Origin of the sequence: Bradyrhizobium sp. LA6.1 (assembly GCF_040547805.1) — a bacterium.
Lineage (GTDB): Bacteria > Pseudomonadota > Alphaproteobacteria > Rhizobiales > Xanthobacteraceae > Bradyrhizobium > Bradyrhizobium barranii.
Genome location: NZ_JBEPQK010000017.1, coordinates 111421 through 210031, shown reverse-complemented (window position 1 = coordinate 210031; position 98611 = coordinate 111421). Strand labels below are relative to the sequence as shown.

Genomic DNA, 98611 nt, shown 5'->3' with positions numbered 1-98611 from the left:
TCAATGAAGCGCTTCATCCGAGACCCCCGCAAATCGTGCGGGAATCATACCGCGAGAATCACGTCAAGCGCCGCGTTTTTACACAGCCAGGGTCACAAGCCGACGCCTGACGGGCGGTAGCGGCAAGTCCGCTATATGGGACATTGGCGGACGTCACGCCTTGCCGCCCGGACAGCGCGCTTCGGCTGGAAGCGGACAGCGAGACGGCAGGCAGCGGGCGCGAAGCGTCGCGTCGGGATGAATTACAGGAAGCTGGCGTCTGGCGGGGTGGAATCCGGGCTCGGCCGGGCTTCCCCTGGCGGCCCGTATGGCCTATGACGCTGCAACGCAACATTCCCCCCAAAAAGACCCCATGATCCGCCTCGACAACGTCAGCAAGCAAGCCGGCCACCAGATCCTGTTCATCGAAGCTTCCGCCGCCCTCAACAAGGGCGAGAAGATCGGCCTCGTCGGCCCGAACGGCGCGGGAAAGACCACGCTGTTCCGGATGATCGCCGGCGAGGAACTGCCCGATGAAGGGCAGGTTTCGACCGATCGCGGCATTACCATCGGCTATTTCAACCAGGACGTCGGCGAGATGAGCGGCCGCAGCGCCGTGGCCGAGGTGATGGATGGCGCAGGTCCCGTGAGCGAGGTCGCAGCCGAGTTGCGCGAGCTCGAGGCCGCGATGGCCGACCCCGACAAGGCCGACCAGATGGACGAGATCATCGCGCGCTATGGCGAGGTGCAGCACGCGTTCGAGGAACTCGACGGCTATGCGCTCGACGGCCGCGCGCGCGAGGCGCTGTCCGGCCTCGGCTTCAGCCAGGAGATGATGGACGGCGATGTCGGCAAGCTTTCCGGCGGCTGGAAGATGCGCGTGGCGCTGGCGCGTATTCTCTTGATGCGCCCCGACGTCATGCTGCTCGACGAGCCGAGCAACCATCTCGATCTCGAAAGCCTGATCTGGCTGGAAAAATTCCTGCACGATTTCGAAGGCACGCTGCTGATGACCTCGCATGATCGCGAGTTCATCAACCGCGTGATCTCCAAGGTGATCGAGATCGATTCCGGATCGCTCACGACCTATACCGGCGATTACGAGTTCTACGAGCAGCAACGGGCGCAGAACGAGAAGCAGCAGCAGGCGCAGTTCGAGCGCCAGCAGGCCATGCTCGCCAAGGAGATCAAGTTTATCGAGCGTTTCAAGGCGCGCGCGTCTCATGCGGCCCAGGTGCAGAGCCGGGTGAAGAAGCTCGACAAGATCGAGCGGGTCGAGCCGCCGCGCCGCCGCCAGACTGTGGCGTTCGATTTCCCGCCGGCGCCGCGCTCGGGCGAGGACGTCGTGGCGCTCAAGAACGTCCACAAGGGTTACGGCAGCAAGCGCATCTATGACGGGCTCGATTTCATGATCCGCCGCAGGGAGCGCTGGTGCGTGATGGGCGTCAACGGCGCCGGCAAGTCGACGCTGCTCAAGCTCATCGCCGGTGCGAGCGAGCCGGACGAGGGCACGGTGGCAGTCGGCGGCAGCGTCAAGATGGGCTATTTCGCCCAGCACGCGATGGACCTGCTCGATGGCGAACGCACTGTGTTTCAGTCGCTGGAGGATCAGTTTCCGACCGCGGGGCAGGGCTCGTTGCGCGCGCTTGCCGGCTGTTTCGGCTTCTCCGGCGACGACGTCGAGAAGCGCTGCCGCGTGCTGTCGGGCGGCGAGAAGGCGCGCCTCGTGATGGCCAAGATGCTGTTCGACCCGCCGAACTTCCTGGTGCTGGACGAGCCGACCAACCATCTCGACCTCGCCACCAAGGAGATGCTGATCACGGCGCTGGCGGATTTCGAGGGCACCATGCTGTTCGTCTCGCATGACCGCCACTTCCTGGCGACGCTGTCGAACCGCGTGCTGGAGTTGACGCCGGAGGGCATCCACCAGTTCGGCGGCGGCTACACCGAATATGTCGCGCGCACCGGGCAGGAAGCGCCGGGGCTGCGGAGCTAGTTTTTGCTCTTGCGCGAGATCGTGGCGATCGCCTCGATCTCGTTGGTCCAGATCCCGCCGGAATAGGCTTGCGGCAGCCGGGCGAACAATTCGGGCGTATCGATGCCGGTGGAGAACTCGCCGCCGCTGTAGGGGCCGAGCACGAAGACCGCGCTGTTGGCGTCGGTCATGCGATTGAGGAAGCGATCGGGCCAGCCCCATAGCCAGGGCGCGGCGTTGATCGGTACCAGCACCATCGCGTTGCGGCAGGCGGCTGGCATCAGGCCGGTCCAGCCATAGCCGATATAGCGGATCAGGCAGCTCCGGATGGCCCCGCGCGAAATGGTGCGGACATCAGGGGTGAGGCCACGGATCACGTCGATGGGCTCGTCGCCGCCATAGACCATGATCGTCCGGCGCCGCTCGGCCGGGAGCGCGTTCAGCACGGCGGCAAGTTTCTCGCCTTCGTTTGGGTCTCGGCTCTTCACGTTGATCAGGAGTTTCTTGTCAGGGAAGGCGGCGAACACCTCCGACAATGTCGGCATCATCCCGATGCCTTTACCGCGAAACGGGAATGTCTTGCCGCCGTCGGCCGTGTAGCCGTAGCCGATGTCAAGCATTTTCAGTTTCGCCATGCTCTGTTCGCGCGTGACGCCTTGGCCGTCGGTACGGCAGTCGAGAGTCCAGTCATGGAAAACGGCGAATTCGCCGTCGGTCGTCGGGTGCACGTCGAGCTCGACCGCATCGGCGCCGGCGTCGAAGCTCGCATGCATCGAACGGAGGGTGTTCTCGAGGTAGTCATGCGCCGGCGGCAACATTCGCGCGGCGGTGCAGGTGTCGTTCCTCACATCGCGCTCGTCAAACCGTTGTGCCATACCGCGATGCGCGAGCAGCACCGGTTTGCCGTCGCGATGCGGCGCCAGCAGATCGGTGTTGTTGATGTAGACGCCCGCAGCCACGGCAATCAGGACTGCCGTGACGACTCTGAGTTTCCTGCCCACCAGATATTCCCCATTCCAGGGTTATCGTCGGCGGCGTTTGAGGTTGATTTGCGGCAATCGGGGTGCATGGGAGGCCTGTACGCCTCGCGGCTTGAACGGTCCTATGTCGCCCGCTACGCTTCCTCAAAAAGGGAGCGAACAACCATGAAGCAACTGCGGATCGGTGACATCACCATCGATGCGGTGATCGAGCGGGAAGGGCCGTGGCGGCGGCCGCAGGATTTCTTCCCGGCCTATGACGAGGGCGTGTTCGCCCGTCATCTGCCGACGATGGAGCCGGAGGTGTTCGATGCCGCGCGCGGCATGATGGTCATCACCTACCAGACGTTTGTCGTGCGCACGCCGCGCTACACCATCCTCGTCGACACCTGCACCGGCGAGGACAAGGGCCATCCGCCGCCGTTCGACTTTCCCGGCAAGGAGCGCTGGCGCAACGAATTGTTCGCGCTCGGCATCTCTTTCGAGCAGATCGACTACGTCTTCTGCACCCATCTGCACATCGATCACACCGGCTGGAATACGACCTTGCGCGATGGGCGCTGGGTGCCGACGTTTCCGAATGCAAAGTACGTCTTTCACAAGGGCGAGTACGCGGCCTGGGAGGCGGAGAATGCCAAAGGCAACAACCCGCCCGGCACCGTCTTCCGCGACAACTGCCTGCCGATCGTCGAGGCCGGGCAGGCGCTGCTGGTGGACGACGACTACGCGCTCGATGACACCGTCACGCTGACGCCGACGCCGGGGCACTCACCCTGTCATTGCTGCGTGAATATCTTTTCGAAGGGGAGCCGCGCGGTGGTCGCGGGCGATCTCATGCATCACCAGATCCAGTGCCGCGAGCCGGACTGGTCGGCGAAGCCGGATTGGGATGCCAGGCAGTCGGCGGTCTCGCGGCGAAAGTTCTTCGCCTCCGTTGCGGACACCGACACGCTGATCCTGCCGATCCATTTTCCGGCGCCGACGGTCGGGCTGATCAAGCCGCTGGGTGGGGCGTTCGACTATCGGTTCAAGCGGGACTAGGCCGTGTACTCCCAAATCAGTCCTTTCCCGCCGTTTTGATCACGGCCCGGCCGCCGTCGATATATGAAATGGGCGGCCATTATCGAACGATTTCAAGCGTGACATTGACCACGCCGATCTTGATCATTCCAAGGGCTTGGGCCGCACCCGATGTAACGTCGATGATGCGTCCATGAACAAATGGACCACGGTCATTGACTCTCACGATCACGGACTTTTTGTTCAAGACATTGGTCACGCGCAGGCGCGTTCCGAAAGGCAAGGACGGATGCGCCGCATGCAGCGCATGCTTGTTGAACCTCTCGCCGCTCGCGGTCATCCGATCTTCCGAGTAGAAACTCGCAAGCCCAAACAGTGGGGTTTCCCTTCTAGGATGTTTTTTATGAAATGCATGCTGATGGTTGCTCTTCCGATGCGTTGCTCGCCGAATGTCGCCGTGAGCTTTCGGGCCTTGCCCTGCTGCGCGCTGACGCCGTCGTGGTGATTTCGTGGCAAGCGAGGGGAGGTCGTTGGCGCTTGGCGAACCGTTTGCGTCGCGGGTATGGTCATGCACTTCCCGCGGCGTTGCGACAGGGACAATCGCCGACTTCGTTATTCGACTGAACTTCGCATGCGCAGATTCAATTCCACCATCGAATGCGATGCATGATGCAGCAATCGCGGTAGCAGCGAGCAGTGCAGGTTGACCGCTCCATCGTTTCATGATGGCCCCCCCAGCGCCTCAGCTGGTTGGAGTAGTTCGGTTCCAGGAATTGCCGGCTTTGACATATGTCAACGTTGCCGTGGAAGGCAGCGGAGTTGCCACTTCGGTCAGCGCCCAGCCGACGCGCAACGAGAATTTGCCCAACTGCCCGCACATCGCCGCAAAGACAAGCCGCTGGCCTTGGGGAAGCCAGCGGCTCTGGCATCCAGCAACCAATGGTGCAGGGCGCGTAGAGGTGGGCCGTGCGGCCCACCGAGATCAGATGCCAAGTGCGCTGGAGATTTCGCCGAGGGTTGCTTTCTCGGCGTCACTGACCTGAACACCCCCACCGAAAAACCCTCCGCCTTCCGATGCAGCCTCAGCCGTCTTTTGACTAATCTGACGCAGCCAGCCCTTGAAAGCCGCGGCATCACCCGGTGCTTTCGCAGCAAGCAGCGCCGTGACTTCATGCAACGATGCGATCGTCTTGGTCTTGATCTCGGCCGGCGTGCTCTTGCCGAGTTCTGCCTTCAACCCGTCATGAGCCGCCGCCCGGCCGTCGCTCGTCTGGAAGTCGGCGACCACAGCCTTGACCAAGGGGTTGGCATTGGGATCGGTGGCCGCCTGGGCGAGCGCGGTGCCGCCAGCAAATGATTCCTTTAGAAGGCCAAACAATCCGCTCGGTTCGGCAGCCGTAATGGCCATTCCAGCATTCATCGGGCTTCTCAGGAGGAGCGCCCATTCATCCTTGGTGAAATTGGTCTTGTCGGCCATGGAGTCTTCTCCTTTCATCTTGCAGGACGGGAGGCTGGGAAACACGTCCCGTCCTGAAGTGTGGCGAGTCTATTGCGTTTGACGTCTCTGGCTTTCAGGCTTTCGCCAACTGGTCGAGCTTGGCACGAAGATTGTCGATCACGGGCTTTGCGATCGTGCCGGCCGGTGTCGCCGAGACCTTGTCGCACATCTGATTGATGGCCGGCGCCGCCGCGACGATCAGCTTGGCAAGCGCGCGTCGTGCTTCCGGAGATAGCTTGGCGGCTCGCGCCGTAACGCCATCCAGCTGCGAGATGGCGTCGTTGATCTTCGGCAGGGCCGCCTGCGCGCTAGCTTCATCGGTGATGGTCGGCAGTTGAGCCTGCAGCGTACCAAGGGACGAATTGACCTGGTTCGCCAGATTCACGCCGTCAACGGTCAGATCCGCGGGCGCCATGCCCACAGTTCCGGTTGAGGGCCGCGCAACGTTTGTACTCTGAGCGACCGTCTGCTCGGTCGGACGCTGAAGCGCATATATGGCAAGTCCGGCAACGATAACGAGCGCGGCGAGCCAATATGGCCATTGCGTCCGGCCGGCGGCCATGGCGGCCTGGCTCGCGCCAGTAGCGCCGGAAACGCCGGCGATCCGGCTCCCTGTGGCGGCGGCCGTGGCCATTCCACTGCGTGCCTTGTCGATCAGGCCCGCGGCGCCGAGTTGATCACTGAGGCCCGATGGAATCGCCGCCATGATCTGATCTTTCTGCGAGCGCAGAAGCGATGCCAGTCCGTTTGCATCCATCCCGGCGTCATGCTGCTGCTTGCCGAGCATACCCAGGACTAGCGGCCCGACGACGGCGAGTAACGACTTGCCGCCGCCATCGCCCATTCCCGCGAAACTCCCGATCGCCTGGGCCATGGTATCCATGGTTCGGCCTCCAAGCAGTCCGGACAACATGCTCGAGCCCGTCTGAGCCAGGTCCGGGGCGCCGGCGTTGCGCAACATATCCATGGGATTGCTGCCTTGCTGTTGTGACAGCAGTTTTGACAGTTGATTGGCGCCGGCCGGGGTTCCGACCAGATCCGACAGGCTGGCCAGTATTGTCGGGATGGCCGCTATTGCGGCCTTCTGCGTCGCGCTTCGGTCCATCCCAAGAAAGGAGGAAATCTGCGCAATGACTTCAGGGGTCAGGAGCTGTTGTGCAGCTGAAATGAGATTGACGGCCATGGCGGTCTCTCCACTACGTTGCAGGTCTGTTGGTTGCCCCCTAATTCGCGAATTTGATGTGACAGGCGTCGATGGTTCCGAACGTCGCCTATCGCCCAAGTTGAGATTGCATCGATAGTTCGACTCCTTGATCCAGATCAAAGGTCTTGGGTGCAGGGCACATGCGAAGAGTTCGGCGCGAGAGATCCAGTGCGCTGCGGCCCATCAGGCGGACCTGGTTGAGAGGCATCGATGTTTCGCTGACGGGCCAGGATTGGCTATCGGCTCCGAGCACCGCAATGCCCGCTAGCGGGCATGATGACGCGCAGTGGGATTGTACCAGAAGACAATTGTTCGCCGCGCGGACATCCACGTTACTGGCAGTGCGCGGGTGGGCTGCGGTCCGCGCCTCGATGACGGTCCCGGAACCTCACACTCAACCCAAGTCCGGGGCCGTCGTTTGGATAATCCAAATTGATCAGAAGGATCGTCGACCGCGTATCGAACTTCGCCAGTTTCTTGCTCGCAAGCCCTGGATGCGGGTGCGCGGCGCTAGCTTGCCCGCGCTGCGGATGTGAAGCCTCCCGCGAGAACGTTCAGCGGGGACGAGCTAGGGGATGCTCTCACCTGAAATGCGAGCAATGCGGAAAGACCAGTGATATTGCAGGATGGCGGCTGCAGGGTCTTTCCGAGCAAGGCTCAGGGCCACTTATCGGATGAGTGATGTCCGCCGGCCCGGGGCGAGCGCTGAGGCGCCGATATGGGCGCGACGGAATCGTTCCCCGCTTTTGTCGAGCGACGACGCAGGAGCCATGAAGCGTCGCAAGGCGTCTCCTGTCTCCACATGAGCGGCGGTCGAACCGGAAAGCTGGATGATCCATTTGGTGGAGACGGCGATGCGGATGCTCCGTTGGCTAATTCTGGGCAGTGCGGCGATCCTGGCGATCGCCTCGGCTACAGCCCAAACTTACGATCCCGGCCATCCCGTCTGCCTTCAGAGATGGGAGTGGGGTGGCAGCACCTATTTCGAATGCGCTTATACGTCATGGGATCAGTGCCGAGCGTCGGCGATCGGACTTTCCGCGATGTGCGTGGAGAACCCGTATTGGCAGCAACCGCCGGCGAGGCGATCAGGCGGCCGCTTGCGTTCATCAACCCCATACTGATGCGCCCGACGACAGTCTGCCAAGCGCAATTTTCGCGCGCAGCATTTCCGTTGCTATTCGATCACCTCGTCGGCTCGGGCGGACAGCGTCATGGGAATGTCGAGACCGAGGGCCTTGGCGGTCTTGAGGTTGATATTCAGGGTCACATCCGTCGTCTGCTGGACGGGAAGCTCCGCCGGACGGGCCCCTTTCAGAATGCGATCAACATAGCCTGCAGCGCGTTGCCATAGTTTGAAAAGGTTGGCCGAGTACGACATCAGTCCTCCTCTCTGAGCCGAGTCGCGGAATGGATAGATCGCCGGCAAGCGCCGCTCTGCAGTGAACTCGATCAGGCGGGGAACGAGGGGTATCAGCGATGGATCGTCGGTGACGACGAGACCATCGAAGCCTCTCTCCCCAAGCGCGGCGAAGCTGTTGTCGATGTCCGCGCGCCGTATCGAGAGAGCCGTCAGCTCGATACCGAGACCGGGCGCCGCTTTCTGCATGAGTTCGACTTGGTTGGCGGTCGTCGGATTGTCAGGATTCCACAACACTGCGACACGGTGCACTTTCGGTGCCGCCTCCTTCAGCAGTTCCACCCACTTGACACCGTATTCGCCCGAGAGCTGCGACAGCCCGGTGATATTGCCGCCTGGTCGGGCAAGGCTTGCCACAAGACCGGCTCTGACCGGATCTCCGCTCATGCAGACGATCGGCACCGTGGACGTTGCACGTTGCGCAGCCTGCGAAATTGGTGTGCCTGGAGTCACGAGAACATCGACGTTGAGCGTGAGGAGTTCAGCGATCAATGCGGGAACGCGCTCCGGCTCTCCGTCGGCGTAGCGTTCTTCGAGCAGCAGGTTGCGCCCCACGACATATCCCAGGTCCGCAAGTCCCTGACGGAAGCCGGTCTGGTAGTACAAGTCCGTCCCGCGAACGCCACCCCAGACATAGCCAACCCGCGGCACCGCGGGTTGCTGCGCGTGGGCCGCGAGGGGCATGACGGTCACCGCAGCGCCGAGAAGCGCGACAAAATTGCGGCGTTTCATTCGGTCACCTCGCGACGCCCTACCGCTGCAATATGCACCCGCGCGGGCGAGGAGTCAGGTCGATACTTCCGGGCTAAAGACCCCGCCGCGGCACACGAGCCGGCGATCAAGTCGCACCACATTTGCGGGCGCGCCGGAATCGTTCGCTGCCTTTGGCGCGCGACGACGCAGGAGGAATAAAACGCCGCAGAGCGTCTCCTTTTTCCATACGACGCGGCAGTAGAAAATTCCGGAATGACCGTCGAACGACAACACAAACTCGTCGGCAAATACGTAGTACGGCGTGGAAATGCGGGCACCCAAGGCGTTGATATCGCGCACCAGGCACGGATGAGTCCCGTGAATTTCACCAAACAATAGCCGCGCAGCCCGGTTGATCGGTATGCGCTTCATTGCACGACGTTCGATCATGGCGAGATGCTCCCAATGAAAGACGATCGCACTCGACGAAGTCACTTTCCCGGTCCCGCCGATATCCGGAAAACGGCAATTCCCGCACGTTGATCTGTGCGGCTCACGCTAACAAGCAGCGTTGTTGTCTTATTAAAATTGGATCGAATTGGTGGTTAATTCGAACGGCTTGACGACGACGTTACCAGAAGACGTTCGTGCTTTCGACTTGGCCCGGCCATCTGATCTGTGCCGCGCGGACACACATATGTGGATGCCCGGGACAGGCCCGGGCACGACGGAGTTGCAGAGTGTCCGTGCAGCAGTGGCGAACCAGCAGCGATCAGGCGCCGACCTCGCACTTCTTCATGAAGCTGTTCTTGGCGGCACCGGCAAGCGGCTTGCCGTCGGCGCTGACGGCCTTGGGCGTGCAAGCGTCGGCCTTGCACTTCTTCATGAACGAGGTCTTGGCGGCGCCGGCGAGCGCCTTGCCGTCCTTGCCGACCGCCTTGCTCTCGCAGGTGTCGTCCGCGAAGGCCGAGCCCGCTGCAAAGGTGGCGACGATCGCTGCGAGAAAAATCCGCTTCATCATGGGTGTCTCCCTAGGACAAAATTACCGAGCGGATTGGAGCCGCGAATCGTGGCGCAATCAAGCAGGATCGATGCGCGCCACGACCGATGTCGCGGATTTTTCCATTCATCTGCGGTTCAGATTCCGCGCGCGAGCAGTGTCTTGAAATCGGCCCGTGCGCGTTGCGCCTCGGCCTTCGCGGCCGCGGAAGCATCGCCAAGGCCGAAATAGCCGTGGATCAGGCCGGGGCCCTCATGGTGCTTGACGCGGACGCCGGCGGCCTCCAGCGCCCGTGCATAGGCCGCGCCTTCGTCGCGCAACGGATCGAACCATGCGGTGGTCACGATCGCGGGCGCGAGCCCTTTGAGCGAAGCGGCGCGGAGCGGCGAGACCCGCCAGTCGGCGGCATCCTTGGGATCGGCGAGATAGTGGCCGCAAAACCATTCCATCGTCGCGCGTGTCAGAAAATAGCCGTCGGCATTCTCGGTGCGTGACGGATAGGGCGCGTTCTCGCGCGCATCCGCGTAGCCCCCGACGACGTCGGTCACGGGATAGACCAGCAATTGTGCGGCCAGCTTGATGCCGGCATCGCGGCAGGCGATCGCGGTGGCGGCTGCGAGATTGCCGCCGGCGCTGTCGCCGGCAACGCCGAGACGCTTTGCATCGCCGCCAAATTCCGCGACGCGGTTGAAGATGTCACTTGCGGCGGCGAACGCGTCCTCGAAGGCGCCGGGAAAGCGCGTTTCCGGCGGGCGCCGATAATCGACGGAGACGACGACCGCGCCGGTTTCGATCGCGAGATTGCGCGCCTGCCGGTCGTGGGTTTCGAGATCGCCCGCGACCCAGCCGCCGCCGTGGAAGAAGACTACGGTTGGCGCAGGATTGGGGCCGGCGCGATAGACACGTGCATCGAGCGGCCCGGCGCCGCCTTTCACCTTGATATCCTGCACCGTGTCGACGGGGGGCGGCGGCACATCCGCACGCGAGGCAGCCAGTGCGCGCAAGGCATCGCGCGCGCTCTGTGGCGTCATCGTGGTGGGATCGCGCAGCGGCAGCAGCGGAATGATCTGGGCGATGACGGGATCGAGCGGTGCGGGCATTTGCAGGTCCTCGCTGGGTTCTTGGTCTTGCTTGCGGGGTAGCATAGATTTGGCGTACCGCATCGGCAACCGGTTACGCGTTACAATTGCAATGCCGCGGAATGAGCGGTCAGGGAGGTCAAGAGTTGGAATTCGAAACGCTGGTCCAGTCGCGCCGCAGCGTGCGCGGTTTCAAGCAGCAGCCGGTGCCGCGCGCGGTGATCGAGGCGATCATCGGGAGCGCCAAGCGCGCGCCGTCGTCGATGAACACCCAGCCGTGGCATGTGCATGTGCTCACAGGCCCTCCGCTTGAAGAGTTGCGCCGCCGCAACATGGAGGAGATGGTCGGCGGCGCCAAGGTCAAGCGCGATATCATCAGTCATGGCGAATACCAGGGCATTCATCGCACCCGGCAGGTCGACATCGCCAAGAAGCTGTTCGGCGCGATGGGGATCGAGCGCGACGACAAGCCGATGCGGCAGGACTGGGTGCTGCGCGGCTTCCGCCAGTTCGACGCGCCGGTCTCGCTGGTGCTGACCTATGACCGCGTGCTGGATCCCGGCGCGGTCTGCCATTTCGATCTCGGTGCGCTCTGCTACGGCATCGTGCTCGCGGCCTGGGACCGCGGTCTCGGTTCGGTGATCAACGGGCAGGGCATCATGCGCTCCGACATCGTGCGCGAGGTCGCGAAGATTCCGGAAGAAGAGGTCATCATGACCTGTGTGGCGATGGGGTATCCCGACGACAGCTTCGCCGCGAACGCCGTTCGCTCCGATCGCGAGGGCAACGACGATTTCGTGCGCTATGTCGGCTTTGCCGACTAGTGCGGGAAGTCACTGATGCGCACAGCCGGCTGACGCTGCGAGCCGACTAACGTGGAGAGCCGGCTGAGGTGGAGGAGAGGAGATTATTCTCTCGTCGATTTTTTTGATGCTGAGCCGTTGGTGGCCTCTTGCAATCTCGATCGCGCGGGAGGAACAATACGCGGAGTGAAAGGTTTGTTGCTGGCGCGAGGGAATCGACATGCGGCGGCTGGCTAGCCTGGTTCGACGGTTCTTCGGTCCGCGACCGCGGTATCCGATCGATGATGATCCAAATCTTCCCTTCACACCCGATGAGCTCGGTAAGCTGATCCGGAGTGGTAGACGCGAGGACATGAAGCTGCTTGCGGAAGGACTGGCCTCCCGGTCGATTCCGCACCGCGCCAAATACCGGGCCACGCACTAAGCGCGGTTCGTGACGAGGTCCTCGCTGCGGGATCGCCCAGCCTGCGCGGTCATCGCGTGAGCGCAACCTCCTTGAACGAGGTTACGAGGGCCTTCTCCAGCTTTCCGGTCATCCCGCAAAGAATGTTGTAGGCCTCGGTGCGCGGCATCGTCGGCTTGTAGTGCCGGTGTTCGATCAGCGCGGCGAAGATGTCCGAGATCGTCAGAATGCGGACGATGTCATTGATGCTCTCGCCGCACAGCGCGTCAGGATAACCACTCCCGTCGAGATATTCGTGATGATGCCGCACGGCGTCGAGAATCTCGGGCGAGATTTTCTCGTGATCCTTCAGAAACTCGTAACCCGCTGCCGGATGCTTCTCGATCATGGCGCGTTCGTCGGTATCGAGGCGGCCGGGCTTGTCGAGGATCGCAAGCGGAATCTGCGCCTTGCCGATGTCGTGGAACATGGCCGCGGAATACAGCCGCTCGAGATCGGCTCGCCCGACGCCGAGGCTCAGTCCGAAGTCGATCGCCACGCCGGTCACGAGCAGGCAATGCTGGTAGGTTCCCTCATGGTGACGCCGCACCGTGGCAAGCCATTCGGACAGGCCGTGCTCGGTGATGCGGTCGGCGATCCTGCGGCCCGCTTCCTTCGTGCTGTCGACGTCGAGGGGCTCGCCGAGCGTGACGGCCGTGAACATCGAAGCGATGGCGGTTGCCGCGGCTTCGACGGCGTTGTCCGGTTGCGGTGCGTCACTTGAGCCAGCAGAGGCCAGCTCGGCCGGGTCAGCCAGCGCTGCCAGCAGCTTGCTCTTGTTGAGCGCCCCGGGAAGAACGAGGGTGGCGCCGAGTGCGTAGGCCTGCGAAATGCCGACGTGAGACGAGTGCTCGACGAGGAAGATGCGCTTCGTGGCTTTCGCCAGCTTGCCGGCGCGTTTCTTGATGGCCGCGATGGTGCCGACGTCACGCAGCTCCGCGCGAACGACGACCGCGAATGGCACTTGTGACAGCCTGGCTTCCGCATCGAGTCGTTCGCCAGCGACGGTAAATTGCCGTTCGAGGGCCGAGCAGACGCCCGCCAGCTTGTCGGACGAATCGGCCAGCACATGCACAAACGGGCGAACCGCTTCCGTCGTTCGGACGCCGCCGTCATTTTTGGCGGGGCTGGATATGGTTCGGGCACTCTGCACGGCGGACCGGACTATGATGACATTGAATGAGCTCGATGAATTCTGGAGCCTATTTGCTCGGCGTGGAGTTTGGCGCGGCGGCCGCCTTTGCGCTCGCCGGCTTCTTCTTGCCGTCTGCGGTGATGAAGTGAACGCCGGCCATGGTGCCGTCGATCCACACCAGTTCGCACCGCCGGTAGGCAAGACCCGTCGATGACAGCAGCATGAAGAATTCCTTGGCCTGGAGCACGTCGAGCGTCCCTTCGACCTCGATCTTGGCGCCACTTTGCGACACGTCGAGCAGGAAGCAACTGCGTCGCCAGGTGCCGTCGGAGCCCATCAGATTGACAGCCTGCTTGTGATCCATCCGTACGCGAAGCGCCTTTCGACCGTCGAACCTCATCGGTAAACCCCCATTTTTGTGCCGCGATGTCCCGCATCGTTTGGGTTGGCACTCGCTGCAATTTCCCCCCAGCGCACTGTCCATTGGCTGGTCGACAAGAGAAGCGTTTCGAAAATCTGCTGCGCCCGTTCGCGCTCGACGAAGGAGAGCCGTGAGCCGCTGCGGTTGCTCAGGATCGCAAGCGTAGTGGCCCAGTTCAGCCGTGCGGCCCGGCAGGCCATGACGAGGCCCTCGCAATCGTCATCGGTCATGACATGCTCCACGATCTCGATCGGAGCGCCGGAGAGCACCGAGAGCGCCGTGAACAGATTGGCCGTCTCGCCGCGGATCGTGAAGCGGTTGACGGTGGAATCGTTGAGCTTGCCGACGCGGCTGAGGGCGACGATCTCCGGCCTCGCGCTCGCATAGTCGGCCGGGCAGGGCAGTTTGGGCGGAACAAGCGCGGCGCGTTGTGCGGGCGGAATGGTGGATGCGTTGGCCTTGGCCGGCGCCTTCGGGGCAGGCGACACGGAGAGCAGCTTCCGGACGACCAGGTCGGGCGTGCCGGGCCGCAGCACCAGCGCCTTTGCAATCTCGCCGTCCGGATCGGCCCTGGCGATCAGCGCGGCGTAAGCTGCCTCGGAGAATTGGGTTCCAGGGTTCTTGATCAGCGCAAGGCAGATCGGGCCGCCGCGCTTGATCAGCGCCTCGGCCACTTCAGGCTCGATCGAGTTGCGCGCGGCGATCGCGCGTTGATGCCGCTCGCCGCACGAGGCCGCGATCGTCGCGAGATCGGTGGCGGAGACTGCCTGCGATTTGAGGAGGACTGGACAGGCCACGTCCGGATCGTCGTGTGAGGCAAGGCGCTGCAATGTCTCGGGCGGGGCCACCTTGAGCTCGGCAAGCGCGGTGCTGAGTTGAACGAGCGCCTTGGCCTCGACGCGTTCCGCCAAGCGCAGTAGAACGCCGTCAACCACACCGGCGAGCAATTCCTGAGGCCGGTCGCGGCTACCGGTGAGCAACTGCACAATACCGGATAGGATGCGTGCACAGCGGTCCGGCGGGCACGTAGCGACCGCCTGTTCCAGCTCAACCAGAATATCAGCAGGCAAATTTGCCATCATGGCAGGGGCCTGACTCAAAAAAAATCGCGACTATCCAATGACCTTCATTCCGCCTGACAGGCGTTAATTTGAAATTTAGAGCTTGATCGATGGGGTATCAGCGCACCGCTGGCTGCGCTGGAAACGCTATCGAAATTCGGCGAGACTCGATGCGGCGACTTGTCCTTTGAACGGGACCCTCGCCAATTGAACGAGACGAATTAGGATGATTCTTTCGGTCGAACGGGACAACCGAAAGGGGGAAACTCGGGCCGGCATCGCCGCCGGACGCGCGTTGGTTGCGACGCGCCGTTTCACATTGTCATGAACGATATTGCGCCCAGGGTATTTCGCTTCTCCGACGTCGATGAATTTCGAAATGCCATACGAGGCCTGAATTTCGAGTTCACGCCCTTCGTACGGAGGATTTCGGCCGAGCAGACCATTCTGTCGCTGCCCGGTTGCGACGTGAATTTCACGCGGGCGTTTCCCCGCGTCGTTGACGCGCAGCTCGTCGAGAATTGCACCGCCATCGGATTCACGATGGATGAGCTCAACGTGCCCATCCGCTTCAACGGCTCGCAGCGGGCACGACCTGTCATCGTGATCGGCAGCGGCGGCGCCGCCTACACCACCATCGAGGAGGTGGAGCGGCAAATTGCCTCGGTGGTGTTCAGGCCGGAGGTGACGGATCGCGGCTGGCCGCACGCGACATCCAGCTTCAAGATATTTGAAACGACGGCCGCGAGCCTGAACCGGCTGCGCAGCCTGGTCCGCGAGGTGCTGGCTGCCGCGTCGGAGCCGATCGGAGCCGCGGACGTGCCGCTGAAGGCCGCAGCCATGAAGGAGTCCCTGCTTGGCGCCGTCGACGACGCATTCGAAAGCGTCGTTGCCGCGCGATGGACCCTGCGTCCTAATGACGAACGCAATTTCAGGATCTTCCGGGAGATCCGCGCGCTTCTGTCCGACGACCTCTCGCAGCCGATCTACAGCGAGGAGATTGCGCGCAAGCTCAACCTGTCCGTCCGCACCCTGCACGACGTCGTCCGCCGCTATCGCGGCATGAGCCTGCATCGCTATTTGCGCCTGCGCCGGTTGTGGCTGGTGCGTCAGCGCCTGCTTGCCGGTGCCGACAGCGTCAAGGCCGTCGCACTGGCGTTCGGCTTCTGGCATCTCAGCGACTTCTCCAGAAGCTATCGCGACCAGTTCGGCGAGACGCCGTCGCAAACGCTGGAGCTCGGACGGCAACGGTAGCGCGGCAAATCGGTTGAGGCCGTACCGCCGTTTCGTGCTAGCGTCCCGGCCATGAGCAATCGCATCCTCGTCCTCTACGGCTCCTACCGTTCCGACCGCATGGGCGTCCGCCTTGCGAATTTCGTCATCGATCGCCTGCGCCAGCGCGGCGAGGAGGTCGAGTTCATCGACGCCAAGGCGATCGGCCTGCCGATGCTCGATCGCATGTACAAGGAATATCCCAAGGGGGCAGCACCCGAGGCGCTCGAGAAGCTGGCGGGGCAGATCCGCGGCGCCGACGGTTTTGTCTTCGTCACCGGCGAATACAATTGGGGCATCCAGCCGGGATTGAAGAACCTCACCGATCACTTCCTGGAAGAGTGGTTCTGGCGCCCGGCCGCGATCGTGAGCTACTCCGCCGGCCGACTGTCCGGCGCACGCGCCTCCACCGCCTGGCATGGCACGCTGTCGGAGATGGGCATGGTCGTGGTGTCGAGCACCATCGGCGTCGGCCCGATCGGGCAGACGCTGTCGGCCGAGAGCGAGCCGATCGGCGAGGGCGGCAAGGCACTGGAGCGCTCGTTCCCGCGCTTTGCCGACGACCTGCTGTGGTGGATCGAGGCCGCCAAGGCGCAGCGGACGCGCAAGGCGCCGCCGTACTAAGCTGACTAGGCGGCCCTGACCTCGCCGAGGAAGCGGTCGAATTGGCCGGCGAGATCGCGCGACTGGGTCGAGAGCTGCTCGGCCGCGCCCAGCACTTCCCTTGCGGCTGCACCGGTGTCGTCGGCGGCACGCTGCACGCCCGATATGTTGCTGTTGACCTCCTGGGTGCCGCGCGCGGCTTCCTGCACGCTGCGGGAGATCTCCCGGGTCGCTGAGCCCTGTTCTTCGATCGCAGCCGCGATCGCGGTGCCGATCTGGTCGATCTCGGCGATGACGTCGGCGACGTTGCGGATCGCGTTCACGGTCTCGTCGCTTGCGGACTGGATCGCGGTGATCTGCTCGGAGATTTCGGTGGTGGCCTTGGCGGTCTGGCCCGCCAGCGACTTCACCTCGGATGCGACGACCGCAAAGCCGCGGCCGGCGTCGCCGGCGCGGGCGGCTTCGATGGTCGCGTTGAGCGCCAGCAGATTGGTCTGCTCGGCGATGCTCTGGATCAGCGTGACGACGTCGCCGATCTTCTGGGCACCCTCGGCGAGCGCGCGCGCGGTGTCGCCGGTGCGGCGGGCGTTGTCGACGGCGCGGGCCGCGATCTCGGTGCTTTGTGCCACCTGACGGCCGATCTCGGAGATCGAGGAGGTCAGCTCTTCGGTCGCGCTCGCAACCGTCTGCACGTTGGTCGAGGTCTGCTGCGAGGCGGCGGCGACGACCGCGGCCTGGCTGTTGGTCTGGGCCGCCGTCGAGGTCATCGACTGCGCGGTGCTCTCCATGGTGGAGGAGGCGCGGGACAGGCCGCCGACGAGCTCGGTGACCTTGGCTTCGAATGCGCGGGTGAGCCCGTCGAGCGCCTGGGCGCGGCGCATCTTGCCGTCGTTCTCGGCCTGCTTCTCGGCTGCGAGCCGGTCGGCCCGGATCATGTTGTCCTTGAACACCTGGACGGCGGAGGCCATCGCCCCGATCTCGTCGGAACGCTCGGCGCCGGGGATCTCGTCCGCAACCTCGCCGTCGGCAAGGCGCGACATCCGCGTCGTCAGGCTGACGATCGGAGCGCAGACGCGGCGGCGGACCATCACGATCAGGCCGGCGCTGGCGATCAGCACGGCGAGGAGGCCGGCCAGCGCGATGGTGAAGCTGGTGCGCGCGGCGGAGGAAGCGCCGGCGAGGATCTGTTCGGCATTGTCGTAGAAGGCGTCGCGGACGCCGATGATGGACCCGAGGCCCTTCTGGGACGCCACGTAGAAGGTCTCGACATCGTGCTCGTACTTGCCGCTGACGGCGCCGTCCTTGACGAGCTTCATCTCGCGGCCGAATTCCTCGACATAGTTCGAGTTCATCGTCTCCAGCGCCGCGGCGACGTTAGCCGGAGTTGCCGCATTGCCACGCAATTCCATCAGCGACATCACGATCTGGTCGTTGCGGCCCTGCATGCGGGCCATGTCGGCCTTCTCGGCGTCGTTGGCCACTTTCTTCGCGCCGACGAGGTTCTTGTGCACGCTGGAATTGAGGCCGCCGACGTCGCGCAGCGTCATGGCGATGTTGGCGTAGTTGGACTGGCGGTAGGCGTCGCCGTTCAGGATCGCCATGCGGCGGACCTGCTCGTTGAGCAGGGCGGTGACGCCGGCATTGAGCACGGCATTGTCGGCGACGACCTTTTTGGCCGCGTCCTTGCGGGCATCCGCAGGTCCTGCGATCGCCTTGTCGATGGCCTCGCGGAGCGCGGTGAATTTCGAATTGATCGCGTCGATGTTGCTGCCGATGGTGGCGCCGTCGTCGAACGGGCCGGGCAGCTCCTTGCGCAGCGCGTTCATCCTGTCGCGGGCGCCGTCGGTCTGCTTGCGCAGCTTGTCGTGCTCGGTGAGCTGCGCCGGATCGACCGTCGCGGGCCCGTAGAGGATGTTGGTGGCGAAGCCGCGCTCGGGATTGAGGTAGCGCGGGATGTCGCTGGCGGCGCGGACGATCGCGAGTCGTCCCTGCGCTTCGGCGATCCTGTCCATCGTCTGGTACTTCGTCACGGCGACGTAGACGGCGAGGCCGCCGCCGACTGTCGAGAGCGAGACGATGGCGGTGGTCAGGAGCGTACCGATTTTCATGATCTGTCCGGCAATTGGCGCGGGGAAGAAAATTATTCTGCGCAAACGATAGGCAGCCGGTGTTAATCCGGAGTTTACGCTGCCAGCCGCCATGCCCCGCCTGCATGCGTCCATTCGTCTAGGCGTAGGTCGTGCTAGCGCGCCGGCCGATCGAGCCTGGTGAGGATCTCCAGCGTCGCGCCATCGCGCTCGCCTGCGAAATATCGGGCGAGCGCCTGGTCGAAGACGGGTTCGTCGGAGACCGCGCCGAACAACGTCATCGACGAGCGGAATTTGGCGTCATCGGGCGCGCCGAGGATCGCGTTGATGGTTCGTCCCTCGACGGCAAGCACGAGCGTGGTGCATTCAATGAGTCGCGGACCGAGCGCGGGGTGGGCGAGGTAGGCTCTGGCCTCCGCGCGCGAGCCGATGGCGTAGCGCTGCGACATGGCGCTGAAGCCGAGGCCGGCGATCTGCGGGAAGACGAACCACATCCAGTGAGTCTGTTTCCGGCCCCGGGCCAGCTCCCCCCGGACGTCGCGAAAAACCGGGTCCTGGGCTCTGACGAAGCGCTCTAGATCGAAAGGATCGGTCATAGGATACCTCAAGGGGGGCTTGCCGGCCGCGATTATGCCTAAGTTTTGGCTCCCAATGCGATGGCTGGTATAGAGTCTCCGGACGGGGGTTGGGCCCTCCGGGGGTCGATTTGGGGATCTAATGGTTTCCGACCGCGCAAGCGCCGAAAGGCTGTTGTCGCGCCGCCGTATTGGGCGAGCGGAGACGATACTGCTGTCTTTGGCAGCGGTCGCGCTGGCACTGGGAGCCGCCGCCTGGGTCGCGGACATGGGCGATTCGACGCCGCTGGTCACCGCCTCACTGCCTCCGGCCACCGCACTGCCTCCGGCCAATGGCCCTTCGTTTGACGACCGTTTCGCTTCGGCAGCCAGCAGCCCGCCAACCCGTGACCTCGGCCTGCGGACGCTGGAGCGCTCCGCGGTGAGCGCGGTCCAGCTCAAGCTGCGCGACGCCAAGGCGATGCTGGCCCAAAAACTCCAGGGCGACGACTGGCGCTCGACCCTGACCGGCTCGACCCTGACCGATGACGACCGGCACGTGGTTGACGAGACGAGGCCGTCGCAGCGCGCCGACGCCATCCCGATGCCGCGCTCGCGCCCGACCCAGGCAGACCTCGCGTCCCAGATCGCCTCGAGCCAGGCCTATGCCGAGACCAATCCCCGGGTCGACAACCGCAACTTCTTCGAGAAGTTCACCGACAAGATCAAGCTGGCCTCGCTGACACCCGGCGACGGCCTGCTCAGCAGGGCGCCTGATCTCGCCGCGCTCGGCTACGATTCACGCACGGCGGTCTATGACATCAAGGCCAAGGCGCTTTACCTGCCGAGCGGCGTCGCGCTGGAAGCCCATTCGGGCATGGGCGCGTTGATGGACGACCCCAATCATGTCGACCAGCGCATGGTCGGCGCGACCCCGCCCGCGACCTACGATCTGAAGCCGCGTGAAAAGCTGTTCCACGGCATCCGCGCGCTGCGCCTGACGCCGACCGAGGGTACCAGCGCGCTTGGCCGCGTCGGGCTGCTCACCCACAGCTACATGCTCGGACCGCGCGGCGACTCCAACGGCTGCGTCTCGATCAAGGACTATGATCGTTTCCTCAAGGCCTGGGACAATGGCGAGTTCAACCGCCTGGTCGTGGTGCCGAGCCTGAGTGGATCGGCGATAGCCGCGCAGCGCGCGAGCACCGACTCCTGATATTTGATATTTGCTGGACGGCGGGGGTGCCGTTTCCCCTTCGTTAAGCCCACCTCGTCCAGAAGCAGCCCATGAGTGATCCCCAGAGTTCCGAGACCCCGCTGCGTACGACGTTCAAGATCAAGCTGAACGGCGACACGCTGGCGATTGCGACCGTCGGCCAAGCCTATCAATTCCTCACCAACTTCAAATCGGTCGAGTGGATGGAATTCCGCTCGCTCCATGAAGAGGCGGTCGCGGCGCTCGAAGGCGCCGCCGACAACGCCATGCTCGCGGTGCAGGCGACCAACGCCGTGCGCGCGTTGTTCGTGAGCGCGAAGCTGCTCTGAGCGGCCTTCCAACGCGCTCTCGTCGCCGGGATTGCGCTGCGCTCCATCCGGGCTATGGACGCCGGCAGGCCTTCCGCTCCCAGCTTGAACTCCGCTATAGGAACGGGCAAACGGTCCGCGAAGACCGTCGCCAGACGCCGATATGTTTGAAACTTACTTGCAGGGAGAGACCCCAACATGAAACGCCGTACATTCCTCAAGGGCGGCGCGGTCGCCGGCGCGACGACGCTGGTTGCTGCACCTGCGATTGCGCAAGGCGCGCCGGAGATCAAATGGCGCCTGACCTCGAGCTTCCCGAAGTCGCTCGACACCATCTACGGCACGGCGCAGACCTTTGCGAAATACGTTGCGGAAGCCACCGACAACAAATTCCAGATCCAGACCTTTGCGGCCGGCGAGCTCGTCCCCGGCCTCCAGGCGCTCGATGCCGTCAGCGTCGCGTCCGTCGAGATGGCGCAGACGCCGCTGTATTTCTACATCGGCAAGGAGCCGGCGCTGGCCTACGCGACCGGCGCGCCGTTCGGCATGAACCATCGCCACCAGGAATCCTGGTGGTATTTCGGCGGCGGCGCCGACCTCACCAACGAGGCGCTGAAGCCGTTCAAGACGCACGCCATCCTCTGCGGCAATTCCGGCACCCAGATGGGCGGCTGGTTCCGCAAGGAGATCAAGACCGTCGACGATCTCAAGGGTCTCAAATTCCGCATCGCCGGCATGGGCGGCCATGTGCTGGCCAGGCTCGGCATCGTGCCGCAGCAGCTCGCCGGTGGCGACGTCTATGCGGCGCTGGAGAAGGGCTCGATCGACGCCGCTGAGTTCGTCGGTCCCTATGACGACGAGAAGCTCGGTTTCCAGAAGGTCGCCAAGTACTATTACTTCCCCGGCTGGTGGGAAGGCGGTGCGATGCTGCACATGATCGTCAATGACGAGAAGTGGGCGAGCTTGCCGAAGCAGTACCAGGCGATCGTCAATCAGGCCGCCTCGGCGGCCGGCGCCTGGATGCTGGAGAAATACGACAGCGTGAATCCGGCGGCCCTGAAGCGGCTGATCGCCAACGGCGCGGAGCTGAAGGCGTTCCCGCAGCCTGTGCTGGAAGCCTGCTACAACGCCACCCAGGAGCATCTGAACGAGCTCGCCGCCAAGAGCGACCTGTTCAAGCGCACCAAGGAAAGCCACGACGCCTATATGAAGGAGCTGCTATTCTACACGCAGATCGCGGAGAACTTCTACGACAACTATTTGCTCAGCAAGATGCGGAATAAGACTTGATGACGAGCTGGGCGCGGTGACTACGCCGCGCCCCGCTCTCGTAGGGTGGGCAAAGGCGCACTTGCGCCGTGCCCACGTTCTTTGCGTCACGTGCAATGGTGGGCACGCTTCCGCCTTCGCTCTTCGAGCTACGGCGGACAAGTCGCTTTGCCCACCCTACGGCACTGCCGATCGGGACGGAGGCCTCGTCAGGGGAACGGTGCACAGAAGCATGGCGAAGCAGTATGTGCGCCGGAGCGGACGGATTCATCTGGCGCGGTCTTGACGATGGCGGGTCGTTGACCTGAGCGCGACCTCTTGGTCGCGCCAGGTTAGCTAGCTCAGGCAGCGCCCAGCCCCAGCCTGGCATAGATCCGCCTTGCATAGGCGCCGAACGCGTCGGTGGTCTTGAGCGGCAGGTCGCGCGGGAAGGGCAGGTCGATCGGAAAGTAGTCGGCCATCTTCGCCGGGCCCGCGGTCAGCACGGCGCAGTGCGAGGACAGGAACACGGCTTCCTGGATCGAGTGCGTGACGAAGATGATGGTCTTGCCGCTCTCGCGCCAGATCCGCAGCATCTCCAGATTCATCTGCTCGCGCGTCAGGGCGTCCAGCGCCCCAAACGGCTCGTCCATCAGGATCAGTTTTGGATCGTGAATGAAGGCCCGCGCGATTGCGGTGCGCTGCTGCATGCCGCCGGAGAGCTCTCGCGGATATTTCTGCTCGTAGCCGGCAAGCCCGACCAGGTTGAGCAGATCGCGCGCCCGCGCGCGCGCGGCCTTGATCGGCAGGCCAACGATCTCGGCCGGCAACAGCACGTTGTCCAGGATGGTGCGCCACTTCAGCAGCAGCGCCTGCTGGAACACCATGCCGATGTCGCGGGTCGGATCGAACGGGCTTTTGGCATTGCCAATTCTGACGGTGCCGCCGTCGGCGCCGTGCAAGCCGGCCAGGATCTTCATCACCGTGGTCTTGCCGCAGCCGGAGGGGCCGACCAGCGAGACGAGCTCACCTTCCTGCACGTCCATCGTGACGTCGGACACCGCCAGGAACTCGGCGCCGCCGCTGCGATAGACCTTTCGGACGCCGCTCAGGCTGATGAAGGGCTCGGCGCTCATGCCAGCCATTTGTCCAGATTGGAGGCCACGAAAGCATCGTCGCCGAGGTCGGCGTGCTCGCGATAGACGCGGTCGATCTCCTCTTTCTGGCCGGGGCTGAGGCCCTCGTTCGGGTCGAGGCACCACAGGCCCTGCATCAGGCCTTGGCGCCGCAACACTTCGTGGCAGCCAGCGATGCAGCCGTGAAAATTATTGGCGACGTCGAAGAAGGCGCTGTTGCAGTCGGTGACGCGGGCATCGAGGGCGAGCAGATCGGCCGGCACGGTCTCCTTGTGCCGCGCCGCTCTGCAGCGCTCGAACTGTTTGATGGCGCTCGCGGTCCACACCGACCAATGGCCGAGCAGACCGCCTTTGAAATAGGTGCGTGTGGTGATGCCGTTGTCGCGCAGGTCGAACGGCAGCATCAGGTCGAGCAGGATGTGGTCGTCGTTGCCGGTGTAGAGCGCGACGCGGTCGAGCGCACCCGCCGCCGCGACGCCGCGCAGCACGTCGAGCGTGCGATAGCGGTTGAACGGCGCGATCTTGATCGCGATCACATTGTCGATCGCGGCGAAGCGCTGCCAGAACCGGCTCGACAGGATGACCCCGCCGACGGCCGGCTGGAGATAGAAGCCGACCAGCGGGATCTCGGCGGCGACCGCCGTGCAATGCGCAATGATCTCGTCCTCGGAGGCGCTCTTCATCGCGGCGAGGCTGAGAAGTCCTGCGTGATAGCCGATATCGCGCGCGGTGCGGGCTTCAGCCGTTGCCTGCCGGGTCGGGCCGGCGAGGCCCGCGACCATCGCCAGCGGACGCTTGGTCCAGCTCGCAGCGGTCTCGGCGGCGAGCTCCAGCACCGGGCGATAGAGGCCGACGTCGCGGATCGCGAATTGCGTGGTGTGGACGCCGACCGCAAGGCCGCCCGAGCCGGCGTCGATGTAGTAGCGCGTCAGCGCGCGCTGATGCTTTTTGTCGAGCTGGCGCTCCGCCGTGAGCGCGAGGGGGTGAGCCGGCAGCACGGTGCCGTCGGCGATCAGCTTGCGGACGTCGCTGTTGATCTGGCTGTGGTGCATGATGTCCTATCCGAATTCAGGGCCGGCGACGGCGAATGGCGTATCCTTGGCAGCGGTGGTGGCGGGGCCGAACCGCATGCGCTGGAACGGCCGCTCGATGGTCCAGCCCGAGGCGGTCAATCCGTCCAGGAATGCGGCTTGCGACGCAACGGCATCGATCAGAATCGGGCCGGTCTCGGAGCGCGTGATCGCATGAACCAGGGCCAGCGCCGGCGCGGCATTGTTGGCAAACAACGGCCCGATATGGCGCGCGGTTCGGCCGTCGCGAACCAGCGCGATGGCGCCATGCGCTGCGACGATGCGCGAGCCGGAGCGCAGGGCGATAGCGGAGAGGAGCGCGGTGCGGTCGAAACCGGTGGCGCGCCGGTCCCGCGCCCGCAGCGCATCGATGGTCGCCGATGAAGACGGTGGGCCTTCGGCTCGCCCGGATTTCACCAGCTTCAGCCGGCGCAATTGCAGCGTCGGCGTGAAGCCGAGCGGGCTGTAGACGGCGGCGCCGTCGGGCGTCGCGTCGAGCCAGCTCGTCAGGCCGTTCTTGCGCGCGGTTTCCAGGCAGGCATCGACGAGACGGGTGGCGAGGCCGCGGCGGCGATGCGTGCCCGATACCAGCACCATGCTGATCCAGGCGTTGTTGCCGGAATAGGGCAGCAGCGCCGCGGTCGCGACCAGCCGTAGGCCGTCGCGAATACCGAACACCACGCCCTCGTGCAGGAAGATTCGCCAGTCCTCCTCGGTCTGGTTCCAGTGCGCTTCCGTCGACAGCACCAGCCCGGCGATCGCGTCGTCGACGCCGAGCTTGAGGATGGGCGAACCGTCAGTAGCGTCCATCGCGCACCTCGTATTTGGTGGGCTTGCCGAGGCTTGGCATGGCGCGGGACACCCAGTCCGCGGTCCAGGCGATCAACTGCTCGGTGTCGACCACCGGCAGGCCGAACAGCTCCACGGCTTTCGACGTGTCGGTCAGCCAGGCCGTCGGCTCTTCCTTGCCTGTCAGCACCGGCGCGCGGCCGAAGCGCGCGCCGAATTTTGCTGCGAGATCTCGCACCGCCAAAATCTCGTGGCCGCTGACATTGATCGGCGAGGTCGGCGCGGTGCAATGCGAAAGGCACCGCAGCGCCTGCGCGGAGGCATCGCCCTGCCAGATGAAATTGACGTGGCCGAGACTGACATCGATCGGCGTTCCCGTGAGCACCTTTGTGGCGATGTCGTGCAGCACGCCATAGCGCATGTCGATCGCGTAATTGAGCCGGAACAGACGGCCCGGCGTCGAAAACTTGCGCGAAAAATATTCGAACATGCGCTCGCGGCCGACGCAGGACTGGGCGTATTCGCCGGGCGGGTTCGGCGCCATGTCCTCGGTCGCGCCTTCGCCGTCGACGGGGACGAAGGGATAGATGCAGCCGGTCGAGAACGCCACGATGCGCGACGTCGGGAAGGCCTGTGCGACGAGGGCCGGCACATGCGCGTTCATCGCCCAGGTCAGCGACAGGTCGCCCTCGGCGCCGAACTTGCGGCCGGCCATGAAGACGATGTTGGGCGCCTTAGGCAGCGCTTGAATCGCCGTCTCGTCCATCAGGTCGCAATTGATCGTCTCGACGCCGCGCGCGTGCAGCCAGTCCTTGACGCTCGGATCGCTGAAGCGGGCGACGCCGATGACGCGGCGATCGGGGGCGGCGGCTTTCGCGAGCCCCGCCAGCGTCGGTCCCATCTTGCCGGCGACGCCGAGGATCATGATGTCGCCCTCGACCTTCTTGAGGTCGTCGATCAGCGCCTGGGTCGGCCGGCACAGAAGATCGTCGAGGGCTGCGATATCCGGGATCGTCTTCGGCAGCGTCTGGCGGGTGAGCAGCATGGATCGGTCCTTGTCGTTAGTTCTGCCTGGCATCGCCGACCACGAACCTGCGTTCGAGGGCGAGGACCAGGCCGTAGAGAGCGACGCCGAGCAGGGTCAGCAGCACGACGGCCATCACCATCGCGGGCGTGTCGAGCGACGACTGCACCTGGATCATGAGATAGCCGAGCCCGCGCTCGGAGGCGATGAACTCGCCGACGATGGCGCCGGCCACCGCGAGGATGGCGCCGACCTTCATGCCGGAGAACACGTAAGGCAGCGATCCCGGCAACTGGATCTTGCGGAACAGCGTCCAGCGCGAGCCCCGCAGCGATTTGACGAGGTCGAGCAGGTCCGGCTCGACCTCGCGCAGGCCGCGCGCGGTGGTCAGCAGGATCGGGAAGAAGCAGATGCTGAAGGCGATCAAAATGTTCGGCACGATGCCGTAGGAGAACCAGACGATGAAGAGCGGGCCGAGCGCGACCTTCGGGATCATGTTCATCGTCACGAACAGCGGCAGCAGCACGAGGCTCAGCAGCGGTGCCCAGCTGAAGATCACGGCCAGCGCGACGCCGACGAACGCGCCGAGCGCGAAGCCGCCGAGGATCTCGATCGCCGTGACCAGCGTGTTGGCGCCCCAGGCATAGCTCGCGGTGCCCAGCGTCTGCACCGTCGCGAGCGGGGAGGGCAGGATGAATTTCGGCACGTGGAAGGTATCGACCGCGACCTGCCAGAGCACGAGCACGGCGAGATGCACGATCAGGATGATCGCAAAGCTGCGCGAGGTGCGTGCGCCGTTTCCGGTCACCGGTTGCTCCCTGTTGCCAGCGGCCACCTTGCCGCCGTCCGTCAGCCTAACCGGCCTTGCGGGAAGTTTCAACCAGTTGGTTGATTACGGCCGGAGCGAATGCAGCAAGAGGTCGACGACATGCCTGCGGCGGGCGCGCCTTGCCGCCCGGCTCGAGAGGTCCTTGCCGAAGATCGCCGACAGCGTCGGCGTGTTGGAGAGATAGAAATAGCTGAGGCCCGCGATGGAGATATAGAGCTGGATCGGATCGATCCCCTTGCGGAACACGCCGGTGCGGACGCCCTCGTGGAGGATGTGGGAGACGCTCTTCACCAGCGGCGAATGCATTGCCTCCAGCCGCGTCGAGCCGCGGACGTGGCGGGCGCCGCCGCGGTTCTCGTCGTTCAGGAGCACGATGAAATCGGGGTTTGTTGCGAGGTAATCGAACGAGGCCTCGATCAGCTTCCGGATCGCCTTTTCCGGCGGCAGGCCTTCGAGGTTGAGCTGGCGCTCCTGCTCGCGGATATCGGCGTAGACCCATTCGAGCACGGCGAGATAGAGCGCGTCCTTGTCGCCGAAGTAGTGGTAGACGAGCTGCTTGTTGACCCCCGCGCGCTCGGCGATCTCGTCGACGCGGGCGCCGGCAAAGCCGTGCCGGGCGAACTCCAGGCGCGCCGCGGTGAGCAGCTTCTTGCGGGTGGCGACGGGGTCGCGCCGCTGCGGCACGGTGTCGCCTGAACGTTTTGCGGGCATTTCCAACCAGACAGTTGACAAGTCGAGGGCGGGCTTGTTGCATTGGTATCCTCACATGGGGAGAGCGACAAGCCGGGTCGCGGCAATGAGGAGGGATGCGATGAAGCGTTTGCAGGCTGCGGGCTCGGCTTTGGCTTTGGCCCTGATGCTCGGCGTGCCGGCGGTGCCGGCGAGCGCGGGCGAGGCGGTCAACCTGATCCTGAACTGGACGCCGACGGCCGACCATTCGCCGTTCTATTACGCCAAGGCGCAGGGCTGGTACGAGAAGGCCGGCATCGACCTGACCATCGAGGTCGGCAAGGGCTCCGGCGTCTCCGCCGCCAAGGTCGGCTCCGGCGGCTCGCCGTTCGGCATCGCCGATCTCGCCACCATGCTGGTCGCCAAGAGCAAGGGCGCCGACGACGTCGCGCTGATGAGCATCTACGCCAACACCGGCCAGACGTTTTATTGGCTGAAGAGCTACGGCGTGAATGGCGTCAAGGATTTTCCGAGCCACAAGATCGGCAACCCGCCCGGCGACGCCTCGCGCGTGATGTGGCCGGCTTTTGCCAAGGCCGCAGGCATCGCGCCTGATGCCGTCAGCTTCGTCAATATCGGCCCGACCGCGAAGATCGCCGCGCTGAAGAGCCATACCGTCGATATCATCAGTGACTTCTACAACGAGCACGATCTCAAGGTGATCGAGTTCGGGCCCGATCTCGGCTTCGTCAACTGGAAGGACATCGGGCTCAACCCCTACGGCAATTCGTTGATCGTCAACGGCGCCTATCTGCAGAAGAACCCGAAGCTGGTCGAGGAGTTCGTCCGCGTCTCGCAAAAGGCCTTTGCGGCCTGCGTCGCCGACGTCACGCCGTGCCTGAAGGCGCTACTCGACCAGGTCTCGGGTCTCGACAAGGAGAACCAGGAACGGCAGTGGGAGCGCATCAAGTATTTGATGACCGACGAGTTCACGACCACCAAGGGTCTTGGCTGGATCGACGGCGAGCGGATGAAGAAGGACTATGAGCTGGTCCAGACCTATCTCGGCATGGAGAAGCCGTTCGACGTGACCACGGCGTTCACGACGAAGATGCTGGATCCCGCTGTCAAGATGGATGCGAGCAAGGTGAAGAAGTAGGGCACCCGTAGCCCGGATGGAGCGCAGCGAAATCCGGGACAGTGCATCCTCGGCGGTAGGTTTCCCGGATTGCGCTTCGCTCCATCCGGGCTACAAGCGGAAGCGCTCGCTGCGTATCGTCAGCTTTTCTTCATCTCGTAGACGTGTTCGGGCCCGGGAAAGGTGCGTGACCGCACGTCGGTGGCATACCCTTCGATCGCCGCTTCGATGGCCGGACCAAGATTGCCATAGCGCCGGACGAATTTCGGTGTTCGCGGCGACAGCCCGAGCATGTCCTCGAGCACGAGCACCTGACCGTCGCAGGCAGCGCTCGCGCCGATGCCTATGGTGGGGATCGCAATCGTCTCCGTAATCCTGCGCGCCAACGGTTCGGCCACCGCTTCGACGACGACCGAGAATGCACCGGCATCGGCGACGGTCTTCGCATCGTCCTCGATGGGGCCCCAGTCCACCTCGTTGCGCCCTTGGGCACGAAACGAACCGAGCGTGTTGATGGATTGCGGTGTGAGGCCAACATGCCCCATCACTGGGATGCCGCGCCCGGACAGGAATGCAATCGTCTCGGCCATGCGGACGCCGCCCTCAAGCTTCACCGCGCCGCATTGCGTTTCCTTCATGATCCGCACCGCAGAGTTGAACGCCTGCTCCCTGGAAGCTTCATACGAGCCGAACGGCATATCGACGACGACCAGCGCCTGCTTCGAGCCGCGCATCACCGCGGCGCCCTGAAGGATCATCATGTCGAGCGTAACCGGCACCGTCGTCTCGAAGCCATGCATGACGTTGCCAAGGGAATCGCCGACCAGGATGACGTCGCAATGCCGATCCACCAGTGCGGCCGTATGCGCGTGATAGGACGTCAGCATCACGATCGGCTCGCCCCGCTTGCGTGCACGGATGTCCGGCGCGGTCTTGCGCCTGATGGAAGACTGAATTGACATGATCGGCTCCGTCTGCGGGGGAGGCGGATCGAAACCAGATGCCATGAGCATGTCAATCCGGATGGTCGGGCCTGCGATCACAATGGACGGCGTGAGGGCCCACTGTCTCGACATTCTCAGTGTCATCGCCCGCGTAGGCGGGCGATCCAGTATTCCAGAGGCCGTGCCATGATGCGGATAAGCCGCGGCGTACTGGATGCCCCGGTCAAGCCGGGGCATGACAGCGGTGTGTTGCGCGGAAGCGCTCGCCCAAGCCCTTCCGCAGGCCCAGCCCGTCCACACCCCCACGTGCCCTAGGATAAATTAACCAGCCATTAACCAAATTCGCCGCATCGTTAACCATTCAATAACAGGGATCGAGTCGGCCGCTATGGAGGCTGCAGCAAAAGTCCAACGCCAAATGGTTCGCCTGCGCGGGCGCTCCTACGTGGCCTTCGTGTTCGTGCCGACGGTTCCGATCCAGGACTGGCTGCAGGAGATCGACGCCACGATTGCGCGCTCGCCGGGTTTCTTCGCCGGCCGGCCCGTGGTGATCGATCTGTCCTCGGTCGATCTCAGCCAGTCCGGCATCGCCCATCTGCTCACGAGCCTCCAGGATCGCAACATCCGGGTGCTCGGGATCGAGGGGGTGGAGGAGGGCCGGCTGACGCCGACCATGCCGCCGCTGCTCTCGGGAGGGCGCAGCTGCGTGGTCGAGCCGAGCGCGCCGAAGAAGGCCGAGGCGAAGGCCGTAACCAAGCCGACCTCGCTCCTGCTCGATAGCCCGGTGCGCTCGGGCCAGACCGTGATCTTCCCGGAGGGCGACGTCACCATTCTGGGCTCGGTCGGCTCCGGCGCCGAAGTCGTCGCCGGCGGTTCCATCCACATCTACGGCGCGCTCCGCGGCCGTGCCATGGCGGGGGTCAATGGGCACACGAGCGCCCGCATCTATTGTCAGAAGATCGAGGCTGAACTGCTTGCAATTGATGGATTTTACCAGACTGCGGACGACATCGACGCCGCTTTGCGCGGCAAGCCGGCGCAGGCCTGGCTGCAGGGGAATACCATGCGAATTACAGCACTGAACTGACCAGCAAAGGAGACATTTCAGATGAGTAAGGTACTGGTCGTGACATCAGGCAAGGGCGGGGTCGGCAAGACCACGACGACCGCCGCGTTGGGGGCTGCGCTGGCGCAGCGCGGCGACAAGGTCGTCGTCGTCGATTTCGACGTCGGCCTGCGCAACCTCGACCTCGTCATGGGCGCCGAACGCCGCGTCGTGTTCGATCTCATCAACGTGGTGCAGGGTGTCGCAAAGCTGCCGCAGGCGCTGATCCGCGACAAGCGGCTGGAGAATCTCTGGCTGCTGCCGGCCTCGCAAACCCGCGACAAGGACGCGTTGACGGAAGAGGGCGTCGGCAAGGTCATCGACGATTTGCGCGACCGCTTCGACTGGGTGATCTGCGACAGCCCGGCCGGCATCGAGCGCGGCGCCTCCATGGCGATGCGCTTTGCGGACGAGGCCGTGATCGTCACCAATCCGGAAGTCTCCTCGGTGCGCGATTCCGACCGCATCATCGGCATGCTCGATTCCAAGACGGTGCGGGCCGAGAAGGGCGAGCACGTCCAGAAGCACATTCTCATCACCCGCTACGATGCCTCGCGCGCCGCGCGCGGCGAGATGCTGACCATCGACGACATCCTCGAAATCCTCGCAACGCCCTTGCTCGGCATCATCCCCGAGAGCCAGGACGTGTTGAAGGCCTCCAATGTCGGCACGCCGGTGACGCTGTCGAACGTGGACGGTGCACCCGCACGGGCGTATATCGACGCGGCGCGGCGGCTGTGCGGCGACACCGTGGCGATGCAGGTTCCGGCCGAGCGCAGGCGCTTCATGGATCGTCTGCTGCGACGGAGGGCTGCATGAGCATGGGTCTGCTTCGGCTTCTCCGCGGCAAGAAGGCCTCGGCACCCGTCGCACGCGAACGGCTGCAGATCCTGCTTGCCCATGAACGCGGATTGCGCGGCCAGCCCGATCTGCTCGGCGTGCTGCGCGAGGAAATTCTTGCTGTCGTGTCCAGGCACGTCACGCTGGACCCGACCAAGGTCATCGTCCGGCTCGAGCGCGGCGACGAGGTATCGACCCTGGAGGTCGATATCGAGGTGCCGAACGATTTGGAGCGCAAGCGCGCGGCGGTCGGGTAGGGGATCCGGCCGGTACACTGCAAATTTGGGGTGGGTGAGAAGGCGGTCCGCTGGGCATAGCGGACCGCCTTTGTCTTGCTTGCTCGTCACGTCAAATTCCAGGCCTGCCGATGTGATCGGTCGTGGGCGGAACGGCACCTGCGGCGAAATCGTTGTCAGAGGCCGCGGAGCGCCAAGCCAGGCGCTGCGGTTTCCTGAACAGGAGAGCGCCCATGATATCCGAGATCCAGGTCCACACCATCGCGCGCCAGATGCTGGAAAAACATGGTTTCGCTGCGATTGCGAAGGCCGCCGAGCAGGCGCAGGCCTGTGAGGGCCGCGGCGAGGCCGATGAGGCCAAGGAGTGGCGTCACATCGAGGACGCCATGAAGATCATCCGCGGCCCGCACCAGAGCTGATCCGCGGCCAGCGCGCTCAGCGCTCCCCGCGGTCGGCGCCGGGCTGCGTAGTGCGATTTTGTGTCTGCGGCTGGGGACGCTCGCCTGTCTCTTTGCAGGGCAGCGGTTCCCACGAGCCGTCGGGTGCTTGCTGGTAAGCACTGCAGGATGACGAGGTGGATTTTTCCTCGCCTTTCTGGGCATCGGAGTTCTTCGCCAGGGCGGGCGCGGTCAGCACAGCGGCGGCCGCAAATGCGCCGGCGAAAACAAAATGGATACTCCGCATGTGGGCTCTCCTGTTCGAATTCGAAGAGGCCGCATGGTGTCGAGGATTATGACGATAGTTGGCCGCCGCGACGGTTCCGCCGCAGCGTGCTTAACGCGGCGAGAGAGCGCCTAGCCGCCCTTGCTGCGGATCAGGCCGGCGAGGTTGGTCTTCTGGGCCTCGCACCAGCCGGGCATGCCGAGGCGGCGCTGGTCCATGTCGGTCGCCTGGGTCGCGACCGCGACCTCGGCCATCAAATCGTCGTCCTGCTTCTCGCCCATCTTGCCGCCGGTGTGCATCCAGGCGATCGCCTTGCGCACCTTCTCGGTGGTGCCGTCCGGCAGCTGCATCTGCTGCGCCTTCTGCACGAGGTCCTGATAGACGAGATCGGTGTTCGGACATTCCACCTTGGCGGCGAAGGCCTGCAAGACCATCGTCACATAGGTCGAGCGTGCACGGTCCGCCGCTTGGGCCGGCGCGGCGAGCAGTAACAGACCTGCGATCAGGAAACCGGTGCGCATCCTTGGTATCTCCTCCGTTTTTTTGGAGGCTAGCGTCCGGCAAGCCACTCCGCAATGGTGCCGGGACGTATTTGTCGCTCCCCGGTGCGGTGCGCTATCGTCATCCCGTCCTGGCCACGGAGAGCGACATGAGCCTGTTGAGCACGCCGTTCGACCCCGCACGCGACACGGCCCTCGTCACCGGCGCAGGCAACGGCATCGGCCGCGCGATTGCGCAGGCGCTGGTCGGCGAGGGCGTTCGGACCGTGTTCGCCGATGTGAGCCTGGAACGGGTGAATGCGGCGATCGGCGCGAGCAGCAGGCCTGAACTGGCGGTGCCGTGGGTCGGCGATCTCGCCAGGTCAGACGCTTGCGATGCCCTGCTGGCCGCCGCAGAGGGGATCGGTGGGGTGACGCATTTCGTGCACAGCGCATCGCCGCCGCGGCGGGAGGTCGATCATGCGCTCGCGGTCGACCGCAAGACCTGGCAGGAGATGCATGCCGTCAATCTCGATGCCGGATTCCATCTGGCGCGCGGGCTGGCAAAACGGCTGATCGCGGCGAAACGGCCGGGCTCGTTCCTGTTTCTCACCTCGCTGCACGCGGGCACGCCGCGCAACCTGCCGCATTATTCGACGGCGAAGGCGGGGATGGCGATGCTGGTGAAGGAGCTCGCGAAGACGCTCGGGCGTCACGACATCCGCGTCAACGCGCTGGTGCCCGGCGCGATCGCGGCGGGCGGGTTCGTTGCCGATGCCTCGCTGGCGAAGCACATTCCGCTCGGGCGTCTCGGCGAGGCCAAGGACCTCGCGCCGATGGCGCTTGCGGTGCTGTCGAACAAGCTCTCGGGTTACGTCACCGGCGCCGCCTTCGTCGTCGACGGCGGATTGTCGCTGACGAACTGGTTCGAGCCGCCGGAGCTGGACGACTAAAGCCCCGTTCCGATGACTCGGAACGATGCTTTTGAGTCACGGTTCGACGCGCTTTTTGCGCGAACCGGTTTCCAAATCGCTCGAAAACGCTGCGGCCTAGCGTCGCCAGGCCGGCACGGGATCGAGCGGCGTGCGATAGACCTCGTTGTGATCGCGATCGGTGACGCGCACCGCGCAACCCTTCCGTTGCAGCTCCGGCTTCACCTGCGACAGCTCGGTAGCCAATTGAACGGCGCGATCGGAAGCGACCTCGATGTCTTCGAGGATGATTCCACCCTGGTTCTTGAACTCTTCACCAACCACGAGATCGAAGGAATAGTAGGGCATTCGATTTCCCCGGTGTGACGACGTGAGCTTCAGTGGAAGTCTCAACACATCCCGGATGATACCACTGAGTCGATATTTTCGAATGAACAGGTCGCGCAATCTCTGTGCTTATGGCGCAGAAATCATGTGCAGCATTCGTGTGCGTTAAGATTTTATTAATTATGTCGACGTGATCATAAGGCATGGAATTGCAGCAGAACCGGGCTCCGGGAACCGGCAGCTGCAAGAGAAGGCCGGCGGCATAAATCCCGACGGCCTTTTCTCTTGACGGAAGACGATCGAAATATCGGTCTCCGTAATTGCCCGGACTCAACGCGTCGCATCGACTCGGACAGCTTGGACGACGTCGCGACAGCGACGCTGCGTCGGCGCCTGATCTAGCGCAGCGGCATCGGCGGACGCACGACAGGTCCGTCGTCATCGGCAACGGCTTGCGTCGTGGCGACCGGTGCTGCCGTCGGCGCGACCGCGGCAGCCTGCGAAGGTGCAGGCGGCGCGGGCGAATAGGCCGGCATGTAGGTTTGCGACACGACCGGCTTCGGCTTGCGAACCGGAGGCGCCGGAGATCGCGGCGGGAGCGTGGACACGCGCGCGCGCGGATCGACCGGCTTGGCCTCAGCCACCGGCTTTGGCGCGGGTGGTTTTGCCATCTCGCGCGCCATCTGCTCCTGCCCGGCCTTCAGCTCGGCAATGTTGGCCTTGAGCGATTCGATCTGCTGCGCCATCGCTGCGAGGTCGCGCGTCATCGATTGGACCGATTGCGCGGGATCGGGCTGTGTAGGCGCTGCTGCTGCAACCTGAACCGGAGGTGGCGTCGCAGGTTGAGCAGGTTGATCGGCCGCTTGATCCGTTGCGGCTGGCTCCGCGGGCGGCGCGGCCTGCGCGGCCGTGACCGGCGCGGCGGGCATCGGCGCCGCCGTTTGCGATGTCGAAGGCAGCAGCGAGGTCAACGCAGTCAATGCTGGTTTCCATTCGGCAAGGATCTGCCTGGCCGTGTCGCCATGTTTCTCCCAGGCGACAGTGGCGGCCGCGCTTCCGCCCGCAAACAAGATCATAACGAACGCGCCGCGCAGCCATTTGCCGGCGGAGGATCGCTTCTGCCGGCGACCATCGCTGGCGGCGACGCGCACGGCGGTGTCGACCGAAGGCGCTGCCGTCTGCGGCTCCAGGACGGGACTGAATTTCGGCTCCGGATTAATGGTGCGCTCCGGCGCGAACTTCGGATCTATTTTCGGCTCTGGACGGGTTGCGATCTCAGGGGCTAACGCGGGCGCACCACTGATGGGGCGCGAAGCCAGCACCATGTCGGGTGAAATCTCAACGGCGTCGTGCGGATCGTTGTCCTTGACCGTGTCCTTCACGATCTCATCGACGATTTGCCTAGAGTTCAGCGTCGCGAGCATCGCAGCTCCTTTGAAGTCCGAGTGTTTAAAGTATGGGCGTCCGCATTGGCGCGAGCCGATCTGTCGAGGTGAACCCATCCCAAATCCGATGAGTCCGCACGATGACCCACGAGTCCAGCCGGGTTTGACCAAAGCAAGGCGAGGGGATGGAGACTGTGCGACGGTTCTTCGCCGTTTGTGGTGATGGAACCATGCCAGTCGAACACGGGCACGTGTTCCGCATTGCCTTTTTTTCAGCACGATTTGGGCAGCATCTGGCGTCGCTGGGAGCGCAACTATCCGCTATCGGGGGGCCGGTGGTGCCAAAATCTCTAATCGTATTGTTCGTCATGGCCATGCTTCCGCTCGCCGGCTGCATGCAGACGACGCTTTCTCCATCGACGGACGCGAGCATGACGCCGCGCGACCGGCAGTTGCTTGCGCACACGCCCTACGCGCAGGCGAACGTGCCTGAGCAATATCTCCGTCATATCGTCGACTATCCGCGCAAGGAGCAGCCGGGCACGATCCTGGTCGATACCGATGCGCGCTACCTCTATTTCGTGCTGCCCGAAGGCAAGGCGATCCGCTACGGCGTCGCGGTCGGCGAGGAAGCCATGGCCTTCTCCGGCGTCGCGCGCGTCGGCCGTCTGGCGGAATGGCCCGACTGGGTTCCGACAGCGGAGATCCAGGCGCGGCTCGGACCGTATCCGGCGCGCGTCGCCGGTGGCCCCGCCAATCCGCTGGGCGCGCGGGGCATCTATCTCTACCTCGGCAACAAGGACACGCTCTACCGTATCCACGGCACCAACCAGCCGGAATATATCGGGCAGGCGATCTCGTCCGGCTGCATCCGGATGCGCAACGAGGACGTGATCGATCTGTTCGACCGGGTGAAGCTGAATGCCACGGTGGTGGTGTTGCCGCCCGGGCAGAATGCACGGGTCGACGCGGGGTCTAGCTGGCGCGGCTAAGCGCAGTGCGATCGGTCATTCCACTGCTCACGAGGCTTTCGTCGTGGGCAGGGGTGCCGGTTGAGACCTAGTTCTCAGGCCGGGCAACGCGCCATTGCAGCGTCGTGGCATTGCCGTTGGTATCGCCTGGCGCCTTGTCGGCCGGCGAGGTGTAGAGCGGACGATAGCGGTACGCCCACATCTTGCTGCCGTCGTTGCGGCTGATCACGGTGAAGTCGCCGATGGCCTTGGCGTCGACCGTAGCGGATAACGGTACCCAGCTCTCGGTGCACTTGCCGTTGCAGTTCGACGTCTTGCCGGTGGTGTCGCGCTCGTAAGTATAGAGCGTCATGCCCTTGAGGTCGACGAGCGTGGGACCCTGCTTGGTCAGGATCACCTTCGCCGGTGCGGTCGTGGCCTCGGGCTTCGGCGGAGCAGGGTCGCCACCGCCATGGCCGTTGGCAAGCGCAGGACCGGCCGAGAGCGCGATGGCCGTCGCCGCAATGAGGAACCTGAACATCCGAAACTCCCGAGCGGCAAAGTAAATCGCGCGTTAAACGCCGAATGTTGCCGACCCTAGCAGCCGAAGGTTAGTTCCAGGTTTCGCGGCACTGCGACAATTACGGATGGAAATACGGGGTTCATGCCTCCAGCTCGCGCAGCGGGGCGCGGCTGAGCTCGTTGCCGGCGGCAATGGCCTTGCGCAGCAGCCGCATCAGCTCGTCACTTTCCTTCGCGCTGAGGCCGCGCAGCATGACGCGCTGGGCGGATTCCACCGCCGGAGTGATCTTGCGCAGCGTGCGTCGACCCTCGTCGGTGATCTCGAGCTCGCGGGCGCGGCGGTCGCGGCTGGAGGCGCGGCGCTCGGCAAGGCCTTTCTGGACGAGGCGGTCGATGACCCCGGTGATGGTGGTGCGGTCGTAGGCAATCAATCCTGCGAGCGTCACCTGGTCGAGCCCCGGATTGGCCTTGATGGTCGCAAGTGCCGCGTATTGCACCGGCGTCAGGTCGAAACCGGCTTCGCCGACCTCGGCCAGAAACACCGCCACCGCGATCTGCTGGAACCGGCGCGCCAGATGCCCGGGCATGTCGTTGTTGTCTTTCACCGAATTCTCCGTTGCGGCAGGGAAGGCGCGGATCGTTGACAAGTATACTGATAGTCAGCATACTGAGCAATATCGAAGAAGACGTTGACGGGAGAGGTGCTCATGCAATTCCATCTCAATGGATTTCAGCCGGGCGATCCTGAAATCGCCGATCCTGCCGAACGCATTCTGGCTTCGGGCGCAGTTGGGGCCGTGCCTGACGAGGTCGACGTCCTCATCGTCGGCTGCGGCCCTGCGGGCCTGACGCTCGCGGCCCAGCTTGCGCAATTCGGCGACATCAAGACCTGCATCGTCGAGCAGAAGCCGGGCCGTTTGCTGGTCGGGCAGGCCGACGGCATCGCCTGCCGCACCATGGAGATGTTCCACGCCTATGGGTTTAGCGCGCGCGTGCTGAAGGAAGCCTATTGGGTTAACGAGACTACGTTCTGGAAGCCGGACGAACGGAAGCCCGAGACGATCGTCCGCAGCGGGCGTGTGCAGGATGTCGAGGACGGGCTGTCTGAATTCCCGCATGTCATCCTCAACCAGGCGCGCATCCATGACGGCTTTCTCGATGTCATGCGCAAAGCTCCGGCCAAGCTCGAGCCCTATTACAGCCGCCGCCTGCTCGATCTCGTGGTTGATCCGGCGGCGGGTCCCGCCAACCATGCCGTGACGGTGCGCCTCGAACGTGCCGATGCCGGCAATGAGGGGAAGGTGGAGACGATCAGGGCGCGCTACGTCGTCGGCTGCGACGGCGCGCGCAGCACGGTGCGCAGATCGATCGGCCGCGAGCTGCATGGCGATTCCGCCAACCACGCCTGGGGCGTGATGGACGTGCTGGCGGTGACCGATTTTCCCGACATCCGCTTCAAGGCCCTGATCCAGTCGGCGAAGGACGGCAGCCTGCTGATCATTCCGCGCGAAGGCGGCTACATGGTCCGCCTCTATGTCGAGCTCGCAAAGCTCGATGTCGGCGAGCGCGTCGCCAATCGAAACATCACCGCCGATGACGTGATCGCGAAAGCGCGGCGGATCCTGAAGCCGCACACGTTGGATGTGAAGGAGATCGCCTGGTGGTCGGTCTACGAGATCGGCCAGCGCCTGACCGACAAGTTCGACGACGTTCCGGAGGCCGAGATCGCCTCGCGCCTCCCGCGCATCTTCATCGCCGGCGATGCCTGCCATACCCACAGCCCGAAGGCGGGGCAGGGCATGAACGTCTCGATGCAGGACGCTTTCAATCTCGGCTGGAAGCTCGCCGCCGTCCTCCGGGGGCAGTGTGCACCGGGCCTCTTGCATTCCTATTCGGCCGAGCGCCAGGCGGTGGCGAAGGAGCTGATCGATTTCGACCGCGAATGGGCGGGCATTCTCGCCTCCGCCGCCAAGGCCGGTGGTGCCGATGCGGCCAGGACGCAGGACTATTTCGTCAGGCACGGGCGCTATACCGCGGGCACGGCGACGCATTACCGGCCGTCGCCCCTCACTGGCGCGACATCACACCAGCATCTTGCCGAAGGCCTCGTCATCGGCACGCGCTTCCATTCCGCGCCGGTGATCCGGCTTGCGGACGCCAAGCCGGTGCATCTCGGCCATGCCGCGCAGGCCGATGGCCGCTTCCGCGTCTACGCGTTTTCGCCCGCGGAGGATCCCGCCGCCGCGGGATCGGCGATCCGCGCGCTGTGTGATTTTCTCGCAGAGGCCCGTGAATCGCCGGTCCGTCGCCATACGCCCGCTGGAGCCGACATCGACAGCGTGATCGACCTGCGTGCCGTCTTCCAGCAGGATCATCGCGCGCTCGCCGTGGAGGCGATGCCGGCGCTGCTGCTGCCGCGCAAGGGGCGACACGGCTTGATCGACTACGAGAAGATGTTCTGTCCGGACCTCAAGAGCGGCCAGGACGTTTTCACCATGCGCGGTATCGATCGGAGGGCTGGCTGCATCGTCGTGGTGCGCCCCGACCAATATGTCGCGCAGGTTCTTCCGATCGACGCTTTTTCTGCGCTCGCGGCGTACTTCGACGCGTTCATGCTGCAAGCGAGCTGACGCTCAAACAGCCCTGGCGTTGCCAACGAAAGCCCGGTCCTCGCGCCGGGCTTTCCGTTTGGTTCGAGTCAGGTTCCCGGCTTGTCCAATTTAAGAAAGTTCTTCGCGGGCAGATTTCATCGATCGTAATATGTGTACTCAAAGCTGTAAGCATCCACTCGGGGCAGCGGGGCAACGGGAGGATGACGATGAGACAGAGCCAGGCGGAGACGCGCCGCCAAAATGTCGCGAAGCGGTCGATGACCAAGGAGGCCAAACAACTGTCCAGCCTGATCGCCGGGCTGCGCAAATCCCTCGACGGGATTCACAAGGAGCGGACGAGCACGAAGCTCACCGGTGCCGAGATGGGCATGCTCGACGAGCGCCGCAACAACCTGTTGCTGACCATCGCAGCGTTGGACGACCGTCTCTCGGCGGTGCAGGGGCTGATCGATCTCGGCCGTCCCCATATCATCCGGGTCCACTGACCGGATCGCGATCCCCTAACGGTTCCGTCGCGGCGGCGATGGGCCCGGGCCCGGTGGCCGGCTCCGCAGGGCATAAGGGTTGGCGTAGCACTGGGCGGACTGCCCGGAAGCAGTCGCGGCGCACTGCGCGATCGACGTGAAACTGCAATCGATGCTGCTGCCGTCGATGGTGTAGATCTCGATGCAGACGGGATAGCGCGGATCGTAGGTCTGCGCCCGCGCAGGTGCGGTGGCAAGCAGCGCCACGCCAGGCAAGCCCGCGACAAGCAGAATCGCATTTCTGATGCTGCGCACGATCAATCTCCGTCGCTCAGTTGGAACCAGGGCACAATGCTGCCGTCGATGGCACCAAATTGCCACGCTCCCGGCGAATTGCCGCCAAAGCCCGCTGCCACGAGGGAGCGGGTGCAGGACGACGCAAGGGGATGCGCATTGGCCTATAAGATGGTCGCAGAACGCGACAATGAGAAGTGCAGTTTTGCCCGCGAGAGCCGGTTGCTCATCGTGGCGAAGGCAAAAGTATGGGCGAGCGAGGGATGGAAGGTCGTCATCACCGACCCGGACGGCAAGGCCTACACTCCGCCCGAATTCGATCAGCTATCGGCGGCGTGACCGCGCGACGGGGCCGATTCTTCTTTTGACGCGTTTTCTTTACGCGAACCGGAATCCACTTCGCTCGAAAACGCTCTAGGGGACGACATTGATTTCGCTGTTTCGACCGGGGCGCGACGTGATCGCGCCCCTGGTGACTCTCGCAGCCGCGGCGCTGACGGTGACGGTCGCGTCCGCGCAAAATCTCGATGCCGGCAAGCCGGCCGCAAAGCTCTTCGCGGACGGCTGCGCGACCTGCCATCGCAGCCCGCGGGGATTGGCGAAAGGGCGCTTCAGCCTGACGCTCGCCTGGTTCCTGAAGGACCATTACGCAACCAGCCCCGACTCCGCCAAGGCGCTCGCCGCCTATCTGGTGTCCGTCGACGAACCGCCGCCGCGCGCGGCGGCCAAGTCCGGTGCAAAGCCGGCCAAATCCGCGCCGCGTCCGCCCAAGGCAGTGCAGAGCCAATAGCTGTCGTTCCGGTTATCCGCGCCGATAGGTCTGTGCGATCAGGCGGTCGTGCACGGCACGCAAGTCCGCGCCCATGCGCGTCTGTCCCGTCGTGATGTAGGACAGCCAGGCGCCGTCGGCGGCGAGGCGCACAACGTGGAGTTCGGGCGCCGCATCGGTCGTACGGTGACGCTTCAGGCGCGCCTTCATCCAGTCGTTCCAGAGCCGGCGCAGGGACGGATCGGTGACGACGACCATGCTCAGCGCCGCCCAGGGCGTCGCAAAGCCGAAGGCCTTGCCGGTGAAGACCGCATTGACATAGGCCCGCGTAAAGCTGCCGCGCGGCTTCGGGTCCGTTTCGATAGCGGCGTCGATCTCGGCATCGACGCGGCCGAGGAGATCGGCGAACAGGCCCTCGATCAGCGCCTGCTTGCTGCCGAAATGATGAAACAGCCCGCCCTTGGTGACGCCGGCCGCCGCCGCCACCGCCTGCACCGTGATCCCCGATACGCCGTGATCCATGGCGATCGCCGCGGCATGGTCGAGCAGGGCGCGCCGGACCTGCTCGGGCTGCTTGGCGCGGGTGTAGGCGCTGGCCGGCATCAATGCGCCGTCGTCTGCGAGAACAGGTTGATGACCACGACCCCTGACACGATCAGTCCGATGCCGACGAAGGCCGCGGCGTCCAGCATCTGGCGGAACAGCACGAAGGAGACGGTCGCAGTCAGAATAATGCCGACGCCGCCCCAGATCGCATAGGCGATGCTCAACGGAATGACCCGGATCGCCACCGACAGCGCGTAGAAGGAGGCGACGTAGAACAGCACCATGGCCAGCGTCGGCCATGGCCGCGTGAACTGCGCGGACTGTTGCAGGAAGGCGGACGCGGTCACCTCGAAGACGATGGCGAGGGCAAGCGCCGCGTAGGCATTGAAGGCGGAGGTCATGGCGAGCTCAGATGTGGCGCGCGAAAGATACCGCGCGGTAGGTATGTTTAGCACGCGGAACATGGCTTTTGGCGGGTGAAGGTATCACGTGTGAGTGACGAGCCTGCGACAGGCCGGAGCCTGTTGGCAGCGGTTTGCCGGAGTTTTGGCTGTTTCGCCGAAAAGACGAAGCCGCCGCGCGATAGATCGCACGACGGCTCGGAGTGTCGATTTTATGCGGCGTCAGCTGATCCGCACGGAGAGCTCGACGTCTTCGGCGAAGGGCGTGGACATGTAGCCGCTTGCGGGCCTGCGTACGCGCGCGAGATAGTCGGGGCTGTCGTCGGCATTGTCGGCGACGATGATCGCGCCCGGCTTGAGATGGCCTTCGACCAGATCCAGGATCTCCGGGTAGAGCGCCTTGGCGCCGTCGAGCAGCACGAGGTCGATCGTGTCGGGCAGATCGGCGCTGAGCGTCTTCAGCGCATCGCCCTCGCGGATTTCGACGAGATCGATCAGCCCACCAGCCGAAAGATTGTCCCGTGCCCGTGCCGCCTTGGACGGCTCGAACTCGCTGGTGATGAGACGGCCGCCGCCATTGTCGCGCAAGCCTGCGGCAAGGTGCAGGGTCGAGATGCCGAACGAGGTCCCGAACTCGACAATCGCCTTGGCGCGCGAACTGCGCGCCAGCATGTAGAGCAGGTGACCCGTCTCGCGCGAGACCGCGAGCGGTGCGTCCTTCAAGCGTCCGTAGAGGTCGCGGTAATCGGTCTTGCTCAGCATCATCCGCGCCCGGTCTGCGTCGGACAAATCGGCGACGGCGGCGTGTGTCGCGCCCCTGGCTGCTTCGGCCTCGTCAAACAGGCGATCCAGCAGCGGCGCAAGCGTTGTGATGTTCGGGGTGGTCATTTGATGTCTCCGGCGTTCGCAAAGAAGCGCGTGCTTGCGCGGGGGAAGAAATACGACTAATTCGTCGCGTTTCCTATTCGCATTGCCCGAGCACGCCATGGCCGACCGCCGAAGCCGTTCAATTTCCTCACGAAAACAGCCGCAACAGGCCCGATCGAGCGGGCTGGTGGCCGCGATTCTGGATGCCGCTGTTCAGGTCCTGGCCAAGGAGGGAGCGCAACGTTTCACCACGGCGCGGGTGGCGGAGCGGGCCGGTGTGAGCGTCGGATCGCTCTACCAATATTTTCCGAACAAGGCGGCGATTCTGTTCCGTCTCCAGAGCGATGAGTGGCGGAGCACAAGCGAGCTTCTGCGCGGCATTTTGGCGGACCCGACGAAGCCGCCGCCGACGCGGCTGCGCGCGCTGGTCCATGCCTTCATTCGTTCCGAGTGCGAGGAGGCCGCCATCCGCGTCGCGCTCAGTGACGCTGCACCGCTGTATCGCGACGCGCCCGAGGCGCAGGACGCCCGGGCAGCCGGCGAGGGGATCGTCGCCGCGTTCATGCGGGAGGCGCTGCCGAAAGCCTCGGATACGACGCGTATCCTTGCCGGCGAGCTGATCACGGCGACGCTGAGCGAGGTCGGCAAGAGTTTTTCGGAAGAGACGCGGAGCGAGACGGAGATCGCAGCCTATGCCAATGCCATGGCCGATATGTTCTGCGCCTATCTTGCGACGTTGGCGCGGCGCTGAGGCATTGCTGACATCGACGTTTGCGGGCCGATTATTCTTCAGATTTTGCAGGGTCATGGGTTAGCCTTCGCTCGCCGTCCCATATTCGAGCCATCGAGCGCCGCGCCATGCATCTGCTTCGTCCCCAGTTTCGCATCGAGGAGCAGCGCGCGCTGGAATTTGCCGGGCAACGCGGCTTCGGCATGATCGTCGCGGCGGACGAGCAAGGTCCGCGCGCCTCGCATGTGCCGTTCGTGCTGGGCGAGCGCAACGGGCAGGTGATCGTGCAGATCCATTTCACGGCCAAGAATCCGCTCGTTGCGCTTGCGGACGGCACGCGGCGCTTCCTGCTGATCGTTGCCGGCGACGACGCCTACATCTCCAACGACTGGTACTCTTCGCGCGACAATGTCTCGACCTGGCTCTACGAGGCCGTGCACCTGTCGGGCGTGGCGCATCTGCGCGAACTGGACGAGAACCGCGGGCATGGCGATGCGCTGCTTGCGGTGTCCGAGGCGCGGTTGTCGAAGCAGCCCTGGGACCTCGCGCAAATGGAGCCGGGCAAGCGCGAGAGCATGCTGGCTGCGATCCGGGTCGTCGATCTCGTGGTCGACACCGTCGAGGGGCAGGCCAAGCTCAATCAGCACAAGAGCGATGCGGACCATGTCGCGATCGCTGACCGGCTGGCGCGGTCGGAGGAGACGGGGCACCGGCGGCTGGCGCGGAAGATGCAGGCGCTGCGGCCGGGGCTGGGGTATGAGATGCTCTAAACTTGTAGCCCGGATGGAGCGCAGCGTAATCCGGGATTCATGCCGCGATCTGAGAACCCCGGATTACGCTTCGCTCCATCCGGGCTACGCGAGCCGTTCCTGCTACGCTTGCTTCGCTCAGCATTTGATCTTACGGACCTCTCAATGCTCGTCATCTCCATTCAAAGCCAGGTGGTTCACGGCCATGTCGGCAACAGCGCGGCGGCCTTTGCCATGCAGGCGGAGGGCGTGAACGTCGCGGCGGTGCCGACGACGCTGCTGTCGAACCATCCGCGTTATCCGACGTTGCGCGGGCGGGTGCTGGAGACCGAGCTCGTCGCCGATCTCCTGAAAGGCGTCGAGGAGCGCGACCTCGTCGACGAGGCCGCGGTGCTGGTCACCGGCTATCTCGGCTCCCCCGGCAATGCGGCGGTGATCGCCGACTTCGTCGAGCGGGCGCTGACGCGGAATTCGAAGCTGGTCTATCTCTGCGATCCCGTGATCGGCGATGACGGCCGCGTCTATGTTGCCGACGGCATTCTGGACGTGGTGCAGCACCGGCTGCTGCCGGCCGCCAACCTGACCACGCCGAACCAGTTCGAGCTCGAGCTGCTGTCGGGCGTCACGATCGCGGACACTCAGAGCCTGCGCACGGCCTGCGCGGCGCTGGCGGGGCAACGTCGCATCGATGTCGTCGCTACCGGCTGCACGCTCGCTGACACGGCAGAAGGGCAGGTGGAGACGATCCTGTGCGCCGACGGCCAGCTGTCGCGCTTTGCGACGCCGCGGTTGCCGATCCGCCCTTCAGGCACCGGCGATCTCCTTACCGGCCTGATTGCGGCGCATCTGGCCAAGGGCAAGGCGATGCAGGCGGCCGTACGGCTCGCGGTCGAAACCATCTTTGCGGTGCTGGTGCGCACGCAAGACGCAGGCACCGCCGAGATGCGCCTCGTACCGCTGCCGATCCTCGGGCGGAAGCCGTAACAGGGTCAGGTCGCGCGCTTGCCGGCCGATTGCGCCGACTTCTGCGGCTTGGCCAAACTCTTCTGCTCGCGTGCGGCGTGTGTCTTTCGCAGCTTTGCGTGAGCCGCGGCCCGCATCACCTTCTTGGACCTCACGTTGGCCGCTTCCTTGCGGTCTCCCGTGCCGCGCTTGGAGATGTATTCCTGGCCGTCGACCGGGCCGACATGCGGCGGATCGCGGCCGAGATAGGGCCGGCCGATGCCGAATGCCTTGCCGTTGGCGTCGACCCACTTCCACAGGATTTCGGTCGAGACCCAGCGCTGCGCGCGGTTGTTGCCCTGGGTGCTGACGATGTCGGCCGCCATGCCGTGGCCGTAGCCACCGCGCGTGCTGCCGCCATGATAGGAGCGATCGGAAGCGGCCTTCAGGCCGCTCGCGATCGACTGGCGGTAGTCGTCGCGGAACGCGCTGGTGATGCCCGGCGACAGGCCGGCGGACTCGGCTGCGAGCAGCATGCGAAACAGCTTTCGCTTGAAGCTCTTGTCCATGCCGCCGATGACGTAATCCATCATCGGCATGCTGGCGCGCTCGGCCGCTTTCGGATCCTTCCAGCCAAAATCCTGATCGACCAGCTTTGTGAAGCTGCGCATCACCGTGACCATCTTGCCCCTGCGCTTGACGGTAACGGCGCGGCGGTCCTCGACCTTGATCGAGTCCTCCTTGGCCGTGCGCTGGTAGAGCGCCCAGAGGTAGCGGTCGATGCAGGCGTCCATGACAAAGCACTCATCGAGCACGGCGACTGTGTCGGCCGGAGGCGAGGGCTTGCTCGCAGCAGGCGCTGGGCCGGTCGCGATCGCTGCGGGCGACAGCGCATCTGTCGTCACGATCTCGGTGGGATCGGCGGATGCGAGCTTGATCGCGGGCTCCGGCGCCGCTGCGGCTTCTGCTGGCGCAGCCTCGCTGAGGACGGGCGCCGGTTCAGGCGAAATCTGTAGCGCCGGCGGCGCTTCCGCCGGCAAGATCAGCGCCGGATCGGCCGAGGCGAGCTTGATGACGGCGGCGGGCATCTCGGCTGTTGCGGCCTCGGGGGCCGGATCCGGATTCGGTGTCGCAGCGACAGCGGCCGCGATATCGGCGGTCAGGGCGACGCCATCCTCGATGGCCGCAGCATGCGGGACGTCGGCGAGCTCGAGCCGGCCAAGATCTTTCGCGCGCGACACGGCGGAAGCATTGGCGCTGCTTTTTTCGATGAGGGCCGGAGCGTAGGCGGACAGGGAGAGCGCCAGCCAGCCGGCGAGAACGGCCGAGGGGCACGAGACCGCCACCAGAAGAGACCGCCGATCATTCATGATCCCTGCCTCCAAACGGTTCTGTTCGAACCAATCTTGCACAGCCAGGCACGTGACGCGTCAATTGTTCGGAGGATGGTGTGGCGGCGCAATGGCGCAAAGAGGCGAAATGGGGCTTTTCGGGCGGGTGTTGCCGAGGTGCAACGCGAGTTCCCTGCGGTTTGAGGGGCGGCAAGTGGCTGAAAAGCGCCAGCCATTCATTGTCATCAAATTGAAGGGGTTGAATTTACTCAATCTTGGATTGCGGCTTGGTATCTCTCCCGTGCCAGCAACGTGCGGTAGAGTTGGAAGGGATGCGAGTTGTGAAATTGAAATGCCTGTTGACCGAATTTGCCGCCGATGAATCCGGCGCCACCGCGATCGAATACGGCTTGATTGCAGCTGGTATCGCGCTGGCGATCATCGAGATCATCTATGCGCTCGGCACCAATCTCGTCGCAAAGCTGCAATCGCTGGCGACGGCGTTGAAATAGGCCGCGTGGACGCGGGGCATGTGCTCGGTACCTGACCGCCGCCCATAAAAGTGTCATGTCGCGTCTGGCAGGGCTTTGACCAAGCGCTTGTGCGCATTAAACATATTGCCATGCAGCGGGCGCGCTGTTGCAATGCAACGGAGCATGTCGCAATGCAGCAAAACGCGCTTAAATGTGCTCCGAACCTTCCACTCAGGAGCATCACCAATGAACAAGAAGACTCTGTCGATCGCCGCCGCCATCCTGACGATCGCGGGCAGCACCGCGGCTTTCGCCGCCGAGCTGCCGACCTATGAGGCCAACGGTTTTCCGGTCTCCCCCCTGCAGGTGCGCGTGCTTGGTGCAGCGCATGTCGAGCAGCAGGCAACCGTGCCGACCACGGTCGCTTCGGTCCACCAAGCCCGCGTGCTGACGCCGCGCAAGGTCAAGACCGCGGATGTCACGACGGGCACGGCCCGCTGATCTCAATCGCTTGAAGACATGAAACAGGCTCGTCTCCTCCCGAGCCTGCGCGGACCGCGTTCTCTTTCGGGAGCGCGGTCTTTTTTTGAGAGGCGAGCCGTGATTTGGCGCGGCCGTGCGCGGGTTGAGAAAGCTGCGGCAAGAAACATCGCCGCCGCGCGCCGATTGTGGACGGCCGTTCAAGACGCGTGTGATCTCTTTAATAGTTGCTTTGCAGATCGCGGCGCCTGATGCGGGCGCCGCTCATTGGCGGCCAAAAATCGTTTTCATAATGGAGGGCGTCATGCCCGTTGCGCAGAAAGCCGTTATTGCCACCACCTCGCCGCGCGCGTTCATTCTCAGACATCTTGCATTGTTCGCAGCCGCCGCGCTGTTCGTGTTCGTGCTGAGCCTGACCTATGGGCTCGATCTCAGCCCCGGATTTTTCTGAGCGAACTTGCGCAGCTCGATTCGGGCTACGCATGCTTCGATGAGCGCAGACTGGACGGCGATCTTCCATAGAGCTCGGCGAACGCGGCGTTGAATCTCCGCAGGCTGCCGAAGCCGGCCTGAAACGCGATGTCGGTCATGGTGTGTTCGCCGGCATCGAGCAGGCGTTTTGCGCGCTGGACGCGCAGCGTCTTGGCGAGCTGCTGCGGCGTCGCGCCGACATGGCGTTCGAACAAGCGCGCCAGGTGACGCGAGGAGATGCCGAGCCGCATCGCGAGCGTCACCACCGAATCTTCATCGAGTGCGCCCTCGTTGATCAGCTTCACCGCGCGCGCGACCGTCGAACGCGTGCCGTTCCAGGCCGGGCAGAATGGCGCGGTTTCGGGACGGCAGCGCAGGCAGGGCCGGAAGCCAGAGGCTTCGGCCGCGGCCGCCGTCGGGTAATAGACGACGTTGCGCGTCAGCGGCTGCTTGGCCGGACAGACCGGGCGGCAATAGATGCCCGTGGTCTTCACCGCGGTGAAGAAGCGGCCGTCATAGCGGGGATCCCTGCGCAGGCGCGCGGCGTTGCAGTCGTCAAAACTCAGCATGACCGGATGATAGCGCATGCCTGCGCGGGCGGAAGGGCCGCGGGATGACCGAGTCCGATTTTGGCGAGCCGCAACGCGCATGGCGGCCTAGAAGCCAGCCCTCGATGCAAGCCCCCTCAATGCCAGTTCTGGAGCGCGCCGTGACCAGCCCGAAAGACATCGTCCTCAACGCCTGGAAGACCTTTTCGTCGCGCGATGCCGGCCGCATCGCCGCACTGTTCACCGACGATGCCGAATGGATCGCGCCGAAGGGCAACGCCACCGCCGTCGCGCTCGATCACACCGATCACATGGTGGGCGCGCAAGCGATCGCGCGCTTCATCGCGCAGGAGATGCACAGGATGTTTTCCGAGATCGATATCGCCTTCCGCAGCGTCTACGCCGACGGCGATGTCGTGATCGTGGAAGAGCGGATGCGTGCCACGCTTGCGGGCGGCAAGCCCTACGACAACGACTATTGCTTCGTGTTCACGGTGGCCGGGGACCGCATTCGCGAGGTGCGGGAATACATGGACACGCGCAAGGGATGGCGGATGGTGTTCGGCGAGGAGGCCTGACGATTGGATACGCTCCATCCGGGCTACGGAATCTCGCCGCGTGCCAGACCTGCAACGGCGTGGGTTGAGGCGGCTCACGCACTGACATAAGGCTTGCCCATGGATCAGCGAACGAGCGGCGCTGACGCTCTCATTCAGAAGAACGATGCGGCGCCGGCGTTGCTCGGCGTCGTCTGCGGCCTGTCGGCTGCGCTGTTCTGGGCGCTGGGCTTTGCCGGCACGCGGCACGGGCTCAAGGTCGGTTTCACCCCGGTCGATCTGCTCGTGCATCGCTATGTCTGGTCGGGCATCGCGTTCCTGCCGCTGGTCGCGCGCGCCGGCATCGGTGATCTCTGCGGCATCGGCTGGGGCAGGGGCCTTGTGCTGATGGTGCTCGGCGGTCCCGTGATGTCGCTGATCTCCTACACCGGATTCCTGTTCGTGCCGCTCGGCCACGGCAGCGTGATCCAGCCCTCCTGCGCGACGCTCGGCGGCCTCCTGCTCGCGGCAGTCGTGCTGAAGGAGCACATCTCCGCCTCGCGCCTTGCCGGCGCCCTGGTCATCGTCGGCGGCCTCTGCGTGATCGGCGCCGAATCGATCGGCCATATTGGGTCCGACGGCGTGCTCGGCGATCTGATCTTCGTGCTCACCGGATTCATGTTCGCCGGTTTTGGCGCGCTGCTGCGGCACTGGCGCGTCTCCGCCGTGTCGGCCGCGCTCGTCATCAACGTGCTGTCGCTGCTGCTGTTGCCGATCTATCTCGCCACCGTCGGTCTCGCCCATGTTGCGGCGATCGGCGTGACCGAGAATGGCATTCAGGCGCTGGCGCAGGGCGTGCTCGCCGGCCCCGCCGCGCTTTATCTGTTCGCCGTCTCGGTCCAGCGCCTCGGCGTCGCCCGCGCCGCCGTGATCCCGGCCTGCGTGCCGGCGCTGACGCTCCTGGTCGGCTGGCTGCTGCTCGGCGAGCCGCCGACGATGTTGCAGGTGGCGGGTCTGGTCACGGTGCTGTGCGGGTTCTATCTGGCGCAGCGGCAGCGGTGATCGACTAACCTGGAGCGGAACCGAAGTCCGGGACCGAAAGGTGCGGCAACATTCCGGATTATGCGTCCACTCCGTCCGGGTTACGCTGCCCGTCATGACCATCCTGCTCAACATCGACGTTCCCGACGCAGCGCAAGCGACCACCTTCTACACCGCCGCCTTCGGCCTGACGGTCGGCCGCCGCTTTGGCACCGACTTCGTCGAGCTGCTGGGCTGGCCCGCGCCGCTGTATCTTCTGACCAAGCAGGCCGGCACGCCGGGCGCGGGCAGCGACCGCCGGCGCTACGAGCGGCACTGGACGCCGCTGCATATCGACGTCGTTGTCGACGATGTCGATGCCGCCGTCGCGCGCGCACTTGCCGCCGGTGCGATCCTCGAGGCGCCTGCGCGCGATGCGCCGTATGGACGGATCGCGATGCTGGCCGATCCGTTCGGGCACGGGTTTTGTCTGCTGGCGTTCAGCGCGAAGGGGTATGACGCGCTGCTGGAGGAATAGCTCGAGCGGACGCGGCGGCTCAGGCCTTCTTCACGAACTCCGATTTCAAATTCATCGCGCCGATGCCGTCGATCTTGCAGGCGATGTTGTGGCCGTCGGTGGCGTCCTGGAGGCGGATGTTCCTGACCTTGGTGCCGCCCTTGACGACCGACGACGACCCCTTGACCTTGAGGTCCTTCATCACGATGACGCTGTCGCCATCGGCGAGCGCATTACCATGCGCATCGCGCACCCCGGCCTCCTGCGGAGCCGGCGCGGCCGCATCGCCCCCAGCGCGCCATTCATGGGCGCATTCCGGACAGACCCAGAGATCGCGGTCCTGATAGGCGTGCTCGGACTGGCAGTTCGGGCATTTCATCGGTTCGGTCATTGCTTGCCTCGTCACCCCCTAGAGCCTTTGCTCCAGGTTTTTGTTTTGGCGCGTTTTCTTTACGAAAACCGGTATCCACTTGGCTCGAAAACGCTCTCACGGGCGCGCCGCACGCATTCCGCCGGAAAAGATGGATTGGGAGCAAATCCTTTACCATGGCGTCCGGTCCCGGTTGAAGTGCCGGAGCCTTAGGAGTTCGGGAAAAATTCCGCGGTATCCATGTCCTGATCATACGGATGCGTCGGCTACGCCGTTCGACGCTGCCGCAAGCTTTGGGAGTCCAGGTCATGAGCGAGCATCGTGCCGCTGCCAGACATCAGACGTTGCGAACCGGGATTGTCGAGTTCGACAACGGCACCGGCAGCCTCATCAGCGTGCCCTGCACGATCCGCGATGTCTCCGGCACCGGCGCCCGCCTGCAGCTCAACTCGTCGCTATGGGTCGCCGAGCAGTTCACGCTGGTCTTCAGCAGCGGACTGCGCAAGGACTGCCGGGTCGCCTGGCGCAAGGGGAGACTGATCGGCAGCGCGTTCGCCGAGGGTTATGCGAGCCCGGACGAACAGGCCGTCATGATGACCGCGGACGAGCAGTCCCGGCACCGGCTCGGGATCGGCGCGCGCGTCAGAGCGGCGCGCGAGACCCGCGGCTATACCGAAGTCCAGCTCGCCGAGCGCATCGGCGTCACGCCCGCCTTCCTGGCGCTGGCCGAGAACGGCGAGGCGGACATTCCGCTCTACCAGCTGATGCACATCGCCGATTTGCTGATGGTCGGCCTCGACGGGCTCGTGGCAGGTCCGGCGCCTGAGGACGTCGACGCGTAGGGGGCACACCTCGCGGAACTGCGCGGCCAACAAAAATGTCGAAAACAACCCCATGCACAGTAGAAAACACGCATGATTTCAGGGGGGCTGCGAGACCGAATTTTGTGTTGATCCGTCGGCAAGCCAGGTCGTTGCTTGCCTCGCATCGATTTCGGTGATCCCGAATAAAATTTGACTCGTCGGGCAAAACAGGGGCACTATGGCATGGTGGCGCCGGTGCGACGGACAGGTGCGTCGCCGGGGCCGCGGGGCGACATGCCGAAAAAACCGAAAAGCGAAGCGACAAGAAAACCGCAAAGAAAACTGAAGACCTACCAGACCTCGCTCGGCTTCTACGACCAGGCGGTCGCCGCACCCTCGATGAAGGCGGCGCTCGAGGCCTGGGGCGCCAGCTCCAACCTCTTCCATCAGGGCGCCGCGAAGGAGACCGACGACCCCGACATCGTCGCGGCGACCATGGCAAGCCCGGGCGTCGTGCTCCGGCGCCCGGTCGGCTCCGGCGGCCCGTTCACCGAGAGCGCCGCGCTGCCGACCGATCTCGCCGACGATGAGGCCAAGCCAAAATCCAAATCCAACTCCAAGTCCAAGCCCGAGTCCAAATCCAAGTCGAAGCAGCGTCCGGCCGAGGGCGTAACAAAACAGTCACGCGAGATTGACGATCAGGACGCGCGCAAAGCCGCTGCGGCGTTCGAGAAGGAAGAGCGGCGGCGAGACGCCGAGCGACGCAAGGAAGAGGCCGCCCTCGCCAAGGAGCGCGCGCGCCGCGACAAGGCGGTCGCCACGGCCCAGGCGGCGTTGGACAATGCGAGGCGGCGGTACGATGCGAAGGCGGAGGCGATCGAAGCCGAGCGGGCCGCGCTCGACGAACGCGCCGAGGCCGAGCAGGGCCGGTGGGACAAGCAAAGGAAAAAGCTGGAGGAGGCTCTGCGCCGCGCGCGCACGTAGCGCGAGCGAATTTAGCTTGCCTTGCCTTGCGTCCTTTTGCACTCTTCCAGGGAAGGAGACCAACGCATGAAGATCATCACCGCCGCGTGTGCGCTCGGAACGGCCCTGGTGCTGTGCAACCTCGGGATATCAGGCGCTGAGGCCCGGACGCGGAAGGCCCAGGTGGTTCGCGAACCACAGCAGAGGCTTATCGTCACCGCGCCCGTGCTCAGGCCAACGCCGTGGGATTACTACATTGTTCCACGATATCGTTATCGCCCTGAGGACGACCGGGTCGATCCGAACGGCCCGCCCTATGTGTCGTCATGGGTCCGCTATGAGGGATGGCGGTGGCCGTACTGGTGGTAGAGGCCATCGACGGACGCGGAGCGGAATAGACGAGAAGCGAAGCCCATCGATAGCTGTCGCGGCACGATGGGTTTCGCAGGCGCTCCACTCATCCTGCGCGCTGCTCCTCGAGGCATCCCCGAGACGTGCTATGCTCCTGGGCGGGAGGAATCAGCATGAGAGTCCCCACCGCGATACTCGCCCTGCTTCTTTCAAGCCCGGCCGCCGCCCAGGAGTGCCAGACATGCTCAATGGCCGACGCCTGCATGAAGGAGTACTCTAAGGCGACGTTGGAGGCCCAAAGGGCCACGAAGCAAGCAATCCGGGACTGGAAGCAGAATCTGGACCGAAAGGCCTCCGCCGAATTGTCCAGCAGGGGCATACTCGCATTGCAGGACGCGATGGAGGCGCAGGTTCGTTCCGAGCTGGAGCGGCTGAAGGAGTGCCTGGCGAAGATCAGGTAGGGCGCAAGCGCGCGGCGGAAAGCACCCGCATATAGGGACGGGTTGAGCCTTTGCCAAAACGCATGATCTTCGTGGCTGGCAAGGCACTGGTTGCGCCTTCTTCGCGGCAAGCCTCGTATAAGCGCGCGTTGGGAAAGCGATGAGTGTTGGAAGGATATCAACGCGCCTCAAAGCGCCGGCCAGCCCGCTGAAGCACGCGCCCTCGCGACTATGAATGTCTAGGCTGGTGCACTGCGCTTCGCGCAGCCGCAGGCAAACCCACCCTACGGGTCATCCGCCGATAGTCGCAGGAACTGCCGCTTCATCGCGTTGACCCTGGCGATATAGCTTGCAACCGAGTGATCGCCGCAGCGTTCGTCGGCGATCATCTGAAATTTGCGGCGCGCGTAGGCTGTGGCGGGACCGGCGCCGCAGAGATGGATGAAGGCGGCCAGATCCTGCTTCTGCTGCGCGTTCGCCTTCACATCGCCCGCGCGGGCGAGAACGTCGGCCACGTTGCGGTCCAGATACACCGATGCCAGCTCGATGGCGTGGCTCGGGATCGCGCGGGTGTAGAGGCCCGTGAACCCGCAGCCGGTCTCCGTGACCGCGTTGCCGCGGACACAGAACCGTGCGGCGTCGGCGTAGGCGGGATCGGTCATCTGGTAGAGGCCGACGGCGCTGGAGGCGGGCCGGTAGATCGCGAGCGGATTGAGGCTCAATCGCCAGCGCCAGTAGGTGCGCGCCACCGGATTGCCCGAACTCTCGACCTGCGCCAGCGCCGCCAGCAATTCCGGCGTGATCGTCGCGGTGGAAAAGCTTCGGAACAGCGGCCCGTACTGCCGCCAGTTCTCGGCCGGCTCCTTGTCGAGCGCGTTGCCGACGAAGACGAACAGCTCGGTCGGCTTGCGGATGACGTGATAGACGATGTTCAGAAGCGCAGCGACCGCAAGCAGGATCGCCACGCTGCCTGCGATCCGAACCATCCGCGGTGCGCGCGCGAACCTCTTTCGCATCCACCGGGCGCCTCGCCGGACGCTGCGAAGGCGGGGGAGGCGGCGTTTGCTTTTTCGTGGCATGGGTCTGGTGGGAGCGCGTGGATGAGTTGAGGCTTTGCGAAATCCATCACCTGACGGGGTCGATGGGGATCGATCCGCTCCACCCATCCTATGGATCGTGTGGGGGTATCACTGCAACGATTCGTCCCTGTCCTCTGAGAGTTGGGTGCACCGTCACCGCAAATTCGAACCGCAACTATGAGAGGTTGAGCGTTGATGACATCCATCATCGCTGCGTGCCGCGGCGGAAACTGCACAAAAATGGCAAAGCTGCGACTGTCAACGACATATCTGATTAGAAGGTCGCTTATCCACGTAATACACTCAGCGCCGTTTGGGGTACGGGGAGCGTATTGGGAGGGTCAATCATGGCAAGTGTCGAACAATTGCGCAGACGTGAAGGCGTAAACCTGGTCCAGCTCGAGGCGGACATTGCATCGGTGCGCACGGGAAGCTCGATTGCTTCAATTGCGCTGCCCGATTACGTCGAGCACACCGAGGGGGTCACGCGCGTGGGCGCGCTCAGTGCAGAGGCGGTCATTCGTGACTATGAGTCCGCTGCGAAAGAGATCGAGGCCATGGGCGCCGAGCTGATCGATGCCGCGCGAAAATGCGAGGCGCTGACAGCCCAGGTCCATGATGCGATCGCCTTCATGCGCGAGACGGCAGCGGGGTATCGCGACGAGGGGCGGAAGATCTTCAAGCGCATCGAGGAATGCGCGCTCTTCACGGAAGACGTCCGCAAGACGTGCGAGCAGGTCAAGCGCAGGATGAAGGACGTCTCGGTCGGCGAGTACTGCAGCGAGGAGCTTGCGACGGAAGAGCTCGAGCCGACCGGGATCGAAGCCAAGGTGTCGGTGTGCGAGGTACGGTGAGGCGGGCGTAGAGCGTCGTTCGCAGGATGGGGTGAGCGCTCGCGCGCCCCCATCCTGCGGGCTGGGCTTCAAAGCCAATCGCGCGTCGACGGGAAACAAGCCCGTTTGCGAGAGTCCCAGACGTAATCTGAACCGCCGCAAGGCGGACGCGCACGCGACGTGGCCGGACATTGATTCCAGACCCGCGCACCCGTTGCCCAGCCATCGACCACGCACGCGCCGGAAACGGTGGCGTGGCAACCGGTGCCGCAGCCGTCTGCGGCGCTGGCCGCGCAGACTGCAAACAGAAGCATCATTGGGGTCAACAGGACGCGTGAAAGGTGCCTGGTCATGGGCTTGCTCCTTCATGCCGAGGCCCGTCGTGACGTCGCACAGATCTGGCCGAGGGCCTGCCGGCCGATCACCGCGCAGCATAGCACCAAGGTTCTTGGCACCAAGGTTCTTGGCACCAAGGCTCTTGGCACCAAGCCTCTTGGCCGAGAACGCTGACGGCTTACCAATCCGGATCGTAGGGGTCGGCCATATAGGGCGGGGGCATCCAGCGTCCTCGCGGCGGCGGTGGCCTGGGCCGCCGGGGTGCCGCCGCTTGCACGTGCGGCCGTGCAGGCGCAGCCGTCTCGTTGCTCGTCGCGCTCCGCACGACCGGTTTCGCGGGTGCAGGCGCGGCTGACGTCGTCAGTTGCGTTTGCAGCGCCTGGACCTGTGCGGCGAGGCGCGCATTGTCCGCGGCATCCTTCTCCTGCGCCGCCTTGAGCTGTTGAATGGTGTCGGCCTGCTCGCGCAGCGTCTGCTCGTTGCGGCTTTTCAGTTGCTCGAGCTTTCCGTTGATGCTCGCAAGCTCGCTGGTGATGGTCTTGAGCGATTGCGCGAGATCGGACGATGACGGATCAGGCGCCGTGGCGCCGGTTCTTGGCGCGTCAGGTCTTGCAGCGTCAGGTTGTGGAGCCTCAGCTCTTGGAGCGTCAGTTCTTGGAGCGCTTTCCGTTTCCTTGCCGAGCGGCGGCGCGGGCACCGGACTGGGCCCATCCGCAGCAGCCAGTTGCACGGCCGGCGGTTGCGCCGGACTTTCGACCGCGGACGCTTTCGCGGGTTCGCTCGCGGCCGGCGGAGCCCATCGCGCCATGATGGACCTGGTCATCGACTCGGCCTCATCGCGATATTGCGAAGCGAAGGCGGCGCCGAGAAGGCCGATCGCCAACACGAGGCCAACCAGGGCACGCAGCATGGTCCGATCTCCCTTCAGGCCTTGATTGCCCACCTTGCTAACCGGTGCCGGCACCTTGTCCTTGGGACCCTCGGCTGCCTTCGCTCCGGCGCTGGCCTGCGAGGTCCGCGGGGCTTCGTTGCCGCGTTCCATTCCGGAAACCAGCCGGTCCAGCCGCGCAAGGTCTTGCTCTGCGCTCTTGATCTGGTCATAGGCCCGCGCCAGCCCGCCATCGGCGCGCACCTCGTCCGGCTTGGCGGCCTCAGGCTTTTGGGCCTCAGGCTTGTCGGTATCAGGCTTGGGGTCGTTCGCTTCAGGCACCGATGCGCGCTCCATCCAGTCGGGCGTCAATGGGAGTGCGGCAGTCCGATCGTCGGAAGGATAGGCCTCACCGTTGTCCAACACAACGCGCGAGCGAAGGAGAAATTATGGCGGGCTACGGTTGCTGAAGCAGCCGGGCGCTGCTCCCCGGGGCATCCCTGCGACGTGCTGTGCTATCGCGGGAGGAAGCGCCATGAGGGTCTCCACCGCGACACTCGCTCTGCTTCTTTCAGGTCCGGCCGCGGCCCCAGGAGTGCCAGACATGCTCAATGGCCGACGCCTGCATGATGGAGTACGTTAAGACGACGTCGGAGGCCCAAAAGGCCACCAAGCAAGCCATCCGGGATTGGAAGCAGAATCTGGACAGAAAGGCCTCCGCAGAATTGTCCAGCAGGGGCATACTCGCATTGCAAGACGCCATGGAGGCGCAGGTTCGTACGGAGCTGGAGCGCCTGAAGGAGTCCCGGCGAAGATCAGGTAGGGAGGGGCGCAAAGGAGGATCCAATGAAATCGCTTCTGCTGCTCACGGCGAGCGGTCCGCTGCTCATTCTCACCTCGCACCAGTCCCTGGACGACCAGAAGCTCCTTGGGGTGCTCAGGCAAAAAGGCATCGGCAAGTTCGTCGCGTTCGAGGTTCCCTTGTCGCTCGCCAGAGAGCGCTACGGCGGGCACTTTCACGCGGTCGAAAGCAATCTGCACGAGACCGATGATTTGAGAGTGCTCGACTTCAACGGCCAGCGGGTCTTTCAGCTCTTTCATTTCGAAGAGCTCGGTTCACCGATCCTGATAGAGCGGTCGTGATCCGGCTTTATTCGGCGGCGAAAGGGGATGTGTTGAGCAGGGCTGTTCCGAAGAGACGCCGATTGAGGTACGGTGGAAGCCTGGACCCGTGGAGTCTGCCATGACGTCATATACTGTCGGGTTGAAGCTCGGGGTGCGTGCCAAGGTGCTCACGATCGAAGCCGAGGACGCATTGGTCGCGGCGCTGAAGATCAAGCTCGAGAACCCCGAGGCACTCGTCACCTACGTTCGCAAGTCAAATCGGCGCGGCGATCGTCGCCACCCGCACGAAGTGCAGCGGGCCAAGACAACCGGCTAAAGCGCGATGAGATTGGGATGAATCGTCATCGCGCTTTAGGTTGTTGTTTGAGCATGATCTTTTCGGAAAACCGCTTCGCACTTTTCCGGATCATGCGTTAGCCGATGCCGAGACCGCGGCAGGTAGCCCGGATTTCGCTTCCGCCTTCGCTCTTCGAGCTACGGCGGACAAGTCGCTCCATCCGGGCTACGCTCGCTCCCCCCCGCTGTGTCGGAATACGCAGTTGTCGTTAGTGACGTGTCGCGCGGATTTCGAGCGTCGTCTGGGTGAGCTTGGCCACGAACCCCTCAAAATGCATGACCCTTTGTCTGGTCAATTGTCCATGCAACTCGGCGATCTTCTGGGATTCGGCGATCAACGATCCGCACACCTGTTTCGTGTACTCCATCTGAAGCTCAAAGGCCTCGACGGGTGAGCGCGCCGCCGCGAGCTTTCCCAGGAAGTTCCAGGCGTGCTCAATCGACGTCCTCGTGTAGTCGCTATAGGCATCGGCAATCGCCTGCGGGCTGGCCTGGGAGGGTTCCACTGGTGCGACGGGCGCGCTTGCAGCGATCTGCATCCCGGAAGCCTCGCCTGGCAAGGCTGCAGCCGAGGGTATCTGGGCACTGATCTCTCGGCTCGTCTCTTGCCTTATCTCTTGCTCGGCCTCTTGCCTGTTCTCTTGGGTGCTCTCTTGCTTGTTCTCTTGGCTGATCTCCGCCGAGGCATCCGGCAATTGATGGGCCGCAGTTGCGTGTTGCTCGCCGGCCCTGGTCCGTTGCCCGGCCTTCTTCTTCGCGCCGCGCCGGCCGGATTTTCCCGTTGTCTTATTTTCGCCCGCACTCAACATTGCAAATAACTCCTGAATATCGCTGAAGCCGCAAGCCTCCGTCGTGTTTGCGCTGAAATCGCGATTGTGGGTTGTCGCTTGCGTGGCGGCCATGTGGTGAGATTTTGCCGGGCATCGGCAAGGCGCAATTCGCGGGTGACGGCCTGGACTGCTTCGCAGAGCCTGTCATCGGGCCGCGCTCCGCGCGGACCCGGTGGCTCGCAATGACGGGCGTCCGGGTCCTCGCGCGTTCGTCGTCACCCGAACAGGGCGACATAGACCACGTAGAGCCAGCCCAAGATGCCGTGGATGATCGCCCACAGGATCGAATGATTGTTGGTGTAGGAGATTGCGATGGCGAGTGCGGAGCCAAAACCCACGCCGTATTTGGCGCCCTCGACCCGAACCCCGTAGTAGCGATTGCCGTTCATGGCGGTCCTTCCTGCGGGCCACGCTTGCTCATCACGCCTTATAAAAGTCTTCCGCCAATTGTGAAATGGCACACAGACGGCAGCCCTCGGGTCTGCTTCTTTAGCACCGACACTATACCCTCGTGCGCTTGCTCGGCGATGCGCACCGGCGGGTCGGCGTCTGGCAATTTCGGGATGATCGCTATGGGCGTTTTCAATCGCACGGCCATGCTTTGCAGCTCTTTCATCGTGTCCACCATGAGCGGGTGAACCGAGAGATTTTCGCGTGCGCGCAACGGCGCGTGCAGGGATTTTTCTTGAGGCCCCGCCGGTGACGGACGGGGCCTTTCCATTTTTCATGTCAGCCCACGACTGCCCGGCGGTGCCTTCGCGAAGAAGGATGCAGGGTCATGTGGGGGTATTTTGGACCCGATTTCGCTTTTGACGTGGTGAAGGGATTTGTCGCCGGCGTTGCCTCCATGGCGTTTCAGGTCGTGGCGCCGCGGGCGTTTCATGCCGCGAAGCGATTTCGCGCGCACTGGGTTGCCAGAAAAGACGCAAGACAAGCCGCAAGGCAAGCACGCCGCAACGCGCCGGCGAATGATGAGCCGTGAGGTCTCGTAGGATGGGTGGAGCAAATGCTCCACCCATCCTACACCCTTCCCGGATATCGCTACCCTGATCCGAGCTACGAATTGCCGATATCCGCCGCCAGCCGCAGAAACTGGCGCTTCATCGCGAAAGGCCATTTTCGCTCAATTGCTCTCAGCGGTCGTATCGACGGAAATCCCGATTACCAAAGCTAGGTGCGAGTTCGAACGCCCCCGGAAGGGGCGTTCGGTCGCCCGCTTTTTGGTGCGATCGGACCCTCATATAGAAGTCGGAACTTCATGGTTAGCTCGCCCGCTGCGGGTGCGTTTGCAGCTGAATATTCGCTGGGGACCAATAGCAAAAGACCCGCTGAGTCGATCAGCGGGTCTCGCCAAGGCTGCGACTATAACGTGGTGCTCACGAACACCCGGTCGTGCTGCCGCAAGTATCGCACTTCATGCACGTGCCATTTCGCACCAGCGTGAAGTTGCCGCACTCCGAGCACATCTCGCCTTCGTAGCCCTTGGCCTTGGCTTCCGCGCGGCGCTCGGCCTTGCTGGGAACCAGGGTCTGCGCGGTGCCGGACTTGCTCCACTGGAGCTGCTCGAGCTTCTCCGTCGGCGACAGGTCGTGGGCCACTTCCTGCTTCAGCGCGACCGCGCCTTCCAGGACATCGCCGACCCGCGCGCTCGCACCGTGCGAGGCCAGAGCGGTGACCTTGCTGCCGCCGGTCGGGGCGCTGTCGTTGCCCTGGGCGATCGCGGCAGAGCCGCCGCGCATCACGACGAGGTTGTCGGTGCGGGAGCGGGTGAGGCCGCGCGAGACCAGCTTGGTCGCGTGCTGGGTCTCGTCCGGCTCCTTGCCTTCCTCGACGCCCTTGCCGAGCGCGTCGAAGTTCGACTCGGTCGGATCGACATGGGCGAGATCGAAGCGCGACATGTAGCTCACCGCGAGCTCGCGGAAGACATAGTCGAGGATCGAGGTCGCGTACTTGATGCTGTCGTTGCCCTGCACGGGGCCCGCCGGCTCGAAGCGGGTGAAGGTGAAGGCGTCGACATATTCGTCGAGCGGCACGCCGTACTGGAGGCCCAGCGACACCGCGATGGCGAAGTTGTTGATGAAGGAGCGGAGTGCCGCGCCTTCCTTGTGCATGTCGATGAAGATCTCGCCGAGACGGCCGTCGTCATATTCGCCGGTTCGGAGATAGACCTTGTGGCCGCCGACGACCGCCTTCTGGGTGTAGCCCTTGCGGCGATCCGGCATCTTCTCGCGCTCGCGCATCACGATGATGCGCTCGACCAGCTTCTCGACGATCTTTTCCGAGACCTGGGTGGCACGCGCCGCCATCGGCTTCTCGTAGAGGCTCTCGACCGCATCCTCCTCGTCCTCATCGTCGGCGATGAGCTGCGAGTTGAGCGGCTGGGAGAGCTTGGAGCCGTCGCGATAGAGCGCGTTGGCCTTCAGCGCGAGCTTCCACGACAGCATGTAGGCGGACTTGCAGTCCTCCACCGTGGCGTCGTTCGGCATGTTGATGGTCTTGGAGATCGCGCCCGAGATGAAGGGCTGCGCCGCCGCCATCATGCGGATGTGGCTCTCGACCGACAGATAGCGCTTGCCGATCTTGCCACAGGGGTTGGCGCAGTCGAACACCGAATAGTGCTCGGCCTTGAGGTGCGGAGCACCTTCCACCGTCATCGCGCCGCAGATGTGGACGTTGGCCGCCTCGATCTCGCGCTTGGTGAAGCCGACGGCCTGGAGCAGGTCGAAGCCCGGCGCCGCGATCGCCTCGGCGCCGATGCCGAGCTGGTCGCGGATGAAGTCTTCGCCAAAGGTCCACTTGTTGAAGGCGAACTTGATGTCGAAGGCGGTCGGCAGGGCCTTCTCGACCTTGGCGATGGCTTCATCGGTGAAGCCTTTGGCCTTCAGCGTCGAGGCGTTGATGGCCGGCGCGTTGGAGAGCGAGCCGTGGCCGACGGCGTAGGCTTCGATCTCCGCGATCTCGCTCTCGCGATAACCGAGCGCGCGCAGCGCCGCGGGGACCGCGCGGTTGATGATCTTGAAGTAGCCGCCGCCAGCGAGCTTCTTGAATTTCACCAGCGCGAAGTCGGGTTCGATGCCCGTCGTATCGCAGTCCATCACGAGGCCGATCGTGCCGGTCGGCGCGATCACCGTGGTCTGGGCGTTGCGATAGCCGTGCTTCTCGCCGAGCTCGAGCGCCGCATCCCAGGCGGCCTGGGCACGCGTGACGATGTCAGCCTGCGGGCAGGACACGAGGTCCATCGGCACCGGGTTCACCGAGAGCGCCTCGTAGCCGTTGGACTGGCCGTGCGCGGCGCGGCGGTGGTTGCGGATCACGCGCAGCATGTGCGCGGCGTTCTTCTTGTAACCGGGGAAGGTGCCCAGTTCAGCAGCCATTTCCGCCGAGGTCTTGTAGGTGACGCCGGTCATCACAGCGGTGAGGGCGCCGCAGAGCGCGCGGCCTTCCTTGCTGTCATAGGACAGGCCCATGGTCATCAAGAGGCCGCCGATGTTGGCATAGCCGAGGCCGAGCGTGCGGAACTCGTAGGAGAGCTCGGCGATCGCACGGGACGGGAACTGCGCCATCATGACGGAGATTTCGAGCACGATGGTCCAGAGCTGGCAGAGGTGCTCGTAGCCGGCGACGTCGAACTGCTTCGTCTCGGTGTTGTAGAAGGTCAGCAGGTTGGCGGACGCGAGGTTACAGGCGGTGTCGTCCAGGAACATGTATTCCGAGCACGGATTGGACGCGCGGATGTCGCCGGACGCCTTGCAGGTGTGCCAGTCGTTCATGGTGGTGTTGAAGTGCAGGCCCGGGTCGGCCGACGCCCAGGCGGCGTAGCCGATCTTTTCCCAGAGGTCGCGCGCCTTCAGCGTCTTGGTGATCTTCTTCGTCGTGCGTCCCACGAGGTTCCAGTCGCCATCCGTTTCCACGGCGCGGAGGAAGTCGTCCTTCAGCGAGACCGAGTTGTTGGAGTTCTGGCCCGAAACGGTGAGGTAGGCTTCCGAATCCCAGTCGGTGTCATAGACGTCGAACTGGATGTCCTTGTAGCCCTGCTTGGCGAACTGCATCACGCGCTTGATGTAATTGTCAGGCACAAGGCTGCGGCGCGCGAGCTTGATCTCGCGGCGGAGCGCCGGGTTCTTCTCGGGATCGAAGCAATCGTCGCCCGAGCCTTCGCAGTTCACGCAGGCCTTCAGCACCGCCTTGAGGTGCTTCTGGTTGATCTTGGATCCGGTGACGAGAGCCGCGACCTTCTGCTCCTCCTTCACCTTCCAGTCGATATAGGTCTCGATGTCGGGGTGATCGACGTCGACGACGACCATCTTGGCCGCGCGGCGCGTGGTGCCGCCCGACTTGATCGCGCCGGCTGCCCGGTCGCCGATCTTGAGGAAGCTCATGAGGCCGCTCGAGCGGCCGCCGCCGGAGAGCTTCTCGCCTTCGCCGCGCAGGCGGGAGAAGTTGGAGCCGGTGCCGGAACCGTATTTGAACAGGCGCGCTTCGCGGACCCAGAGGTCCATGATGCCGCCCTCGTTGACGAGGTCGTCACCGACGCCCTGGATGAAGCAGGCGTGCGGCTGCGGGTGCTCGTAGGCGGACTTGGACTTGGTCAGCTTGCCGGTGAAGGGGTCGACGTAATAGTGGCCCTGGCCGGGGCCGTCGATGCCATAGGCCCAGTGCAGACCGGTGTTGAACCATTGCGGCGAGTTCGGCGCGACCATCTGCATGGCGAGCATGTAGCGGATCTCGTCATAGAAGGTCTGGGCGTCCTCGTCGGAGGAGAAGTAGTTGCCCTTCCAGCCCCAATAGGTCCAGCAGCCGGCCAGACGATCGAACACCTGCTTGGCCGAGAGCTCGCTGACGAAGCGCTCTTTCTCGGGGAGAGCGGCGAGCGCCTCGGTGTCGGGCACGGAGCGCCACAGGAAGGAGGGGACGGACTCCTCCTCGACCTTCTTCAGGCGCGCGGCGACGCCGGCTTTGCGAAAGTACTTCTGGGCGAGCACGTCGGAGGCGACCTGCGACCACTCGGTCGGCACCTCGACGTTCTCAAGCTTGAACACGACCGAGCCGTCGGGATTCCGGATCTCCGACGTGGTCAGCCGGAAATCGATCCCGGCGTAAGGTGACTGTCCCGAAGTGGTGTGGCGCCGCTCAATCCGCATGGTCTTGCCCCGTCCTTTTATCTGCCGGACTGCCTCCGCAAGGCGCCCGGGTCGCTATTTCGGTTCGCGATTCCTCCAAGGGCCTCATCGGCCCAAAGGCTTCGCAGTTCAGCCGGTGGATCCGGCCCAGTTTCTCCCGGCGCGATGGTTCTCATCCGCCGGCATGTCCACACCCATCCGCCCCCAAGGGGATGTGCGCGACATGCGTTCAACGCCCCACACGCCACTTCAACCAATGCCATCCGAGCCTGTTGCCGGCCCGTTCTGGCGCCCGAAGGTCTGCATTTCGAGGGCAGACAAGCCCTCATCCGCGGCCTTTGGCTGGCTTGGCGGAGTGACGATTTGCGAGACCCTTTGGGGGAGTGCCGGCGGGACGCAAACTCACTCGCGCCGAACGGACCGAAAGCTAGGACTCTCCGTTGCGCCCGTCAAGAACTAGTGCGAGTTCCTGAATCAAATACTAAATATGGTGGATTGCGGGGGATAACAGGGGGCAAGCCCGCGCCTGTTGTTGAGCCAAGTATCAGTGAGTCCTCAGGGATTCCCAACCAAAAAAATTTGCATCCCGTGACGATACGGACCCTTCACCCCACTGTTCACAGGGCAGGTATATTTTTCGGGACCGGGGTTGCCTCAGCGGGACTCACGTAGGGCTACGGAAGGTGAGGGCAGGCATGCCCGCCGGGGTGGTGGTGGCGCGTGCGAATCCGCGCCAAGCTGACCGCGATTTTGCCGGGTACCCCACATGCTTGATTCGACTCGCCGGGATGCGCGACCGCGCATCGCCCCGGCCGGCCTGATGTTCCTCGCCATTACCTCGATCGGCTGGGGCTTCAACTGGCCGGTGACGAAATTCCTGCTGTCTGAGCTGCCGCCGCTGACGCTGCGCGGGGTGACCGGCGTGCTGGGCGCGGTGCTGCTCGCCGCCCTCGCGCTGATCCGCCGCCAGAGCCTCAAGGTGGGGCCGGGGATCTGGCCGCGCTTACTGACCGCCGCCGTCCTCAACGTCACCGGCTGGATGGTGCTGATGGGCCTGGCGCTGCTCTGGCTGCCGGCCAGCGAGGCGGCGCTGATCGCCTACACCATGCCGGTCTGGGCCTCGCTGATCGCCTGGCCAGTGCTGGGCGAGCGGCCGACCGTGCTGCGCACGCTGGGGCTGGTGATGGCCTTCGTCGGCCTGGCCTCGATCATGGGCGGCAACGGCTTTGCCGCAAGCGTGGAGAAGCTGCCGGGCATCATCATGGCGCTGGGCGGCGCGATCGGCTTCGCCGTCGGCACGGTGTTCTCGAAGAAGTACCCGATCCATCTGCCGCCGATCACGGCCGCGGCCTGGCAGATCGGGATCGGCTGCCTGCCGATCTCGATCATCGGCCTCTTGGTCGAGACCACGCATCTTTCGCTGGTGACGCCGGTCGGCTGGTGGTTGCTGGTCTATTCCACCGTGGTGCAGTTCTGCATTGCCTATGTCAGCTGGTTCGCGGCACTGGCGCGGCTGCCGGCCTCGGTCGCCGCGATCGGCACCATGGCAGTGCCGGTGATTGGCGTAGTCGCCTCCGCGCTGGCGCTGGGCGAGCCGTTGGGACCGGGCCAGATCGCCGCGCTGACCTTCACGCTGGCGGCCGTGGTGCTGGCGACGCGCTAGCTCGAGAACCAGGCATCACCATGCGTAGCGGATCGCGCCCTTGCCGGCATAGCTTTGCGTGACATTCGAGAACTCGCCCTCGAACGTCGCGGCGGCAGACCAGCCGTTGGTCCACTGCCATTCGGCCGAGGCTGTGGTCAGCGCGGAGTCGGGCGCCAGCGCCGCACCGTTGACGACGAAGCTTGCGCCCGGCAGCGACTGGAAGGTCGGAGCAATCGAACGATCCGGATTAAAATCATGCGCCCATGCAAGGCGGCCGCGCAGCGTGATGATGCCGTTCTGCATGGCGAATGATTTGTCGGTGCGAATGCCGAGCTCGCTGCGCGTGTCGGTCACGTTCTTGGCGGCATAGGTCTGTGCAAACAACAGGGAGCCGGCGACGACACTTTCGGCATAGGCCGGCAGGTCGAATGTGGTGAATTGCCCTGCGGCGTAAGGGGTGATGCCGAGACCGCCCAGCTTCGGCATGACGAAGCGGTAGCCACTCTCCACGCGACCCGAATACGCGTTCGCATTGAACTCGGCGCGCAGGTGGTCGATGCCGGCGACCGTGACGATGCGGTTGGTCGTGATGTCCTGCCAGCCATAGGCCAGCGCAGCAATGATGTAGGCCGCACCGATGTTATGGCGAACGAAGCCGCCGGCCTGGAACAGGTCGGAGCTGCCATAGCCGAGGCCGTTGACGTTGAAGCCGGTGCCGCCGCCCGCCAGCGCAAATCCCGCGAGCGTGTCCGGCGAGACCCGATAGTCCGCACCGACCGCGATGCCGTAGATGCTGCTCGCGCTGTTGTTCGAGCCGATGATGGCGTTGCCGGCCGTGGTCTGCGACCCGCCGAAGCCGGCGGCCCACACGCTCCAGCGTTGTTCGAAGGTCGGGGCTGGCAGCGCCTTGGTGGACATCGCCGCATACGCGTCGCGCTCGCCAACAGTTCGACCGCGTGCCGCGTAGGCCGAGCTGTCCTCAGCATACGCGTTCGGCGGGCCGCCGGCGCTGACGGGACCTCTGCGACCGGAGATGAATGGATCCGTCATCACGCCGATGAACTGGTTCATCGCGTTGAACGTCGTCTGCTGGGAGCCAGTGGCGCTCTCGCCGGAGACCTGGGTCAAGCCGGTGGGATCGAGTCCGAAGAAGCCCATCGGAAGGCTGCCGTTATTGTTGAAGGCGTAGGTCAGCGCGTTGGCGACGTTCTGCTGGTTGACGTTGAGGCCGGTGTAATTGGTGAAGGCGGCCGTCAGGTTCAGATAGGCGTTGTTGGCGTCATAGCTCAGCGTATCGCTCGCGCCCGTCGGCAGTCCGACATTGGTGATGCCCGCGAACGTCGTGCCGCCACGTCCGCCGGCCGCGGTCAGGATCGTGTATGTCTTCGAGACATAGCTGCCGGGCAGGAAATTCGCGACCACGGTCGCGCCCGTCAACGTCGCCGCGCCCGTGACATTGGCGAAGCTCGACGTCGATGGATTGACCGCAACGACGTAGAGCGCGCCCGATTGGAAGGCCAGATTGCCGGCGACCGTCGTCGACGTCCCCGGCGTGTTGACGGCTCCAGGCATGAACGTGCCACCGGCATTGATCGTCGTTGCGCCGACAGTGCCCGTGCCGCCAAGCGTGCCGCCGGCGTTCACGGTCATGGTCGAATTGGCCAGCGAGCCGTTCACCAGCAGCGTGCCGGCGGCGATCGACCAGGGCAATGCAGCGGTATTGGTGCCGCTCAGCGTCCAGGTCGAAGCGCCCGTCTTCTCGAAGTTCGCGAAGCCCCGATACTGCGCAGCGGCGCCGATCAGCGAAACGTCGAAAGAAGCAGTGGGGTTGGTGCTGCCGCCGAACTGCAAGGTGCCGTTGCCCGTCTGATCGACGACGTTGCCGCTGAAGCTGTAGCCGGCCTGAAGCTGCAGCGTGTTGGTGCCGCTGGTGAAGGTGATGGCGTTGGCACGCGTGACGCCGTCGCCGGCGAGACCGCCGGAAATCGATCCGCTGTTGATGATGCTGAGATTGGTGCCGATGACGCCGGCGCCGCCTGCGCCGACCGCGCCGGAGACCCCGGCGGTGACGGTGCTGCTGCCGGAGCTACCGCTCGCGCCGGCGCTGCCGCTCACGCCGGAGAAGCCGTTCGTTCCCGTGGTGCCGTTCGTGCCGCCACTGGCGGCCAAGGCCCCGGCACCGCCGACGCCGCCGGAGCCGCCGACACCACCGCTGCCGGCGCTGCCCGCGGTGCCGCCGAGGCCACCCATGCCCGCGGCCCCGGCGATGCCGCCATTGCCGCCGGTGATCGTGCCGCGATTGATCAGCGTGCCGCCGTTGGAGAAGGCGGCGCCAACGCCGCCGGTGCCACCATAGCCGCCATCGCCGCCGCGGCTCGAGGCGCTGCCACCGTTGCCGGCATTGCCGCCGGCACCGCCAAATCCGCCGGTCCCGCCGTTGCCGCCATTGCCGCCATCGGTCGAGCCGACCACGTTGACGCCAGCGGTGCCGTTGCCGCCAGCGCCGCCAACGCCGCCGACACCGCCGTTGCCCGCATTGCCACCGGCGCCGCCGTTGCCGCCACTGCCTGCGGTGCCGCCGCGGCCGCCATCGCCGCCGGTGATGATGCCTTGATTGGTCAGCGTGCCACCGTTTGAAATGGTCGCGCCGGCGCCGCCGGCGCCGCCATGACCACCTACGCCAGCATCGCCGGCGCTTCCTCCGCTCCCGCCGTTGCCACCCATTCCGCCAGCGGCGCCGCTGCCGCCGCTGCCGCCAGCGACGGCCGGGAGAAGGGCACTCGCGCCAGCACCGCCGGTGCCCGCTGTGCCGGCGTCACTGCCGTTGCCCCCGGCGGCGCCGTTGCCGGCATTGCCGCCGGAGCCGCCAATCCCGCCGGCGCCACCAGCGATGTTGCCCGAAACTGTAACGGTCCCGCCGTTCGTGAGCTGGACACCATCGCCGCCGCTGGATCCGCTACCGCCAATGCCGCCATTTCCGCCGGCGCCACCATTCCCGCCGTTGCCGCCAGCGCCACCAACCAGACCGTTGTTGCCATTGAGAAAGCCGGAGCCGGAGGACCCGTTGGCGCCATTGTCGCCTGTGCCGCCGGCGCCGCCGATCCCGCTTGCGCCGCCATTGGCGCCGTTGCCGCCAGCGCCGCCATTGCCACCGGCGCCTCCCATGATCGTTTGGGAAATTGAGAGCGTGCCACCGCTCGTCACCTGCAGACCAACGCCACCGTCGGCACCATTGGCGCCATCGCCTGCGTGGGCGCTGGCGCTGCCGCCGGTGCCACCATTGCCACCGCGCCCGCCGGCTACGCCGAGCCCGATGCTGGATCCCGCGTTGCCGCCGTTGCCGGCCATGCCGCCGGCGCTGCCTGCACCGCCAGCGCCACCGCTGCCGCCGGTACCTGCCGTGACGCTTTGCAAAATCGTCACGGTGCCGCCACCCGTGACCTGGATGCCGTCGCCACCGCTGCCGCCGATCGCACCATTGCCGCCGGCACCAACCCCGCTATTGCCGCCGTTTCCACCGGTCCCGCCATCGAGCGCGCCGAGAACATTGGCGCCGGAAGCGCCCGCACCACCGCTCCCGCCGTGACCCGCTGTACCGCCGCGCCCGCCGCTGCCGCCATCGCCGCCGGCGACCGTTTGCTGGACCGTCGTGGTGCCTGCGCTGGTGACCTGCACGGCGGTGCCGCCATTGCCGCCGCCGCCGGCAGCGCCCCCGCTGCCGAGGACGTTGCCACCGGTCCCGCCGGTCACACCAGCGACGCCCAGGGAGAGAGCACTGGCTCCATTGCCGCCGCTCCCGCCGGCGCCGCCACTGCCACCAACCCCACCCGCGCCGCCGGTCGCCGCTATCGAAAGGGTGCTGCCTCCGACGCTGACCTGCACGCCGGCGCCACCCGCACCACCGCCGCCACCGACGCCGCCGCTGCCCGTTCCCGCGCTGGCATCAAGGCCACCAATGACAGCAGAACCATCGGCGCCGCTCGCGCTGGCGCCGCCGTGACCGCCAGCGCCACCCGCTCCACCGGAGCCGGCACCGAGCGCACCTTCGCCGCCACCGCCGCCGCCACCGCCACTACCCGCAGTCAGGGCTGAGTTGCCGTTGCCGCCATTGCCGCCGTTGCCACCGGCAACGCTGCCGCCGTCACCGCCAAGTCCGCCGTCGCCGCCCGAGGTCGCCGTGCCCCCGGAGCCTCCGGTGCCGCCTGCGGCAGCGCCGCCGCCGCCGCCCGCGCCTTGTCCGGTCGCGTTGTCACCGCCATTCCCACCGTTAGGAGAGGCGCTGGTACCGGCCGCGCCACCGCCGCCGCCCGTGCCATTGCCACCGGCTCCGCCAGCGCCGCCGTCGGCGCGCACCGACACGATCGTCAGCGCCAGTGCGACAGCCGTGCTCGCCAACAATGTAGGGAGCCTGAAACGGCGCCGGGTCGGACAAGAACCAATTCTCGATTCAATTATCAACTGTATTACCGGCAGCCTTGGCACCGACCCGCAGGCCATTCCGAGGTGAAATCCTCAGAAACAGACCGCAACATATTCGCTCGCCGAAACGGCTCAACGAGAATGGTCTTGCCTGCCAGAAATACCGCTTGATTTCGGTCGCCTGTCACCCGGAAACAACATCGACACCCGCCGCGAGACCGCGGATGACGTCAGTGAGCATTCGTAATTCAGTGCAGTTCTCAGCCGAGCGCACACACAATCCGCGCGCTTTCGAAGCCGTGAGAAAGTGCTCTAGCCCGCCGTCATCCCGCCGCCGTTCAGCGCTTTCCGGATCATCTCGGCGAGCTGGTTGCGGCGGTAGGGCTTGGTCAGCAGCAGCACGCCGTCGTCGAGCTTGCCGTGATGGACGATGGCGTTGTCGGTGTAGCCGGAGGTGTAGAGCACCCTCACGCCCGGCCGGCGCTTGGCCACCTCTTCGGCGAGCTCGCGGCCGCTCATGCCGCCGGGGATGACGACGTCGGTGAACAGGAGGTCGAAGTCCTGGCCGGCCTCGATCATGTCCAGCGCGGCCCGACTGTCGGGCGCGGCGACCGTGTCGTAGCCGAGGCTCTGCAGCTGCGCGGTGACGAAGTTGCGCACCAGCGTGTCGTCCTCGACCACGAAAATGGTCTCGGCGCCGCCTTCGGCCTGCGGCGCCACGGGGGCCGCCGCGTCCGTCATGCCGTCGCCGGGCGGCAGATAGAGCTTGATCGTGGTGCCGTGGCCTTCCTCGCTGTAGATCTTGATGTGGCCGCCGGACTGCTTGACGAAGCCGTAGACCATGGAGAGGCCGAGGCCCGAGCCCTTGCCGACCTCCTTGGTGGTGAAGAACGGCTCGAAGGCCTTCTGCTGGATGTCCGCTGACATGCCGGTGCCGGTGTCGCTGACCGCGAGCATCACGTAGGGGCCGGGCTGCACCTCGGCGTGGGCCTGCGCATAGGCCTCGTCGAGCACGACGTGGTGGGTCTCGAGCAGCAGCTTGCCGCCGTTCGGCATGGCGTCGCGGGCGTTGATCGCCATGTTGAGCACGGCGTTGGTGAGGCGGGACGGATCGATGTGCGCGGTCATCGGTCCCTGTTCCAGCACGGTCTCGATCTGGATCTGCTCGCCGAGGGTGGGGCGCAGCAGCTTGGCGATATCGGCGATCGCGCCGTTGATCTCGACATTGCGCGGCTGGAGCGGCTGCCTTCGCGCAAAGGCGAGCAGATGCTGGATCAGCTCGGCGCAGCGCTCGGCGGCATCGTCGATCAGCCGCGCCACGCGCTGGAGCTCGGGCTGCTGCTTCAGGCTCGCCACCAGCGTCTCGGTATTGCCTGATATCACCGTGAGCATGTTGTTGAAGTCGTGCGCGACGCCGCCCGTCAGCTTGCCGATCGCATCCAGCTTCTGCGACTGGTGCAGCTGTCGCTCGGTTTCGCGCGACGTGGTCGCGTCGTGATAGACCAGCACGGCGCCGGAGACGTTGCCTTGTCCGTCGCGCATCGGCCGGCCGCTGATCATCAGATGGCGGGGATCGTTGCCGTTATGCGGGCGGACGATCATCTCCAGATTCTCGAACTGCTCGCCGCGCAGCACGCGCGTCGAGGGCAGCTCGTCGGCCCTGAGCGGCGTGACGCCGTCGCCGTGAAACACGTCGGACAGGGCGCGCAGATTGCGCAGGCTCATGCCGGCGCGATGCAGCAAGATGCGCTCCGCGGCCGGATTGGACAGAAGGACGGTGCCCTCGGCGTCGATCACCAGCACAGCCTCGGCCATGCTGTGGAACGTGCTCTGGAGCACGTTCACCGACAGCCGCAGCTCGTCATGCGCGTTGACGAGATGCTCGGTGCGCTCGGCGACGGCCGCCTCGAGTTGCTCCTTCGCCGCCGTGGTCTCCAGCAGGGTGCTCTTCAGCGCGACCGTGGTGCGCTGGCTCTCGCGCATCAGCATCGCGACCAGCAGCAGGATCACCAGCGCGCCGATCACATCGATGCCGAGCAAGACGATGCCGGTGCGGCGGGAACTTAGGGCGCGGGCGGCGAGCAATCGCTCTTCCTCCGCGCTCAGCTGATCGAGATTGCCCATCACCGTGTCCATCAGGCCGCGGCCCTCGCCCTTGCCCTGGAGCGCGGCAACGCCGGCCTGGTCGTTCTCGGCGCGCAGGCGCATCACCTCTGCGGCGATCTCGACCCGGCGCAGCGCCAGCGGCTCGGTGCCCTCGATGAGCGCGACCTGATCGGGATTGTCACGCAGGCTGCGCTTGAGGTCGGCGAGCGCCGGCGCGAGCTGGGCGTGCACCGCCTGAAACTCGTCGCTGAAGCTCGGGTTGCGATAGATCTCGTAGCCGCGCGCGGCGCTCTCGGCGTGGCGCATCAGCACGCGCAGATCGGAGATCTTCTTCTGCGTCTCGATAGTGTGATTGACCCAGGCGGCATCGTACCGCGACTTGACGTCGAGTCCGATCGAGGCGGCGGTGATGATCAGGAGGATTGCAAGTCCAGCACCGAGAATGACGCGCTGCGTTGGGATCAAGGGGCTTCTTTCTTGTCCTTCGGCTGCGCGGCCTCGCCAAGGCATTCCCGGATCGTGGTCAGGAGTGCGTCCGGCGTGAACGGCTTACGCAGGCAGCGTGTCGCGCCGAGTTCCAATGCCATGCGAAGGAAATCGGGGGAGGGCGAGGCAGACGAGGCGAAGGCGTAGCCGGACATCGCGATCAGAGGGATCGCCGGGGCGCGCTCGTGAAAGATGCGGATGGATTCGAAGCCGCGCATGTGCGGCATGAAGATGTCGACCAGCATCACGTCAAACGTCTGCGCTTCGAGCGCAGCCAGTCCCGTTTCGCCGCCGTCAGCCATCGTGACATCGAAGCCCTGACGCTGGAGCAGAACCTCGATGGTCGCGCCGACCATCGGATCGTCATCTACCACGAGGATACGCGGCATGACATTTCCCAGTAGATCGAAGTCCCAACATTCATCGGTGATATAGGCGAATCGCGGGACGGGTCAATTTGGGATTGGATCATTGTAGATATGCACGGTGCGGTGAATAAAGGTCCCTCGCGTTCGCGTGCATAGTTACTCCCGCGCGATGCGCGGGCTGCGCGCGAAACAGGCGATGAGCGCGCGACAAACGAAAGAGGCGCCGCACCGATGCGACGCCTCTTCCGTCAAGCGTTGTCGACCTGCTTACGGGCAGGGATGACGCTGGCCGTCATAGCCGAGATACGTGCCCGAGGCCGGATCGTAGGATCTGTATCGCTGCGCGCAATAAGCCGACGAGTCACCACCGCTATCCGGCACCACCGCGACCGACGGTTCGTCATAATAGCTGTCGTCGCCATAGTAGTAGGGATCGTTGTAGTACCCGCCACCGTAGTAGGCGTAGGAGCCGAGCCCGCCGATCGCAGCACCGGCTGCGACGCCCGGCCAGAAACCGCCACCATGACGACGCCAGCCGCCACCGTGCCAGTTGCCACCGCCGCCGCGCCAGTTGTTACCCGCGACTGCGAGGGGACGGCCGCCGCCACCACTAAACGTGGCTCCTGCGGTCGGACGCATGGCTAGGCCGGCGCTCGGGCGCATGGCTCCGGCTGCGAAATTGCCGCCGCCGCCACCGAACCGCGCGCCGCCAAAGCTGCCGCCGCCCATGCGGGCGCCGCCACCGCCGAAATGGGCGCCGCCACCACCGCCAAAATGACCACCGCCGCCACCGCCGTGGCCGCCACGGCCCTGGGCGAAGCTCGGCGTCGCCAACGGAAGGACCAACGCCACCGCTGCCGCGGCGCTCAAAATTCTCAGACTTTTCATGTTCAAACTCCTTATTCCCTGAAGCAAACCTCTTGAAGGGCCCGCGGTTCCAGGGTTCACGCCGGTGTGCGCGTATGGCGCAGGTTTCCATGTGGCCGCTGTACCCGGCATGAACGGATCGCGTCCGATTTGCGGCAGGGCTTGCGCCGGGCACCACATTTTGCGGGGGGCACCGCCGCCCCCGCGGAACTGGACATTTCGCCGCCCGGATGGCATCAGGGCCTCACGAAGCAGGGCCCTAGCCGTATGAAACAGTTCTTCCTCAAGTTCTTCACCTGGTGGAGTGGCCAGACCTTTGGCACCCAGCTCTGGACCAAGCGGTATGGCGAGCTGGTCGGCCAGGACGAGCAGGGGAACCGCTATTATCGGACCCGCGGCGGCGCGATCGATCCGACACTCGGCTTCGAGCGGCGCTGGGTCATCTATAACGGCTACGCCGAAGCGAGCCGCATCCCGACGGGTTGGCACGGCTGGATGCATCACGTCGTCGATGTGCCGCCGACCGAAGAGAACTACCAGCCGCGCGAATGGCAAAAGCCGCACCAGCCGAACCCCACCGGCACGCCGAACGCCTATCGGCCCTCCGGCTCGACGCTTGCCAGCGGCAAGCGTCCCAAGGCGACCGGCGACTACCAGCCCTGGACGCCTGGCTAGCTTTCCGATCTCCGTCCGAATCCTTGCCGTGGGGGTGGATGCACCAGCATCCGCCTCACCTTGCTGTGGACAACGGGAACAGCGGGGACAGCGCCTGCGCCGGCGTTGCAGCTACGCGAGCGATGCGGCTCAATGGTCCCATCTTACGGAGATGGGAGACCATCGCGTTCGGTTCGGGCAACAGTTCGCGACTGTCCCGTGATGCAGCGGCCGCCGACGAGGACTCGATCGGGAGATAGGCCCCCGGTCTGGAAGTTCGAAATCGCCCGATGGAATGTGCAGCCACCGTAAGACAGGAAAGGCCGCTTGGGAAACCGAGCGGCCTTTTTCTTTTGGGGACTTGCGGGAGGTCTCGTGCCCCGGACGCTGCGGCGCAGCGTTGCATGCTGCACCGCGTCCGGGACATGAGAGCTACATCACCCGCTCAGCCGCGCGCTTGACCGCCTCAAGGCGGCGGGCCTGGTTTGCGGCGCCGCGCTCTCTCAGCAAGGCCAGCACTTCGGCCGGCGCGGTGTCGGGCGAGCCGGACGTGAACGGCGGGGCGGGGTTGTATTCGATCTGGAGCTGGATCGCTTCCGCCGTGGTGCGGTCGACCAGGATCGACACCAGCGTCAGCGCGAAATCGATCCCGGCGGTGACGCCGCCGCCGGTGACGCGGTTGCGGTCGATGCAGACGCGCGTTTTGGTCGGCGTCGCGCCGAACTGGCCGAGCATCTCCATCGCGCTCCAATGGGTGGCAGCGCGGTAGCCCTTGAGCAGGCCGGCAGCGCCGAGCGCCAGCGCCCCCGTGCAGACCGAGGTGACGTACCTGGCGCCTTCGGCCTGCCTGCGCAGGAAATCCAGCACCTCTTCGTCATTGAGCAGGTCGTTGGTGCCGCCGCCGCCGGGCACGCAGATCACGTCGAGCTGAGGACAGTCGGCGAATGTCGTGGTCGGCGTCAGGGTCAGCACGGAGTCGCTCGGCACCGGCTCGATCCGTTTCCAGATCAGGTGCAGCTTCGCGCCGGGGACGGAGGAGAACACCTGCAAGGGACCGGTGAAGTCGAGCTGGGTGACGCGCGGAAACACCAAAAGACCGATCTGGAGCGGTGACGACATGGGCAGGTCCTCCAAAGATGAGCTTGACGGACGCAGCCTCTCATGATGCCATTCCGTCCAAAATGGCGTATTTCCCTCACTTTCGGACATGACCATGATCGGCATCCTGATCTTCCCGGATTTCCAGTTGCTCGATGCGGCCGGCCCGATCTCGGTGTTCGAGATCGCGGCGCGCTGCACGGGCAAGACGACCACCGGAATCCGCGTGCTGGCGCTGAACGCGGGGCCCGTGCGCAGCTCGTCCGGCGTGGAAATGATGGCGCGCGACTTCAAGTCGGCGAACGCGATCACCACACTGGTCATCGCGGGTGGCGCAGGCGTGACGGACGCCGCACGCTGCGAGGTCACGCGTGCCTTCGTGCAGCGGCTGGCGAAGCGAGGTGTGCGTGTCGCCAGCGTCTGCTCGGGCGCCTATGTGCTGGCCGAGGCGGGCCTGCTCGATGGGCGCCGCGCCACCACGCATTGGGGCCGCACGCGGGATTTCGTCGCGCGCTATCCCAAGGTAAAGTTCGAGCCGGACCAGATCTTCACGCATGACGGCAATGTGTGGACGTCGGCGGGCATTACGGCGGGTATCGACCTCGCGCTCGCGATGGTCACCGAGGACCATGGTGAGGAGATCGCGCAACAGGCCGCGCGCCAGCTCGTGCTGTATCACCGCCGCAGCGGCGGCCAGTCGCAGTTCTCATCGCTCTTGGAGTTGAAGACGCCGAACGGCCGCTTCGGCGCGCTGCTGTCCTGGGCGCGCGAGAACCTCGACGCCCGGCTGACGGTCGAAGACCTCGCCGATCGTGCCGGCATGAGCGCGCGGCATTTTGCCCGCGCCTTTGCCGCCGAGACCGGAACGACGCCGTCGAAGGCGATCGAGCGCTTACGGATCGAGGTCGCGCGCGAGCGCGTTCAGTCCTCGCGCGAGGCGATCGAGCTCGTCGCGGAGGCGACCGGATTTGGCGACCCCGAGCGCATGCGGCGCGCCTTCATCCGCGCCTTCGGCCAGCCGCCCCAGGCGCTGCGGCGCGCGGCGCGGGCGGGTTAGGAAATCTCACCTGGCACTCGAGCGTGGAGGCGAAGATGGGCGGGATGGAGTACAGCAACGAGAACGCGAAACGGCTCCAGAGACTTTATCTCACAGGGGACGTGACCGCCCAGCGCGCGGAGACCATTCGGCAGCTCAATCTGTCTGCCGGCGAGAGCGTGCTCGATATCGGATGTGGTCCTGGCTATCTCTGCGAGAGCATGGCGCAGATCGTTGGGCCCGACGGTGCTGTCGTCGGTATCGACGTGTCGACGGACCTGATCGCGGTCTGCAACCGGCAGAAGGGTTCCACCTGGATTTCATATGCCATCGGCAAGGCGACGGAATTGGGTCAATCCGATGCGTCGTTCGATGTCGTCGTGTGCACACAGGTCGCCGAGTACGTGCCTGATGTCGACCGCGTCCTCGCAGAGACATTTCGCGTGCTCAAGCCAGGGGGCCGTACGATTTTTGTCGCAACGGATTGGGACGCAGTGGTGTGGCATTCCGAAAGCCCGGAACGTATGGCCGCGGTCATGAAATCATGGGAAGCGCACTGCGCTCACCCGCGTCTCCCAAGGTCGATGGCCCGCAGATTGGTGAATGCACGACTTCACCTGGACGGAGCGTCGGTCTTTCCAATTCTGAATTTGCAGTACGATGACGATAGCTACAGCAAGGGGCTGGCCCAGGGCATTCGGGACTTCGTCGCCCGCAGGAACGACGTTTCAGCCGATGATCTCGAAGCATGGCACAGCGAGTTCGGGCGTCTGAGCGGGGCGGGACAATACTTCTTCAGCACCAACCGGTATCTCTTCAGGGCCTCAAAGCCGGCTGCGCCGCCGCTGTGACTGCGGCCTAGGTCGCCTTGCCTGCAGCGGCCTCGCCGTTGCCATCCGCGCGCGCCGTGAAGCGGCGCGCAATCGGCGTCAGCATGTAGGGCGCAAGGTGGATCGGAAACTGCGTCATCGCGAAATAGAGCCAGGTGGTTGGCGGCAGCGCGCCGGCGGTCGCGGCCAGCATCAGGCCCAGATTGCGCTGTGACACCATCAGCCCGAGCGCCAGCGCGCGCTCATAGCCGATGCGGCGGAACAGCAGCGTGGTGACGGCGAGCAGCGTGAAATAGATCGCGAAGGACAGAGCCGCCAGGCTGATGGTGAACACCGGCTGCGCCACCAGATCGTTCACAACATCGCCCATGATCGCGGCGGCGAAGATCAGGAGGATGATGATGTTGAAGCCGTCGATCGGCCGCTTGTGACGCTGGATCGCTTTTGCGCCGAACGCCCAACGGATGATGGTTGCGGCCAGCAGCGACGCCGCGAGGATGCCGAGCAGCTTCAGGCCGAGCGTCGCCGGCGTGACGCTGAGCATGCCGTCGAGGAATAGGCTTGCGAACAGCGACGCTGTGAAGGGGACCAGCGCGGTGGAGGTCACCAGCGTGACCAGCACGAGCGTGGCATCGAGGCCCATCAGCGCGGCGAGCGCCGGAGACGCCATCATGGGCGAGGCCATGCTCTGGAGCATCAGGGCAACGGAAAGGCCGGGCGAGCGGTCGTTGAGCCCTGTTGCATAGATGATCAGTCCGACGATCAGCGGCACGCCCATCGTAGTCCAGGCGGTTGCGGTCGCAATCAGCGCCGGGCGGCGTAGGTGACCGTACAGCGCCGCGAGATCGACTCGCATGAAGGAGATGCAGAGCAGGACGAGGATCGCTTCGGTGATGTAGGGCCGCAGCAGCGCGCCGAGCGGCGGCACGGCGGCGGCGACGAACACGACCGCCGCGACCCCGCGGGTGCCCTGGCTGCCGAGCCATGTCAGCGCGCGCAGGGGGAGGGCGAAGACGGTTTGAAGAACGAAGGGCATGGGAGGCGTCAGCCCAGCTCCTTCAACCAGGCGCCGATCTCGCGCACCGCGACATTGGCCTGCGGCAGCAGCTTGCCCATCGTGAAGAAGCCGTGGAATTGGCCGGGATAGTGCTTGTACGCGACGGGCACGCCGGCCTGCCTGAGGCGCTCGGCATAGTCGTCGCCTTCGTCGCGCAGGGGATCGGCGCCGGCCGTGAGCACATAGGCCGGCGGCAGACCGGCAAGGCTTCTCGCGCGCGCCGGCGAGGCACGCCAGTCCTGGATGTCGGCGGTGCCGTTGAGATAGTGATCGCGGAACCAGCGGATCACCGAATGCGTCAGCAGCACGCTGGTCTCGGGCTCGCGGTGGGAGCCGTGCGTCATGGCGAAATCGGTCGCAGGGTAGATCAGGACCTGGCCCGCGATCTCTGGACCATTGCCGTCGCGTGCGGTGAGTGCGACCACGGCGGCGAGATTGCCGCCGGCGCTGTCGCCGCCGATCGAAAGGCGCGAGGCATCGATGCCGAGCTCGCGCGCATTCGCGGCAATCCATTTCGTGGCGGCGATCGCGTCATCGGCGGCGGCGGGAAACTTGTGCTCGGGCGCGAGGCGGTAATCGACCGCGATCACGATCAGCGCGCCTGAAACGGCGAGCTGGCGGCAGACGACGTCGTGGGAGTCGAGATCGCCGATCACCCAGCCGCCGCCATGGAAGAACACCAGCGCCGGCGACAGGCCGTTCTGAAGGCGTGGCTGCTTCGGGACGTAGATGCGGGCGGGGATTTCGCCGTGCGGCGCCGGGATCGCCAGCACCGCGACGCGCGCCAGTTCTGGCGGCTCGGGGTTGGTGGCAAAGCGGGCCTGCGCGTAATAGGCGCGGGCTTCCGGTGCCGTCAGCGTCTCGTAGGCGGGGCGGCCGGCCTCCTGGAAGGCCTTGTAGACAGCGGCGGCATCGGGATCGAGCACGACGGGCATGGGAGCGACCTTGGGCTTTCTGTTGTCGTTGGACGTCGTTTCCGGGGGCGCTGCCCGCCTCGGCCCCGGGGAGGGACCGGTCAACTATCCCATCCGGTCGCCGGTCTGGCCAGCCGGCGGCGGGCAGGGCAGGGATGCCGCCCTTCCCCCGCCGTATTCGCCGTGTTAACCGGGTGGCCTGCGAGCGGCGGTATCCCCTGTAGAATGTCCAGCAAGCCCGATTCGCTGTTGAAGCCGCGCGAGAAGATGGTTCGAACCTTTACCCTGACAGGTCTTGCGGCGCTTCTGGCCGCCACCGCATTGACGGTTGCGACGCCCGCGCAGGCGCAGATCGGCACGATCTTCTCCGACCCGCCGCCGCGGCCGCCGGGTTCGATTCCGCGTGGTCAGCCGCAGCCTCAGATCCCCGATGACGATGAAGAGGTCCCCGAGCTGCCGCCGCAGGGCCGCGTGCTGCCATCGCGCCCGATGGCGCCGCCGCCGGGCCGGCAAGGTAACGTGATGCCGGGGCCGGTCGAATCCCAGCCCCTGGCGCCGCCGCCGGGCTCAACCGTCGCTCCGCCAAACCAGCCGCCGTCCGTGGCGGTCGCTCCGCCCAATCCGCAAGCCGCCCCGGGTGGGCCCGGTCAGCGCCAGCCCCAGCAGAAGGGCGGGCCGGGCGGCCCTGTCCCGCAGACCCCGGCGAGCCTCCAGCCGGGCGACGAGGTCGTGACCGAGCCGCCGGCCCAGAAGATCGTGAACAAGAAGGCGACCTTCTCCGGCCTCGACAAGATCACCGGGCGCATCATCAATTTCGACGAGGACATCGGCGAGACCGTCCAGTTCGGCGCGCTGCGGGTCAAAACCGACGCCTGCTATACGCGGCCGGCGACGGAAGCCACCAATACCGACGCCTTCGTCGAGGTCGACGAGATCACCTTGCAGGGCGAGGTGAAGCGCATCTTCTCGGGCTGGATGTATGCGGCGAGCCCCGGCCTGCACGGCGTCGAGCATCCGATCTACGACATCTGGCTCACCGACTGCAAAGAGCCGCAGCAGACCATTGCGACCGCGGCGCCCGATCCGACCGCGGCAAAGCCGCCGGCTCCGCCGCCCGCGCAGAAGAAGGCGGCGCCACCCAAGCAGGCCGTGCAGCAGCGCCCGCCGCAGCCCTTGCCGCCGATCCAGCAGCAGCAGCCGGCGCCGCCACCCCCGCCGCCGCCGGAGCAGCGGCCGGGCCTGTTCGGTATCCCGGGGTTTGGGCGTTAGACCAAATCCCCCGGGTTCGGGCGCTAGGCCGCATCACCGATTATGGCCGCGAGGCGACGATGTCGAGCGCGCGCGCGCCCGGGATCGCGTCACCGGCTGACAGCCTCAGGAAATCGCCGGGGTCGCCGGCCAGCGCCTTGTCGAGCAGTGCGGTGTAGCGCCGACGCGAAATCTCGACCGCGCCAAAACTCTTCAAATGATCAGTGACGTATTGCGTGTCGAGCAGCTCGAAGCCGCCATGGATCAGCCGCGCGACCAGGTGCACCAGCGCGACCTTCGAGGCATCGCGCGCGGTGTGAAACATGCTCTCGCCGAAGAAGGCGCGTCCGAGGCTGACGCCGTAGAGCCCGCCGACGAGGTCGTCGCCCTGCCAGGCCTCGACGCTGTGGCAATGGCCGAGCTCGTAGAGGCCGCCATAGAGGTCGCGAATCCGCTTGTTGATCCAGGTGTCCTCGCGTCCCGCCTGCGGCGCGGCGCAGCCGGCGATCGTTGCCTTGAACGCGGTGTTGACGGTGACGCGAAAGGCGTCCGTACGGACGGTGCGCGCGAGCCGTGAGGCCACGCGAAATCCCTCGAGCGGGATGACGCCGCGCAATTCCGGCTCCACCCAGAACAGCGTCGGATCGTCGGCGCTCTCGGCCATCGGAAAGATGCCGCAGGCATAGGCGCGCAACAGCACGGCCGGCGTGATTTCAGACGAAGCGGAGTCGCGCGAAGTCATGCCGCGACAATAGCAGGATCGTGGAGGTGTTGCGAAGGGGGGCGAGGGTCAGCCTGCGGCGGCGTTGTTGGTCTTGTCGGGGGCTGCGGGCGTGCGGCGGAACCTCAGCATGACGCGAGTTCCGGAATGGGCGGGGTCGCGCTCGACGGTGGCGTCGAGCTTGGTGGCCATCGCCGCGACGATGCGCTGGCCCATGCCGGTCGAGCGTGGATCCGCCTTGACCTTGTCGCCGACGCCGTCGTCGGTGATCGCCAGCAACAGATCCTCGCCCTGCGAGGTCAGCTCGACATGGATGGGGCCGGCGCCGTCGGGATAGGCGTATTTCACCGCGTTCATCACCAGCTCGTTGACGACGATGCCGACGGCGACGGCGCGGTCCGGGTCGATCTCGATCGGCTCGGCCTTCACCGTCAGGCGCGACATCCGGTTGCCTTCGGCCGAGCGCCTGAGATCCTCGAGCAGCGAATCCAGATACTGGTTCAGCACCACGCTCTTCAGGTCCTGCGAAGTGTAGAGCCGGCGGTGCACCTGCGCGACCGCGGCGACGCGGCCCATCGCGTTGGTCAGCGCCGCCTTGACCTCTTCCTGGCCCGCCGAGTTCGCCTGGAGATGCAGCAGCGAAGCGATGATCTGGAGCGAGTTGCCGACGCGGTGATTGACCTCGCGCAGCAGCAGCTCGCGTTCGGCGGCGAGCGCGGCGTAGCGGTCGCGCGATGCGTGGATCTCGGCCTCGGCTTCCTCGCGCGCCTTCTGCAATTCGGCCTGGCGCAGCGCGCCGTCGGCGGCGACGTGGAGCAGAGGGATGAAATCGCCCTTGACGTCCTTGACGAGATAATCGGCCGCGCCCGCCTTCAGCGCGGTGACCGCGATGCTGGAATCCTGCGACGCGGTGACGAACACCACGGGCGGCGCGCCTGGTATCGCCATGATCTGCTCGAGCGTCTCCAGCCCGTCGAGGCCGGGCATGTACTGGTCGAGCGCCACGACGTCGATGCAGCCGTCGGTCTCCGCGCGGCGGATACGCTCCAGGCCTTCCTCGCCGCTCGCGGCATGAATGACCTTGTAGCCGCGTCGCGTCAGGCCGCGCTCGACCAGGCGGGCCAAGGCCGCGTCGTCGTCGATGTAGAGCAGTGTAGGCGGGTGCTGGTTCATGAGGCGGCGGGCGGGACCTGGATGACCGAGAAGAACAGGCCGAGCTGCCGGATGGCATTGGCGAAATTCTCGTAGTTCACGGGCTTGGTGATGTAGACGTTGCAGCCGAGTTCGTAGCAGCGCTTGATTTCCTGGCTGTCGTCGGTGGTGGTCAGCACCACCACGGGCGAGGCCTTCAGGTATTTGTTCTCCTTGATCTGCTTCAGGATGTCGATCCCGGTCATGTCGGGGAGATTGAGATCGAGCAGGATCAGGAGCGCATTGCCCTTCTGCACGAGCCCGCTGCCGTCGGAGCCGAACAGGTGCTTCACCGCGTCCGTGCCGTTGGCGAAGGGGATGATCTCGTTGTTGACGCCGGATCGGCGGATGTTGCGCTCGATCAGCCGGGCGTGGCCCTCGTCGTCCTCGATCATGATGATGGTGACGGGTTGAGTCATTGGTCGGCGTTCCGGTTGCTTGCGTTCCAGGTGATGGGCAGCGTGATGGTGAAGGTGCTGCCCGTATTCAGTTCCGATGATACCGACATGGTACCGCCGAGGCGGCGCACAAGTGCGCGCACATGCGCAAGACCGATGCCCTGACCAGGCTTGTCCTGGGTTCCCGCCCGGCGAAACAGGTCGAAAATCCGCTGGTGATCTTTCGGATCGATCCCGCGGCCATTATCGCTGATCTCGAAGATAGCGTAGCCAAGCTTGGTGCGCCCGCGGATTCTGATCTCGCCGGGGGCGCCGGGCTTGAGATATTTGATGGCGTTGTCGATCAGATTGGAGAAGATCTGCTCCAGCGCAAGGCGGTCGCTGACCAGATCCGGCAGCGGCGCGACATGGATCTCGGCCTGCGCTTCGGCGGACTGATGCGCCAGCGTCGACACGATGGCTTCGATCAGCTCGCGGGTGTCGATCTTCTCGGGCACGAATTCGCGCCGGCCCTCGCGGGTGAGGTGGAGGATCGCCGAGATCAGGCGGTCCATCTTGCCGATCGACGATTTGATGAAGCCGAGCGCTTCGGAAAAATCCGTTGAAAGCTGCTTGTCGGGGCCTTCGAGCGTGACCTCGCCGTCAGCTAGCGGCGGGCCATCGGCCGGGACATGGGTAAGGCCACCGATACGGCGGAAAATGTCGCCGCTGAGCTCTTCGAGTTCGCTGGTGAAGCCCATGATGTTGACGAGTGGCGAACGAAGGTCGTGGCTGACGATATAGGCAAAGCGCTGAATCTCGTTGTTGGCCTCGCGCAGGTCTGCCGTGCGTTCGTCGACCACGGTCTCGAGATTGGCGTAGGCGTCGCGCAGGCGCGTCTCGGCCTCGTCGCGGGCCCGCACCGAGCGCCGCACCAGCCAGATCGAGATCAGGGTCAGCAACACCACGAGGCCCGAGCCGATGCCGGTCATCGAGGCCGCCAGCGTCTGGCTGCGGTCGGAATTGGCCGATCGGAGCCGGAACAGACGCTCCTCCTCCTGGATCATGGAGACGGCGACTTTGCTGATCTCGGCCGTGGTGTCGGTGGAGGCGGCCTCGCGGACCTGCGCTATGGCCTTGTCCGGCCGATTCTGGCCGATGAAGTCCAGCTCCTGCTTGAATTGCCCCAGCCGGATTTCGATAGCCGCGCTCAGCTTCTCGATGTGGCCGCGTTGGTCCGGATTATCGCGGGTCAGGCGCGTGAGCTTGTCGAGGGCAGGTATGATCGCTGCCACGGCTTTCTCATGGTCGGCCTTGAAATCCGCCCCTTGGGTCAGGAGATAGCCGCGGGCGGCGCTCTCGGCACGCCGGATTTCCAGCAGCAGGGCGTTGATCTGATTCTCCGCCTCGATGGTGTGGATCACCCATTTGCTATCGTCTCTGGCCTTGTTGACCAGGTAGACGGAGCCGGCGCTGATCACGGTCAACACCAGAAGACCCGCCGAGAACAGCAGGATCTGCCACATGGAGCGCCGTCGTTGCGCCTCAGTTGTCACGACGGTCTCGCTTCGTCACGTCAACGGAACTCAAAAGGCCCCCTCGGAACTGTCCCCGTCCAGAACGCGATGGGGGCCAAAGGGTTCCATCGGGAGAGAGAGTCACCCCGCGGCCGGTTCCTTACCCGCGAGATACTGTTCCAGCCAGTGGATGTGATAGTCGCCGTTGATGATGTCGTCCTGGCGCACCAGGTCGCGGAACAGCGGCAGCGTCGTCTCGATGCCCTCGACCACCATCTCGTCCAGTGCCCGGCGCAGCCGCATCAGGCATTCGGCGCGGGTCTTGCCGTGGACGATGAGCTTGCCGACGAGGGAGTCGTAATAGGGCGGGATGGTGTAGCCCTGATAGACCGCGGAATCGATGCGCACGCCGAGCCCGCCGGGCTGGTGATATTGCGTGATGCGGCCCGGCGAGGGACGGAAGCTCTGCGGGTTCTCGGCGTTGATACGGCACTCGATCGCATGGCCGATGATCTGAATCTCGCTTTGCTTGGCCGGCAGATCGCCGCCGGCAGCGATGCGGATCTGCTCCAGCACGAGGTCGATGTCGGTGATGCTCTCGGTGACGGGATGCTCGACCTGGATGCGGGTGTTCATCTCGATGAAGTAGAACTCGCCGTCCTCGAACAGGAATTCGATGGTGCCGACGCCGAGATATTTCATCTCGCGCATCGCCTTGGCGCAGGTCTCGCCGATCTTGGCGCGTGCAGCGGCGGCAAGGACGGGCGAGGGACCTTCCTCCCAGACCTTCTGGTGGCGGCGCTGCAGCGAGCAATCGCGCTCGCCGAGATGGATCGCGCCGCCGCGGCCGTCACCGAGGATCTGGATCTCGATGTGACGCGGCTTCTGGAGGTATTTTTCGAGATAGACGGACGCGTCACCGAAGGCGGACTTGGCCTCGTTGGCTGCCGTCGACAGCGCCACCTGGAGGTCGGCCTCGCTCTGCGCGACTTTCATGCCGCGGCCGCCGCCGCCGGCGGCTGCCTTGACCAGCACGGGGAAGCCGATCTTCCTGGCGATCGCCATCGCGTCGTCCTCGGGGCCGACCGCGCCGTCCGAGCCGGGCACCACGGGAATGCCGAGCTTCCTGGCCGTCTTCTTGGCCTCGATCTTGTCGCCCATCAGGCGGATGTGCTCAGCCTTGGGGCCGATGAAATGCAGATTGTGCTCGGAAAGGATTTCGGCGAAGCGCGCGTTCTCGGAGAGGAAGCCGTAGCCGGGATGCACAGCATCCGCGCCGGTGATCTCGCAGGCCGCGAGCAGCGCGGGCACGTTGAGATAGCTGTCCTTGGACGGCGGCGGCCCGATGCAGACGCTCTCGTCCGACAGGCGCACATGCATGGCGTCGGCGTCGGCGGTGGAGTGCACGGCGACGGTCGCGATGCCGAGCTCCTTGCAGGCGCGCAGGATGCGAAGGGCGATCTCGCCGCGATTGGCTATGAGGATCTTGTCGAACATGGTGTCCTTAAGGGACTGGCGCGCGGGAAGCGGCTAGGGCGGCTGACCGCCCACGACCATTACTCAATGATGACGAGCGGCTCGCCGTACTCGACCGGCTGGCCGTCTTCGACCAGGATTTGCGTCACCGTGCCGGCGCGCGGCGAGGGGATCTGGTTCATGGTCTTCATGGCTTCGATGATCAGCAGCGTCTGGCCGACGGAGACCTTGCTGCCGACCTCGATGAACGGCTTGGCGCCGGGCTCCGGCGCCCAATAGGCGGTGCCGACCATCGGCGAGATCACCGCGCCCGGATGCTTCGACAGGTCGGCCGCGGCCGGCGCGGCGGCAGCTGCGGCCGCCGGCAGGATGGCGGGAGCGGCCGCCATCTGCATCGGCATGGTGGCGGCGACGCTGATGTTGCGGGCGACGCGCAGGCGAAGGCCGGCCCGTTCGATCTCGATCTCGGTGAGGCTGGTCTCATCGAGCAGAAGTGCGAGCTCGCGGACGAGCGCGGAATCCTCGCTGGAAAACTTTACGGCTGCTTTGTCGTCTGGCTGGCGCGCCATGTTCTGATCCGAATGTTCTGTGTGAAGAGGGAGCGTCAGGCTTTGGGCTTGATGCCGAGCTTGGCGGCAAGGCCCTGGATCGCGAGGCGGTAGCCCTCGATGCCGAAACCGCAGAGCGAGGCGAAGGCCGCGCGCGCGGTGTAGGAATGGTGACGGAAGCTCTCGCGGGCGTGGATGTTGGTCACGTGCACTTCGACGGTCGGGATCTGCACCGCGAGCAGCGCGTCGTGCAGCGCGATCGAGGTGTGCGAATAGCCGCCGGCATTGATGATGATGCCCTTCATCTTGCGGGCGTGCGCCTCGTGGATGAAGTCGATCAACTCGCCTTCGCGGTTGGACTGCCGGCAGTCGGCCTTGAGGCCGTACGCCGCCGCCGCTTCGCGGCACAGCGTTTCGACGTCGGCCAGCGTCGCATGGCCATACTTCTCGGGCTCGCGCGTCCCCAACATGTTGAGGTTCGGCCCGTTGAGAACGAGGATCGTGTCGGTTGCTGGTTCGGCCATTCCAATCCCGCAAGAGGTGCTTCGGCGTGGCGGGGGTTATAGGTAACAAAGCGCCCTAGGGGAAGCCTTGAAGGACCTCCCAGGGGGCTTCAAACAGCTCATCCGGGGTGCAAAAACCTGTGCGGAAGTTACGGAAATTGCTTGTTAACCAGTTCTAATCGTGGCTGCCGGGCGGGATAGGCAGGGGAGGCCGCCCAATAGGCCAAAAGCCCCTGCCGATCTCTCGGCAAGGGCTTATCGGGCCGTCAGCCAAGCGGCTTAGCCTTCGATGATGTACACGATCTCGCGCGTCTGCGGACGGACGATGATGTACTGTCCGCGGACGTAGATCACGTCATAGCCGCGCCACTCCGGATAGATTTCCACGATCCGGGGCGGCAGCGGATGGAAGCGAACGGACGCCGGGATCGCGGCGCCGACCGAGATGTTGAAGTTGACGTTGGTGGTCTCTTCGATCTTGGTCGACTTGATCGCCGTTGAGATCTCGGTCCGCTTCTCGGCAGGCGGTGCCGCAGCGGTCGCAGGCGCGGCGCCGGTCGTGGTCTGAGACTTGGTGTCGGCAGCCTTGCTGTCCGCGCCCTTGGTCTGGGCGTTCATGTTGCCGCTCTTGGTGTCAGTCTCGGTGCTCTTGGACTTGTCCATCTGGGACTTGTCCATCGTGCTCTTGGACTTGTCCTGCGCGCCCTGGGCGTGCTCACCCTTCGTCGCGCCGGCCTTCTCGTCAGCCGCGTTCTTGTGCATCGTGCCGGATTTTTCCATCCCGCCTGACTTTTCCATCGCGCCGGATTTCTCCGTCGCGCCAGACGACTTCTCCTCGGCTGCTCCGCCGGGCTTCATGGCGCCGCCAGCCTGGCCGACGGTGCCCCTCTCGGGAGCGGCTTCCTTGCCCATCGCGCCACGTTCAGCTGCGCCGCCGGCGGGTTGCGAATGTTGCGTCGGCTGCGCACCGGCGCCACCACCGCTGTCGCGGTTCATGGTGCCCTGTGCGTTCGCCAGCCCGGTGCCTGCGACGAGCGCGAGCGCGGCGACCGAGATCATAAAGCGGTTAGACATCAAATTTCTCCTCACGTGTTTCTTAGCGTCATTGCCCGCGCCACCAACGAAAGGAGATTTGAGTTGTTCCGGAACATCGGCGGTTCCGGGGTATTTGTTTCTTAAACGCGAGATGAATGCGCGCGCCGGATTCGCGCCAGAATTCGCGCAGAGCTGCGGTCAACGAAAAAGGCCGGCTGTTCAGCCGGCCTCGTCGCATGCGCAGATTGTGAAATGCGGGATCAGCAGGTCGCCTTGTTAGCAAGTCGCCTTGCCGCAACGGGCAACGCCGATCTTTTCCTTCAGGCCTTCGAGGCCGACGGCGCCGATCACGATCTGCTTGCCGATCACGTAGCTCGGCGTGCCGTTCATGCCCATCGCTTCGGCGAGCTTGAAATTCTCCTCGATGGTGGCGCGCACCTCGGGGCTGCCGATGTCCTTTTCGATCTTCGCGGTGTCGAGGCCGGCTTCCTTGGCCGCCTGAAGCGCGCGCGCCTTGTCGGCGGCGCCACGGCCGCCGAGCAGCTTCTGGTGGAAGTCGAGATACTTCTTGCCGGTGGGATCCTGCATGCGCACGGCGACCGCGACCTGCGCCGCTTCAACCGAGCCCTGGCTCAGCACCGGAAACTCCTTCAGCACGACCTTCAGCTTCGGATCGGCCTTCATGAGGTCGAGCATGTCGCCCATCGCGCGCTTGCAGTAGCCGCAATTGTAATCGAAGAACTCGACGAAGGTGACGTCGCCGTCCTTGTTGCCGAGCACGACCTGGCGCGGCGAGTTGAAGATCGCATCGGAGTTCTGCGCGATGCTGGCTTCGTGCTTCTGCGTTTCGGCCGCGGCCTGGCGCTTGGTGAGCTCGGTCATCGCTTCCTCGAGCACCTCAGGATGGGTGACGAGATAGTTCTTGATGATCGCCTCGATGTCGGTGCGCTGGGAATCGGAGAAGCTGTCGGCCGACGCGGGCGCGACTGCGCCGAACATGGCGAGCGCGAACAGCGCGGGAGCAAGCAGGCGCAGCGAAGGCATAGGCAAATCCTCTTATCGAAAGCTGGTTTCGGAAAACGTCCCGGCGGACTTAAGCTCGGTGTCGTGACGTCGTGGTGTCAGGCGTCGTCTTGGTCGCGTTAGTTGCGCGGCGGCTTGGCCGCCACGATGTCGTCGGCCTTGACCCATCCGGGCGTGCCGACGGCGAAACGGGTTTTCGCGCGCGTGGCGAGCTCGCGGGCGGTCTTGTTGTCGCCGCGCAGATAAGCGGCCTGCGCCGACGCCAGATCCGCCTCGGCATAGTCGCCCTTCCGGCCATAGGCCATCGCGAGCTGCATATAGCCGAGCGCAGCCTCCGGTTCCCGTGCCACCGCGGCCCGGAGAATCCGAACGGCATCATCGGTGTAGGCCTTATTATCCGATCCAACCAGAGCCTGCCCAAGTAACATCTCGATGAGGGGGGCGTTGTTGGACAGCTGCACCGCCTTGCGCAGGGCGGGGATCGCTTCGGCCGGCTTGCCGCCCTCCAGCAGGGCCTGGCCGCGCACCTCGTAGAAATACGGGTTGTTCGGCTGGACCTGGATCAGCGCGTCGATCTGGGCCAGGGCGCTGCGCAAATCGCCGTGCAGATAGGTGCTGATGGCGCGGGCATAGCGCGCCGGCATGCTGTCGTTCGTCTGGGGATAGCGGCGGTAGACCGTCTCCGGCCGCTCCATGAACGCGGAAATCTTGGCGCGCGCCATGTCGTGGCGGAGCTGGAGCGCGGGATCGTCCTTTTTGTCCCAATAGGGGCTGGAACTGGCGAATTCCTGAAGCGATGCGACACGCTCGGCGGGCATCGGATGCGACTGGAGATAGGGATCGGCGCCGCGGGACGCGAACAGGCTCTCGCTGGTGAAGCGCTTGAAGGTCTCGTACATGCCCTTCGGCGACTGCTGGGTCGCGGTCAGGAATTTCACGCCGGCGCGGTCGGCGTTCTCCTCCTGCTGGCGCTGATAGGACAGCAGCGTGCGGCGGATCATCTCCTGCGGTCCGGCGATGGCGGCGGCACCGGCATTGGCGAGGCCGTTGTTGCCGGCGCTGTTGCTGCCTCGGGTGCTACCCACGGCAATCGCGCCGGCCCCGAGCAGCATGGCGATGATCATCTGGGTCTGGGCGTTGGCGAGCTGTTCGCGCAGCTTGGACAGATGGCCGCCGGCCAGATGTCCGGTCTCGTGCGCGAGCACGCCGATGATCTGGTTCGGCGTCTCCGACTGCATGATCGCGCCGTAATTGACGAAGATGCGGCGGCCGTCCGCGACGAACGCGTTGAACGAGCCTTCGTTGATGATCACCATCTGGATGTTCTGCTTTTCCAGACCGGCAACGCGCAGGATCGGGCGCGTGTATTCGCGCAGCAGCTGCTCGGTCTCGGTGTCGCGCAGGATCGGCGGTCCCTTGGCCTGCGCATGCGCGGCCGGCATCGGCAACAGCGCGATCGCCGCGGCAGTGACGAGGGCGGTGAGGGCGGAGGCCTTCTTGCGCAATGCGATCTGGAGCAACATCAGGCGGTCTGGGTCAAACGGTCTTGATCAAGCAGTTTCGTGATTGGTTTTTGGCGATTGGCGGCGGACCGGATACGAGATATGCCCTTATGAGCCGTACAATGCGGCCAGTCTGGGGCGCAAGCGCCCCGTTTCCGGGACCGAACCGACCGGTTCGCCAGCGAATAGCAGAATTCGATGCACGATGCGACATTGAGGAACCGGGTGGGGCAGTGGCTCGAGCCCTCCCGCCGCAGCGATGTTCCCCCGTTCATGGTGATGGACGTGATGGCCGCCGCGGCCCGAATCGAGGCGGCAGGCGGCCATGTCATCCACATGGAGGTCGGCCAGCCCGCAACTGGCGCCCCACAGACCGCGATCGCGGCCGCCCATGCGGCGCTCGAGGCGGGGCGGATCGATTACACCTCCGCGCTCGGCATCCCCTCATTGCGCGAACGCATCGCGCGCCACTATCGCGATGCCTATGGCTGTGATGTCAGCCCCGAGCGGATCGTGGTGACGACAGGCTCCTCCGGCGGTTTCATCCTGGCCTTCCTGTCGATGTTCGCGCCCGGCGACCGCGTCGCCGTGACGGTGCCGGGCTATCCGCCCTACCGTCACATCCTCACCGCGCTCGGTTGCGAGCCGGTGCTGATCGAGACCACCAATGACACGCGCCACGCGCTGACCGGCGAGGCGCTGCTGGCGGCGCATCGCAAGGCGCCGCTGAAGGGCGTGCTAGTCGGCAGCCCGGCCAATCCGACCGGGACGATGATGTCCCGCGAGGCGCTCGCAGGTCTGATCGCTGCGGCAGAAGACGCCGGCATCCGCTTCATCTCCGACGAGATCTATCACGGGCTCGACTACGCGTTTCCGGCGGCGACGGCGGCGGCGCTGTCGGAGCACGCACTCGTGATCAACTCGTTCTCGAAATATTTCTGCATGACGGGCTGGCGCGTCGGCTGGATGGTCGTGCCCGAGATCCTGGTGCGGCCGATCGAGCGGCTGCAGCAGAACCTGTCGATCTCGGTGCCTTCGCTGTCGCAGATCGCGGCCGAGGCCGCCTTCGACGGCGCGGCCGAGATGGAGGAGATCAAGCACGGCTATCAGGAAAACCGGCGCATCCTGATCGAGGGATTGCCCAAGGCGGGCCTCAGCAAGTTCCTGCCTGCCGACGGCGCCTTCTATCTCTATGCCGACGTCTCGGACTTCACCTCGGACAGTTTCGAGTTTGCCAAGCAGATGCTGGAGCAGGCGCACGTTGCGGCCACGCCGGGTCTCGATTTCGATCCGATCCATGGTCGTTCGTTCATACGGCTCTCCTATGCGCGTTCGGCAGCGGAGATGCGGGAGGCAGTTGACCGGATCGCTCACTGGCTTAAATAGCCGCGAGTTTTCGACAGCCGTTTCGACACCAGCCCTGCGGAGTTCAACTTTGTCTGACCGTTCCCTCCCGTCCGTCGCCACGCCGCATTCTCCTCTCGCCGCATTGATGTGGCCGACCCGTCCGGGTGAAACCGTCGGCGCACTTCGCGCCGTCGTGCTGATTGCGCTCGGCACCGCCTTGATGGCGCTATCAGCCAAGGTGAATCTGCCACTGCCTTACGTGCCCATGACCCTGCAGACGCTGGTCGTGCTGATGATCGGCGCCGCCTATGGCTGGCGCCTTGGCAGCGCAACCATGATCGCCTACCTCGCCGAAGGCGCGATGGGGCTGCCGGTGTTCGCCGGCCCGGTCGGTGGAATTGCACCGCTGGTCGGCCCGACTGCCGGCTACCTGTATGGCTTCGTGCTGGCTGCCTTCATCACCGGCTGGCTGGCCGAGCGCGGCTGGGATCGCAACGTCGTGTTCCTGTTTGGAGCAATGGCGCTCGCCCATGTCGTCATCTTCATCGCCGGCTTCGGCTGGCTGGCCTACGTCATCGGCCTTGGCGCAACCAAGGCTTGGGCGGTCGGCGTCGCGCCGTTCATTGCGGCATCGGTGGTCAAGAACGCGCTGGGCGCCGCGCTGATGCCGGCGGCCCGCCGGATCGTCGATCGACGCGGGTAAAGCGCACCATTCCGAGCAGTTCCGATTGACAGAGCCGGCCAAGTTGATCTTGGCTGGCTCTGAGTTTGAGGGGGAGTGAAACAATGACGACGACAACGATGGCGGGGGCGCCGGTCGCGCCGGCCGCCGCCAAGCCTTGGTACAAGGTTCTCTACGTCCAGGTGCTGATCGCCATCGTGCTCGGCGCCTTGGTCGGCTGGCTGTGGCCGTCGCTCGCCACCAACGAGTGGATCAAGGCGATGGGCGACGGCTTCATCAAGCTGATCAAGATGGTGATTGCGCCGATCATCTTCTGCACCGTGGTCTCCGGCATCGCGCATATCCAGGACGCCAAGAAGGTCGGCCGCATCGGCGTCAAGGCGCTGGTCTATTTCGAGGTCGTCTCGACCTTCGCGCTGGTGATCGGACTCATCATCGGCAACCTGGTGAAGCCGGGTGCGGGCTTCGGCAGCGCCGCCGCCAACGCGCAGGCCGTCGCCAACTACGCCAAGCAGGCCGAGGGCCAGAGGTCGGTCGACTTCATCCTGCACATCATCCCCGACACCGTGGTCGGCGCCTTCGCGCAAGGCGAGATCCTGCAGGTGTTGCTGTTCTCGGTGCTGTTCGGCTTCGCCATCATGGGCCTCGGCGAGCGCGGCCATACCATCCGCAGCTTCATCGATGACGCCGCGCATGCGGTGTTCGGAGTCATCTCCATCGTGATGCGCGCGGCGCCGATCGGCGCCTTCGGCGCAATGGCCTACACCATCGGCAAGTTCGGCACCGGGGCGATCCTCAACCTGGTCGGCCTGATCGCGACGTTCTACGTCACCGCGGCGCTGTTCGTATTCGTCGTGCTCGGAACCATCGCGCGCCTCGCCGGCTTCTCCATCTTCAAGTTCCTCGCCTACATCAAGGACGAGCTGCTGATCGTGCTCGGCACCTCGTCCTCGGAAAGCGCGCTGCCTTCCTTGATGGAGAAACTCGAGCGCCTCGGCTGCTCGAAGTCGGTGGTCGGCCTCGTGGTGCCCACGGGCTATTCGTTCAATCTCGACGGCACCAACATCTACATGACGCTGGCGACGCTATTCATCGCGCAGGCGCTTGGCTTCGATCTCACCTTCGGCCAGCAGCTCACCATCCTGGTGGTGGCGATGCTGACCTCGAAGGGTGCCTCCGGCATCACCGGCGCGGGCTTCATCACGCTGGCCGCGACGCTCGCCGTGGTCGATCCGCGCCTCGTGCCGGGCATGGCGATCGTGCTCGGCATCGACAAGTTCATGAGCGAGTGCCGCGCGCTGACCAACCTCTGTGGCAACGGCGTGGCCTGCGTGATCGTCGCCTGGTGGGAGGGTGAGCTCGACCGCGACAAGCTCAACGCCAACCTCGCCAGACAGATCGATCCGACCGACATGGAAACGGCCGTCACGACGGACTGATCTGCAAGCGGAATCTGACGGCGCGGGCGGCGCCGTCAGACCTCGAAATAATGGGGCTGGTCGAGATCGTCGATCAGCCCTTTTTCTTTCGGCGCCCAGCTGAGCGAAGCGCGCGTCTTGGCGCTTGAGGTCGGAACGTCGATGCCGGCGAACTGTGCGAACCAGCCGAAATGCGCGGCCGCTTCCTCAGGCGATTTGGACACGACGGGGACGCCGAGCCGTCGGCCGATCACCTCTGCGATCGCCTTGAACGGCACGCCTTCCTCGGCGATCGCATGATAGCGCCGCGCGGTCGCGCCTTGCTCCAGCGCGAGACGATAGACGCGCGCGGCGTCGAGGCGGTGCGCGGCCGGCCAGCGGTTTTGGCCTTCGCCGATATAGGCCGCGGCGCCTTTCTCCCGGGCGAGCGCGATCAGGCGCGGCACGAAGCCGTGGTCGCCCTCACCGTGGGTCGTGGGCGGCAGCCGCACGATGCCGGTGCGGACGCCGCGCTCCGCGAGGTCTTCGGCAGTGGCTTCCGAGACGCGCGGAAAGTGGCGGGCCGCCGCATCGTCTTCGGTCGCGAGCCGTCCGGGCGCCAGCAGCGCTACACCGGATGTGACGATGAGAGGGCGGTCGGAGCCTTTGAGCTCCTCACCGAGCGCGAGGATCGCGCGGCGGTCGAGCTCGCAATTGTCGGCGAATTTCGAGAAGTCGTGGTTGAAGCCGAGATGCAGCACACCGTCCGAAGCGGCGGCGCCGCCGCGTAAGGAGGCATGATCCTCCAGCGACCCACGATGGACCTCGGCGCCCATCGCGGTGAGCGCTGCGGCGCCGGCATCGGAGCGGGCGAGGCCGTTTACGCTATGGCCGGCGGCCATCAGGTCTCGAACGACGGCGGAACCGACGAAGCCGGTGGCACCGGTAACGAAAACACGCATGCGAAATCTCCTGGTGTTGGTGGAGAGAACCATCTGCGCTACAGTTATCCGGGTAAAGTAGTGACATTATCAGGGTATAATAGCTAACAGGATGAGCGAGAGCGCTGCCGCCGAGAACTTGCTTGGGGCCTATCTGAAGGACCGTCGCACCCGGCTCGATGCAGCCGCGTTCGGCTTCTCCGGCAGCCGCAGGCGCACGCCGGGTCTGCGCCGGGAGGAAGTGGCCCAGCGCGCCAATATCAGCTCGACCTGGTACACCTGGCTGGAGCAGGGCCGCGGCGGGGCGCCATCGGCCGACGTGCTCGACCGGATCGCGCGCGCGTTGATGCTGACCGATGTCGAGCGCGAGCACCTGTTCCTGATCGGCCTCGGCCGCCCGCCTGAGGTGCGCTACCAGGCGAGCGAAGGCGTCTCGCCGCGGCTGCAACGCGTGCTTGATGCGCTCTCATTCAGCCCGGCGTTGGTACGCACCGCGACCTGGGACGTCGTCGCCTGGAATCGCGCCGCAAGCGTCGTGCTGACCGACTACGGCGCGATCCCTCCGAGACAGCGCAACATCCTGCGCTTCATCTTCTGCGATCCGCGCGTGCGCGCCGCGCAATATGACTGGGACAGTGTGGCACGCTTCGTGGTGGCCGCATTCAGGGCAGACGCGGCGCGAGCAGGTGCCGTCTCGCATGTCGCCGATTTCGTCGACGAGCTCTGTCGGACAAGTCCGGAATTCGCGGCGCTCTGGCGCGACAATGACGTGCGCCATCATGGCGACGGAACCAAGCGGCTGCGGCATCCCGTTCACGGCACGATGTCGTTCGAATATTCGAGCTTCAATGTCGAGGGCCGCTCCGATCTCAGCATGATCGTCTACAATCCGGCGACGCCCGAAGATGCCGACCGCATCAGGAAGCTGCTGGCCGAGCGCGCCGACTGACGGAATTTGCCGGCTCGCGCATCTCAGTCGCGCTCGCGGTGCGCGCCGCGGACGCCGACAGCTAGAAGCGCTCAGGCCGGTATGGCGTCGGATCGATCGCCGGCGTCTCGCCGCTCATCATCTCGGCGAGCAGGCGACCGGTCGCGGGCCCGAGCGTAAAGCCCTGGTGGCCGTGGCCGAAATTCATCCAGAGGCCGGGATGACGCGGGGCTTGCCCGAGCACCGGCAGCATGTCGGGCGTGCAGGGGCGGGTGCCGAACCACGGGTCGGGCTCGACGCGCCTGCCGAGGTCGATCAGCTCTCGCGCCGAAGCTTCGGCACTCGCGAGCTGCACCGGCGTGGCGAGCGCGTCCATGCCGGTCAATTCCGCGCCTGTGGTGATGCGGATGCCCTTCGCCATCGGACCCATGGCATAGCCGCCGGCCTTGTCGACCAGCGGCAGATCGAGTGAGGCGCCGCCGCTGTAATGCATGTGGTAGCCGCGCTTGCGTACGAGCGGAATGCGATAGCCGAATTTGTGCAGGAGATTGGGCGACCAGGGCCCGAGCGTCACGACGGCGGCCGCAGCGTCGATGGTTCCCTGGTCCGTGTCGACCGACCAGCCGGTCGCGGTCTGCCGCAAGGTCTGGGCATCGCCGAGCACGATGGTGCCGCCGAGGCGTTCGAACAGCTCGGCATAGGCCGTGACCAGTGCGCCGGGATCGGACACGGTCCAGGTGTCGAGCCAATGGATCGCACCGGGCAGGTCGTCGCGCAGAATCGGTTCGGCCTTGGCGAGCTCGGCCCCCGAGAGCGCGCGAAACCTCACGCCGAATTCGCGCTGGTCTTGTTCCGCCGCCTTGACGGCGAGATCGAAGGAGGCTGCGTCGCGATGCAGATGCCGGTAGCCCGCGCGGCGGATCAGATTGTCGGCATGGGCTTCGCGAATGAGGATGTCGTGCTCCGCCGTCGCGTAGGCGATCAGCCGCGCCCAGGCGTCGATCGCCTCGCGATGCCGCTTCGGCGCCGAATGCCACCAGTAGCGGAGCAGGGGCTCGATATGGAGATGAAGCGACGACAGGCTGTAGCGCACGTCATTGGTGCGGCCGGTCGCGATCTTCAGGAGCGAAGCGAGGTCGCGCGGCATCGGATAGGGACGCACGGCTTCGGCCTGGATCATCCCGGCATTGCCGTAGCTGGTCTCGCGGCCCGGCTCCCTGCGGTCGACGAGCGTGACCGACCAGCCGCGCTGCCGGAGGTGCAGCGCCGCGCTCACGCCGATCATGCCGCCGCCGAGAACAATTGCGCTTTGCATCGAAACTGACCTCGCTAAATCAAAACCGCCCGGTTTGGCCGGGCGGTTTCAACTGCTTTGTTCGCTCTACTCGCCGCCGCCGAACCGGCGAGACCACCAGCCGGCGCGACGCGGGGCGGCCGGGGTTTCGGTTGCCGCCTCCGGCGTGGGTTCAGCGGCTGGTGCGGGCGGGGCAACCGGCTCTGGCGCTGCCGCAACCGGTGTTGCCGGCTCGCTCGCGCTGCTCGACAGGAAGCTCACCTTTTCCCGGACCGTGGAGCGGCGACGCGCTGCCTTGTCGTCGGCGGGCTCGTCGTCCGCGGCGGCAGGAGCGGGCTCAGGCTGGGCCGGCGCCTCAATCTGCACCTCGGCGCGCGGCTCGGGCTCGCTGACCTGAGGCTCGGCGGTGGTGTGTTCGGCCTGCGCGATCGAGGGCGCAGCCTCGCCGCCAAAGCTGTCGAAATCGGCGACGGCATCGGTCGCTTCCGACGGCGCATTGGCTGCGAGCTCGTCGCCGATGGAGCCGGCGAGACCTTCCTCGTTGCCACCGCGACGGCGGCGTCCACCGCGACGACCACGTCGGCGACGGCGATCGCCGTTGCCCTGCTGCTCGCTGCGGGCCGCCTGGTCCTCACCTTCCTCGCCGTCCTGTTCGGACTCGGAATCCTCTTCACCTTCGCTGGCCGCCACGGCCGCTTCGGAAGACGCCGGAGCGCCATCCTCGCGCAACTCGCCGTCGCGCGGGGCACCGCGGCCGCGCCGACGCCGGCGGCGCTTGCGGCGCTGGCCATCCTGGTCGGAAGCCGCTTCGCCGCCAGCCTGCTCCTCGGCGAGGCCTTCGGTTTCTTCGGTCTCGACCTCGGATTCCAGCTCCGGATCGAATTCCTCGTCGTCATAGACTTCTTCGGCTACGGGCGGCGGGCTTGCGGCGGCCTGTGCCGCCAGCAGCGCCTTCGCTGCTTCCAGCGTATGCACCTGCTCGCCGCGGTCGATGAGATAGGCCTGCGGTCCGCTGACGCTGGGGTCGGCGATGACGGCCAGCGTGACCTTGAAGCCGTTCTCGAGGTCGCGCAGATGGCCGCGCTTGTGGTTCAGCACATAGAGCGCGACGTCGGTGCGGGTGCGGACCACGAGATTGTGGGTGGCGCCCTTCATCAGGAT

At 65.0% G+C, this 98611-nt stretch carries 105 protein-coding genes (1 of these 105 cut by a window edge); 45 read left to right on the top strand and 60 right to left on the bottom strand.

Translation table 11 applies throughout. From position 1 onward, the window contains the following. The first annotated feature begins 352 nt into the window (after window positions 1-352). Window positions 353-1975 carry an ABC-F family ATP-binding cassette domain-containing protein gene (locus ABIB99_RS33490; protein WP_259257798.1) on the top strand — a complete coding sequence of 541 codons (1623 nt, stop codon included), beginning with the start codon at window positions 353-355 and terminating at the stop codon, window positions 1973-1975. Here the strand turns inward: ABIB99_RS33490 and ABIB99_RS33485 are convergent. Beyond that, window positions 1972-2955, bottom strand: coding sequence for a glycerophosphodiester phosphodiesterase family protein (locus ABIB99_RS33485; protein ID WP_354179673.1), 984 nt, complete (start codon window positions 2953-2955; stop codon window positions 1972-1974). The genes ABIB99_RS33490 and ABIB99_RS33485 overlap by 4 nt on opposite strands. A gap of 144 nt (window positions 2956-3099) precedes the next feature. Between ABIB99_RS33485 and ABIB99_RS33480 the strand changes: the two genes are divergently transcribed. Then, the gene (locus ABIB99_RS33480; RefSeq protein ID WP_354179671.1) at window positions 3100-3975 is read left to right on the top strand and encodes an MBL fold metallo-hydrolase; all 876 of its coding nucleotides are present in this window, start codon (window positions 3100-3102) and stop codon (window positions 3973-3975) included. Between the two features lie 79 nt (window positions 3976-4054). On the opposite strand, the gene ABIB99_RS33475 is transcribed toward ABIB99_RS33480, so the two are convergent. The 3 genes from ABIB99_RS33475 to ABIB99_RS33465 form a co-directional block, all read right to left on the bottom strand. Continuing rightward, on the bottom strand, window positions 4055-4678 hold the full coding sequence (locus ABIB99_RS33475; protein ID WP_354179669.1) for a septal ring lytic transglycosylase RlpA family protein: 624 nt from the start codon (window positions 4676-4678) through the stop codon (window positions 4055-4057). Window positions 4679-4936: 258 nt separating this feature from the next. Continuing rightward, window positions 4937-5431 (bottom strand): alpha/beta hydrolase family protein, encoded by a 495-nt coding sequence (locus ABIB99_RS33470; protein WP_354179667.1) that lies wholly within the window; start codon window positions 5429-5431, stop codon window positions 4937-4939. Between the two features lie 94 nt (window positions 5432-5525). After that, window positions 5526-6635 (bottom strand): DUF937 domain-containing protein, encoded by a 1110-nt coding sequence (locus ABIB99_RS33465; RefSeq protein ID WP_354179665.1) that lies wholly within the window; start codon window positions 6633-6635, stop codon window positions 5526-5528. Between the two features lie 851 nt (window positions 6636-7486). Between ABIB99_RS33465 and ABIB99_RS33460 the strand changes: the two genes are divergently transcribed. Further along, on the top strand, window positions 7487-7780 hold the full coding sequence (locus tag ABIB99_RS33460; protein WP_354179663.1) for a DUF3551 domain-containing protein: 294 nt from the start codon (window positions 7487-7489) through the stop codon (window positions 7778-7780). A 53-nt stretch (window positions 7781-7833) separates the two neighbouring features. On the opposite strand, the gene ABIB99_RS33455 is transcribed toward ABIB99_RS33460, so the two are convergent. The 4 genes from ABIB99_RS33455 to ABIB99_RS33440 all read right to left on the bottom strand — a co-directional run bounded on the left by ABIB99_RS33455 (window position 7834) and on the right by ABIB99_RS33440 (window position 10869). Then, on the bottom strand, window positions 7834-8808 hold the full coding sequence (locus tag ABIB99_RS33455) for an ABC transporter substrate-binding protein (protein WP_354179661.1): 975 nt from the start codon (window positions 8806-8808) through the stop codon (window positions 7834-7836). A 54-nt stretch (window positions 8809-8862) separates the two neighbouring features. Then, a complete protein-coding gene (locus ABIB99_RS33450) occupies window positions 8863-9219 on the bottom strand; it encodes a PilZ domain-containing protein (RefSeq protein WP_354179659.1) in 357 nt (118 codons plus the stop codon). A 322-nt stretch (window positions 9220-9541) separates the two neighbouring features. Next, window positions 9542-9790: a hypothetical protein gene (locus tag ABIB99_RS33445; RefSeq protein WP_071914505.1), complete on the bottom strand. Its 249-nt coding sequence runs from the start codon at window positions 9788-9790 to the stop codon at window positions 9542-9544. A 116-nt stretch (window positions 9791-9906) separates the two neighbouring features. Next, window positions 9907-10869 carry an alpha/beta hydrolase gene (locus ABIB99_RS33440; protein WP_354179657.1) on the bottom strand — a complete coding sequence of 321 codons (963 nt, stop codon included), beginning with the start codon at window positions 10867-10869 and terminating at the stop codon, window positions 9907-9909. A 125-nt stretch (window positions 10870-10994) separates the two neighbouring features. Between ABIB99_RS33440 and ABIB99_RS33435 the strand changes: the two genes are divergently transcribed. Beyond that, a complete protein-coding gene (locus ABIB99_RS33435; RefSeq protein ID WP_354179655.1) occupies window positions 10995-11672 on the top strand; it encodes a nitroreductase in 678 nt (225 codons plus the stop codon). Window positions 11673-12124: 452 nt separating this feature from the next. Here the strand turns inward: ABIB99_RS33435 and ABIB99_RS33430 are convergent, their stop codons facing one another. Genes ABIB99_RS33430 through ABIB99_RS33420 form a run of 3 tightly spaced genes read right to left on the bottom strand, consistent with a single transcriptional unit; the run spans window position 12125 to window position 14731 of the window. Further along, window positions 12125-13246, bottom strand: a complete 1122-nt coding sequence (locus tag ABIB99_RS33430) for an HD-GYP domain-containing protein (RefSeq protein WP_354179652.1) — start codon at window positions 13244-13246, stop codon at window positions 12125-12127. A gap of 49 nt (window positions 13247-13295) precedes the next feature. After that, a complete protein-coding gene (locus ABIB99_RS33425) occupies window positions 13296-13628 on the bottom strand; it encodes a PilZ domain-containing protein (RefSeq protein WP_028152715.1) in 333 nt (110 codons plus the stop codon). Continuing rightward, window positions 13625-14731 (bottom strand): DUF2336 domain-containing protein, encoded by a 1107-nt coding sequence (locus ABIB99_RS33420; protein WP_354179649.1) that lies wholly within the window; start codon window positions 14729-14731, stop codon window positions 13625-13627. Before ABIB99_RS33420 ends, ABIB99_RS33425 begins: the two co-directional genes overlap by 4 nt. Window positions 14732-15034: 303 nt before the next feature. Between ABIB99_RS33420 and ABIB99_RS33415 the strand changes: the two genes are divergently transcribed. Further along, window positions 15035-15964 (top strand): AraC family transcriptional regulator, encoded by a 930-nt coding sequence (locus tag ABIB99_RS33415; protein ID WP_354179647.1) that lies wholly within the window; start codon window positions 15035-15037, stop codon window positions 15962-15964. A gap of 51 nt (window positions 15965-16015) precedes the next feature. Beyond that, window positions 16016-16606 (top strand): NADPH-dependent FMN reductase, encoded by a 591-nt coding sequence (locus ABIB99_RS33410; protein ID WP_354179645.1) that lies wholly within the window; start codon window positions 16016-16018, stop codon window positions 16604-16606. Between the two features lie 5 nt (window positions 16607-16611). On the opposite strand, the gene ABIB99_RS33405 is transcribed toward ABIB99_RS33410, so the two are convergent. Then, window positions 16612-18693: a methyl-accepting chemotaxis protein gene (locus tag ABIB99_RS33405; RefSeq protein ID WP_354179643.1), complete on the bottom strand. Its 2082-nt coding sequence runs from the start codon at window positions 18691-18693 to the stop codon at window positions 16612-16614. A gap of 134 nt (window positions 18694-18827) precedes the next feature. Further along, window positions 18828-19268 (bottom strand): DUF1810 domain-containing protein, encoded by a 441-nt coding sequence (locus ABIB99_RS33400; protein ID WP_354179641.1) that lies wholly within the window; start codon window positions 19266-19268, stop codon window positions 18828-18830. 190 nt (window positions 19269-19458) lie between these two features. Here ABIB99_RS33400 and ABIB99_RS33395 point away from each other — a divergent pair, with 190 nt between their 5' ends. The 3 genes from ABIB99_RS33395 to ABIB99_RS33385 all read left to right on the top strand — a co-directional run bounded on the left by ABIB99_RS33395 (window position 19459) and on the right by ABIB99_RS33385 (window position 22040). After that, window positions 19459-20442, top strand: a complete 984-nt coding sequence (locus ABIB99_RS33395) for a DUF2778 domain-containing protein (protein ID WP_354179689.1) — start codon at window positions 19459-19461, stop codon at window positions 20440-20442. A 71-nt stretch (window positions 20443-20513) separates the two neighbouring features. Further along, window positions 20514-20771: a hypothetical protein gene (locus ABIB99_RS33390; protein WP_014495671.1), complete on the top strand. Its 258-nt coding sequence runs from the start codon at window positions 20514-20516 to the stop codon at window positions 20769-20771. A gap of 177 nt (window positions 20772-20948) precedes the next feature. Next, on the top strand, window positions 20949-22040 hold the full coding sequence (locus ABIB99_RS33385) for a TRAP transporter substrate-binding protein (protein WP_028151794.1): 1092 nt from the start codon (window positions 20949-20951) through the stop codon (window positions 22038-22040). A 320-nt stretch (window positions 22041-22360) separates the two neighbouring features. On the opposite strand, the gene ABIB99_RS33380 is transcribed toward ABIB99_RS33385, so the two are convergent. The 6 genes from ABIB99_RS33380 to ABIB99_RS33355 all read right to left on the bottom strand — a co-directional run bounded on the left by ABIB99_RS33380 (window position 22361) and on the right by ABIB99_RS33355 (window position 27557). Next, window positions 22361-23143 (bottom strand): ABC transporter ATP-binding protein, encoded by a 783-nt coding sequence (locus tag ABIB99_RS33380; protein WP_354179638.1) that lies wholly within the window; start codon window positions 23141-23143, stop codon window positions 22361-22363. Beyond that, window positions 23131-24186 (bottom strand): dihydrodipicolinate synthase family protein, encoded by a 1056-nt coding sequence (locus tag ABIB99_RS33375; RefSeq protein WP_354179636.1) that lies wholly within the window; start codon window positions 24184-24186, stop codon window positions 23131-23133. Before ABIB99_RS33375 ends, ABIB99_RS33380 begins: the two co-directional genes overlap by 13 nt. 6 nt (window positions 24187-24192) lie before the next feature. Further along, the gene (locus ABIB99_RS33370) at window positions 24193-25014 is read right to left on the bottom strand and encodes a GNAT family N-acetyltransferase (RefSeq protein ID WP_354179634.1); all 822 of its coding nucleotides are present in this window, start codon (window positions 25012-25014) and stop codon (window positions 24193-24195) included. Then, the gene (locus ABIB99_RS33365) at window positions 25001-26038 is read right to left on the bottom strand and encodes an NAD-dependent epimerase/dehydratase family protein (RefSeq protein WP_354179632.1); all 1038 of its coding nucleotides are present in this window, start codon (window positions 26036-26038) and stop codon (window positions 25001-25003) included. Before ABIB99_RS33365 ends, ABIB99_RS33370 begins: the two co-directional genes overlap by 14 nt. 16 nt (window positions 26039-26054) lie before the next feature. Beyond that, window positions 26055-26825 carry an ABC transporter permease gene (locus ABIB99_RS33360; protein ID WP_354179630.1) on the bottom strand — a complete coding sequence of 257 codons (771 nt, stop codon included), beginning with the start codon at window positions 26823-26825 and terminating at the stop codon, window positions 26055-26057. Between the two features lie 84 nt (window positions 26826-26909). Next, complete coding sequence (locus ABIB99_RS33355) at window positions 26910-27557, bottom strand: TetR/AcrR family transcriptional regulator (RefSeq protein ID WP_063983595.1); 648 nt, start codon at window positions 27555-27557, stop codon at window positions 26910-26912. A 100-nt stretch (window positions 27558-27657) separates the two neighbouring features. Here ABIB99_RS33355 and ABIB99_RS33350 point away from each other — a divergent pair, with 100 nt between their 5' ends. Beyond that, a complete protein-coding gene (locus ABIB99_RS33350) occupies window positions 27658-28674 on the top strand; it encodes an ABC transporter substrate-binding protein (RefSeq protein ID WP_166353011.1) in 1017 nt (338 codons plus the stop codon). Window positions 28675-28793: 119 nt separating this feature from the next. On the opposite strand, the gene panB is transcribed toward ABIB99_RS33350, so the two are convergent. After that, complete coding sequence (gene panB / locus ABIB99_RS33345; protein WP_354179687.1) at window positions 28794-29615, bottom strand: 3-methyl-2-oxobutanoate hydroxymethyltransferase; 822 nt, start codon at window positions 29613-29615, stop codon at window positions 28794-28796. Window positions 29616-29985: 370 nt separating this feature from the next. Between panB and minC the strand changes: the two genes are divergently transcribed. The 4 genes from minC (at window position 29986) to ABIB99_RS33325 (ending at window position 32197) form a co-directional block, all read left to right on the top strand. After that, entirely contained in the window at window positions 29986-30684 is a 699-nt protein-coding gene (gene minC, locus ABIB99_RS33340) for a septum site-determining protein MinC (RefSeq protein ID WP_063983592.1), read from the top strand. Window positions 30685-30705: 21 nt separating this feature from the next. Next, on the top strand, window positions 30706-31521 hold the full coding sequence (gene minD, locus ABIB99_RS33335; protein ID WP_063983591.1) for a septum site-determining protein MinD: 816 nt from the start codon (window positions 30706-30708) through the stop codon (window positions 31519-31521). After that, window positions 31518-31799, top strand: a complete 282-nt coding sequence (minE, locus tag ABIB99_RS33330) for a cell division topological specificity factor MinE (RefSeq protein ID WP_063983590.1) — start codon at window positions 31518-31520, stop codon at window positions 31797-31799. Before minD ends, minE begins: the two co-directional genes overlap by 4 nt. Before the next feature lie 212 nt (window positions 31800-32011). Further along, window positions 32012-32197 carry a hypothetical protein gene (locus ABIB99_RS33325; protein WP_028161169.1) on the top strand — a complete coding sequence of 62 codons (186 nt, stop codon included), beginning with the start codon at window positions 32012-32014 and terminating at the stop codon, window positions 32195-32197. Between the two features lie 16 nt (window positions 32198-32213). Here ABIB99_RS33325 and ABIB99_RS33320 read toward each other — a convergent pair whose 3' ends face one another. Both ABIB99_RS33320 and ABIB99_RS33315 read right to left on the bottom strand, forming a co-directional pair. Beyond that, window positions 32214-32462 (bottom strand): hypothetical protein, encoded by a 249-nt coding sequence (locus ABIB99_RS33320; RefSeq protein WP_231144930.1) that lies wholly within the window; start codon window positions 32460-32462, stop codon window positions 32214-32216. 110 nt (window positions 32463-32572) lie between these two features. Further along, complete coding sequence (locus ABIB99_RS33315) at window positions 32573-32962, bottom strand: hypothetical protein (protein ID WP_063983589.1); 390 nt, start codon at window positions 32960-32962, stop codon at window positions 32573-32575. Between the two features lie 128 nt (window positions 32963-33090). Here ABIB99_RS33315 and ABIB99_RS33310 point away from each other — a divergent pair, with 128 nt between their 5' ends. Continuing rightward, a complete protein-coding gene (locus tag ABIB99_RS33310; protein WP_354179623.1) occupies window positions 33091-33873 on the top strand; it encodes an SDR family NAD(P)-dependent oxidoreductase in 783 nt (260 codons plus the stop codon). A gap of 96 nt (window positions 33874-33969) precedes the next feature. Here ABIB99_RS33310 and ABIB99_RS33305 read toward each other — a convergent pair whose 3' ends face one another. Both ABIB99_RS33305 and ABIB99_RS33300 read right to left on the bottom strand, forming a co-directional pair. Beyond that, entirely contained in the window at window positions 33970-34200 is a 231-nt protein-coding gene (locus tag ABIB99_RS33305) for a DUF6894 family protein (RefSeq protein WP_027530842.1), read from the bottom strand. A 377-nt stretch (window positions 34201-34577) separates the two neighbouring features. After that, entirely contained in the window at window positions 34578-35603 is a 1026-nt protein-coding gene (locus ABIB99_RS33300; protein WP_354179685.1) for a hypothetical protein, read from the bottom strand. Between the two features lie 335 nt (window positions 35604-35938). On the opposite strand from ABIB99_RS33300, the gene ABIB99_RS33295 reads away from it, so the two are divergent. Continuing rightward, entirely contained in the window at window positions 35939-36556 is a 618-nt protein-coding gene (locus tag ABIB99_RS33295) for a L,D-transpeptidase (protein WP_166105773.1), read from the top strand. 67 nt (window positions 36557-36623) lie between these two features. Here the strand turns inward: ABIB99_RS33295 and ABIB99_RS33290 are convergent, their stop codons facing one another. Together ABIB99_RS33290 and ABIB99_RS33285 are read right to left on the bottom strand one after the other, a co-directional pair. After that, window positions 36624-37055 (bottom strand): COG4315 family predicted lipoprotein, encoded by a 432-nt coding sequence (locus tag ABIB99_RS33290; RefSeq protein ID WP_354179621.1) that lies wholly within the window; start codon window positions 37053-37055, stop codon window positions 36624-36626. 121 nt (window positions 37056-37176) lie between these two features. After that, complete coding sequence (locus ABIB99_RS33285; protein ID WP_354179619.1) at window positions 37177-37641, bottom strand: MarR family winged helix-turn-helix transcriptional regulator; 465 nt, start codon at window positions 37639-37641, stop codon at window positions 37177-37179. Between the two features lie 102 nt (window positions 37642-37743). On the opposite strand from ABIB99_RS33285, the gene ABIB99_RS33280 reads away from it, so the two are divergent. Beyond that, complete coding sequence (locus ABIB99_RS33280; protein WP_354179617.1) at window positions 37744-39666, top strand: FAD-binding monooxygenase; 1923 nt, start codon at window positions 37744-37746, stop codon at window positions 39664-39666. 239 nt (window positions 39667-39905) lie between these two features. Next, window positions 39906-40133 carry a hypothetical protein gene (locus ABIB99_RS33275; protein ID WP_224580733.1) on the top strand — a complete coding sequence of 76 codons (228 nt, stop codon included), beginning with the start codon at window positions 39906-39908 and terminating at the stop codon, window positions 40131-40133. 15 nt (window positions 40134-40148) lie between these two features. Here ABIB99_RS33275 and ABIB99_RS33270 read toward each other — a convergent pair whose 3' ends face one another. Next, on the bottom strand, window positions 40149-40427 hold the full coding sequence (locus ABIB99_RS33270; RefSeq protein ID WP_176400468.1) for a DUF3551 domain-containing protein: 279 nt from the start codon (window positions 40425-40427) through the stop codon (window positions 40149-40151). 36 nt (window positions 40428-40463) lie between these two features. Between ABIB99_RS33270 and ABIB99_RS33265 the strand changes: the two genes are divergently transcribed. Beyond that, a complete protein-coding gene (locus tag ABIB99_RS33265; protein WP_354179614.1) occupies window positions 40464-40745 on the top strand; it encodes a hypothetical protein in 282 nt (93 codons plus the stop codon). 88 nt (window positions 40746-40833) lie between these two features. Continuing rightward, the gene (locus ABIB99_RS33260; protein WP_166353032.1) at window positions 40834-41196 is read left to right on the top strand and encodes a hypothetical protein; all 363 of its coding nucleotides are present in this window, start codon (window positions 40834-40836) and stop codon (window positions 41194-41196) included. 12 nt (window positions 41197-41208) lie between these two features. Here the strand turns inward: ABIB99_RS33260 and ABIB99_RS33255 are convergent, their stop codons facing one another. The 3 genes from ABIB99_RS33255 to ABIB99_RS33245 form a co-directional block, all read right to left on the bottom strand. After that, a complete protein-coding gene (locus tag ABIB99_RS33255) occupies window positions 41209-41778 on the bottom strand; it encodes a TetR/AcrR family transcriptional regulator (RefSeq protein WP_063983584.1) in 570 nt (189 codons plus the stop codon). Beyond that, window positions 41778-42122: a DMT family transporter gene (locus ABIB99_RS33250; protein ID WP_014495640.1), complete on the bottom strand. Its 345-nt coding sequence runs from the start codon at window positions 42120-42122 to the stop codon at window positions 41778-41780. Before ABIB99_RS33250 ends, ABIB99_RS33255 begins: the two co-directional genes overlap by 1 nt. Before the next feature lie 222 nt (window positions 42123-42344). Then, entirely contained in the window at window positions 42345-43010 is a 666-nt protein-coding gene (locus tag ABIB99_RS33245; RefSeq protein WP_354179611.1) for an O-methyltransferase, read from the bottom strand. 97 nt (window positions 43011-43107) lie between these two features. Between ABIB99_RS33245 and ABIB99_RS33240 the strand changes: the two genes are divergently transcribed. From ABIB99_RS33240 to pdxY, 3 genes are all read left to right on the top strand, one after another. Next, window positions 43108-43740 (top strand): TetR/AcrR family transcriptional regulator, encoded by a 633-nt coding sequence (locus ABIB99_RS33240; protein ID WP_354179609.1) that lies wholly within the window; start codon window positions 43108-43110, stop codon window positions 43738-43740. A gap of 107 nt (window positions 43741-43847) precedes the next feature. Next, window positions 43848-44489: an FMN-binding negative transcriptional regulator gene (locus ABIB99_RS33235; RefSeq protein WP_354179607.1), complete on the top strand. Its 642-nt coding sequence runs from the start codon at window positions 43848-43850 to the stop codon at window positions 44487-44489. Window positions 44490-44633: 144 nt separating this feature from the next. Then, window positions 44634-45452, top strand: coding sequence for a pyridoxal kinase (gene pdxY / locus ABIB99_RS33230; RefSeq protein ID WP_354179605.1), 819 nt, complete (start codon window positions 44634-44636; stop codon window positions 45450-45452). A 5-nt stretch (window positions 45453-45457) separates the two neighbouring features. Here the strand turns inward: pdxY and ABIB99_RS33225 are convergent, their stop codons facing one another. After that, complete coding sequence (locus tag ABIB99_RS33225; protein WP_354179603.1) at window positions 45458-46780, bottom strand: hypothetical protein; 1323 nt, start codon at window positions 46778-46780, stop codon at window positions 45458-45460. A gap of 308 nt (window positions 46781-47088) precedes the next feature. Here ABIB99_RS33225 and ABIB99_RS33220 point away from each other — a divergent pair, with 308 nt between their 5' ends. The 3 genes from ABIB99_RS33220 to ABIB99_RS33210 all read left to right on the top strand — a co-directional run bounded on the left by ABIB99_RS33220 (window position 47089) and on the right by ABIB99_RS33210 (window position 48145). Continuing rightward, on the top strand, window positions 47089-47253 hold the full coding sequence (locus ABIB99_RS33220; protein WP_028169565.1) for a Flp family type IVb pilin: 165 nt from the start codon (window positions 47089-47091) through the stop codon (window positions 47251-47253). 207 nt (window positions 47254-47460) lie between these two features. Continuing rightward, on the top strand, window positions 47461-47715 hold the full coding sequence (locus ABIB99_RS33215) for a hypothetical protein (protein ID WP_028161188.1): 255 nt from the start codon (window positions 47461-47463) through the stop codon (window positions 47713-47715). Window positions 47716-47998: 283 nt separating this feature from the next. Then, window positions 47999-48145 carry a hypothetical protein gene (locus tag ABIB99_RS33210; protein ID WP_167541704.1) on the top strand — a complete coding sequence of 49 codons (147 nt, stop codon included), beginning with the start codon at window positions 47999-48001 and terminating at the stop codon, window positions 48143-48145. A gap of 25 nt (window positions 48146-48170) precedes the next feature. On the opposite strand, the gene ABIB99_RS33205 is transcribed toward ABIB99_RS33210, so the two are convergent. After that, on the bottom strand, window positions 48171-48752 hold the full coding sequence (locus ABIB99_RS33205) for a bifunctional transcriptional activator/DNA repair enzyme AdaA (RefSeq protein ID WP_354179600.1): 582 nt from the start codon (window positions 48750-48752) through the stop codon (window positions 48171-48173). Window positions 48753-48874: 122 nt separating this feature from the next. Between ABIB99_RS33205 and ABIB99_RS33200 the strand changes: the two genes are divergently transcribed. The 3 genes from ABIB99_RS33200 to ABIB99_RS33190 all read left to right on the top strand — a co-directional run bounded on the left by ABIB99_RS33200 (window position 48875) and on the right by ABIB99_RS33190 (window position 50807). Then, complete coding sequence (locus ABIB99_RS33200) at window positions 48875-49291, top strand: nuclear transport factor 2 family protein (RefSeq protein ID WP_354179598.1); 417 nt, start codon at window positions 48875-48877, stop codon at window positions 49289-49291. 99 nt (window positions 49292-49390) lie between these two features. Further along, window positions 49391-50311, top strand: coding sequence for a DMT family transporter (locus ABIB99_RS33195; RefSeq protein WP_354179596.1), 921 nt, complete (start codon window positions 49391-49393; stop codon window positions 50309-50311). A 94-nt stretch (window positions 50312-50405) separates the two neighbouring features. Beyond that, the gene (locus ABIB99_RS33190; RefSeq protein WP_354179594.1) at window positions 50406-50807 is read left to right on the top strand and encodes a VOC family protein; all 402 of its coding nucleotides are present in this window, start codon (window positions 50406-50408) and stop codon (window positions 50805-50807) included. 19 nt (window positions 50808-50826) lie between these two features. On the opposite strand, the gene ABIB99_RS33185 is transcribed toward ABIB99_RS33190, so the two are convergent. Beyond that, window positions 50827-51177: a zinc ribbon domain-containing protein YjdM gene (locus tag ABIB99_RS33185; RefSeq protein WP_354179592.1), complete on the bottom strand. Its 351-nt coding sequence runs from the start codon at window positions 51175-51177 to the stop codon at window positions 50827-50829. Window positions 51178-51464: 287 nt separating this feature from the next. Here ABIB99_RS33185 and ABIB99_RS33180 point away from each other — a divergent pair, with 287 nt between their 5' ends. The 4 genes from ABIB99_RS33180 (at window position 51465) to ABIB99_RS33165 (ending at window position 53734) form a co-directional block, all read left to right on the top strand. After that, window positions 51465-51998 (top strand): helix-turn-helix domain-containing protein, encoded by a 534-nt coding sequence (locus ABIB99_RS33180; protein WP_354179590.1) that lies wholly within the window; start codon window positions 51465-51467, stop codon window positions 51996-51998. A gap of 255 nt (window positions 51999-52253) precedes the next feature. Further along, window positions 52254-52943: a cell envelope biogenesis protein TolA gene (locus tag ABIB99_RS33175; RefSeq protein ID WP_354179588.1), complete on the top strand. Its 690-nt coding sequence runs from the start codon at window positions 52254-52256 to the stop codon at window positions 52941-52943. Window positions 52944-53009: 66 nt separating this feature from the next. Continuing rightward, window positions 53010-53291 carry a hypothetical protein gene (locus ABIB99_RS33170; protein WP_071914421.1) on the top strand — a complete coding sequence of 94 codons (282 nt, stop codon included), beginning with the start codon at window positions 53010-53012 and terminating at the stop codon, window positions 53289-53291. 155 nt (window positions 53292-53446) lie between these two features. Beyond that, window positions 53447-53734: a hypothetical protein gene (locus ABIB99_RS33165; protein ID WP_063983572.1), complete on the top strand. Its 288-nt coding sequence runs from the start codon at window positions 53447-53449 to the stop codon at window positions 53732-53734. A 263-nt stretch (window positions 53735-53997) separates the two neighbouring features. On the opposite strand, the gene ABIB99_RS33160 is transcribed toward ABIB99_RS33165, so the two are convergent. Next, window positions 53998-54792, bottom strand: coding sequence for a transglycosylase SLT domain-containing protein (locus ABIB99_RS33160; protein ID WP_354179585.1), 795 nt, complete (start codon window positions 54790-54792; stop codon window positions 53998-54000). Window positions 54793-55139: 347 nt separating this feature from the next. On the opposite strand from ABIB99_RS33160, the gene ABIB99_RS33155 reads away from it, so the two are divergent. After that, the gene (locus ABIB99_RS33155; protein ID WP_071914417.1) at window positions 55140-55646 is read left to right on the top strand and encodes a hypothetical protein; all 507 of its coding nucleotides are present in this window, start codon (window positions 55140-55142) and stop codon (window positions 55644-55646) included. 68 nt (window positions 55647-55714) lie between these two features. On the opposite strand, the gene ABIB99_RS44535 is transcribed toward ABIB99_RS33155, so the two are convergent. Beyond that, on the bottom strand, window positions 55715-55939 hold the full coding sequence (locus ABIB99_RS44535; protein WP_371498184.1) for a GCG_CRPN prefix-to-repeats domain-containing protein: 225 nt from the start codon (window positions 55937-55939) through the stop codon (window positions 55715-55717). 200 nt (window positions 55940-56139) lie between these two features. Next, complete coding sequence (locus ABIB99_RS33150) at window positions 56140-57186, bottom strand: prolipoprotein diacylglyceryl transferase (protein WP_354179681.1); 1047 nt, start codon at window positions 57184-57186, stop codon at window positions 56140-56142. A 489-nt stretch (window positions 57187-57675) separates the two neighbouring features. Between ABIB99_RS33150 and ABIB99_RS33145 the strand changes: the two genes are divergently transcribed. Further along, window positions 57676-57972, top strand: coding sequence for a hypothetical protein (locus ABIB99_RS33145; RefSeq protein ID WP_014495618.1), 297 nt, complete (start codon window positions 57676-57678; stop codon window positions 57970-57972). A 100-nt stretch (window positions 57973-58072) separates the two neighbouring features. Next, window positions 58073-58270 carry a hypothetical protein gene (locus ABIB99_RS33140; RefSeq protein WP_014495617.1) on the top strand — a complete coding sequence of 66 codons (198 nt, stop codon included), beginning with the start codon at window positions 58073-58075 and terminating at the stop codon, window positions 58268-58270. Window positions 58271-58499: 229 nt separating this feature from the next. On the opposite strand, the gene ABIB99_RS33135 is transcribed toward ABIB99_RS33140, so the two are convergent. From ABIB99_RS33135 to ABIB99_RS33120, 4 genes are all read right to left on the bottom strand, one after another. Next, window positions 58500-59192 (bottom strand): phasin family protein, encoded by a 693-nt coding sequence (locus tag ABIB99_RS33135; RefSeq protein ID WP_354179582.1) that lies wholly within the window; start codon window positions 59190-59192, stop codon window positions 58500-58502. A 143-nt stretch (window positions 59193-59335) separates the two neighbouring features. After that, a complete protein-coding gene (locus tag ABIB99_RS33130; RefSeq protein ID WP_166096372.1) occupies window positions 59336-59509 on the bottom strand; it encodes a hypothetical protein in 174 nt (57 codons plus the stop codon). A gap of 38 nt (window positions 59510-59547) precedes the next feature. Next, the gene (locus ABIB99_RS33125) at window positions 59548-59736 is read right to left on the bottom strand and encodes a hypothetical protein (protein ID WP_354179579.1); all 189 of its coding nucleotides are present in this window, start codon (window positions 59734-59736) and stop codon (window positions 59548-59550) included. A gap of 760 nt (window positions 59737-60496) precedes the next feature. After that, window positions 60497-64261, bottom strand: coding sequence for a vitamin B12-dependent ribonucleotide reductase (locus tag ABIB99_RS33120; protein WP_354179577.1), 3765 nt, complete (start codon window positions 64259-64261; stop codon window positions 60497-60499). A 745-nt stretch (window positions 64262-65006) separates the two neighbouring features. Here ABIB99_RS33120 and ABIB99_RS33115 point away from each other — a divergent pair. Further along, window positions 65007-65903, top strand: coding sequence for a DMT family transporter (locus ABIB99_RS33115; protein ID WP_354131243.1), 897 nt, complete (start codon window positions 65007-65009; stop codon window positions 65901-65903). Window positions 65904-65918: 15 nt separating this feature from the next. Here ABIB99_RS33115 and ABIB99_RS33110 read toward each other — a convergent pair whose 3' ends face one another. From ABIB99_RS33110 to ABIB99_RS33095, 4 genes are all read right to left on the bottom strand, one after another. Beyond that, window positions 65919-70280 carry an autotransporter domain-containing protein gene (locus ABIB99_RS33110; RefSeq protein WP_354179576.1) on the bottom strand — a complete coding sequence of 1454 codons (4362 nt, stop codon included), beginning with the start codon at window positions 70278-70280 and terminating at the stop codon, window positions 65919-65921. Window positions 70281-70616: 336 nt separating this feature from the next. Beyond that, entirely contained in the window at window positions 70617-72875 is a 2259-nt protein-coding gene (locus tag ABIB99_RS33105) for a CHASE3 domain-containing protein (RefSeq protein ID WP_354131245.1), read from the bottom strand. Continuing rightward, window positions 72872-73285, bottom strand: coding sequence for a response regulator (locus ABIB99_RS33100; protein WP_028148724.1), 414 nt, complete (start codon window positions 73283-73285; stop codon window positions 72872-72874). Before ABIB99_RS33100 ends, ABIB99_RS33105 begins: the two co-directional genes overlap by 4 nt. A 246-nt stretch (window positions 73286-73531) precedes the next feature. Beyond that, window positions 73532-74152: a BA14K family protein gene (locus tag ABIB99_RS33095; RefSeq protein WP_063983561.1), complete on the bottom strand. Its 621-nt coding sequence runs from the start codon at window positions 74150-74152 to the stop codon at window positions 73532-73534. 246 nt (window positions 74153-74398) lie between these two features. On the opposite strand from ABIB99_RS33095, the gene ABIB99_RS33090 reads away from it, so the two are divergent. After that, a complete protein-coding gene (locus ABIB99_RS33090; RefSeq protein ID WP_028148726.1) occupies window positions 74399-74806 on the top strand; it encodes an NADH:ubiquinone oxidoreductase subunit NDUFA12 in 408 nt (135 codons plus the stop codon). A gap of 411 nt (window positions 74807-75217) precedes the next feature. Here the strand turns inward: ABIB99_RS33090 and ABIB99_RS33085 are convergent, their stop codons facing one another. Beyond that, window positions 75218-75904: a DJ-1/PfpI family protein gene (locus ABIB99_RS33085; protein ID WP_354179575.1), complete on the bottom strand. Its 687-nt coding sequence runs from the start codon at window positions 75902-75904 to the stop codon at window positions 75218-75220. Between the two features lie 94 nt (window positions 75905-75998). Here ABIB99_RS33085 and ABIB99_RS33080 point away from each other — a divergent pair, with 94 nt between their 5' ends. Together ABIB99_RS33080 and ABIB99_RS33075 are read left to right on the top strand one after the other, a co-directional pair. After that, complete coding sequence (locus ABIB99_RS33080; RefSeq protein WP_354179574.1) at window positions 75999-76940, top strand: GlxA family transcriptional regulator; 942 nt, start codon at window positions 75999-76001, stop codon at window positions 76938-76940. 35 nt (window positions 76941-76975) lie between these two features. Next, the gene (locus ABIB99_RS33075) at window positions 76976-77770 is read left to right on the top strand and encodes a methyltransferase domain-containing protein (protein WP_354179572.1); all 795 of its coding nucleotides are present in this window, start codon (window positions 76976-76978) and stop codon (window positions 77768-77770) included. Between the two features lie 7 nt (window positions 77771-77777). Here ABIB99_RS33075 and ABIB99_RS33070 read toward each other — a convergent pair whose 3' ends face one another. Then, entirely contained in the window at window positions 77778-78785 is a 1008-nt protein-coding gene (locus ABIB99_RS33070) for a Na+-dependent transporter (protein ID WP_354179570.1), read from the bottom strand. 8 nt (window positions 78786-78793) lie between these two features. After that, on the bottom strand, window positions 78794-79741 hold the full coding sequence (gene lipP1, locus ABIB99_RS33065; protein WP_354179568.1) for a LipP1 family hormone-sensitive lipase: 948 nt from the start codon (window positions 79739-79741) through the stop codon (window positions 78794-78796). Between the two features lie 204 nt (window positions 79742-79945). Between lipP1 and ABIB99_RS33060 the strand changes: the two genes are divergently transcribed. Further along, entirely contained in the window at window positions 79946-80989 is a 1044-nt protein-coding gene (locus tag ABIB99_RS33060) for a DUF2155 domain-containing protein (protein ID WP_354179566.1), read from the top strand. A 40-nt stretch (window positions 80990-81029) separates the two neighbouring features. Here the strand turns inward: ABIB99_RS33060 and aat are convergent, their stop codons facing one another. From aat to ABIB99_RS33010, 10 genes are all read right to left on the bottom strand, one after another. Further along, window positions 81030-81710, bottom strand: a complete 681-nt coding sequence (gene aat / locus ABIB99_RS33055) for a leucyl/phenylalanyl-tRNA--protein transferase (protein WP_135213473.1) — start codon at window positions 81708-81710, stop codon at window positions 81030-81032. 48 nt (window positions 81711-81758) lie between these two features. Then, window positions 81759-82862, bottom strand: coding sequence for a sensor histidine kinase (locus ABIB99_RS33050; RefSeq protein WP_354179563.1), 1104 nt, complete (start codon window positions 82860-82862; stop codon window positions 81759-81761). Continuing rightward, window positions 82859-83299 (bottom strand): response regulator, encoded by a 441-nt coding sequence (locus ABIB99_RS33045; protein ID WP_063983554.1) that lies wholly within the window; start codon window positions 83297-83299, stop codon window positions 82859-82861. The genes ABIB99_RS33050 and ABIB99_RS33045 overlap by 4 nt, the downstream gene beginning before the upstream one ends. Continuing rightward, complete coding sequence (locus tag ABIB99_RS33040) at window positions 83296-84813, bottom strand: sensor histidine kinase (RefSeq protein WP_354179561.1); 1518 nt, start codon at window positions 84811-84813, stop codon at window positions 83296-83298. Before ABIB99_RS33040 ends, ABIB99_RS33045 begins: the two co-directional genes overlap by 4 nt. Before the next feature lie 102 nt (window positions 84814-84915). Beyond that, entirely contained in the window at window positions 84916-86271 is a 1356-nt protein-coding gene (gene accC, locus ABIB99_RS33035; RefSeq protein WP_354179559.1) for an acetyl-CoA carboxylase biotin carboxylase subunit, read from the bottom strand. A 59-nt stretch (window positions 86272-86330) separates the two neighbouring features. Then, entirely contained in the window at window positions 86331-86819 is a 489-nt protein-coding gene (gene accB / locus ABIB99_RS33030) for an acetyl-CoA carboxylase biotin carboxyl carrier protein (protein ID WP_085401096.1), read from the bottom strand. A 35-nt stretch (window positions 86820-86854) separates the two neighbouring features. Next, entirely contained in the window at window positions 86855-87322 is a 468-nt protein-coding gene (gene aroQ, locus ABIB99_RS33025) for a type II 3-dehydroquinate dehydratase (RefSeq protein ID WP_135213477.1), read from the bottom strand. Between the two features lie 258 nt (window positions 87323-87580). Further along, the gene (locus ABIB99_RS33020; protein WP_354179556.1) at window positions 87581-88375 is read right to left on the bottom strand and encodes a DUF1236 domain-containing protein; all 795 of its coding nucleotides are present in this window, start codon (window positions 88373-88375) and stop codon (window positions 87581-87583) included. A gap of 237 nt (window positions 88376-88612) precedes the next feature. Then, window positions 88613-89380, bottom strand: a complete 768-nt coding sequence (locus tag ABIB99_RS33015; protein WP_354179554.1) for a DsbA family protein — start codon at window positions 89378-89380, stop codon at window positions 88613-88615. Window positions 89381-89478: 98 nt separating this feature from the next. Then, window positions 89479-90882 (bottom strand): M48 family metalloprotease, encoded by a 1404-nt coding sequence (locus ABIB99_RS33010; RefSeq protein WP_354179552.1) that lies wholly within the window; start codon window positions 90880-90882, stop codon window positions 89479-89481. A 177-nt stretch (window positions 90883-91059) separates the two neighbouring features. Here ABIB99_RS33010 and ABIB99_RS33005 point away from each other — a divergent pair, with 177 nt between their 5' ends. The 3 genes from ABIB99_RS33005 (at window position 91060) to ABIB99_RS32995 (ending at window position 94329) form a co-directional block, all read left to right on the top strand. Continuing rightward, the gene (locus tag ABIB99_RS33005; protein ID WP_247310827.1) at window positions 91060-92247 is read left to right on the top strand and encodes a pyridoxal phosphate-dependent aminotransferase; all 1188 of its coding nucleotides are present in this window, start codon (window positions 91060-91062) and stop codon (window positions 92245-92247) included. A gap of 106 nt (window positions 92248-92353) precedes the next feature. After that, on the top strand, window positions 92354-92911 hold the full coding sequence (locus ABIB99_RS33000; RefSeq protein WP_063983547.1) for a biotin transporter BioY: 558 nt from the start codon (window positions 92354-92356) through the stop codon (window positions 92909-92911). A gap of 83 nt (window positions 92912-92994) precedes the next feature. Next, the gene (locus tag ABIB99_RS32995) at window positions 92995-94329 is read left to right on the top strand and encodes a dicarboxylate/amino acid:cation symporter (RefSeq protein ID WP_063983546.1); all 1335 of its coding nucleotides are present in this window, start codon (window positions 92995-92997) and stop codon (window positions 94327-94329) included. 35 nt (window positions 94330-94364) lie between these two features. Here the strand turns inward: ABIB99_RS32995 and ABIB99_RS32990 are convergent, their stop codons facing one another. Continuing rightward, window positions 94365-95249 (bottom strand): SDR family oxidoreductase, encoded by an 885-nt coding sequence (locus ABIB99_RS32990; RefSeq protein ID WP_063983545.1) that lies wholly within the window; start codon window positions 95247-95249, stop codon window positions 94365-94367. 91 nt (window positions 95250-95340) lie between these two features. Here ABIB99_RS32990 and ABIB99_RS32985 point away from each other — a divergent pair, with 91 nt between their 5' ends. Continuing rightward, window positions 95341-96177, top strand: a complete 837-nt coding sequence (locus ABIB99_RS32985; protein WP_063983544.1) for a helix-turn-helix transcriptional regulator — start codon at window positions 95341-95343, stop codon at window positions 96175-96177. Between the two features lie 61 nt (window positions 96178-96238). Here the strand turns inward: ABIB99_RS32985 and ABIB99_RS32980 are convergent, their stop codons facing one another. Together ABIB99_RS32980 and ABIB99_RS32975 are read right to left on the bottom strand one after the other, a co-directional pair. Then, window positions 96239-97471, bottom strand: a complete 1233-nt coding sequence (locus tag ABIB99_RS32980) for an NAD(P)/FAD-dependent oxidoreductase (RefSeq protein ID WP_063983543.1) — start codon at window positions 97469-97471, stop codon at window positions 96239-96241. Window positions 97472-97537: 66 nt separating this feature from the next. Further along, window positions 97538-98611, bottom strand: partial view of an Rne/Rng family ribonuclease gene (locus ABIB99_RS32975; protein WP_354131271.1) — the final stretch only. It continues 2022 nt past the right edge of the window; the window shows 1074 of its 3096 coding nt (coding positions 2023-3096); its start codon lies off the right edge, out of view; the stop codon is at window positions 97538-97540.

What these genes read in the sequence shown, in the direction of transcription:
- ABIB99_RS33490 (WP_259257798.1), top strand. Translation starts at nt 353, where the DNA reads ATGATCCGCCTCGACAACGTCAGCAAGCAAGCCGGCCACCAGATCCTG.
- ABIB99_RS33480 (WP_354179671.1), top strand. Translation starts at nt 3,100, where the DNA reads ATGAAGCAACTGCGGATCGGTGACATCACCATCGATGCGGTGATCGAG.
- ABIB99_RS33475 (WP_354179669.1), bottom strand. Translation starts at nt 4,678, where the DNA reads ATGAAACGATGGAGCGGTCAACCTGCACTGCTCGCTGCTACCGCGATT.
- ABIB99_RS33470 (WP_354179667.1), bottom strand. Translation starts at nt 5,431, where the DNA reads ATGGCCGACAAGACCAATTTCACCAAGGATGAATGGGCGCTCCTCCTG.
- ABIB99_RS33465 (WP_354179665.1), bottom strand. Translation starts at nt 6,635, where the DNA reads ATGGCCGTCAATCTCATTTCAGCTGCACAACAGCTCCTGACCCCTGAA.
- ABIB99_RS33460 (WP_354179663.1), top strand. Translation starts at nt 7,487, where the DNA reads ATGATCCATTTGGTGGAGACGGCGATGCGGATGCTCCGTTGGCTAATT.
- ABIB99_RS33455 (WP_354179661.1), bottom strand. Translation starts at nt 8,808, where the DNA reads ATGAAACGCCGCAATTTTGTCGCGCTTCTCGGCGCTGCGGTGACCGTC.
- ABIB99_RS33450 (WP_354179659.1), bottom strand. Translation starts at nt 9,219, where the DNA reads ATGATCGAACGTCGTGCAATGAAGCGCATACCGATCAACCGGGCTGCG.
- ABIB99_RS33445 (WP_071914505.1), bottom strand. Translation starts at nt 9,790, where the DNA reads ATGATGAAGCGGATTTTTCTCGCAGCGATCGTCGCCACCTTTGCAGCG.
- ABIB99_RS33440 (WP_354179657.1), bottom strand. Translation starts at nt 10,869, where the DNA reads ATGCCCGCACCGCTCGATCCCGTCATCGCCCAGATCATTCCGCTGCTG.
- ABIB99_RS33425 (WP_028152715.1), bottom strand. Translation starts at nt 13,628, where the DNA reads ATGAGGTTCGACGGTCGAAAGGCGCTTCGCGTACGGATGGATCACAAG.
- ABIB99_RS33420 (WP_354179649.1), bottom strand. Translation starts at nt 14,731, where the DNA reads ATGATGGCAAATTTGCCTGCTGATATTCTGGTTGAGCTGGAACAGGCG.
- ABIB99_RS33415 (WP_354179647.1), top strand. Translation starts at nt 15,035, where the DNA reads ATGAACGATATTGCGCCCAGGGTATTTCGCTTCTCCGACGTCGATGAA.
- ABIB99_RS33410 (WP_354179645.1), top strand. Translation starts at nt 16,016, where the DNA reads ATGAGCAATCGCATCCTCGTCCTCTACGGCTCCTACCGTTCCGACCGC.
- ABIB99_RS33405 (WP_354179643.1), bottom strand. Translation starts at nt 18,693, where the DNA reads ATGAAAATCGGTACGCTCCTGACCACCGCCATCGTCTCGCTCTCGACA.
- ABIB99_RS33400 (WP_354179641.1), bottom strand. Translation starts at nt 19,268, where the DNA reads ATGACCGATCCTTTCGATCTAGAGCGCTTCGTCAGAGCCCAGGACCCG.
- ABIB99_RS33390 (WP_014495671.1), top strand. Translation starts at nt 20,514, where the DNA reads ATGAGTGATCCCCAGAGTTCCGAGACCCCGCTGCGTACGACGTTCAAG.
- ABIB99_RS33385 (WP_028151794.1), top strand. Translation starts at nt 20,949, where the DNA reads ATGAAACGCCGTACATTCCTCAAGGGCGGCGCGGTCGCCGGCGCGACG.
- ABIB99_RS33380 (WP_354179638.1), bottom strand. Translation starts at nt 23,143, where the DNA reads ATGGCTGGCATGAGCGCCGAGCCCTTCATCAGCCTGAGCGGCGTCCGA.
- ABIB99_RS33375 (WP_354179636.1), bottom strand. Translation starts at nt 24,186, where the DNA reads ATGCACCACAGCCAGATCAACAGCGACGTCCGCAAGCTGATCGCCGAC.
- ABIB99_RS33370 (WP_354179634.1), bottom strand. Translation starts at nt 25,014, where the DNA reads ATGGACGCTACTGACGGTTCGCCCATCCTCAAGCTCGGCGTCGACGAC.
- ABIB99_RS33365 (WP_354179632.1), bottom strand. Translation starts at nt 26,038, where the DNA reads ATGCTGCTCACCCGCCAGACGCTGCCGAAGACGATCCCGGATATCGCA.
- ABIB99_RS33355 (WP_063983595.1), bottom strand. Translation starts at nt 27,557, where the DNA reads ATGCCCGCAAAACGTTCAGGCGACACCGTGCCGCAGCGGCGCGACCCC.
- ABIB99_RS33350 (WP_166353011.1), top strand. Translation starts at nt 27,658, where the DNA reads ATGAAGCGTTTGCAGGCTGCGGGCTCGGCTTTGGCTTTGGCCCTGATG.
- panB (WP_354179687.1), bottom strand. Translation starts at nt 29,615, where the DNA reads ATGTCAATTCAGTCTTCCATCAGGCGCAAGACCGCGCCGGACATCCGT.
- minC (WP_063983592.1), top strand. Translation starts at nt 29,986, where the DNA reads ATGGAGGCTGCAGCAAAAGTCCAACGCCAAATGGTTCGCCTGCGCGGG.
- minD (WP_063983591.1), top strand. Translation starts at nt 30,706, where the DNA reads ATGAGTAAGGTACTGGTCGTGACATCAGGCAAGGGCGGGGTCGGCAAG.
- minE (WP_063983590.1), top strand. Translation starts at nt 31,518, where the DNA reads ATGAGCATGGGTCTGCTTCGGCTTCTCCGCGGCAAGAAGGCCTCGGCA.
- ABIB99_RS33325 (WP_028161169.1), top strand. Translation starts at nt 32,012, where the DNA reads ATGATATCCGAGATCCAGGTCCACACCATCGCGCGCCAGATGCTGGAA.
- ABIB99_RS33320 (WP_231144930.1), bottom strand. Translation starts at nt 32,462, where the DNA reads ATGCGGAGTATCCATTTTGTTTTCGCCGGCGCATTTGCGGCCGCCGCT.
- ABIB99_RS33315 (WP_063983589.1), bottom strand. Translation starts at nt 32,962, where the DNA reads ATGCGCACCGGTTTCCTGATCGCAGGTCTGTTACTGCTCGCCGCGCCG.
- ABIB99_RS33310 (WP_354179623.1), top strand. Translation starts at nt 33,091, where the DNA reads ATGAGCCTGTTGAGCACGCCGTTCGACCCCGCACGCGACACGGCCCTC.
- ABIB99_RS33305 (WP_027530842.1), bottom strand. Translation starts at nt 34,200, where the DNA reads ATGCCCTACTATTCCTTCGATCTCGTGGTTGGTGAAGAGTTCAAGAAC.
- ABIB99_RS33300 (WP_354179685.1), bottom strand. Translation starts at nt 35,603, where the DNA reads ATGCTCGCGACGCTGAACTCTAGGCAAATCGTCGATGAGATCGTGAAG.
- ABIB99_RS33295 (WP_166105773.1), top strand. Translation starts at nt 35,939, where the DNA reads ATGCTTCCGCTCGCCGGCTGCATGCAGACGACGCTTTCTCCATCGACG.
- ABIB99_RS33290 (WP_354179621.1), bottom strand. Translation starts at nt 37,055, where the DNA reads ATGTTCAGGTTCCTCATTGCGGCGACGGCCATCGCGCTCTCGGCCGGT.
- ABIB99_RS33280 (WP_354179617.1), top strand. Translation starts at nt 37,744, where the DNA reads ATGCAATTCCATCTCAATGGATTTCAGCCGGGCGATCCTGAAATCGCC.
- ABIB99_RS33275 (WP_224580733.1), top strand. Translation starts at nt 39,906, where the DNA reads ATGACCAAGGAGGCCAAACAACTGTCCAGCCTGATCGCCGGGCTGCGC.
- ABIB99_RS33265 (WP_354179614.1), top strand. Translation starts at nt 40,464, where the DNA reads ATGCTGCCGTCGATGGCACCAAATTGCCACGCTCCCGGCGAATTGCCG.
- ABIB99_RS33255 (WP_063983584.1), bottom strand. Translation starts at nt 41,778, where the DNA reads ATGCCGGCCAGCGCCTACACCCGCGCCAAGCAGCCCGAGCAGGTCCGG.
- ABIB99_RS33250 (WP_014495640.1), bottom strand. Translation starts at nt 42,122, where the DNA reads ATGACCTCCGCCTTCAATGCCTACGCGGCGCTTGCCCTCGCCATCGTC.
- ABIB99_RS33245 (WP_354179611.1), bottom strand. Translation starts at nt 43,010, where the DNA reads ATGACCACCCCGAACATCACAACGCTTGCGCCGCTGCTGGATCGCCTG.
- ABIB99_RS33240 (WP_354179609.1), top strand. Translation starts at nt 43,108, where the DNA reads ATGGCCGACCGCCGAAGCCGTTCAATTTCCTCACGAAAACAGCCGCAA.
- ABIB99_RS33235 (WP_354179607.1), top strand. Translation starts at nt 43,848, where the DNA reads ATGCATCTGCTTCGTCCCCAGTTTCGCATCGAGGAGCAGCGCGCGCTG.
- pdxY (WP_354179605.1), top strand. Translation starts at nt 44,634, where the DNA reads ATGCTCGTCATCTCCATTCAAAGCCAGGTGGTTCACGGCCATGTCGGC.
- ABIB99_RS33225 (WP_354179603.1), bottom strand. Translation starts at nt 46,780, where the DNA reads ATGAATGATCGGCGGTCTCTTCTGGTGGCGGTCTCGTGCCCCTCGGCC.
- ABIB99_RS33215 (WP_028161188.1), top strand. Translation starts at nt 47,461, where the DNA reads ATGAACAAGAAGACTCTGTCGATCGCCGCCGCCATCCTGACGATCGCG.
- ABIB99_RS33210 (WP_167541704.1), top strand. Translation starts at nt 47,999, where the DNA reads ATGCCCGTTGCGCAGAAAGCCGTTATTGCCACCACCTCGCCGCGCGCG.
- ABIB99_RS33205 (WP_354179600.1), bottom strand. Translation starts at nt 48,752, where the DNA reads ATGCGCTATCATCCGGTCATGCTGAGTTTTGACGACTGCAACGCCGCG.
- ABIB99_RS33195 (WP_354179596.1), top strand. Translation starts at nt 49,391, where the DNA reads ATGGATCAGCGAACGAGCGGCGCTGACGCTCTCATTCAGAAGAACGAT.
- ABIB99_RS33190 (WP_354179594.1), top strand. Translation starts at nt 50,406, where the DNA reads ATGACCATCCTGCTCAACATCGACGTTCCCGACGCAGCGCAAGCGACC.
- ABIB99_RS33185 (WP_354179592.1), bottom strand. Translation starts at nt 51,177, where the DNA reads ATGACCGAACCGATGAAATGCCCGAACTGCCAGTCCGAGCACGCCTAT.
- ABIB99_RS33180 (WP_354179590.1), top strand. Translation starts at nt 51,465, where the DNA reads ATGAGCGAGCATCGTGCCGCTGCCAGACATCAGACGTTGCGAACCGGG.
- ABIB99_RS33175 (WP_354179588.1), top strand. Translation starts at nt 52,254, where the DNA reads ATGCCGAAAAAACCGAAAAGCGAAGCGACAAGAAAACCGCAAAGAAAA.
- ABIB99_RS33170 (WP_071914421.1), top strand. Translation starts at nt 53,010, where the DNA reads ATGAAGATCATCACCGCCGCGTGTGCGCTCGGAACGGCCCTGGTGCTG.
- ABIB99_RS33165 (WP_063983572.1), top strand. Translation starts at nt 53,447, where the DNA reads ATGAGAGTCCCCACCGCGATACTCGCCCTGCTTCTTTCAAGCCCGGCC.
- ABIB99_RS33160 (WP_354179585.1), bottom strand. Translation starts at nt 54,792, where the DNA reads ATGCCACGAAAAAGCAAACGCCGCCTCCCCCGCCTTCGCAGCGTCCGG.
- ABIB99_RS33155 (WP_071914417.1), top strand. Translation starts at nt 55,140, where the DNA reads ATGGCAAGTGTCGAACAATTGCGCAGACGTGAAGGCGTAAACCTGGTC.
- ABIB99_RS44535 (WP_371498184.1), bottom strand. Translation starts at nt 55,939, where the DNA reads ATGCTTCTGTTTGCAGTCTGCGCGGCCAGCGCCGCAGACGGCTGCGGC.
- ABIB99_RS33150 (WP_354179681.1), bottom strand. Translation starts at nt 57,186, where the DNA reads ATGGAGCGCGCATCGGTGCCTGAAGCGAACGACCCCAAGCCTGATACC.
- ABIB99_RS33145 (WP_014495618.1), top strand. Translation starts at nt 57,676, where the DNA reads ATGAAATCGCTTCTGCTGCTCACGGCGAGCGGTCCGCTGCTCATTCTC.
- ABIB99_RS33140 (WP_014495617.1), top strand. Translation starts at nt 58,073, where the DNA reads ATGACGTCATATACTGTCGGGTTGAAGCTCGGGGTGCGTGCCAAGGTG.
- ABIB99_RS33135 (WP_354179582.1), bottom strand. Translation starts at nt 59,192, where the DNA reads ATGGCCGCCACGCAAGCGACAACCCACAATCGCGATTTCAGCGCAAAC.
- ABIB99_RS33130 (WP_166096372.1), bottom strand. Translation starts at nt 59,509, where the DNA reads ATGAACGGCAATCGCTACTACGGGGTTCGGGTCGAGGGCGCCAAATAC.
- ABIB99_RS33125 (WP_354179579.1), bottom strand. Translation starts at nt 59,736, where the DNA reads ATGAAAGAGCTGCAAAGCATGGCCGTGCGATTGAAAACGCCCATAGCG.
- ABIB99_RS33120 (WP_354179577.1), bottom strand. Translation starts at nt 64,261, where the DNA reads ATGCGGATTGAGCGGCGCCACACCACTTCGGGACAGTCACCTTACGCC.
- ABIB99_RS33115 (WP_354131243.1), top strand. Translation starts at nt 65,007, where the DNA reads ATGCTTGATTCGACTCGCCGGGATGCGCGACCGCGCATCGCCCCGGCC.
- ABIB99_RS33100 (WP_028148724.1), bottom strand. Translation starts at nt 73,285, where the DNA reads ATGCCGCGTATCCTCGTGGTAGATGACGATCCGATGGTCGGCGCGACC.
- ABIB99_RS33095 (WP_063983561.1), bottom strand. Translation starts at nt 74,152, where the DNA reads ATGAAAAGTCTGAGAATTTTGAGCGCCGCGGCAGCGGTGGCGTTGGTC.
- ABIB99_RS33090 (WP_028148726.1), top strand. Translation starts at nt 74,399, where the DNA reads ATGAAACAGTTCTTCCTCAAGTTCTTCACCTGGTGGAGTGGCCAGACC.
- ABIB99_RS33085 (WP_354179575.1), bottom strand. Translation starts at nt 75,904, where the DNA reads ATGTCGTCACCGCTCCAGATCGGTCTTTTGGTGTTTCCGCGCGTCACC.
- ABIB99_RS33080 (WP_354179574.1), top strand. Translation starts at nt 75,999, where the DNA reads ATGATCGGCATCCTGATCTTCCCGGATTTCCAGTTGCTCGATGCGGCC.
- ABIB99_RS33075 (WP_354179572.1), top strand. Translation starts at nt 76,976, where the DNA reads ATGGGCGGGATGGAGTACAGCAACGAGAACGCGAAACGGCTCCAGAGA.
- ABIB99_RS33070 (WP_354179570.1), bottom strand. Translation starts at nt 78,785, where the DNA reads ATGCCCTTCGTTCTTCAAACCGTCTTCGCCCTCCCCCTGCGCGCGCTG.
- lipP1 (WP_354179568.1), bottom strand. Translation starts at nt 79,741, where the DNA reads ATGCCCGTCGTGCTCGATCCCGATGCCGCCGCTGTCTACAAGGCCTTC.
- ABIB99_RS33060 (WP_354179566.1), top strand. Translation starts at nt 79,946, where the DNA reads ATGTCCAGCAAGCCCGATTCGCTGTTGAAGCCGCGCGAGAAGATGGTT.
- aat (WP_135213473.1), bottom strand. Translation starts at nt 81,710, where the DNA reads ATGACTTCGCGCGACTCCGCTTCGTCTGAAATCACGCCGGCCGTGCTG.
- ABIB99_RS33050 (WP_354179563.1), bottom strand. Translation starts at nt 82,862, where the DNA reads ATGAACCAGCACCCGCCTACACTGCTCTACATCGACGACGACGCGGCC.
- ABIB99_RS33045 (WP_063983554.1), bottom strand. Translation starts at nt 83,299, where the DNA reads ATGACTCAACCCGTCACCATCATCATGATCGAGGACGACGAGGGCCAC.
- accC (WP_354179559.1), bottom strand. Translation starts at nt 86,271, where the DNA reads ATGTTCGACAAGATCCTCATAGCCAATCGCGGCGAGATCGCCCTTCGC.
- accB (WP_085401096.1), bottom strand. Translation starts at nt 86,819, where the DNA reads ATGGCGCGCCAGCCAGACGACAAAGCAGCCGTAAAGTTTTCCAGCGAG.
- aroQ (WP_135213477.1), bottom strand. Translation starts at nt 87,322, where the DNA reads ATGGCCGAACCAGCAACCGACACGATCCTCGTTCTCAACGGGCCGAAC.
- ABIB99_RS33020 (WP_354179556.1), bottom strand. Translation starts at nt 88,375, where the DNA reads ATGTCTAACCGCTTTATGATCTCGGTCGCCGCGCTCGCGCTCGTCGCA.
- ABIB99_RS33015 (WP_354179554.1), bottom strand. Translation starts at nt 89,380, where the DNA reads ATGCCTTCGCTGCGCCTGCTTGCTCCCGCGCTGTTCGCGCTCGCCATG.
- ABIB99_RS33010 (WP_354179552.1), bottom strand. Translation starts at nt 90,882, where the DNA reads ATGTTGCTCCAGATCGCATTGCGCAAGAAGGCCTCCGCCCTCACCGCC.
- ABIB99_RS33005 (WP_247310827.1), top strand. Translation starts at nt 91,060, where the DNA reads ATGCACGATGCGACATTGAGGAACCGGGTGGGGCAGTGGCTCGAGCCC.
- ABIB99_RS33000 (WP_063983547.1), top strand. Translation starts at nt 92,354, where the DNA reads ATGTGGCCGACCCGTCCGGGTGAAACCGTCGGCGCACTTCGCGCCGTC.
- ABIB99_RS32995 (WP_063983546.1), top strand. Translation starts at nt 92,995, where the DNA reads ATGACGACGACAACGATGGCGGGGGCGCCGGTCGCGCCGGCCGCCGCC.
- ABIB99_RS32990 (WP_063983545.1), bottom strand. Translation starts at nt 95,249, where the DNA reads ATGCGTGTTTTCGTTACCGGTGCCACCGGCTTCGTCGGTTCCGCCGTC.
- ABIB99_RS32985 (WP_063983544.1), top strand. Translation starts at nt 95,341, where the DNA reads ATGAGCGAGAGCGCTGCCGCCGAGAACTTGCTTGGGGCCTATCTGAAG.
- ABIB99_RS32980 (WP_063983543.1), bottom strand. Translation starts at nt 97,471, where the DNA reads ATGCAAAGCGCAATTGTTCTCGGCGGCGGCATGATCGGCGTGAGCGCG.